Raw genomic sequence first — 84,861 nt, 5'->3', positions numbered from 1 at the left:
CGTCGATCACCGTGTCGACGTTTCGTCGATCTCCTGTTGAGCCAGAGTGGTCCATGCCCTCTCGACGTACGCGTTACCGGCCCAACTTCGTGCTTCACTGATGTCCGCGAGAACCTCCTCCGCCTCGTCGGCGGGGAGTCTCCCGCGTCGTGCGAGCAACACGAGGAACGTCGGCGTCGTTACGGGCCGAGTCGTCGTTGACGACGCGTGGACGAGTGCGAGCTGGTTGAACCCGACCCGTCACGCGCCGATCGTCTCCTCGTCGAGTACCGGCGACGTCGCGAGCAGTGCGGTCGCGGCCGTACGCGAGGGCCCGTCGCACGCGAACGTCAACTCCCCGTGGGCGATCGCCCGGTCCCACTCGGCGTAGTCGTCCACGGCGCGCTCGGCCGCGACGCCCGCGTCCGGCCACGCGACGACGTGAACGAGGGACGACTCGCCGTCGGGCGAGACGTACTCCGCGCCGGTGCCCTCCACCGCGTCGGTGCCGTCGATCGCCAGCGCGGCCGGCCGGCTCCGCTCCCAGCCGTCGCCGGGCTCGGGGAGCGCCCGGACGGTCCGGAGGTCCTCGTCGACGACCGGCGCGCTCGAGCCGGACCCGTCCTCGCCGCCCGCGAGCGACTCCGCGACCACCCGTGCGCTGGCCGCCATCGCGCCGGCGACCGCGAGCACGCCGGCAGCCAGGACCCCTCGACGGTTCACGTCACGCCTCCGGGACCCGGCGAACAAAAAGCCGTCGGGCGGGAGGGGCGTGACGGTCGACTACTCGTTCGACCGACCTCTGGCTCGTTCGACCGACCTCAGTGTTCGACCGCTTCCATCAGCGACGCCAGCGTCTCCCCCTCCTCGACCGCCTCCGGGTGGACGCCCACGAGCGCGATCACGTCCTCGCCGTCCTCGACGGTCGCGACGTGGACGAGCGCCGGGACGCTCCCCTCGGCGTCGACCGGCGCGTCCCGGGGAACGTCGAACTCGACCTCGGTCGCGAACGTGGTCACGGTCGTCTCCGTGCCGAGGACCGTCAGCGTCCGGGTGCCGACCTCCTCGAGGTCGTCGACGTCCTCACCCCCGACGCCGCCGGTTCCGTCGTCATCGTCGGCGTCGTCGCCGTCATCGCCGTCATCGGCGGCGTCGTCCGTTCCTCGTCCGAGCAGTCGCCGGAACAGCTCGGCGTCGTCCGCGCGCACCAGCGGGTTGACGGACCGGTCCGCCACGGTCGCGTTCGGCGTGCTCGCGACGACCAGCGACGACGCCCGCGCGGGCTTCTCGTAGCTCGCGACCCACGTCGTCACCGACACGCGCCGCTCGCTCCCGGCGACGTCGAGCGTCCGGTCGACCTCGGAGGACGCCGGCTCCTCGCCCTCGTAGCCGGCAGTAGCGAGCGCTGTGTCCGGCACCCGCGCCGGCTCCGCGTCGAACTCGTAGCTCCCGTCGTCGCCCCCGAGACAGCCGGTGGCGGCGACCACCCCCGAGGCCGTGAGCGCGCCGAGCAGTCGTCTCCGATACATGTCGGGAAGACGCCGCGGAACACTTGTAATTATGTCGGCGTCCGGCGGACGGGAACCGAGTGAGCGCACACCGGCCGGAAACGCCGGACGATCGACACGTCGTCCCTGCCGAGTTCCGCCCGTCTGAAGCGGGCCGTCCCGAAGGCACAAAGTTCACGTCACCCCGCGCGCGATGTGAGCCAAATGGAACGACGAGGGCAGATCGGCTTGCTGGAGGCGATCCTCTTGGACGTGGTCCGGCTCCACGAGACCTGGATGGAGATCGTCTTCCCCAGACAGCTCGATCCCAGCACGGTGCTCGGCAAGTGGAAGCCGGAGACCGCCCCCCAGACCGTCGGCTACTACCTCTGGGCGGTCCTCGGCGCCCCGCTGGTCGCGGTCGCGTACCCCCTGCTCCTCGTCGGGTTCGCGACCCGGTTTTACGCCGTCAAGCTCGACTCCGCGGTGGCTCGCTTCGGGATCGCGGGCGCGGTGCTCGTCGCGACCGCCGTCTGGGGGGCGCTCACGCTCGTCACCTACCTCCAGCTCGCCACCGCGGACGTGATCGCCGTCGGCGCGGCCAGCGTCGTCGCGGTCGTCTCGGCCGCGCTCGCCGCCGGCTTCTCGAAGGTCGGCGGCCGCTTCGTCAGCGTCCTGTTGGCGTACCCCTTCGCGATGACCGCGCTCTTCTTGCCGCCCGTCGTGGCCGCGCTCGTCACCCCGAGCCTCGAGGCGGTCATCCTCCCGCCGAGCTACGACCTGGCCGTCTGGATCCTCGACACGTTCCTCACGGTCGGAGACCTCAACGAGACGCTCCGGAACGCCTTCGACCTCGAGACCTTCGGCGAGCAGTGGGGGCTCCCGGGACTCGGCTACGTCCTCATGTGGGTCGGGATCTCCGTCCCGCTCGGCTGGTTCCTCGGCGCGCTCGTCGCGCTCGCGGACCTGATCCGGCCGAAACCCGAATCGTAAGCGTTCGACGTCGGCTTGTTTCGGACACCCCCGCTCGCTCCGGTCGCTCCGGTCGCGTCCAAAACCCCCTCGAAGAACCGAGTGAGAGAAACGACGACGGCGACGGGAGAAACGACGACGGCGACGGGAGAAACGACGACTGAGACGAGGAACTGTCGACGAGCCGGAGGCCGGGTCGGCCCAAGTCAAATGAACGTCGACGCGAGTTCGAAGCCAGCGTACCCGATCAGACACGAGCCGACGAGCGCCGAGAGCCACGCGCCGGCGGTGATCGTGACCTTTCTCACGGAGACGCCACCGGTGCCGACGACGAGGCCGCTACCGATGATACTCGAGATGATGATGTTGTTGAGCGAGATGGGAAAGCCGAGGAGGATGCCCGTCTGGGTGATGACGAACGCGGGGACGAGGGCGGCAATGGACCGACGGGTTCCGAGCTGGGAGTACTCGTTGGCGACGGCCTGGATGATCTTGGGCGCGCCGGTCAAGCCCCCGATAAGGAGTCCGGCGGCGCCCACCACAACGACGCTTCTCGCCGTCAAATACGCCGATTCGCCGGCGAGGACGCCGAGCGGTCCGATCGCGAGGCCGACCTGACTTCCCCCGCTTGAGAACGCGACGAGTCCGCCGAGCGCGATCAGGAACCGTCGGACGGCGACGTCGACCGACCGCCCCGTCTGTCGGCGGAGAACGACGAATACCACGACACCGGAGACGAGGCTGGTCGCGACCATCGTGAGGTCGTACGATCCGACGACCGTCGGGGTGGAGCCCAGCGAGCGGGAGACGAAGTTGGCGATCGTGGGGCGAGTGCCGGCGGCGGCCGGGAGGACCTCGAGGGTGACGTTGGCGACGACGACGCCGACGAGACCGCCCAAGATCGGGATGCCGACGGTGTCCGGGACGTCGTCGCGCCGGAGCACCGAGGCCGTGAGGTAGGCGATCGACGCGCCGGTGGGGGGAACGAGCACCCAGAACAGCGCCAGTTGACGGTAGGTCCCGACGGCGGGGGTACCCCCGAGTGCGAGCCCGACGCCGATTATCGCGCCGGTCGTCGCGAACGCGGCGGGGATGGGATAGCTGGTGGCGACCCCGATACCGATGAACACGGCAGCCGTGAGCAGGCCGATCGCGACGGCGAGCGGCGTCAGCGACGCTCCGATGACGAGGTCGTTACCGACCGTCTCCGAGACGCTCCCGCCCTGGAGGATCGCACCTGCCGACGCGAGGACGCCGACCAGTAGCGCCGCTTGCATCACCGAGAGTGCCCGAGCACCGACGGCGGGGGCGAGCGGCGGCGAGGTGCTACTCGCGCCGAGCGCCCACGCCAACGAGACGCTCGCGAGAAAGGCGACCGCCAGTAGCGTCACTGACGACATTCGTCGGGGGGTGACTTCTCGTCGGACAATAACGTGCCGGTCCGGGTTCGTCCGAGAACACGCGTCGACGGTGACACGACCCCCGCCGTCGACGTTCCCCCTATCGCTTCTCTCGCTCGTCGACGTTCCCCCTATCGCTTCTCTCGCTCGTCGGGGTCGTACCGTTCGCGCGCCGTGGTGAACGCCGACTCCTCGCGCTCCCTCGTCCGACGACCCTCCCGCTCGGCGATCGCCTCGGGGTCCGGGCTCGCGTCGTCGTCGATCCGGGCGAAGGAGTCGTGAACTTTCGAGTGACACCACCGACACAGCGCCACCGTGATCTCGTGGGGGCCCGCGTCGGCGGTGTCGTCTCGGTCGGCAGGGCTCCCGTCGGCGTCCCCACCGACCGGTCCCGCCTTCCCGTACGAGAGGTGGTGTTCCTCCACGAGCGGCCGGGCGTCCGCGTGGGCCAGCCGGACCTCCTCGAGCCCGCAACGCGCACACTCGCGGCCGTCGGTCGTCGACCGGTAGTGCGGACACGCCCGCCACTCGTCGTCGGCGCCGACGTGGCAGGCGTAGTCGTCGGCACAGCGGCCGGCGGCGAACCCCGGGTCGTCGCTGGCCCGCGTCAGCGCGAACCGGCACCGCCCGTCGTCGGTGAGGTGGTCGCACACCCCCGCGACCGCGTACGGGTCGTCGACCCCGACGGGGGTTCCGTCCGGCGTCCGTTCCATGTCCGCGGATCGGTCCGGGACTACTTCAAGTCGACGCGGGGCCCCCGATCCTTCGTCGGAATACGACGCACTCGCTGCGAATACCGGTAAAGTTGAACGGTTCCCGAGGTTCCCTAACCCGTCACGTGGTACATGTCCGCATGAACCACGCGAAGGGCGACCTCCTGACAATCGACGTCGGTGCCCGCGAGGCGGAGACGACCGAGATAGACGACGTCTTGGCCACGTTCGTCGGGGGCCGCGGGGCGGCGACGAAGCTCGCACACGACCGGATCCCGTTCGACGCGGACCCGTTCGGTCCCGAGAACCGCGTCTACTTCTCGTCGGGCCCGCTCCAGCACTCCCAGATGAGTTTTACCGGACGGATGAACATGACCGGGCTCTCGCCGCTCACGGACGGGCTCTGCTCGACGAACGCCGGCGGCTACCTCTCGCGGAACTTCGTCGACACGGGCCACAGCGTCGTCGAGGTGACGGGCGCGAGCGACGAGCTCCTCGCCGTCCACGTCCGCGACGGCGACGGGGACGCTCCGACCGTCGAGTTCGAGGAGGTGCCGGAACTCGCCGGCGCGGAGGTGCCCGACGTGACCGAGGCGATGCGGGAGCGACACGGGCTCGAGAGCGAACACCTCGCGACCGTCGGCCCGGCGGGGGAAAACCGCGTGCGGTTCGCCTGCGTGATGACGTCGGACAGCCGGGCGTTCGGCCGCGGCGGGCTGGGGGCCGTCCTCGGCGCGAAGAACGTGAAGTGTCTCACCTTCGAAGGCGACTCGCGCGCGAGCGTCGACCTCCCGGAGGGGATCCAGTCGGAGATCCACCGCGAGGCGGCGACGACGGACGACATCATGAAACGCCAGGGAACCACCAACGGGACCCAGTTCATCAACGACGAGTTCGGGCTGCCGACCCGGTACTTCTCGGAGATGAGCTTCGAGGGCGTCGAGGGGATCAACGGCGACGCCGTCGAGGAGAAGAAGTACAAGAAGGCGGCGTGTTCGATGTGCGCGTTCGCGTGCAAGCTCCCCACCCGCGACGAGGAGCGGGGCGTCGAGACGGAGGGGCCGGAGTTCGAGACCGTGATGGCGTTCGGGAGCAACACCGGCGTCGACGACGTCGTCGACGTCATGATCTCGAACGACCGGTGTGACGACCTCGGGATGGACACCATCTCCGCCGGCGACACGGTCGCCGCGTACCTCGCGAGCGAGGACGAGTTCGGCAACGCCGAACTGGTCCACGAGACGCTCGAGAAGATCGCCCGTCGGGAGGGGATCGGCGACACGCTCGCCGAGGGCGTCGCCCGCTGTCACGACGAGCTCGGCGTCGAGAACTGGTCGGTGAAGGGGCTCGAGTTCGCCGCCCACGACGGCCGGGCGATCCACGGGCAGGGGCTCTCGTACGCGGTGGCGAACCGCGGGGCCGACCACATGTACTCGGCGTTCCTCAGCCTGGAGTACAACGGCGAGGTCGACCCGGAGGGGCTGGAGGGGAAACCCGAGCTGCTGATCGAACGCGAGAACCGGCAGGTCGTCCGCGACTCGGGGATCTTCTGTGCGTTCTCCAGCAGTTACGTCGACGACGACGCGAAGGCGGAGCTGCTGGACGTCGACTTCGCGGACCTCCTCGCGATGGGGGACCGCGTGGTCGAACTCGAGCGCCACTTCAACAACCGCCGCGGCTTCGACCGCGGGGACGACCGGCTCCCCTACGACCTGCCGGGCTTCGAGTCGGCGCTCGACGAGTACTACGAGCTCCGGGGGTGGAATTCGGATGGGACGGTTCCGGCCGGCCACGTCGCCGGGGGATCCGGCGGCGTCGCCGACGATTGAGGGGACCCGATGGCGTCGGAGGGGAGCCGGACGCCCGCTCACCCGCCGTGGATCGGCGGGGCGGCGCGCACCTCGTCGCCCGCCGACAGCGCCGTCTCGAGCCCGTCGAGCTGCGAGACGTTGACGCCGTCGACCGTGAGGCTGACGGCGTCACCGAGTTCGCCGTCGGCATAGAGGAGGACCTCCAGGTCGGGGTGGTCCGCCAGCAGTCCCGACAGGAGGTCCTCGAGTGTCGCGTCCGGCGGAAGCTCCCGCTCGACCGTCTTCGCGCCGACGACGTCCCGAACCGGCCCGTACGCCCGAAAGACGACCTGCATGTGTGCGGGTATCACGCGCCCCCGAGTAAGCGTTGACGGTCCCGGGGATCGCCGCGGGAGGCGGAAGTCACGACGTACCGCTCCGACTCCCGTCGGCGTCCGTCCGTCGGTCGGGGAGCGTCATTCGGTATCGGTTACAGCGTGTCGAACGATACCGAGGACGACGCCGAGACCGAGCGCCCCGACGAACAGAAGGACGGTGCTCCCGACCACGACCGCTTCCGCGACCCGCGGGATCTGCTCGACGATCGGGACGAACAGGCGGACGTCGAACGCGACCACGACGACCGCGCCCACTCCGTTGAACGCCATGTCGAGAACCGTATCCCGGAGACCGTAGTACTCGAGCACGGGCGGTCTGTCGATGTGCTCGCCGAGTTCGCGGGCGGCCAGTTCCACGAACTCCCAGAAGACGCCGACTCCGAGCGTGAACAGGACGGTGAAGACGGCCGTGTAGACGTCCGTGACCTGCGCTCCGAGGACGGACGGGCTCCGGAGACTCGCGTAGACGAGTGTCGCGATCAGCGCGGCGGAGACGGTGTGTGTGAGGTGGTCCCACCACCGGACGGTGTCGTACCATCCCAGCATCCCCAGCATATGGAGGAACCCCGCAGCCGCGATCCACACCGAGAGTTCGGGGCCGAACGTCACGTTCGCCCCGGTTTGGAGCCCGATCGTGAGTTCGGCGAGCGTCGGGGTCACGGCCGCGACGAGGGACGCGATCCCGTTCACGACCGCCTGGAGGTTTCGAGACAGCGTCCCGACGAGGAGCGTTCCGAGGATCCCCGCGAGAAACCCGAAGAACGCGAGGTGTAGAACGTCCGTCATGGGATGGCGGTCACGGGTGAACGGTCACGACCCTCCCTCGATACACGGGTGTCACACCAGGCTCGCGCCGTCGCAGTCGGTCCGCGAGTACTCCACGTCGAGCAGTTTCAGGAGGGTGGGCGCGACGTCGAGGAGGTCGGCGTCCCCGACGGCCGCAGCCGAGTGGTCGACGAAGAGCGCGGCGTTCTCGAAGGTGTGCATGCCCGTCCGCGGACCGTCCGGGTCGAAGACGCGGTCGCGCGGGCGGAACCCGGCCTTCAGGTCGAACCCCGGGTTGGGGATCGCCACGAGGTCGGGGGCGATCGCGTCGTGGTCGCCCCGGAAGGCGGTCTCGCGCTCGACGACGTGGTCGACGACGGGCTTCCCGTTCGGACCCTCCCACGCCTCCAGGTCCGCGATCAGGTCGGCGCGTACCTCGTCGTAGTCCGCCTCGGGAACGACCCCCTCCGGCTCGCGCCCCTCGAGGTTGAGGTAGAAACGGCCGGGGACGAGCGAGTACGCCCGGGCGTCGCCGTCGATGTCCGCGAGCGAGTCGTGGTCCTCCTCGGCGTACTCGAGCCACCCTTCGCGATCGAGCCACTCGTTACAGTACACGTCGTGTTCGAGCCGCGTGAACCCGTGCGTCGAGCCGACGACGAGCGTCACGTCGTCGGGAAGCGCCTTCCGGATCGACCCGATGTGCGCGTCGAGCGCGGCGTAGAACTCGAGGAAGTCCTCGTGGTGTGGTCCCCCATCGAGGTAGTCGCCCCACAGGAAGTGGTTGATCCGGTCGGGGGACGTGAACGCGCCGACGAACAGGTCCCAGTCGTCGCGCTCGACGTACCGTTCGAACAGCGCTGCCCGCCCGTCGAGGGTGTCGCGGGCGTGTTCGACGAAGTCGGCCTTGTCGGCCTTGTGCCCGAGTTTCGCGTTGACCGACAGCGTGTAGTCGGCCTCCGCGAGGTACGCCCGAAGCTCCTCGGGGTGGGCGGCCGTGTCCGCCTCCGGCGAGAGGTACCCGGAGAGCATCCGCTGGAGGTTCCGCTGGGGCGGGAACGTGACGGGGACGTTGAGGACGGTCGCGTCGAGACCCGCTGTGGTGGCCCGGTCCCACACCCGCGTCGCCTGGACGTCCCGACCCATCGGGACGTAGGTGTCGTAGGAGCCGATCTCGCGGTCCTGGAACCCGTACACGCCCGTTTCACCGGGGTTCACGCCGGTCGTGAGGACCGGCCAGCAGGCGCTCGACTCCGGCGGAACGATGCTGTCTATCGCCCCGCCGTCGCCCGCCTCGGCGATGGCCGAGAGCGTCGGGAACGTCTCGGGGTCGTTCGCCACGAGGTCGTACGGGAGACCGTCGATCCCGACGAACGCCACGCGCGGGGTATCGGTCCCGCGCAACCGGTCGAAGAGGCCCATACCCCACCATCAACGGTGAGGAGCAAAAGGATTGATATCGACCGAGTCGCGCGTCGCCGTTTGTACGCTGGCCGGGGACGCGGATCGGCGTCCCCCCGACCCCGGGAACCTTTGTTGTGGGGGCGAGGAGGGGCCGACATGGAGACGCGACGCACGCTACTCGTCGACGCGTTCACCGAGGAGCCCCTCGCCGGCAACGTCGCCGGCGTGGTTCCGGACGCCGTGGGACTGAGCGACGACCGGATGGGACGGATCGCGGCCGAACTCGGTGCGTCCGAGACCGCCTTCCTCACGCCCGTGGAGGGAGCGAACGGCGCCGTCGACGACGACACCGAAGGAACCGCCGCCGACGTCGAAGGAACCGCCGACGACGACATCGGAGGGACCGACGACGTCGGGTCTCACCGTCGGGTCCGCTATTTCACCCCGACCGACGAGGTCGACCTCTGCGGGCACGCCACGATCGCCTCGTACGCCGCGCTGTTCGCCGACGGCGCGATCGACGCCGGCGAGCACCTCCTCCGCACGAACGTCGGCGACCTGGCGATCACGGTGACCGAGTCGGGCCGGGTCTGGATGCGACAGGGGCAGTCGACGGTCGAGACGGTCGACGTCGACGCGGACCGGCTCGGCGCTGTGCTCGGGATCGACCCGGCCGCGCTACGCGACGTGGGCGCGGACCTCCCCGTCGCGGTCGCCTCGACCGGCCTCCCGTTCCTCGTGGTCCCCGTCAACTTCCTCGAGCGGCTCGGCGAGGCCGACCCGGACATGCGCGCGGTGGAGGAGCTGTCCGCCGAGTTCGACGTCGCGGGCGTCTACGCGTTCACCTTCGACACGCTCGAGGCAGAGTCGACGCTCCATGGCCGGGCGTTCGCGCCCGCCGTCGGCGTCCCCGAGGACCCCGTGACGGGCACCGCGAGCGGCGCGGTCGGCGGGTACCTCCGGGAGGCCGGGGCGTTCGACGGCGACTTCCCCGCAGAGGTCCGGTGTGAGCAGGGCCACTTCCTCGACCGACCCGGGTACGTCGGGGTCCGGGTCGAGGCGAGTGACGCGGCGGACGGCGACGACGAGAACGGCGCGGCGGACGGCGCCACGGCGGAGGACGAAGTGACCGTGACGGTCGGCGGCGACGCGGTCGTCTCGGTCGACGGCGAGATCCGCCTCCCCGAGGAGGCGGCGGACGACGGGATCGTCGAGGCCTGACGCGAGGACCGAACGCTTACGTTCGCGAGACCCGTACCGGTCGCATGGAGTTCGACCTCCCGCGTGCGGCCGGTATCGTGGCGCTGATCATCGCCGTCGGAACCGCCGGGCTCGTCGGCGGCGGCATGATGGCGCTCTCGACGACGCTGATGATGGTCGTCCCCTCGATGGTCGTCTTCGGCGCCGTCGTCTTCGTCGTCGGCATGAAACACGGCGAGTTCCGCGCGACGCGGACGTAGGGCGGACGGTCCCGTGGCGCCGTACCGCGTCGTTTTTTTAGCGGACGCCGTGAACCGCCGGCATGGTTCTCGGCTCGACCGTAACCGAACTCGTCCTCCTGGGCGCCGGCGTCGGGCTGTTGTACGCCGGCGCGGAGCTTCTGGTCGCGGGCGCCCGCGACCTCGCGCTCGCGGTCGGGCTGAAGGCCTCGACGGTCGGGGTCACCGTCGTCGCGTTCGCGACCACCGCGCCGGAGCTGTTCGTGGCGATCCTCGGCGCGCTCACCGTCTCGACCGACATCGGGCTGGGCGCCATCGTCGGCTCGAACGTCGCCAACGTCGGGCTCGTGCTCGGGACCGCCGCGCTGATCCGCCCGCTGGAGGTCCCCGTGACGGTGTTCCGCAGGGACGTCCCGTTCATGATCCTCGCAGCGCTCCTCCTCGTCGGGCTCGGCTGGAACGGCCGGATCGGCCCCCTCGAAGGGGTCGTCCTGCTCGCGGTGCTCGTCGCGTTCACCGCCGTCGTGTTGCGCAGTGTTCAGCGGACGCAGGCGGGCATCTCCGCCGCGGAACGCGACGGGATGCCCGACGCGAAGGCGAGGGACGCAGTCGCCGTGATCGGCGGGATCGTCGCGCTCGTGGTCGGCTCCCGCTGGCTGATCGAGGGCGGGCGGGACCTGCTCGCCGCGGCCGGCTTCTCCGACCTGTTCATCGGCCTCACCGTGCTCGCGGTCGGCACCTCGCTTCCAGAACTCGCCGCGAGCGTCGTCGCCGCCGTCCGCGGCGAGGCGAGCTTCAGCGTCGGGAACGTCGTCGGCTCGAACATCTACAACGTCCTCGCCGTCATTGGGCTGCTCGCGTTCGTCTCCCCGATCGACGTGAGCCCGGGGGTTCGGTCGTTCGAGTTCCCGGCGCTCATCGCGTTCACCTTCCTCCTCGTCGGGCTGATGTACCGCGGAAAACAGCTCACGCGGGTCGACGGGGCGGTCCTCGTGGTTGCGTACGTGAGCTTCGTCTACCTGCTGTTGCCGTGAGGTCGGCGTGATCCGGCGGTCACCGACCCGCCGCACACGGCCGCCGGCCGGTTTGTGACGAACCCGCACGAGGGCGGCACGGTTATGCCGGCGTTGGCCGAATATCCGCCGAATGTCGTTCCTACCGGAGCGGGTACGGACGCTCACGTTCGATTCGTACAGCACCCTCGTCGACGTCGACGCCGCCGAGAAGGCGCTCGCCGACCGCGTCCCGGAGCCGGAGCCCGTCTCGAGGCTCTGGCGGGCGCGGTCGCTCGAGTACACGTTCGTCGCGAACTTCGTCGACGCCTATCAGCCGTTCTACGAGATGAACCGGGCCGCGCTCCAGTACGCGCTCGACTTCTACGGCGTCGACGTCCCGCCGGAGGAACGCGACGAGATACTCGCGGTGTACCACGAACTCGACGTCTTCGACGACGTCAGGGCGGGGATCGAGCGGCTCCGCGACGCCGGGTACGACTGCTACGTCGTCTCGAACGGGGACCCCGAGATGCTCTCGTCGATGATCGACCATGCGGGGATCGAGGACGTCATCGAGGACGCGATCAGCGCGGACGAGGTGGAGACGTTCAAACCCGACGCGGAGCTCTACCGTCACGCGGCAGGGCGAACCGGGACGCCGATCGACGGGATCGCCCACGTGACGGCCGCCTGGTTCGACGTGATGGGGGCCAAACATGCCGGAGCACAGGGCGTCTGGGTGGACAGGAAGGCGTCGCCGTGGGACGCCGTCGCCGGGTCGCCGGACCTCACGGTCGAGTCGTTCCACGAACTGGCCGACGCGCTCGACGTCTGAGACGTCCGCCGGCGACGGTCCGCCGAGCCGGAACCGATGGCTATTCGGCCGACGACGCCCCACCCGGAGTCGTGATAGCGATCGTCGTCAGCCGGGCCGACAGCGCCTCCGAGCACGTCGGCGAGCGACTCCTCGAGGTCGGCGACTGGACGAGCCACGAGGACGGGAGCCGCCCCGACGCTGTGGGCGGCGGGACCTACTACCGAACCGAGGGGTTCGAACTCCGCGAGTTCGACGGACTCCACATCGACCTGTCGGACCCGGCGGCTGTCTTCGGCGGGGACGGCGGAGATGGAGGAAACGACGACGGCGGAGACGGCGGGAACGACGGCGGAGACGACCCCGCCCTCCTCGTGTTCGTCTCGCGGCACTCGGGGGACACCGGCCCGCTCCTGACCGCCCACGTCACCGGCAACTTCGGGCCCGCGGCGTACGGCGGAGAGCCGGGGACCCTCGCGCGGGCCGCGCCGGGGGCGGTGAGCCGCGTCGTCGACGCGATGGCGACCCACGCGCCGGACGGCTACGACGTGGGGATCGAGTGTACCCACCACGGGCCGACCGACGTCGCGGTTCCCTCGCTCTTCGCCGAGCTCGGCTCCGACGAGCCGCAGTGGCGCGACCCCGAGGGGGCCCGCGCCGTCGCGCGCGCGGTCCTCTCGCTCGAAGGGACCGGGCCGGCCCTGCGCGGGGCGGACGGTCGGCCCCGCCACGTCGTCGGCTTCGGCGGCGGCCACTACGCCCCGCGGTTCACCCGGATCGTCCGCGAGACCGAGTGGGCCGTCGGCCACGTCGGCGCCGACTGGGCGCTCGCCGAGATGGGGTCGCCGGACGCGAACCGCGACGTGATCGAGGAGGCGTTCGAACGGAGCCGCGCCGACCGCGCCGTGATCGAGGGGGACCGACCCGGGCTCGCCGACACGATCGAGGACCTCGGCCACCGGGTCGTGAGCGAGACGTGGATCCGGGCGGTCGGCGACCGCCCGCTCGCGCTGGTCGACCACCTGGAGGGGGCGATCGGGCCCGTCGACGGGGGGCTCCGGTTCGGGTCGGTGGAGACGACAGCCGAGGGGTCGGGGAGGGGCGATCCGGCCGACGCCGTGACCGTCCGCGACCTCCCCGGCGAGTTGCTCGCGCGGGCACAGGGGATCGACGCCGACGCCGCGCGCACGGCCGTCGAGTCGAACGCGCTCGCGTTCGGCACGGAACAGGCCGGGACGCGTGCCGTCGGGAGCGTCGCGTTCGCGGCCGACGACGACGCCCCGGGCTACGCCGACCTCGTCGCCGACCTCGCGGGAGTGCTGCGGGCCGGCTACGACGAGGTCGTCGTCGACGACGCCGCCGTGATCGCCCGGGAGACGGCGTTCGACCCGGCGCTGGCGGCCGATCGGGGGGTCCCGGAGGGGCCGGCGTTCGGCCGGCTGGCGTCCGGCGAGTCGGTGGAGGTCGACGGCGAGACGGTCGACCCGGAGGCGGTCTCGACGCGACGCGAGGACCGGTTCCCGATCGGATGAGGCCGATCGTCTCCCGGGGGCGGCAACCCGATCGGAGGCCGATCCCGGCGTCTGACGCGAGTCGGACGATCGGGCAAGAATAAATACGTCGGGGTCGCAACGGCACCATATAATGGACTCCATCGTTGAGGACGCCATCGACGAAGCCGAGGAATCCCCGGCGGACGGCTCCGGGGGTCCCGGCGACCCCACGGAAGACGGCCACGCCGGCGCAACGCCGAGGGGCGGCACCATGACCGACGACGAACTGGAGGACGTCCTCCAGGACCTTCAGACCAACATCACCGTCGTCGGTTGCGGCGGCGCGGGCGGCAACACGGTCGACCGGATGACCGAGGAGGGCATCCACGGCGCGAAGCTCGTCGCGGCCAACACCGACGTTCAACACCTCGTCAACATCGAGTCGGACACGAAGATCCTGATGGGCCAACAGAAGACTCAGGGCCGCGGCGCGGGCTCGCTCCCACAGGTGGGGGAGGAGGCCGCCATCGAGTCCCAAGAGGAGATCCAGGACGCCATCGACGGCTCCGATATGGTGTTCGTCACCGCCGGGCTCGGCGGCGGGACCGGCACGGGGTCCGCGCCGGTCGTCGCGAAGGCCGCCCGCGACTCGGGCGCGCTCACCATCGCCATCGTCACGACCCCGTTCACCGCCGAGGGCGAGGTCCGCCGGACGAACGCCGAGGCGGGACTCGAGCGCCTCCGCGACGTGAGCGACACCGTGATCGTCGTCCCCAACGACCGCCTGCTCGACGCGGTCGGGAAGCTCCCCGTCCGCCAGGCGTTCAAGGTGTCCGACGAGGTGCTGATGCGCTCGGTGAAGGGCATCACGGAGCTCATCACCAAACCCGGGCTCGTCAACCTCGACTTCGCCGACGTCCGCACCGTGATGGAGAAGGGCGGCGTCGCGATGATCGGGCTCGGCGAGTCCGACTCCGAGCAGAAGGCGCAGGACTCGGTGAAGTCGGCGCTGCGCTCGCCGCTCCTCGACGTCGATATCTCCGGGGCGAACTCCGCGCTCGTGAACGTCACCGGCGGACAGGACATGTCGATCGAGGAGGCCGAGGGCGTCGTCGAGGAGATCTACGACCGGATCGACCCCGACGCCCGGATCATCTGGGGGACCTCCGTCGACGAGGACCTCGAGGGCGAGATGCGGACGATGATCGTCGTCACCGGCGTGGAGTCGCCGCAGATCTACGGCCAGAACGGCGATCCCGGACCGACCGTCGCCGAGGACGAGGACATCGACTACGTCGAATAGGCGTCACACAGCGACGGGGCGTCACACAGGACGGGGCGTCACACAGCGAGTGAGCGCGTCCCGCGAGGACGGGAATCGACCTCGAACCGCATCAAAAGGTAAAAACCGTCCCGTCACGAACTCGCTCGTAACATGGACGTCCCGTACGACCTCAACAGCTATATCCGCGTGTTGAAGCTGGCGAGCACGCCGAGCACCGACGAGTTCCTCCAGGTGTCGAAGATCGCCGGCGCCGGGATCCTGCTCATCGGGTTCCTCGGCTTCCTGATGTTCGCGATCATGAGCCTCCTGCCGGGGGTCGGCGCATAATGCCGATCTTCTCGGTCAAGACGACCGCCCGCCAGGAGCGGACCGTCGCGGACATGCTCGCCGAAAAGGAGATGCCAGAGATCCAGGCGGTCATCGCCCCCGACCAGCTCACGAGCTACGTGATGGTCGAAGCGAGCGACGGCAGCGTCTTCGCCCGGATCCTCGACGAGATCCCCCACGCCCGCGGCGTCATCCAGGGCGCGGACGGGCCGGCCGAGAGCCCCTTCTCGGAGGTCGAACACTTCCTCTCGCCGACCCCCGACGTCGAGGGGATCGCCGAGGGCGACATCGTCGAACTGATCGCCGGCCCGTTCAAGGGCGAGAAGGCCCGCGTCCAGCGCATCGACGAGGGCAAAGACCAGGTGACCGTCGAGCTGTACGAGGCGACCGTCCCCATCCCGGTCACCGTCCGCGGCGACCAGATCCGCGTGCTCGACAGCGAGGAGCGGTAGTTCCTCTGGGACGACTCCCATCCCGGATCTCCGGCAACGACAAGGGCTTTATTCGACGACCCCCGACTCTCTCGACATGTTCGGTCCCGTCCCCGCGATACTGAGTGTCGTCCCCGACACGTTCACGTTCGCGTGGATCGTCGCGGTCCTCTTCGCGGTCGCCTGGCTGCTCGACGCCCGCGGCTACGCTGTCGGGCGAACGCTCGCGGCGAGTACGTGGGGCTTGTTCGGGCTGTTCTGGCTGACGACGGTGCCGTACTTCGCGTTCGAACACCAGAGCTACGTCGAGTCGATCCTGGCGCTCGTCGGCGTTCCCGCCTGCGTCTACGTCGGCTACCTGCTGTACGACGGACGAGCCTCGCTCTTCACGCTCACGCGGGCGGTCTCGATCATGCTCTTCATCTACCTCCCGTTCGAGACGATCCCGGCGTTCACGCTGGCCGGCGTGGCGGTGCCGGAGCCCAGACGGGTCCTCATCGAGATCGTCGCCGACCAGACGGCCGTGCTCATCGACCTGCTGGGCTACGCGCCCGAGCGGGTGGCGAACTACGAGGGGTACGACGCCGCCTTCGCGTGGACGCTCGAGGACGGCCACACCATGCGGATCAACGTCGTGTTGGCGTGTACGGGGCTCGGGAGCATGGCGATCTTCGGCGGGCTCGTCGCCGCCGTCGACGGCCCGCTCGACCGGAAGCTCCGGGCGCTCGCCGTCTCCCTCCCGCTCATCTACGTCCTCAACATCCTCCGGACGACGTTCATCACGGTCGTCGCCGGCAACCAGTACATGCAGTGGCAGCCGGAGCTGGTGTTGGCAATGTTCGGCGCGACCGACCCCTACCGCGTCTCGTTTCTCGTCTCCGACCGGATAATCAGCCAGCTGCTCGCGGTCGTGGCACTGATCGGGATCACCTACCTCGTGGCCAGACAGCTCCCCGAGCTCGTCGGGGTCTTAGAGGACGTCCTCTACGTGCTCACCGGCGAGGAACACGACCTCGTGGAGACGCTCGACCTCCCGCGGGAGCCGACGAACCGGTGACGTGAGGATGTGACTCGTGGAACCGATCCGACGCGGTCGACGGGGGCGTGACCCGCCGTGTTGAGCGGTATCGACCCACTGGTCTACCTGGAGACGGACGTCGCCAAGCTGGTGTTGGCGACGCTCCTGGGGATGTTCCTCGGGCTCGAGCGAGAGTGGTCACAGAAGTCCGCGGGGATCCGGACGTTCGCGCTCGTCAGCCTGGTCGCGGCGGTGTTCTCCGTGGCCGACGAGCCGGGACTGCTCGTCGTCGGCGGCGTCCTGATCGTCGCCAGCGCGGTGCTCCTAGCCGTCCGGAGCTTCGTCGAGGCGGACGTCGACGGCCTGTCGCTCACCACGTCCGTCTCGATGCTCGTCGCCTACGGGGTGGGCGTGCTCGTCGCTGCGAGTCTCTTTCTGGAGGCGGTCACGGTGGCGGTGCTCTCGTCGTTCCTGCTCGTGTTGAAACGCGAGCTCCACCAGTTCGCGTGGGGGCTCTCCCGCGAGGAGGTGCGAAGCGCCGTGGAGTTCACGATCCTCGCGTTCGTCGTCTTCCCGCTTTTGCCCGCCGAGACGGTCGACCCGTGGGGCGCGGTCCAGCCGCGGCTGGTCTGGTCGCTCGTCGTCGCGATAAGCGCCATCGGATTCGTCAACTACGTCCTGGTCCGGCGGTACCAGGGCCGCGGGTACGCCGTCACCGGCTTCTTCGGCGGGTTGGTGAACTCCACCGCGGTCGTCGCCGAGATGGCCAAACGCGCGAAGGGCCAGGAGGACCTCGTCGGCGTTGCCGTTGGGTCGATCCTGCTCGCGAACGCGGCGATGGCGCTGCGGAACGCGGCGCTCGTCGTCGTCTTCGTCCCCGAGGCGGCGCTCGCCGTCGGCGCGCCCCTCGGCGCGATCACGCTCGCCGGCGTCGGGATCGCGCTCCGGCAGAGCGAGTGGCGGACGGACCTCGAAGCCGACCTCACCTCCCCGTTCAGCCTGCGGAACGCGCTCACCTTCGGCGGGCTGTTCCTCCTCGTACTGCTCGTCTCCGCCGGCGCGGAGCGGACCTTCGGCGCGACCGGCTTCGTCGCGACCGCGTTCCTCGCCGGGCTCGTCTCCTCGGGGACGGCGACCACGACTGCCGTCTCGCTTCTGGCCACCGGACAGGTGACGGTCGACACCGCGGTCGCGGGGATCGTCGCCGGGACCACCTCGAGCATCCTCGTGAAGACGGCCTTCGCTGCGAGCGTGGGTCGCGAGCTCGTGCGCCCGGTGTTGGTCTGGAACCTCGTGCTCATCGCCGTCGGGCTGGCGGTCGGCGCGTTGCTGTTCCTGTTTTGAACCCTGCGTGGCTCCCCTACGGTGACTCCCGAAACGACGACTCCCGAAACGACGACTCCCGAAACGGCGACTCCCGAAACGACGACTACGACAGGTGCGCGGCCACGTCCGTCGAGGAGATCATGCCGACGTAGTCGTCGTCGACGACCGGGAGGTGTTTGACGCCGTACATCGTCATCATCGCCGCGACCTCCTCCATCAGGAGGTCCGGCGTGACGGTCTCGACGTCCTCGGTCATCACGTCCCTCACGAAGGTCTCCTCCGTGTCTAGCCCGTCGGCGACGGCCCCCACGATGTCGCTCTGGGTGACGATACAGCCACCGCCGGCGGTGACGACGAGCGCGCTGATGTCCTTCTCGCGCATGCGACGGGCCGCCTCGCGGACGGGCTCGTCGGCCGCGATCGTCTCGAGTGGCGTCGACATGACCTCGCTGACCCGGGTGCGATCGTGTAAATCCATACCACACCTCGATCGCCGAGGGTGTTGGGTCTTCCGGATGGTGTAATCGGTCGACGGTCGCGTAACCGGTCGACGATCGCGTAACCGACCGATCGATCAGCCGTGTACAGCCACGATCGATATAAACGGGTCCGGCCCGTTGTGAGGGTATGTCAGTCGCAACCGGCGCGTTGGCCGACTTCGGGAAGCGGTCGCTCGTAACCCACAGCATCATGGCGGTGACGTTGATCGGCGGGTTCGCGATCGGGCTCGGCCTCGAGACACAGCTCGGGCTGGTCTCGTTCGTCGCGCTGTTGAACTTCACCGCGGGGATGTGGGTGTGTCAGTCGATCCACTCGCTCGGGAATACGGCCCGCGAGGACGACTACGACGGCGTTCTCAACGAACTCAAACGCTATGTCGAGTGAGAACGCGATCGACGTCGGGCGGCTCGCGCGGCTCCTCACGCTCATCGCGTCCGTCACGGCGGTGTCACTGCTCACGTCGGCGCGGGTGCTCCCGGGCGACCTGTTCTCGATCGCCGTCGTGGCGATCGGGAGCATCGCGCTGGTCACCGCGATCATCGGGTTCCTGATCGCTGCGGGGGCGACCTACGACGAGCAGGTACACCAGGGGTGAACCGCCCCGCCGACGGCGACACAGCTCACCGCCGTTCGGCGAGGTGTTCCGTGAGATCGGTGGTCGACAGCATCCCGACCACGACGCCGTCGTCGTCGGTCACCGGCAGGTGGCTGTACTCGCCGTCGGCGAGGTCGGCAAGCGCATCGACCGACTCGTTCCGGGAGGCGGTGACGACGTCGACGGTCATACACTCGCGGACGAGCGTCTCGTCGTGCGGATCGTTCTCGCGGACGAGCTGTACGAAGTCCCACCCGGTGAGGAGCCCCTCCAGCCGACCCTCGTCGTCGACGACGAGGACGGAGCCCACCCCCGTCTCCAACATTCGTTCGGCCGCCTCCGCCGCGGTGGCGTCGACAGCGATCGTCACGAGGTCCGTCGACATGAGCCGACCGACGGGTACGTCTCCCATGTGCGTCGGCGACGGGAGCCACGGTAATCAATCGTGAGGGTTATTTTCGAGGGGTTCACTCCGACTGCCGGCCGGACGTGTCGGTTCGTCGGACCCTACCCGAAGTTCTCGACTTTCACGGCGTCGGCGTCGCTGTCGGCAGCCTCGACGGCGTCCCGGGCGTCGTCGACGAAGTCGGCGAAGCCGTAGACGAAGACGGCCTCGTCGTCCGCGCCGGTCACCGCGTCCGCGACCGCGCCGGTCAGGTCGACGTCGCCGTCGAGCACGTCGATCGACGCGCCCCGTGTCCGGAGGTCGTCGAGGCGGGCCACGTGGGCGGGTTCGTCGTCGCGGTAGACGACCGCCGCCTCCCCGCCGTCGTCGAGCGCGCGTCGGGCGATGGCGACGGCCGGGCCGACGCCGGGGCCGCCGGCGAGGATCACGACGCGGCCCTCGCCGTCGTAGTGCTGGTCGCCGAAGGGGCCCGAGAGCGACATCTCGACGCCGGGCTCGATGTCGGCGAGGAACCGCGAGAAGTCGCCGCCCTCCTCGACGTCGATCCCGACCGTGACCTCGAAGGTCCCCTCGGTCGTCGGCGAGGAGAGGGTGTAAAACCGCGAGACCGGTTCGCCGTCGATCTCCGTCCCCAACTTCACGAACTGGCCAGGTTCGGCGGCGAATCCTGCGGGGGTATCGAACCGGATCGCGTACGTGTCCGACCCCACCTCCTCGACCGACGTCACCGTGACTGTCGCGTCCATACCCTTCGTGAGTCCCTCACGCACAAACGTGTTCTCGTCTCTACGTGGAGATCGGTCCTCGACGTGTGGAGATCGGTCCTCGACGTGTGGAGATCGGTTCGTCTGACCCGGACCGATCGACCCGGACCGATCGATCCAAATCGATTCGACGAACGTCGAAACAGACTGCGACGACCGGTGTCGATCGGAACGGATCCGATTGACGATCGACAACTATCGACGTGTTTGTACGGCATATCGGGGCGATAAACCGACAATATTCGCGAGAAATAGGACGAATGTTGAATATTCGTCGGATACCGCCATCCAGAAGCCTTTTGATGAGTCCGGGTGAACCGTCGACATAGAATGGTTGCGGACTTCAACTGGGCCGTCGGCGGGGAGGCCGGCGACGGCATCGACTCGACGGGCAAGATCTTCGCGCAGGCCCTGTCTCGATCGGGTCGACACGTGTTCACGTCGAAGGACTTCGCTTCGCGGATCCGCGGCGGATACACCGCGTACAAGGTGCGAACCTCCGTCGACAAGGTACAGAGCGTGGTGGACAGACTCGACGTGCTCATCGCGTTGACCCCCCGGACCATCGAGGAGAACCTCGACGAGCTCCACGAGGGGTCCGTGATCATCTACGACGGCGAGCGGACCACGATGCAGAACGTCGAGATCCCGGAGGGGATGACCGGCATCGACGTGCCGCTCAAGCGGCTCGCCGAGGAGGCCGGCGGCGCGATCATGCGGAACGTCGTCGCGCTCGGCGCGGCCTGCGAGGTCGCGGAGTTCCCCATCGAGAACCTCGATTCCGCCCTCGAGAAGCGCTTCGGCGACAAGGGCAAGAAGCTCGTCGACAACAACAAGGAGGCCGCCCGCGCGGGGCAGTCGTACGTCGACGAGGAGTACGACCACGAGTTCGACTACGACTTGGAGACCACCGACGAGGACTACGTCCTCCTCAACGGCGACGAGGCCATCGGCATGGGCGCCATCGCGGCCGGCTGTCGCTTCTACGCCGGGTACCCGATCACGCCCGCGACGGACGTGATGACATACCTCACCGGCCGGCTCGAGCGGTACGGCGGCCACGTCGTCCAGGCGGAAGACGAGCTGTCGGCGATCAACATGGCGCTCGGTGCCGCACGCGGCGGCGCGCGCTCGATGACGGCGACTTCCGGGCCCGGTGTCGACCTGATGACGGAGACGTTCGGGCTCGTCGCCACCTCGGAGACCCCGCTCGTCATCTGTAACGTGATGCGCTCGGGTCCCTCCACCGGGATGCCGACGAAACAGGAACAGGGTGACCTGAACCACATGCTGTACGGCGGCCACGGCGAGGTGCCGCGGTTCGTGCTCGCGCCCACCACCGTCGACGAGTGCTTCTGGAAGACGGTCGAAGCGTTCAACCTCGCCGAGAAGTACCAGCTACCCGTCTACCTCACGGCCGACCTGTCGCTCGCCGTCACCGAACAGACGTTCACGCCGGACACCTTCGACATGGACGAGGTGGAGGTCGACCGCGGCTTCGTCGTCGACGACTCCTCGGTCGGCGAGCACCTCTCGGAGAGCGGCGGGTTCATGCCGCACGAGCTGACCGACGACGGCATCTCCCCGCGGGCGTTCCCCGGGACGGTCGACGGCGCACACATGTCGACCGGCCTCGAACACGACGAACAGGGCCGGCGGACCGAGGACACGGCGATGCGCGTCGAGCAGGTCGACAAGCGCAACCGGAAGGTCGAGACCGCGACGGAACGCGAAGACTGGAGCCCGCGGGAGTTCGGCGACGCGGACGCCGAGAACCTCGTGGTCACGTGGGGGTCGAACGAGGGCGCGCTCGCCGAGGCGCTCGACATGCTCGAGGCGGACGGCGTCGACATCCGCGTGCTCTCGGTTCCGTACGTCTTCCCGCGGCCGGACCTCTCGGACGCCGTCGACGACGCCGAACAGGTGATCGTCGTGGAGTGTAACGAGACCGGGCAGTTCGCGGACCTCGTCGAACACGACGTGCTGGAGCGCGTCGACCGGATAAACAAGTACGACGGCGTGCGGTTCAAGGCCGACGAGCTCGCACGGGAGATCAGAGAGACCCTCGACGCGGGGGTGGAGGCATAACAATGAGTTCAGACGTTCGATTCACCGACTTCAAATCCGACAAGCAACCGACGTGGTGCCCGGGATGCGGCGACTTCGGGACGATGAACGGGATGATGAAGGCCCTCGCGGAGACGGGCAACGACCCCGACAACACCTTCGTCGTCGCCGGCATCGGCTGTTCCGGCAAGATCGGCACGTACATGCACAGCTACGCGCTCCACGGGGTCCACGGGCGGGCGCTCCCCGTCGGGACCGGCGTGAAGATGGCGCGTCCGGACATCGAGGTGATGGTCGCCGGCGGCGACGGCGACGGCTACTCCATCGGCGCGGGCCACTTCGTCCACGCCGTCCGGCGCAACGTCGACATGACGTACGTCGTGATGGACAACCGCATCTACGGCCTGACGAAGGGTCAGGCGTCGCCGACCTCGCGTGAGGACTTCGAGACGGCGACGACCCCGGAGGGCCCCAAACAGCCCCCGGTCAACCCGCACGCGCTCGCGCTCGCGTCGGGGGCGACGTTCATCGCCCAGTCGTTCTCCTCCGACGCCCTGCGTCACCAGGAGATCATCCAGCAGGCCGTCGAACACGACGGCTTCGGCTTCGTGAACGTCTACTCGCCGTGCGTGACGTTCAACGACGTCGACACCTACGACTACTTCCGCGACTCGCTCGTCGACCTCGCGGAGGACGACCACGACCCGACCGACTACGACGCAGCCAAGGACGTCATCCTCGACTCCGACAAGGAGTATCAGGGCGTCATCTATCAGGACGAGTCGTCGGTCCCGTACCACGAGCAACACGGCGTCGACGAGGACATGTCACGGATACCCGACGGCGCGCCGGAGAACGCGACCGACCTGGTCCGCGAGTTCTACTGAACGGCGCGGCGTCCGCTCGCGTCCGTTCCCGCCTCGGCTACCGTTCGAATCCCGACCTCCAGATTCGGTCAAAAACGGCCGACAGCGGCGGGTTCCTCCGGAGTATCGTCCCGTTTCGGCAAACCTAATTACACGGGTCGGTATGTACGCGTATGCCAGACCGTTACGACGTCGCGATCGCGGGTGCCGGGCCGGCGGGGGCGCAGTGTGCCCGCGATCTGGCCGCCCGCGGGTACGACGTCGTCGTCCTCGAGACGGAGGCCGAAGACGAGTTCCCGCGGCAGAGCAACAAGTCGACCGCGGGGACGTTCCCCTCGATGATGTCGGCGTTCGGGATCCCGGACGACGTCGTGATGTCCTACACCGACGACGTGGTGTTGGAGTCGCCGAACGACTACTACGAGTCCTACCAGCCGGGCGCGGTGCTGGAGTTCGCCGAGTTCAAGCGATACCTCGTCGCCGACGGCCGTGAGCAGGGCGCGGAGTACCGGTTCGACTCGCGGGTGTCCCGACCGATCCTCGACGACGACGGCGTCATCGAAGGCGTGCGGTACGACGGCGACGAGGAAGTGTACGCCGACGTCGTCGTCGACGCCACCGGCCCGGCCGCGCCGATCGCGAGCGCGCTCGACGTGGTCGACCTCGAACGCGAGAACCAGGCGATCGGCATCGAGTACGAGATGGAGAACGTCGACCTGAACCACCCCGAGTACGGCGACCTCCGGCGGGCGATGATGCTCCGGCTCGACCACGACATCGCCCCGGGCGGCTACTCGTGGATCTTCGCCACGGGCGAGGACACCGCGAAGGTGGGGCTGTGTTACATCCAGAACGACCGCCACCGCGAGGCCGGCGAGGAGGGCAAGACCATCGACGGCTACCTCGAGGGCTGGCTCGAGGCGGACCCGCGCTTCGCCGACGCCGAGTTCCTGGAGGGGAAGGTCCACCGCGGGTCGGCACACATCCAGCGACCCGGGCGGATGCACACGGACGGCTTCCTCGCCATCGGCGACACCGTCCCCACCATCGACCCGCTGTGGGGCGAGGGGATCCACAAGGGAATGAAGTCCGCGCGCGCCGCGGCGATGTCGATAGACCGGTGTTTCACCGACGCAGCCCAGCCGACCGACGCCGAGAGCCTCGCGATCTACGAGGAACTCTGGCACCGTGACGTGGCCCCGCGGATGAACTCGCGGCTGGTGCTCACCGAGCTCCTGTACCTCGCGCCGAACGAGCGCTACGACCGCCTCATGCGCGACCTCCGCCGGACGGACGAGGACACGCTCGCGGCGGTCAACCGCGGGGACAAACGGGCGATGCGGAAGCTCCTCCACCTCGACGACCTCCCGATACTGGCGAAGTACCTCCGCAAGCGGTTCGCGTCGTCGTAGGCGGGCGGTTCGGATCCTGTGAGCGGGCGGTTTCGACGGGCGGTGGCGGACCCGTCGAGTCGACGGAGCTATCGTTCGTCGATCGACACGAAGTCGGCCGTCTCGGGGCCGGTGTACCGCGCCCGTGGCCGGATGAGCCGGTTGTCCTCCTGGTACTCGCGGACGTGGGCGATCCAGCCGCCGACGCGGCTCATCGCGAAGATGGGCGTGTACAGGTCCATCGGGATCCCCATGGCGTCGTAGACGGACCCCGAGTAGAAGTCGACGTTCGGGGCGATCCCCTTCTCGACGAGCCCCTCGTCGGCGAGGTGTGACTCGATGGCGGTGGTGTACTCGAGCCACTTCCGGTCGCCCGAGGAGTCGGCGAGGTCTCGGAGTTTCCCCTCGAGGATCCGCGCGCGCGGGTCCTTCACCTTGTACACGCGGTGGCCGAAGCCGGGGATCCGGCGGTCGTTCTCGCGGGCGTCTTTTACCCACTCGACGGGCTCTTTGTCCGAGTCGTCGATCTCGTGGAGCATCTCCATGACGTCCTGGTTCGCGCCGCCGTGGAGCGACCCCGAGAGCGCGCCGATCCCGCCGGTGACACACGAGTAGACGTCGGCCAACGTCGAGCCGATCACCAGCGCCGTGAACGTCGAGGCGTTGAGCCCGTGGTCGGCGTGGAGCGTCAACGCCATGTCGAACGTCTCCTCGCTCACCGCGTCGGGCTCGGTCCCGGTGAGCATGTACAGGAAGTTCCCCGCGTGCGAGAGATCGGGGTCGGGGTCGACTGTCGCTTCACCCTGGCGGGCGCGCTCGAACGCGGCCAGGATCGTGGGCATCTTCGCCGTGATCCGTGCGCCCTCCGCGAGGACGCCCTCGCTCTCGGCGTCGCCGTCGTACGCCGAGAGCATCGAGACCGCGGTGCGAAGCGCGGCCATCGGTTGATCGCCGGCGTCGGCGAGCGTGCGGACCGTCGAGAGCACCTCGTCGTCGACGGATCGCTCGACGGCGAGGTGCTCTCGGAGATCGTCGAGCTCCGCGCGCGTCGGAAGCGAGCCGTGCCAGAGCAGGTAGAGCACCTCCTCGTAGCTCGCGCCGCGTGCCAACTCCTCGATGTCGTACCCGCGGTAGACGAGCTTACCGACCTCCCCATCGACGTGACTGAGCTCCGACTCCGCGACGAGGACGCCTTCCAACCCGCGTTTCAGCTCGTTCGACATGCCGTAGCCTTCCGACCACCGTCCAAAAAGCGTTATCTTTCAGGAGGAACCGGATACGACGATCGTGGAACGCTGTCGTGTCGAACGACGGAGACCGACGCTCAGCGGACGATGGAGACCGACGCTCAGCGGGCAGGGACGACGGTGATCGTCCGTTTCCGGTCGATCGCGTCCTCCAGCTCCTCGGCGATGGCCGAGCCGCGAGACACCTGTACCTCGCCGCCGCGTCCGACCGTCGCGGTGAAGAGGTACTCGCCGTTCGCGCGGACCTCGACCGTCTCGCCGACCCCGGCGTCGACGTCGAGGACGACGTGTCTCGACGTGATCTCCGGTGTGACGACGGAGCCGCGCTCCTCGCCCACCTGCCCGTCGCGTCCACTGCCCGCGCCGCCGCGCCCGTTTCCACCGGGGTCGCCCCCCGACGAGCCGGCACCTCGACCGCCCGGCTTCTCCGAGTGGGTCCGCACGTCGATCTCGATGCCGAGGCGACCCTCGATGTCGCTTATCCTGCCGCCGCCCTTGCCGATCACGGTACCGATGTCGCCCTCGTCGACGTACACGATCGCCCCGTCGTCGCCTTTCAGTTCCACGTCGACGTGGCCGTGTGCGACGGAACGGACCTCGCGTTCGATCTCCTGTTTGGCGATGCGCCCGACGCCGGTCTCCGCCCCGCCGTCGTCGTCCCCGTTCAGCGGGACGGTGACGACCTGCCGGTTGAAGGTGTATATCTCGAACTCCGGCCGGCCGGTCTCGAAGTTCGACACCTGGATGACCGGTCGCGCGAGGTCCTCGGCGGTGAGCCCCGCGGGAACCTTCACCTCCGTCGTCACGTCGTAGACGGTGTGGACCTCGCCCGCCTCGATGTAGACGACCGTGTCGACGATCTGCGGGATCATCCCCAGCTCGACGCGGCCGACGAGCCGCTGGAGCGCGTCGATCGCGCGGGAGGCGTGGACGACGCCGACCATCCCGACGCCCGCCATCCGCATGTCCGAGAACACCTCGAAGTCGTTCGTCTTCCGGACCTCGTCGTAGATCGTGTAGTCGGGCCGGACCAAGAGCAGCGAGTCGGCCGTGTTCTCCATCTTCCCGCCGAGCGCACCGTACTGGGTGATCTCCGGGCCGACCTGGAGGTCCCGGGGCTTCTCCATCGTCTTGACCGCGTAGTCGTTGTCGTTCAAGAACTCCGCGACCGCCTGCGCGAACGTCGACTTGCCGGCCCCGGGCGACCCCGAGATGAGCACGCCGCGTTTCCGTTCGAGGAACCGCTCGCGGAGCTCGTCCGCGAACTCGTAGTCGTCGAGCGTCGTCTTCGCGATCGGTCTGACTGCCGTGATCTCGATGCCGTCGGCGAAGGGCGGACGCGCCACCGCGATCCGGTAGTTGCGGTACTGGACGATGTCCATGCCGTCGTCCGAGAGCTCGATGAACCCGTCCGAGGACTGCCGTGCGAGGTCCACGATCGAGTTCGCCAGCTCGGCCATCCGCTCCTCGCTCGTCTCCGTCTCGTCGATGACCACGTAGCGCATCTCGCCGAGCGAGCCGCGTTTGGCCTTCGGTTTCGTCCCCGTCTTCAGGTGGACGGACATCGTCTCGTCGGTGAAGTACTCCTGGATCGGGAGCTCGTCGACGACGCCGCGGGCGACCGGCTCGACGTACTCGACGTCGATCCCCTTCGCGCGGGCGACCTCCACCTGGACGATGTCGCTGGAGAGGAGCGTGGCGTCGTTGCCGGCGGCGATGTCGCGGATGAGCGCGTCGACGTCGCCCTCCGCGGCGCGCGAACGCTGGTCGCCGCTCGGGCGGTCGCCGACGTATCGCAGGTCGATCGTCCCGTCGTCACGGAACTCGTCGAGTCGTTTGAGCTCCTCGAGGCCGTCCCACCCCGACTCGAGCCCGTCGTTGGCCTGCGACTCCAGCTCGCCGACGACGGCCTCGGGGACGACGACCGTCACCCCCTCGTAGCTGCCGTCCTCGACGCGTTCGGACACGCGACCGTCGATGACCGCACTGGTGTCCGGTACTACGTTCATAGCCGAGTTCCGAGCGGGAACCGTATAAGGGTGTTCGACCGGCACGGGGTCCCGGCCGGCGTCGATCGCGTCTCGGTCGTCGGCGTCGGCGTCGATCGCGTCTCGGTCGGCGGCGTCGGCGTCGATCGCGTCTCAGTCGTCGGCGTCGGCGTCGACGTCGTCGTCGAGGTCGACGACATCCGTGACCGTCTCGACCACGTCGATGTCGCGGGCGCGGTACGCCTCGACGAACCGGTAACAGAGGATATAGCTCGGCACCGCCGCGACGGCCGCGAGGATGGTGTTCCCGAGGACGAGCCGCACCACGATCTCCGGACCGGCCGCGAACGAGACCTCGGCGACCTCGGCGGCCGTCACGCCCGGTACGGGGCCGAGGATCGCCACGCCGAGCGTGAAGCTGGCGGCGTACACGCCCCACTTCACCGCGGGGTTGAACACGACGACGGACGCCAAGAGCGCCGCGCGGTTGATCCGGTCGAACGCCCACGCGAGCACGACGAAGACGAGCAGGCCCGTCCCGAGGGTCGGCAACATCGTGATGAACACGCCGACGGAGAAGCTCCCGGCGGTCTCCCTGACCGTGTACTCGTCGGTGAACGAACGCCGGATCTCGGTTTTGACGCGTCCGAGCCACTCGTTCAGCCGACGGAGGATCATTGGCTCCCGCTACGCCAGCACGGTGGATGTAGTTGTCGGCGACCGTGACGCACCCGGTGAGAGCGGGCCGTCCCCCTCGGTGACACGGCTGATCAATCGTCCGCGGCTGCGGTCGCCTCCCGGTCGCGTTTCACGTCCCTCGCGTACGCGACGAAGTTGTCGAAGATCGACTTGGCCTCGCAGGCACTCTCGAACGCCTCCGGCGTGACGTCCGCGAGCACGCCGTCGACGCGGGCGTCGCCGAGCCGCTCGCGTTTCCCGTCGGCCACGTCGCGGGCGGTCTCCATGTCGTACTCGGGGTGGAACTGGACGCCCCAGCAGTGGCCCTCGCGGAACGCGTGGACGCCGTGTTCGTTCTCGGCGAGCAGCGTCGCGCCCGGCGGGAGGTCGACGACGGCGTCGCCGTGTGAGGTGAAGACGGTGAACTCCTCTGGAACGTCGGCGAACAGCTCGTCGCCACGGTGTGTGACCGTGCTGTACCCGAGTTCGAAGCCGTCCATGCCGGCGACCCTGCCGCCGAGCGCCTCCGCGAGCACCTGATGGCCGTAACAGACGCCCAACACTGGGACGCCGTCGTCGGCCGCCTCGGCGACGTAGTCGACGAGTTGCGGTATCCACGGCTCGTCCCAGTAGACCGACGAGCGGGAGCCGGTGATCACGACGCCGTCGAAGTCGGTGTGGTCGGGGAGATGTGCGTCCGTCGCGTCGAACTCGGCGAGGTCGGCGTCGAACTCGCGGCGGAAGTTCCTGCGGGTGTGTTCGCCGTCGTGGGCGGCGTTCAGCAGGGCGAATCGGAGACGACTCATGACCGATCCGACGGGCGAGGGGCTCAAAACCGTTGTGGCGGCGACGGAACCGTCCGGTGTCGGGGACGGAGCCGTCCGGTGTCGGCGACGACCCCCTCCCGCAGTGCCCCGATCACGCCTCCGGGTCGGTCGCCTGCTCGGCGAGCCAGCCGGCGACGAGGTCGTTGACCGCAGTGGACGCCTCCACACCGACCAGGTGGCGCGCCCCCTCGACGGCGTGAAGTTCGCCGCGGGGGAGCCCCTCGGCGAGCGTCTCGCCGGCAGTGGACGGACAGACCGTGTCCTCCGTCCCGTGAACGACGAGCGCCGGCAGCGTCGCCTCGTAGAGCCGAGCGGACCGGTCGAACCGCTCGACTGCCGTCAGGTGCGCCTCGAACGTCTCGCGGTCCGCGTCCTCGGCGAGCCGCCACTCGACGATCCGGGAGAGCGCGTCCGCGTGCGTCCGCCGGAACGCCGCCGAGAGCAGTCCCGTCAGCGACCCACGGACGGCCTCCGGGTCCGACGGGTCCGCCCACACCCCGGCCGGGTTGTAGGCGTCGCCCGACGGCGGCGTCCCGACGAGGGTCAGGCTCGCGGGCCGTGAGGAGTCGAGCCCGTACGCGAGCGCGACCATCCCCCCCAGTCCGTAGCCGACGAGGTGGGCGTTCCGAACGCCTTCGGCGGCGCACACCGCGTCGAGGTCGCCCGCGAGCGTCTCCACCGTGTACGGGCCCGACGGCGCGTCCGAGCGCCCAACGCCCCGCGTCTCCGGCGTGATAACCGTGTGCGGTCCCGCGAGCGCGGCGTGTTGCCAGCCGAACTGCCACGCGCCGAGGCCCACGTCGCCACAGAAGACGACCGCCTCGCCGTCGGCCGACCCCCCCTCGTCGACCTCGTATCGGATCGAAACGCCGCCGTTTCTCGCGTACAGCATGGCCGGGGCTACGCCTCTTGGAGCGTCCGCAGTACGTCCGGCGCGGCCGCCAGCGCGTCGTCCAGGGCGTCGACGTCGGGGCCGCCGCCCTGCGCGAAGTCCGGCGGGCCGCCCCCGCCGCCGCCGACCCTGCCGGCGAGCTCCGCGACGACCCGGCCGGCGTCCACGTCGACCCCGTCGGGGACGCCGACGACGAAGCTCGCGGAGCCGCCGGCGCCGCTGCCGACCACCGCGAGTTTCCCGTCGTCGACGTGGGCGTTCGCCGTCGCGCGTAGCTCGTCGGTGTCGCCGTCGAGCCGCTGGATCACGGCGGTGACGCCGCCGACGTCGACCTCCTCGGCGTCGGCGCCGCCAGACGCGCGCACAGCCGCCAGGTCCTCCTTGAGCGCCTCGATCTCCTTGCCGCGGGCCTTCCACTCCTCGAAGAACCGCTCCGCGGTCTCGGGCACGTCGAGCGGGTCGACGTCGAGGGCGGCCGCGGCGTCGTACAGCGCGTCCTCCGTGCGCTGGGTCGCCTCGATGGCCGCCCCGCCGGCAGCGAAGACGATCCGCTCGACGCCGTCCTGTACCGGCTCGGTCTTGAGCACCTTGACCGCGCCGACGTCGCCGGTGCGGTCGACGTGGGTGCCCGCACACGCCTGGACGTCGGCGTCGCCGACGTGGATCAGCCGGACGTTCGTCCCCGGCGGCACGCCGCCCTGGTAGAGGTCGAAGCCGTGTTTCGCCTCCGCCTCGTTCCGGTCGGGCCACTCCTGTCTCACCGGGACGTTCTCGCGGACGAGCCCGTTCGCGACGCGCTCGATCTCACGGACCTCCTCGCGGTCGATCCGCTCGTAGTGGCGCACGTCGAGCCGCGAGGAGTCGAGCCCCTTCTGTGCGCCCGCCTGTCGGACGTGATCGCCGAGCACCTCGCGGGCCGCGTGCCCGATCAGGTGCGTCGCGGTGTGGTGTACGCGCAGGCGCTCGCGGCGGTCGCCGTCGACCTGGCCGCGGACGAACTCTCCTTTCCCGGGGTCGGCGTCGACGCGGTGGAGGACGATGCCGTCGACCTCCTGGACGTCGGTGACCTCCGCGGTGGCCTCGCCGCCGACGAGCTGGCCGCGGTCGGCCGGCTGGCCGCCGCCCTCCGGGTAGAACATCGTCTGGTCCAACACCACGTCGTACCCCTCCTCGGCCTCGAACACGTCGAGGACGACCGCCTCGAACTCCGTCCGACCCTGGTCGTCGTAGAAGAGCTTCTCCGTCCCGGGCAGGTCGCGGAACCGCTCGTCACGGTCGACGTCGGTCGAATCGTCGTCGAGCTCCTCGTGGCGGTCGGCGACGAGCGCGTAGAAGTCGTCCGGTACGTCGACGGTCGCGCCGCGTTCCTCGGCTATCTCCGCGACCATGTCCGGCTGGATCCCGTGGGAGTCGTACAGCTCGAGCAGCTCCGCGGTCGGGATCGGATCGCCGGTGCCGGCGTACTCGTCGGCGAGCTGTTCGACCTTCCGCGAGCCGCGCTCCAGGGTCTTCCGGTACTTGCGCTCCTCCGTGCGGACGATCTCGCGGATCGTGTCGCGGTTCTCGTACCCCAGGCGGTCGGCCTGCATGTCCACGAGCTCGTCGAGGGGGGCGTCGACGCCGACCTCGTCGACGAGCCGCTTCGTCCGCCGGAGCACCATCCGCGCGAGGTAGCCCGTCCCAACGTTCGAGGGGACGATCCCGTCGCCGAACATGTACGCGAGCGTCCGCGAGTGGTCGGCGATGGCGTAGATCGACTCGAGCGGCTCGACCAGCGCGCGCAGGCGGTCGACGCCGACGTCGAGCCGCTCGGCGATCTCCCCGCGGGCGTCCTCCACGTCGTCGACGTCGTCGATGTCGAGCCGGCCGGAGAGCGTGGCCGCACGGGCGACGAGCGCCTCCTCCTCGGCCGTGTACTCGATCTCGGCGTTCTCCTTCAGGAACTCGATAGCGTCGGGATAGATCGCCTCGTAGACGGTGGGGGTCCCCTGGCTCATCCACGTCCACCGCTCCAGGCCGTAGCCCGTGTCGACGATGTACGTGTCCATGAACGAGTAGGTGTTCCCGTCCTTCATCTCGTAGTCGCCGTCGGGGTCCCGCTCCATACACATGAAGACGAGCGTGGCGAGCTCCGCGCCCTTGTAGATGACCTCGATGGCGGGCCCGGCGTTGCCCCCGCCGACCCACGGGTCCTCGATGTAGGTGACCTCCGTGAGGTCTGCGCCGAGCTCCTCGAAGAGCCCGTCGCAGTACTCGACGGTCTCGTCCTTCCAGTACACCTCCCCATCGTAGGCGTACTCCTCCTCGGCGTCCTCGCGGACGTTGAACGCGTGGTGGGCCATCATCTCGAACGCCATCGTGTGCCGGCCCGTCTTCCCCACGTTGTCGATGTCCTGCATCCGGATACACGGCTGGGAGATCGTCAGCGGGTTCGCCGGCGGCGGCGTCCGCCCGGAGGTGACGAGCGGCTGGAAGTCGTAGATCGACGCCTGCGTCAGGAGGACGTCGTCGCGCCACCGGTTGGCCGCCACCGGGTACGGGTCGATCCGCTCGTGGCCGTGGTCCTCGAAGTACGAGAGGAACACCTCGCGCATCTCCGAGAGGGTGTACGCCTCGTCGAACCCGGGGTCGTCAATGAAGCTGTAGTCCTCACACGGCGGTTCGCCGCACAGTTCGCGGTCGGGATCGCGCGTCCAGAAGTGCGCTCCACAGGAGGGGCACTCCTTCCGTTCGAACCCCTCCTCCTCGAAGTAGTCGAGGCGGTACTCCGCTTCGAGATCGCTCATTACCATGTCCTGACCCGTGTTCGTCCAAAAGGGTTCCGGGGTGCGGGCAACGCCGGAAGCGCGGTCGAACCGGGGCGGAGCCGGGTCGACGCCTACTCGCGCAAGAGCGGTCGCGAGGAGTTCGTCACCACGAGCAGGCTCGAGAGGCCCATCGCCACCGCGGCGAAGAGCGGGTTCAAGAGCCCGGTCACCGCGAGCGGGATGGCGACGGCGTTGTACAGGAACGCCCAGCCGACGTTCCCCTTCACGCGCCGCCCCGCGGCCCGCGAGAGCTCGAAGACCGTCTCGATGGAGGCGAGGTCGTCGTCGACGACGGCCACGTCGGCGGCGTCGGCCGCCATGGCGGTGCCGCCGCCGAGCGCGATACCCAGGTCCGCGGCCGCGAGCGCCGGCGCGTCGTTGGTGCCGTCGCCGACCATCACCGTCCGCCCGCGTCGCTTCAGCCGCTCGACGGTCTCAGCTTTCCCCTCTGGCGGGACCCCGGCGAACACTTCCGCGACCGCGTCGTGCTCGCGGAAGACGCTCGCCGCGCGCGCGTCGTCGCCGGTGAGGACGACCACCTCGACGCCGGAGTCGGCGAGCGCCTCCACCGTCCCCTCCCACCCCTCGCGGAGCTCGTCGCCGACGACGACGAACCCCACTGCCGCGCCGTCGCGGCCGATCGCGACCGGCACGCGCCCCACGTCGCGGGCTGTCGCGACCGCCTCGCGGATCGCGTCCGGCACCGTCCACCCCCGCTCGTCGAACAGGTCCGGATGGCCGACGACGACCTCGACGCCGTCGACGACGCCGGAGACGCCACGCGCGTGGCTCTCGAAGGCGTCGACGGTCGGCTCCCGTACTGCGTCGTCGGTGGTGTCGGTGGTGTCGGTGGTGTCGGTGGTGTCGGTGGTGTCGGCGTCCGCGCCGACGTCGGCTTCGTCGCCGGCGGGGGCCCCGGCCGACCCGTCCCCCGTCGCTGTCCCGCCGTCGGCGACGACGTCCCCGGGGGAGCTGGCGCCGTCCGCCCGCGCTGTCGCGATCGCCCGACCGACCGGGTGCGCCGAGCGCGACTCCAGCGCCGAGGCGAGCGCGAGCAGGTCGTCGTCGACGTCGCGGTCGAGGAGCCGCATCTCGCCGGTCGTCAGCGTCCCGGTCTTGTCGAAGACGACGGTGTCGGCCCCGCGGATGCGTTCGAAGACGGTGTCGTCGAAGACGACGATGGAGCGTTCGAGCGCGTCCCGGAGCCCGGCGGCGACCGCGAGCGGCGTCGCGAGCCCGAGCGCACACGGACACGAGACGATGAGCACCGTGAGGCCGACGAGCAGGGCGGTCGCGACGCCGTTGCCGAGCGCGAGGTTGACCCCAGCGGCGACGACCGCGATCGCGAGCACGACGGGGACGAACACGGTCGCCAAGCGGTCGGCGAGCTTCTGGACGCCGTGGTTGCCGCTCTGGAGGTCCCAGACGAGCTCCGCGACGCGGTCGAGACTGGAGCTGGCGTCGTCGCCGACCGCGACCGTCAGCGAGCCGTCGGCGACGACGGAGCCGCCCACGACGGGGTCGCCCGGCCCCTTCCGGACCGGCATCGACTCGCCGGTGACGACCGACTCGTCGACGGCGGCGTCGCCGTCGACCGCCTCGCCGTCGACCGGAACCCGCTCGCCCGCGCGGACGAGCACGCGGTCGCCCGGCTCCAGCGCGTCGATCGCGACCTCGGTCGGCTCCGCGTCGCCAGCGTCGCCCTCCCCGCCGACCCGCCGGGCGGTGTCGACCTGGACCGCGGTGAGGTCGGAGAGCAGCTCGGTCGCCCGCCGTTTGACCGACGACTCGTAGTGGTTGCCGACGGTGACGATCACGATTATCGCGACGGTCACGTCGTAGTAGATCGAGGGGTCCGGCAGGAGCGCGACAGCCAGCGTGCTGTAGAGGTACGCGCTGACGGCGGCGAGCGCGACGAGCAGGTCCATGTTCGGCGAGCGCGTCCGCGCGCTCACGTACGCCCCCCGGAGGATCGGCTTGCCGGTGACGAGGAGGACGATCGTCGTCAACACGCCGAGCACGATGAAGAAGTACGTCCCCGACGTCGAGGACATCGCTGTATTGAGGTACTCCAGTGTCCGCTCGTCGTAGAACGGGAACGCGAAGTACGTCGGGTAGATCAACACGATGTACTGGAGCATTACGGCCATCCCGACGAGGACGCCGATCGCGAGTCTCGCGGTCGCCATGTTGTCCGCCTGTCGGCGCGAGAAGGCGTCGTCGCGGGAGTACGCGCTGTAGCCGAGCCCGCTCACCGCGTCCGCGAGGTCGTCCGACGAGACGCTCGCGGGGTCGTGGTCGACCCGCACGGTGTCGGTGACGTAGCTGGCGCTCGCGGCGCTGACGCCCTCGGTGCGGGTCGCGACCGTCTCGATGAACGCCTCGCAGGTCGCACAGTGCATCCCGTCGACCTCGAGGAACGTCGCCTCGTGATCGGCGGGGACCTCGGCGGTATCGTCGTCGTCGCCCTCCCCGTCCGCCCCACCCTTGCGGTCCCGACGCGCTGTGACCTCGTCCGCGTCCACGTCGACGTCGCCGAGCGCCTCGTACACGTCCCGACAGCCGACACAACAGAAGCGGTTGTCGTCGCCGTCGACGACGTCGACTCCCTCCGTCGGGAGGTCACACAGCGTACAGCCGGAGTCGGACCCGGCGGAGCGGGAGTCGGACCCGGCGGAGCGATCGGCGCGTCCGGCCATCTCAGCCACCCCCGTGGCCGCTCATTCCTGCCATCCCGGCGTCGAGCGGGTTCCAGAACGGAAGCCGTGGGTGCGGGACGTGGACGCCGATCGCCATCAGCCCGTGTGCGAACAGGACGTACCCGAGCGCGAGGAACGCGACCCCGAGCAACCGGTGGACCCGCCGTCTGTGGACCGCGTCGACGCTCCCGATCAGGGTGCCGTACAGGAACACCGCGGGCATCGTCCCGACGCCGAGGGCGGCCAGCGCGATCCCCCCCGACAGCGCCGACCCGCTGGCGAACGCGTACAGGTACGCGGGATAGAGGATCGGACAGGGTAACAGCCCGTGGACCGCGCCGAGCGCGACGATCCCCGGCCCGTTCGCGAGCCGGTCCACGTGGCCGGTCAGCCAGCCCGTGACCCGCTGGAGCCCCGGCAGGTGGACGCCGCCCGTCGCACCGCCGAGGACGTACCGGACCCCGACCGCCATCACGACGAGGCCGACGCCGAGCCCGACGACGCCGCGGACCGTTCCCGCCGCACCCGTGACCGTCGCGGTCGTCACGAGCACCGCCCCGCCGAGCGCGCCGAGCGCCGTACCGATCAGCGCGTAACTCGCCGTCCGGCCGAGGTTGAACAGCGCGTGCTGGCGAACCTCGTAGGTGGTGAGGTGGCCGCCGCGGGCGTCGCGGTCGGTACGGGCCGCCCGCCCGTCGGCCGCGCCCGACCCGTGTGTCCCGCCGTCCGTCCGTCCCGCGTCGGGGTCCATCCGGGCTGCGTACGTCGTGACGAGCGGCCCACACATCCCGATACAGTGGGCCCCGCCGAGCAGGCCGATGGCGAGGAACAACAGGACGTCGACGCCGAGCAGGGTGGATGGGTCCATCGCGTGGTTCACCGCGAGTTGGGGACGCGTGCGCTAATGGGTTTCGTCGGTTCCGGGCGGGAAGGAACCAGCGAACCCCCGTGCGGGTGGTCGGTGACCGGCATCTCACTCCTCGACGATCACGGCCCCGACCATCCCGCCCGTCTCGTGAGGGAGACAGACGTAGTCGTATCGGCCGGGGACCGAGAACGTGTGTGAGAAGCGGTCGCCGTTCTCGAGGCGGCCGCCGAAGTCGGACCACGCCTCGCGGGCGGCGGCCTCGTTCCCGAACCCGCCGGAGGCGAAGTACTCGGCCTCCTCGGGGATCGCGTCCTCGTAGGCGGTGACGGTGTGGCCGCGGACGCTCGTGTTCTCCCAGGTCACGGCGTCGCCGACTTCGACGGTCACCTCCGCCGGACGGAACTCGGTCGCGGTCATGCCCACGTCGTACTGGTCGGCGAGACAGCCGGCGAGCGAGAGCGAGGCTCCGGCCGCGATGCCTGCCACGCCGGCCCGCTCGAGGAACCGTCTCCGGTACATGTCGGTTCTCGGGGTTTCGGCCGTTTGAATACAGCGGTTGGTCCCGAAGATCGGGAGATACTCGCGTCGGCCCGTCTTCCGTGACTTCGGCGTACGATACCACACTGGTTGGGTATCGCCCTTATCTGACTCCCCCCCGAAACACTGGTGTTGCATGATTGAAACAGCCGTAGCCGACCTAGCGATCGCGTCACAGGGTGTCCCGATGGAACTGACCCAGGCGGAGGTGTATCGGGAGATACAGGCGGACCAACTGTTGAACCTCTCGTTCTGGGCGAACATTGCGCTCGCCGGGCTGTCGATCCTGCTTTTCGTCTACATGGGTCGAAACGTCGAGGACCCGCGCTCACAGCTCATCTTCGTCGCGACGCTCATGGTCCCGCTCGTCTCGATCTCGAGCTACACGGGGCTGGCGTCGGGGCTCACGATAAGCTTCCTCGAGATGCCGCCGGGACACGTGTTCGCCGGCGAGGAAGTGCTCACGATGTGGGGCCGGTACCTCACGTGGGCGCTGTCGACGCCGATGATCCTGCTCGCGCTCGGCCTGCTCGCGGGGTCGAACGTGACCAAGCTTTTCACGGCCATCGTGGCCGACATCGGGATGTGTGTCACCGGGCTCGCGGCCGCGCTCACCACGTCCTCCTACGCGCTCCGCTGGTTCTGGTACGCGATCAGCTGCGCGTTCTTCGCCGTGGTGCTGTACATCCTGCTCGTCGAGTGGTCCAAAGACGCCGAGACGGCCGGAACCTCCGAGATATTCGACACGCTGAAGGTGCTGACGGTGGTGCTGTGGCTCGGCTACCCGATCTTCTGGGCGCTCGGGGCCGAGGGGTTCGCGGTGCTCGACGTCGCGATCACCTCGTGGGCATACAGCATCCTCGACATCGGCGCGAAGTACCTCTTCGCGTTCCTGCTGCTTCGGTGGGTCGTTAGCAACGAGACGATCGTCGCAGGCATGGCCGCCGGACTCGGCGCGGCGACTCCCGGCGCCGCGGCCGACGACGACTGAGGACGACGCGGCTCGCGAACGGCTCGTCCGGGCGGGCTGCGGGGGGATCGACCCCGCGAATTTCTTACCCGACCCCGCGAGTTACTTCCCCCAGAACGGGTCCCGTTTCCGCCTGGTGTCGAGGTAGCCGGCGAGCGCTTCGCGCTCGTCAGCGGTGATCTCTTCTTTCAGCTCCTGTTCGAGGATCTTCGCGTGCTTCTCGGGGAGTTCCGTCCAGAGGGTGTCGCCCTCCTTGATGTCACGACCGACGGTGGGGCCGTCGATCGCAATGCTGACGCGCTCGCCGGCGCGGGCCTCGTCGACGTCGTCGCCCTGTTTCTGGATCCCCGAGAGCCCCCCGACGCGCTCGAACTCGTTGCCCTCGAAGTAGCCGACGTTGCGGTTGTTCTGGAGCGTCCCGGAGATGACCTCGACGCCGACGACCGCGGGGTCGTTCTGTCTGAAGGTGTGGTCGGGGAGGAGCCGGAACCGGGCGGGCCGGACCACCTTGTCGAGCACCGTCTCCTGTTGGGCGCGCTGGCGCTCCTCGACGTACGTCTCGTAGTCCTCGATCAGCTGGTAGATCACGTCGTTCGTGAACAGCTTGACGTCGGCGCTCTCGAGCTCCCGCTCGGCGTTCGCGAGGAGGTCGACGTTGAACCCCAGGATCGCCTTGTGTTCGTGCTGGTTGGCGGTCTCGGCCACCGCGATGTCGCGCGGCGCGATGTCGCCGACCTCCGCGCGCAGGATCGGCACCTCCGCCTCCCGGAGCGCGTTCGCCATCGCCTCCAGCGAGCCGAGCGTGTCGGCTTTGATCACGACGCCGTCCTCGGCAGTGTCGACCTCGATCTCGGCGAGCTCGGCTTTCACCTCCTCGACCACGTCCTCGACCGGGCGGTCGCGGACCACCCGGACCGGCGCGCCCGCCATCGCGTCGTCGAGGTCGGGGGCGGCGATCTTCACCCCGGCGGCCGCGCCGACCTCCGCGACCTTCTGGAACTTCTTCTCGGTGCGGATCTCCTCGAGCGGCCGCGGCTGTAACAGCGCCCGCACCTCGGTGACGATCGGCTCCGCCTGCCCGCCGACGACGATCGTGTCGCCGTTCCTCACCACGCCGTCGTACACCACGGTGTCGATCGTGGCGCCGAAGCCGCGCTCGTCTTTGACCTCGAGGACGGTCCCCTCGCCGGGGCCGAACACGTCGATCGCCATCTCCTCTTTCATGAACCGCTGGGAGAGACCCATCAGCACCGCGAGCAGGTCGGGGATCCCCTCGGCGGTGAGCGCCGAGACCGGGACGACCCCGATGTTCTTCTGGAAGTCCTGAACCCGCCAGTAGAGGTCCGCGGAGAAGCCGGCGTCGGAGAGCTGACCGATGATCTCGTAGAGGTTCTCGTTGAGCATCGACTCCGCGCGCTCCGACTGTGCCTCGAGGCTCTTCTGGATGGGATCGCCCTCCTGGGGGTTCCACCCCGGCGTCGTGTCCACCTTGTTGGCGGCGACGACGAACGGGGTTCCCGTGCGGCGGAGGATGTCTATCGCCTCCTCGGTCTGCGGCTGAAAGCCGTCGTTGACGTCGACGACGAGCACCGCGATGTCGGCGAGCGCGCCCCCGCGGGCGCGTAGCGTCGAGAAGGAGTGGTGGCCCGGCGTGTCGATGAAGAGCAGTCCGGGCAGGTCGAAGTCGTCCGGGTTCACGAGCTCGCCCGCCATCGTCGAGATAGTCGAGAGCGGGATGTCGGTGGCGCCGATGTGCTGGGTGATCGCGCCGGCCTCGCCCTCGCTCACCGCGGAGCCGCGGATCTTGTCGAGGAGGCTCGTCTTCCCGTGGTCGACGTGGCCGAGCACGGCGACGATCGGCGTCCGAAGGGTGTCCGTTTGTGTGTCGTCAGTCATGAGAATCGCCCCGAGAAGGTCGTTGTGTTCCGTTCGGCTCGGCCGTCAGTTAAGTGTTTCAGGACGCGTCCGTCAGCCGTCCGACGGCCCGTGGCGTTTAATACCGTCGACCGGAAGGGTGGGAACATGGCGAACATCCTGGCGGAGAACCTCTCGGGGAAGGCGGTAATGGGGTCGGACGGGACCGAACTCGGCGACCTGTACAACATCACGATGGACCTGAAGTCGGGACAGCTCCACCACCTGCTCGTGAGCCCGCACGAACAGCTCAATCCCGAACGCGTCGCGTTCGACGTCGACGAGACGGGACGGCTCCGAGTGCCGGTCGGGAACGTCCGGGCGGTGAAAGACTACATCGTCGTCGGCCGCTGATGAGAGTTCTCGATACGTCCGCGTTCATCCACGAGTACACCACCGACGACCCCGTGGTCTCGGTGCCCGAAGTCCACGACGAGCTGGAGGGCGAGACCGCGCTCCGGTTCGACGCGATGGAGGGATCGGGGATGACGATCCACGTTCCGGCTCCGGAGGCGGTGACGAACGTCGAGCGCGCGGCCCGCGGCTCGGGCGACGCAGCGGAGCTGTCAGGGACGGACGTTCGGCTGATCGCGACCGCGCTCGAACTCGACGCCACCCTCGTCACCGACGACTACGCGATGCAGAACGTCGCCGAGCGGCTCGATCTGGGCGTCGAGCCCATCGCCCGCGACGGCATCTCGGAGGAACGCGAGTGGCGCTTCCAGTGTATCGGCTGTAGCCGGACCTTCGAGGAGAACCGCGAGCGCTGTCCGGTCTGCGGCAGCGACCTCACGCGAAAGAACCCGGCATAGCGGGGTTCGTACGTTTCGTCGTCGCTTAACCCGGCTAGCCGGCCGGCTCCGACTCGCCGTCCGCCCCGTCGACGGCGGTACCCGTGGCCGTCGGAGCCGGTTCCGAGACGGCCCCGCCCTCCGGGAGCTCCTCGGCGACGGCGTCGAGGTCGCTCCGCGGGAGCCGCCCGCGGAGCCGCCGTGCGACCCGCCTGGCTTCGGCCAGTTCCACCTCGGCGACCGCCCGGACCAGCGCCGCCGCGCGCTCGGCGCGGGCCCGCCGCCAGGACGCCTCCCGTGCCTGGTACGTCCGGATCGCGCGCATGAAGTCGACCTCGGAGAACTCCGGCCAGTAGGGCGTACAGAAGTAGACGGCGGCCTCGTTCCCGTTGGCGTGCCACGGCAGGAAGTTGGAGGTGCGCTCGTCGCCGCCGGTTCGGACGATGAGGTCCACGTCGCGGATCGGGCGGTCGTAGAGCCGACGTTCGACCGTCTCGACGTCGACGTCGTCGGGTTCGAGGTCGCCCTCGGCGACCTCGCGGGCGACGCTGTGGGCCGCGTCGAGCAGTTCCGTCCGGCCGCCGTACGCGAGCGCGACGTTGAGCGTGAACCGGTCGTTCTCGGCGGTCCGCTCTTCCGCGTAGTCGACCGCCTCGCGCACCCTCAGCGGCAGCCGGTCGACGTCGCCGATGGCCCGGACCTGGACCCCCTGGTCGTGGACGCGATCGGCGTCGGCGAACTCCAGCAGCTTGGCCTCGAGGAGGTCGAAGAGGGGTTCGAGCTCCTCGTCCGGGCGCTCGAAGTTCTCCGTCGAGAAGGCGTACAGCGTCAGCTCCGAGACGCCCAGGTCCGCACACCAGTCGAGGACCCGCTCGGTCGTGTCCGCGCCCGCGCGGTGGCCGTCGGGCGCGTCGCCGCCGCGCTCTCGGGCGTACCGGCGGTTCCCGTCCTGGATGACGGCCACGTGTGTCGGCACCGTCTCCACCCGCCGGTGGAGGTACCGCAGGTACGCGCGTTCGAGGGGTGAGCGGAGCCGGTCCAGCATGGGCGGGACAACGCCATGTGGTCGTATGTAGCTTGTCGTTCGTCCTCGTTGACAGGGGACGGTCCTGGCCCGCCTCGACGCCGTTCGATCCCCACGTCCGTCGAAACGGTTATCCGGCACTCGGTGGACGTCACGGGCGTGAACGCTGACTACGTCTTCCGTGTCGGGTTTCGCCTCGATCCGACCGGAGCGCGAGCCGACCCCGACCGCTTCGAGACGACGGTGGAGGTCCCCGCCGTCGAACCGGGCGAGGAGGGGTGGCTGTTCTTCCGCGATCGGCTCTGGCGCGGGGAGGTCGGCGACGAGCCGTCGGTACGCGCGTTCCTCGGTGAGCGGCTGGGCGTCGACGTGGAGAGCGTCTCCTTCCGCGAATTCCGGACCGACCGGGCGTCCCTCGACGCGCTCGAGGCAGCGATCGCCGCGGACCTCTCCCGGTTCAACGCCGACGACGTCGACGAGGTCCTCCACAAGTACCTCGGCTCGTCGATCCACGTCCGGGGGTGAGCGTCCTCGCTCCCGAGCCCGCACAGCGGGGGCCGTCGTCCGGATTCCACGCGGGGCCGTCGTCCGGAACCCACACGCGGGACGGTCGTCCGGAACCCACACGCGGGACGGTCGTCGCCCGGAACCCACACGCGGGACAGTCGTCGTCCGGAACCTGTACGCCCGCTCCCGCCCAAACGCACTTATCCACCCGGAGCCTACGCACGCCCCCATGGTCCTCGCCGAGTACGACTTCCACCTCTTCGACCTCGACGGGACGCTCGTCGACGCCGAGTGGGCGTACACCCGCGGGGTGTTCGACCGCGTCGGCGACCGCCTCGGCCGCGGGTTCTCGGACCGCGAGGCGTACGTCCTCTGGCACGGGCTCGGCGGCTCGCGCGCCGGGACCCTCCGCGGGATGGGCGTCGACCCCGACCGCTTCTGGCCCGCGTTCCACGACGTGGAGGACCCGATCGCCCGCGCGGAGGCGACGTACCTCCACGACGACGCCGCCCGCCTGCTCGATCGGCTCGACGCCGCGGGCCGGCCGGTCGGGCTCGTCACCCACTGCCAGCGGTTCCTCGCCGAGCCCGTCCTGGACCGGCTCGACCTGGCGTCCCGGTTCGACGCGGTCGTCTGCTGTACCGACGAGACGGGCTGGAAGCCCGACCCCGGCCCCCTCGAGGTCGCGATGGACGCGATCGGCGTCGACCCCCGCGACCGGGGGTACTACGCCGGCGACGGCGAGAGCGACGTGAGCTCAGCCTGGAACGCCGGGCTCGACGCGGTCCACGTCGAGCGCGTCGGTCACGCCGACCGGGGACGGTGCGTCCTCGGCGACCGCCGCGTGGAGACCTTCGACGAGTTGCTCGCGGCGACGTGACCGGTGGGAACGACATACGAGACCGGTGGAAGCGACATGGCGTTGTCGGCGCGCGCGAAACGAGCAGCGAAGCTGCGAGTCGCGCGCGAGGGAGTCGGTCGCCGGAGGCGACCGACGAGGCTGGGGAGGCGTGAGGTGCGGTGCGGAGCAGTACGGTGCGGGAAACCGCGCCCGTGATTTCCGGAGCGTTCCCCGGCTTTCCCGGACGTTGCCGTGGCGTGTCCGTCGCGCTGACGACACGGTGACGTCGGGGCACGTCGACACACGATTTCCCGCGAGCGTCGACCGAAACCGTCGTGAGGCCGCGACCGGAACGCGGCGTATGACGAAGTGGTTCCACAGCGGGCGGCGGCGCGACTGCTGTGTGTTGGTGTACGCCGCCGGCGAGCTGAGGGCGCAGTCGCTCAAGAGCCGGCTCGAGACCCACTACGACGAGCGGATCGACCCCCAGAGCTTCTACGCGACCCTCTCCGCGCTGGTCGAGGCCGGCTACCTCACCCGCCGACCCGAGGGGCTCGCCGACGTGTACGCGCTCACCGACGCGGGCGAGAGCGCCCTGCTCGACCACTACGAGTGGTTCTCCGACCACGTCGACGGGGGTAACCTAAAACGTTAACAACATCGAGGGAGTGAGTTATTACATGACCGTCGTCAGCGTGTCGATGCCCGAAGAACTACTCGACCGGCTCGACGAGTTCGCGGACGAACACGGCTACACCGGCCGGAGCGAGGTGGTCCGGGAGGCCTCTCGAAACCTCCTCGACGAGTTCGAGGACGCCCGCCTGGAGGACCGTCGCTTGATGGCCGTCGTGACCGTGCTCTTCGACTACGAGACCACGAGCGTCGAGGAACGGATGATGCGGCTCCGCCACGAACACGAGGGACTCGTCGCCTCCAACTTCCACAACCACGTCGGCTCGCGCTACTGTATGGAACTCTTCGTCCTCGAGGGAAGCCTCGCCGACATCTCGACGTTCGTCGGGAAGGTCCGCGCCACGAAGGACACACTCACCGTCGACTACAGCGTGACCCCCGTCGACGACTTCGGTGCCGAGGACCCGGAGGCCGTGGAAGCCGCGAGCGCCGGGAGTCACGGTCACGGACACAGCCACGGCGACGACCACGACGACGCGTAGCGACGCAGATACGACCGCGAGGCCGCCAGCTCTCGCAACGACTGCGAGACCGCCGCCCGCAGCTACGACTGCGAGACCGCCGCCCGCAGCTACGACCGCGAGGCAGTCACGTTGACGATCGCTGTCTCGAAGTCCTCGCCCGTGATCGCGACCTCGTCGGCGTGGTCGTTCGCTGCCTCGCCGTGTTCGTCCGCGACCCGTTCTATCGCGATCATCGCCGCCTCGCGGCAGACCGCAGCGATCTCCGCGCCGGAGTAGCCGTCCGTCTCCTCGGCGAGCCGGTCCAGGTCCACGTCCGGTTCCACCGGCTTCCCGCGGGTGTGAACCGCGAACACCGCCCGCCTCGCGTCGCGGTCGGGGTCGGGCACCTCGACGTGGGTCTCGAGCCGGCCGGGACGCAACAGCGCCGGGTCGATCGCCGACCGGCGGTTCGTCGCGGCGAGCACCACCAGGTTCGGGTTGTCGCTCGCGCGGTCCAGCTCCGTGAGCAGCTGTGAGACCACGCGCTCGCCGACGCCGGAGTCGCCGCCGCCCATCGAGTCGCGGTCGGCCGCGATCGCGTCGATCTCGTCGAAGAAGACGATCACCGGGGCGGCCTGTCTGGCGCGGTCGAAGAGGTCGCGCACCGCCTTCTCGGACTCGCCGACGTACCGGTCGAGCAGTTCCGGTCCGGCGACCTCGATGAAGTTGACCCCGCTCTCGCCCGCGATCGCCCGCGCCAGCAGCGTCTTCCCGGTGCCGGGCGGGCCGTGAAGCAGGACGCCCGTCGGCGGGTCCGTGTTCGCGGCGTCGAAGAGCGGCCCGTAGGTCAGCGGCCAGCTCACCGCGCGCTCGAGCTTCTCCTTCGCCTCCGCTAGCCCGCCCACGTCGTCGAAGTCCGTGGTGGGCTGTTCGGCGACGTACTCGCGCATCGCGCTCGGCTCGATCGCGGCGTGGGCCCCCTCGAAGTCGGCCTTGGTGACGGTCACCTCCGCGAGCGCCCGGGCGTCGTCCGCCCGAGCGCGCCGGAGCGCGGTCATCGCCGCCTCCTGGGTGAGCCCCTCGATGTCCGCGCCGACGAAGCCGTGGGTCCGGCTCGCGATCCGGTCGAGGTCGACGTCATCGGCGAGCGGCATCCGCCGCGTGTGGACGTCGAGGATCTGTCGGCGGCCCGCCTCGCCCGGGACGCCGATCTCGATCTCGCGGTCGAAGCGGCCGCCCCGGCGCAGCGCGGGGTCGAGCGAGTCCACCCGGTTCGTCGCGCCGATGACGATCACGTCGCCGCGGGCGTCGAGCCCGTCCATGAGCGAGAGCAACTGGCCGACGACGCGGTTCTCCACGTCGCCGCCGTCGTCGCGTTTGCCCGCGATCGAGTCGAGCTCGTCGAAGAAGACGATCGCGGGGGCCTGCTCGCCCGCCCGCTCGAACACCTCCCTGAGTCGTTCCTCGCTCTCGCCTTTGTACTTCGACATTATCTCCGGGCCGTCGACGGTGATGAACGTCGCGTCGACCTCGTTGGCGACGGCGCGGGCGATGAGCGTCTTCCCGGTGCCGGGCGGCCCGTACAACAGCACGCCCTTCGGCGGGTCGACGCCGAGCCGGGTGAACACCTCCGGCTCCGAGAGCGGCAACTCGATGGTCTCGCGCACCAGCTCCAGCTCCTCGTCGAGCCCGCCGATGTCCTCGTAGGTCGCCCCCGCGGTGTGCTCCTCGGGCGGACCGGCGGCGTCGCCGGCGCGGGGCTCCTCGCCGGCAGGGGGCCCCTCGCCGGCGGGACGGCCGTCGGTTCCGGTCGGCCCCTCGGCCGTCCCCGTCTCGGACGTGCCGCCTCCGGCGTTCCGGGTTCGGCTCCCCGATCCGGCTCGACTCGACTCTCGGTCCTCGGCCTCGTACTCGACCGTCACGTCGGTCCCGGCGGTGACCCTGACGGTTCCCTCGGGCGTCGTCCCGGCGACGACGAACCGGAGGCCGCCGAGCCGCTCGACGTGGACGGCCTCCCCGCGGGTGATCGGTCGGTCGCGGAGGTCGCGAGCGAGCGCGCGCTCGACCACCTCGCGGCTCACGTCGACGTCGGCGAGCCGGGCGGGCGCAGTGAAGACGACCCGGTCGGCGTCGACCACGTCGACGGGGCGGACGGTGACAGCGTCGCCGACCTTCACGCCGGCGTTGGCGCGGGTGTCGGCGTCGATGAGGACGGACCCCTCCTGCGCGTCGGGGCCGCCCGGCCACACCTTCGCGACGGCCGAGCGCTCGCCGTCTATCCGGACCGTGTCGCCGCTGAGGAGGCCGAGTCGCTTGCGCGCGGGTTCGGGGAGCCTGGCGATGCCGCGGCCCGCGTCGCGCTTCTCGGCGGCGCGGACCGTGAGCCTGACGCCGGCGGTCTCGTTCATGGGTCGTCTTCCGGCCGCCGACTCTTTAGCCTGTCCGACGAGGGCGTCGTAGAACTCTTGTCAAGATTTTTATTCAAGAGGATCGAGATCGAATTAGCAATTCGAACGCGTCTGCGAATTGAATGACTATGCCACCGACATCTATATCGGTATGAAAAAAGTATGAACGAGTATGCCCGAACACAAACGGAAAGTTGGAGATCGGGGGCAGGTGACGATTCCGAAGGAACTGCGGGACCGTCGTGGCATCAAAGGCGGTGACGAAATTGAATTCGTCGAAGTGAATGACGAGATCATAATCAAACCGCCGACAGATGAGGAACGGCTTGCTGAAGGATATCGAAAGAGAGCCGAGCGGTCTCGTGAGTTGACTGAAGAAATGGAAGAAGCATCCTCAGAAGCAACCGGGCATCTCGGTGATGCACCCGGCTGGAGCGAGTGAATTTTGGAGTCACGTGTGCAGGTACGCCGCGGCAACATTGTCATCATTGAACTGAATCCCACGAAAGGGAGTGAGCAACAAGGAAAGAGCCGGCCCTGTGTTGTCATCCAGAACGATGTTGGGAATCAGTACTCACCGACAACCATCATCGCTCCATTCACAACGCAGTACACGTCTGGAGACACGTACCCGTTCGAGGTGGAAGTACTGGCTTCGGATACTGCCCTCGATCACGATTCAGTGGCAGATCTAAGTCAAATTCGGGTTATCGACATCGACGAACGTGTGAAAAAGAACATTGGATCTGTCCCGTCATCAGACATGGTGAAAATCGACTCGGCAATTAAAGATAGCCTCGGCATTTGAGCGAAAAGTTCCGTCAGTGTAACGCTCCGATGACGCCCCCCGTCCGACCGCAACCCCCTTACCCCGTCCGGCCGCGAGTGCGAGCATGCAACCCACGGGCGACCTCCGCGGCGACGCCGTCCACGTCGGCGGGGACGCCAGACAGCGGTTCTACGACTCGCGCGGCTACGGCCGCCCGCTCGGCGGCAACGAGATCGCGCTCTCCCGGGTCGAGACTGCCCACCTGCTGTTCCGCGGCGACCTCGCCGGGGTGACCCTCGACGGGGACGCAACCGGGAACGCCGACGAGGCCGACGGATCCGCCGATGCGGTCGGGGACTCCGAGCCGGTCGGGTTCGAGCGGTTCTTCGTCGACAGCGCCGCTGTCGTCGACCGGTTCGCGGTGCGATACCTCGTCTACGCCGACCTCCGCGACCGGGGCTTCTACCTCTCGCCCGCCCGCGAGCCGTGGCCGGGCGGCCGGGCAGCCGTGTCGGACGCGGTCGACGTGGTGGCCTACGAGCGCGGGTCGACGCCCGACACCGGGAACGTCCGGTATCCGGTGCGTATCGTGGGCGAACGCGAGTCGGTCCCCGCCGCCGACGTGGCGGGCCAGACCCTCGCCGTCGTCGACGAGGAGAGCGACATCACCTACTTCGAGGCTGAGCCGGCGGACGTCGACGGGAGCACCGACTACGAACAGCCGACGGACCTGACCGGCGTCCTGCTCGCCGACCGCGTCGTGGTCTGGGACGCGCCGCCCGACCTCTACGAGCGCGGGTTCTACGGCCAGCCGCTGACGGGCCGGGCTGCCGCGGTCGAGGGGGCCCTCCAGCTCTCGCTCGTCGAGGCCGCGTCGCTGGCGGCGGCCGGGTCGCTCCGGCTCTCCGAAGTCATCGACGACGGCCGGACGGTGGTCGACGAGGCGTCCACGGCGGCCGAGCCGTCCACGAGCGCAACCGATCCAGCGGGCGCCGCTGCCGCGATCGTCGCTCGCGGCCGCGACGTCGAGGGCGACCGGTTCGACCGCCGGCTGGCGACCTACCGCGCCCTCCGTGACCGCCGGACCGTCCCCAAGACGGGGTTCAAGTTCGGCGCGGACTTCAGGACGTACCTCGACGTCGAGACCGTCGAGGACCTCCCGCACTCCGAGCACCTCGTGCGAGTGATCGAGCCCGACCACGCGTTCGCGCCGCGGGAGCTCTCGCTCGACGTGCGGCTCGCCGGCGGCGTCCGCAAGGAGCTACTGTTCGCGCTGGTCGGCGAAGTCGACGACGACACGACGCCCGGGATCGAGTGGCTCTCGATCGGACGACTGACTCCCTGACGTGGGGAGACGTCGGACGAACCGGTCCGACGGGAGGCCGAACCGGTCCGACGGGAGGCCGAACCGGTCCGGACGGAGCCGGCCCACGTAAGCGAACGGTTTTTGCGTCGACCGACGGGAGGGAACGTATGGACGAGGACACCCCCCGAACGGACGGCGGGACCGAGCGCGCCGACGGCGAGCCGAGCGAGGACGTCGCGCTCGACCCGTGGGGGTCGGCGTCGGTCGGCGACTACGCCGACCTGTTCGCCGAGTTCGGTATCGAGGCGTTCGACGACGTCGCCGGCGACGTGGTCGACCCGCACTACCTGATGCGCCGCGGCGTCATCTTCGGCCACCGCGAGTACGACGCGGTCGCGGAGGCGATGGCGAACGACGAGCCGTTCGCCGCGCTCTCCGGGTTCATGCCCACCGGCGACCCGCACATCGGTCACAAGCTCGTGTTCGACGAGCTGATCTGGCACCAGGAGCAGGGCGGGGACGTCTTCGGGCTGATCGCCGACCTCGAGGCCCACTCCGCCCGTGGGATGTCGTGGGACGAGATCGACGAGCACGCCCGGAGCTACCTGCTCTCGCTGCTCGCGCTCGGGTTCGACCCCGAAGACGGCGAGCTCTACCGCCAGTCGGACAACCGCGAGGTCCAGGACCTCGGGTTCGAGCTGGGCTCGAAGGCCAACTTCTCGGAGTTCGAGGCGATCTACGGCTTCGACGGCGAGACGAACATCTCGCACATGCAGAGCGTCGTCACCCAGACGGCGGACATCCTCTATCCCCAGCTCGTCGACGAGCCGAAGCCCACGGTGATCCCGGTCGGCCCCGACCAGGACCCGCACGTCCGGCTAACGCGCGACCTGGCGACCCGGCTCCGGTACTTCAAGGTGACCGAGGCGTTCGCGAGCTTCGAGCTCGACGACGCGGAGCGAACCCTGGTGCGTGCGGCCTACGACGCGCTCGCGGGCGGGGAGGACGGCGGAGACGACGCCGGTGCGGGCGACGCCGGAGACGACGCCGGTGCGGGCGACGCCGGAGACGACGCCGGTGCAGGCGACGCCGGAGACGACGCCGCGCCCGACGTGCGGTGTGAGGACGCCGCAGTGTGGCTCGACGACTACGAGCCGCCGGAAGTCGACGCCGAGGACGCCGACGCCGAGGAGGTCGACCTCGCCGACGCCAAGACGGGCGCCCTCGAGAAGTTGCGGGCCGGCGGCAAGGAGCCGCTCCGCCCGCGCGTGCGCTTCTTCGACCGCAACGCCACCGACGAGGCGTTCGAGGCGCTGATCGGGGCGGTCGACGGCGACAAACGCGTCTTCGAGGGCCACGTTGACGCGTTCGAGCTGACGCGGGAGGCGGCCGAGTCGCTGGCGCGGAAGGTCGAGATCGACCACGACGGCTTCGGCTTCCGGCAGCCCTCGTCGATCTACCACCGCTTCATGACCGGGCTCACCGGCGGGAAGATGTCCTCGTCGATCCCCGCGAGCCACATCTCGCTCCTGGACGACCCCGAGGACGGCTACGACAAGGTGCGCTCGGCGACGACGGGCGGCCGCGACACGGCCGAAGAACAGCGCGAGCTGGGCGGCGAGGCGGACGAGTGTCCCGTCTACGAGCTGTACGCCTACCTGCTCGCGGGCGACGACGACGGGCTCGCCACGGAGGTGTACTCCGAGTGCGTCAACGGCGAGCGCCTCTGTGGCGGCTGTAAGGAGCAGGCGGCCGAGCTCATGCGCGAGTTCCTCGCGGACCACCAGGAGAAACGCGAGGAGGCCGAGGAGCTTCTCGAGGACCTCGACATCGACCTCGACTCCGACCGGCGGGGTACGGGCGGCGAACACTGAATCGAACGACCCGGCCGAACACTTATTCCGAGTGGGTCGCCTAGAAGGGACATGGCAAGCGCAACCCGTCGTGAGGATGACGATCCCGACGGGATCGAGTTCATCCGTGAAGACGACGGGACCGTCACAGCCCGCGATCTCGAAACGGGACTCGCTCGTGGCGGGGACACCCGCGCCGAGGCGCTTACGCAACTCGCAGAGGTGCTCGCACTCGAGGCCGGCGACGGCGAGCCCATCGAAGACCCCGAAGAGTTCTTACAGGAGATCGGCGTGGATCCGGACGTAGCCGACACGGACCTCCCTGAATTCTTGCGGTAGATGGTTCGGAAGACGTTTTCGGGGCGAGAGATCATCGCCGTACTGACTGGTTTCGGGTACGTCCCGCAGTCACACCGTGGCAGCCACGTCCGTCTCCGCTACGAGAACGAGGACACCGGCGAGGTTCGAAACGTCGACGTTCCGCTCCACTCGGAGGTTCGTATCGGGACGCTTCGTTCGATCGCCGACCAATGCGGAGCCGACGACTTCCGAGCGTGGTGCGAGTGGATCGACGAACACGGGTGACGTCCGCCCGGAGGGCGAGCGCGTCCGTGACGGTCGGACGATACGAAGGAGTTCGGAACGACGCCGGAGACGCGACTGGCGGGAAACGATCCGGTATGAATGGTGGACGGCCGGGGTGGCCCGGCGTTCCGGCACGGGGTATCCCGGTTGCCTCCTCCACCCCGCGACCCGACGAGCGACGGGCGTCCGGCGGTGGGCTGCTCGCTTCCGCGCCTGACCCGTTGTCGCCGGCGAACCGCGACGGACCGCTCCTGCGAGCGGGCGCCACGGACCGCTGTCCCCGGCGGACGAGGCTTCCACGTTGGCTCTCGGGGCCCGCGCCGGTCTATCCGGACGCGCCCGGTGTTCGGTCCCCGCTGAAGACTACCTTACGGGTGACAAGCGGGGCCTAACCGCCCGACCTAGTCCGGTTTATATTACAGCGGTGCCGCATAAGGGCCTTTCGTTCGCGGGAGCCGAGCCGTCCGCGTTCCTCCGTGGCCTCTTCGTCTCACCCCCGCTATCCCGACGTTCCATCCCCGCAACCCCGAGGCTCACGCCAACAGCTCCCGCGCGTAGACGCCGGCACAGAGCGGTACCGGCAGCGAGACGACGGTCACGGCGGTCGCGTGGTGCTCCAGCCAGCGGTACTCGCCGAACATCGTCGTCGGCTCGACCGAGAGCCACCAGAGCGCCGAGAACAGCGTCGTCGCGCTCCCGAGCACGACGAGCGCGCCGGCGAGCGTCCCGGGGTCGACGTTCCCCCGCTCGACGGAGGCGAACACGACCGCGCTCAACAGCGCGAACAGCGCGACTCCACCGGCACCCACGGGGCCGGCCGTGTAGTACCCGGCGAGCTGGGTGTCGAAGCCGCTCACGAGCGCGTACGGCGCGGCGAGAAGGAGGGCGCTGGCGAGGCAGGCGGCGATCCCGACCTGTCGGGAACGGGCGCGAACGTTCATATCCCGGGGTACTCGGTCGGCGAGGTAAAAGGACCGGATCGCGGTCGACCGACGGGGTCGACGACCGAACGGATCGGGAGGTCGACGACCGATCGACGGGGTCGGCGACCGAACGGATCGGGAGGTCGACGACCGATCGACGGGGTCGGCGGCCGATCCCGTCGTCGTCAAGCCCGCATCGTTTTGACTCCCCGGCGCGGACGGACGGACATGTCGCTCGACATCGAGACGCCGGACCCGCCGGAGCTGTCCGCCGTCGACCCGAACGAGTACGAGGACGCCGAGGTCGCAGGCGGCGAGTACCGCCGCGACGAGCTGTCGACGTTCCTCCGCGAGGGCGCCTGGGAGGAGGCGTTTTCGGAGTGGACCGCCGACAGCGACCTCGACGAGTCCGACTGGCGGATAGTCGATGACCTCGGTCTCGTCTCCCGATTCGACTTCTTCTGGGACTCCTTCGCCGACCGCGTGGGGTACCACGCGCCGGGCATCCCCGAGGACTGGAAGGAGCGGGAGTACCACGCCGACCTCGACTCGTGGGGGTCCGTCTCCGCGATCAACGCGGGGCTCACGGAGCTCGGGCAGATCGTCTGTGACGTGCTCAAAGACGAATACATCGACTGGGAGTCCGACTACGAGGCGCCGGACGACCTCCCCGACTTCGACGCCTGACCGTGACGGACGACGACCGCACGCCGTCGCCCGATCCTTCGCCGTCGCCCGATCCCTCACCATCGTCGCACCTCTCGTCGTCACCCGATCCTTCGCCGTCGTCGGACCTCTCGTCGTCGTCGGACCTCTCGCTGTCGTCGATTCCGCCGTTCGACGACGACGCGGCCGACACGGCCCGCGACCGACAATCAGAACTGACGAAGCCGCCCGGAAGCCTCGGCCAGCTGGAGGACGTCGCGGTCGCGATAGCCGGGCTCACGGGCGACCCACGGCCGACGCTCGCGGACCCGACCGTCGTCGTCGCCGCCGCGGACCACGGCGTGGTCGACCGGGGCGTCTCGGCGTACCCGCAGGCCGTGACCCGCGCGATGCTCCGGAACTTCGCTGCCGGCGGCGCCGCGGTCTCCGCGATCGCCGACATCGTGGGCGCGGACGTCCTCGTCGTCGACGCCGGGGTCGACGGGCCGCCGATAGGGACCGACGGGCGCGGAACGACGGCGGTCGTCGACGAGCGGATCGGCGCCGGCACCGCCGACATCTCGCGGGGACCGGCGATGTCGCGCGCCGACGCGGTCGCGAGCCTGGAAGCCGGCGTCCGGACCGCCCGGACCCGGCTCGCCGACGCCGGGCTCGTCGCGCTCGGCGAGATGGGGATCGGCAACACCACGGTCGCCGCCGCGCTCACGGCGGCGCTGACCGGCGCGGACCCAGACCGGGTCACGGGTCCGGGGACCGGCGTCGACGAGGCGACCCGCGCGCACAAGGTACGGGTCGTCGAGCGCGCGCTCGAACGGAACGGGCTCGAACGGAACGGACTCGACGACAGCGAGGACCCCGACGCCGTCGAGGTGCTACGACGCGTCGGCGGCTACGAGGTCGGCTTCCTCGCCGGCGTCGCGCTCGGCTGTGCGGCCGACCGGACGCCGGTCGTCGTCGACGGCGTGGTCTCCGGCGCGGCCGCGCTCGTCGCCGACGCGGTCGCGGGGGACGTACGGCCGTACCTGCTTCCCTCGCACGTCGGCAACGAGCCGGGTCACGCGGTCCAACTCGACGCCCTGTCCCTCGACCCGCTCTTCGATCACGGCCTCCGGCTCGGGGAGGGCTCCGGCGCGGCGCTGGCACTCGCGACCTACCGCGCAGCCTGTCGGACCCACGACCGGATGGCGACGTTCGCGGAGGCGGGGATCGAGCGGTAAGATCACAGATCGACGCCAGGACGCGCCCGCCCCCACTCACTACCCCCGACGGCGACCCGCCGCGCCGACAGCGAGAAGGGCGAGGACCGCGGCGACGACGCCGAAGCCGGGGATCCCGTCGTCGGTGGTCCCCGGATCGCCGTCGTCGGCGTCGTCGGAGCCGTCGTCGGTGTCGTCGGAGCCGTCGTCGGTGTCGTCGTCGGAACCGTCCTCGGCGTTGTCGTCGCCGTCGTCGCCGTCGTCCGAGACGTTTCCGTCCGGATCGAGTCCGTCCGCGGTCTCGACGCCCTCGACCGTCACCGGATCGGACGTGACGTCCCCGTCCCGCGCGACGATCGTTCGGTTTCCGTCGGAGGATATCGGCACGTCGATCTCCCCGCGGTCGTCGGTTTCGCCGACCGCGTCGCCGTCGACCTCGACCGTCGCGCCTGCCGCCGGCTCGTCGTACGCGTTCCGCACCGTCACGCGGGTCGTCTCGCCGACAAGAACGCGTTGGTTCGCGGACGTGACGGACAGCGTGGGGGTCCGTCGTGCCGTGAGGTTCGTACTCACCGGCGACTCCCGAACCCTGACCCGTTCGGACGAGGCGTCGTATCCGTCCTTGACGACCGCGACCGTGTACGCGTCGTTGACGGGGACGGTGAGCGAGGCCGTCCCCTCGGTCACGCTCACCTCGGCGTCGTACACCGCCGAGGACACCCGGACCGATCCGGTATCGATCGGGACGGGCGGGTCGAAGTGGTCGTCGAACGTGCGCACCTCGAGGGTCACGGTGCCCCGCTCGATGCCGACCGTCGTCTCCGTGTTCCGCGACACCGTCACCGACCGCTCGACCTCGAAGTATCCCGGTTTCACGACGGTGACGTCGTACTCCCCGCGCTCGAGGCGAGCCGTCTCGTAGACGCCGTCCGCGTCGGTCTCGCCGCGGTCGATCGATCGCCCGTCCTCGCGGACGGTGACCCTCGCCTCGGGCTGTGTCCGGTTCCGACCGTCGACGACCGTCACCGTCGCGGTTCCGCTCCGGGCGACGCCGAGCGAGACGTCCGCCGCGCTCGCGTTCGCGATCCGAAGGGGTCGGTTCCGGACGTAGGTGCCGTCGTCGACGTCCAACTCGACGCTCGATCCCTCGGGGACGTCGAGGAATACCTTCCCGTTGCTCGCCGTCGTGCCCGACGCGGTCCCCGTCTCCGACTCGGTCTCCCACGCTGCCTCGACGCTCACGTCGCCGACGGCGTCACCGTCCTGGTCGGTGACCGAGACGGTGAGCGTTACCGGGTCGGCACCGGCCGCGCCGCCGGTCGCAACGAGCGCGACGAACAGTACTGTCGCCCCGACGAGAGCCGAACGCGCGACGTTCATACAGATGACACCGGGGCCGAACCGGTATTGGTATGCGCCGATTACCCGAGTTAATCCGACGTGTGTCGGGTCCCGACACTGCTCCCTGCCCGCTCCGCGTCGACCTCGAGTCCGTCGTATTCAAATACGCGGGCGGGAACACACTGCGTATGGAGCAGATCGACGACCAGTACACGCCCGCCGACGTCGAGTCGGCGGTCGAGGAGTACTGGGACGACGCGGACGCCTACGAGGCGGCGAAAGAGGCGCACGCCGACGACCCGCCCTTCTTCTTCGTCGACGGCCCGCCGTACACCTCCGGACAGATGCACCTCGGGACCGCCTGGAACAAGACGCTGAAGGACGCCGTCATCCGGCACAAGCGGATGGCCGGCCACCGGGTCACGGACCGGCCGGGGTACGACATGCACGGGCTCCCGATCGAGGTGAAAGTCGAGGAGGAGCTCGGCTTCGAGAACAAAGGGGACATCGAGGCGTACGGGATGGAGTCGTTCATCGAGAAGTGCAAGGAGTTCGCCTTGGAGAACCGGGCAGCGATGGACGAGGACTTCCAGTCGATCGGCGCGTGGATGGACTGGGAGGACCCCTACGAGACGATCTCCCCGGAGTACATGGAGGCCGCGTGGTGGGCGTTCTCGAACGTCGCCGACAACGGCCTCGTCGAACAGGGGAAACGCTCGATATCGCAGTGTCCGCGGTGTGAGACCGGGCTCGCCAACAACGAGGTCGAGTACGAGGACGTCGAGGACCCCTCCATCTACGTAAAGTTCCCGCTCGCCGACCGGGAAGGAAGCCTCGTGATCTGGACGACGACCCCGTGGACGATCCCCGCGAACACCTTCGTCGCCGTCGACGAGGCGCTCACGTATCAGGCGGTTCGCGCCGAGAAGGACGGCGAGGAGGAACTGCTCTACGTCGCAGCGGCGTGCGTCGAGGACGTGCTCGGCGAGGGGCGATACGAGGAGTACGAGATCGAAGCGGAGCTCTCGGGTTCGGATATGCTCGGCTGGACGTACGACCACCCGCTGGCGGACCGGCTCGCCGAGTACCCCGACTTCGAGGGCGCGGGGCGGGTGTACGCCGCCGACTACGTCGAGGCCGACCGCACCGGGCTCGTCCACTCCGCGCCCGGCCACGGGGAGGAGGACTTCCACCGGGGGAGCGAGCTCGGACTCGAGATCTTCTGTCCGGTCGAGCCGAACGGCGAGTTCACGGACCAGGCGGGCGAGTACGCCGGACAGTTCGTCCGCGACGCCAACGACGCGATCATCGCGGACCTCGTCGAGGACGGTCACATGCTCGCACACGGCACGGTCGACCACAGCTACGGCCACTGCTGGCGGTGTGACACGGGGATCATCCAGCTCGTCACCGACCAGTGGTTCATCTCGATCACGGACGTGAAAGACGACCTCTTGGCGAACATGGAGGAGTCGGAGTGGCACCCGGCGTGGGCCCGCGACAACCGATTCCGCGACTTCATCGAGGACGCGCCCGACTGGAACGTCTCCCGGCAGCGCTACTGGGGGATCCCGATCCCGATCTGGGTACCGGAGGAGGCGGAGGCGGGGAACCTCGACGAGGACATGGTCGTGATCGGCACCCGCGAGGAGCTGGCCGAGCGGGTCGAGGAGGACGTCGACCCCGAGACGATCGACCTCCACCGTCCCTCGGTCGACGACCTCACGGTCGTCGAGGACGGGACGACCTACCGGCGCGTCGAGGACGTCTTCGACGTCTGGCTCGACTCGTCGGTCGCCACGTGGGGGACCCTCGGCTACCCGGGCGAGACGGCCGCCCACGACGAGCTGTGGCCCGCCGACCTGATCATCGAGGCGCACGACCAGACGCGCGGCTGGTTCTGGTCCCAGCTCGGGATGGGGACGGCGGCGGTCGGCGAGATCCCCTACGAGGAGGTGCTCATGCACGGGTTCGCCAACGACGAGGACGGTCGCAAGATGTCCAAATCCGTCGGCAACATCGTCACGCCCGAGGAGGCGATCGAGCGCGCCGGCCGGGACCCGCTCCGGACGTACCTCCTCTCACACGACCAGCAGGGCGTCGACCTCGCGTTCGAGTGGGAGGGGCTCGGCGAGATCCAGGGGAAACTCAACATCCTCTGGAACGTGTTCCGGTTCCCCTTGGAGTACATGGACCTCGACGGCTACGACCCGGCCGACGCCTCCCTCGACGACGGCGAGCTCGAACTCGTCGACGAGTGGGTGCTCTCGCGGCTCCAGTCGGTCGAAAGCGAGGTCGCCGAGGCGTGGGACGACTACCGCGTCAGCGACGCGGTCAACGCCGTCATCGAGTTCGTCACGCAGGACGTCTCCCGCTTCTACGTGAAGGCGGTCCGCGACCGCATGTGGGAGGAGGCCGAATCGGCGTCGAAGCACGGCGCGTACGCGACGCTCTCGACCGTCCTCGACGAAGTGGTCCGCCTCCTCGCGCCGATCGCACCGTACCTGACCGAGCGGATGTATCGGACGCTCGACGGCGAGGCGACCACGGTCCACGCGCTGTCGTACCCCGAGCCAGACGACGACCTTCGCGACCCCGACCTCGAACGCGACGTGGCGGTCCTCCGAAACGTGGAGGAGGCGGCCGCGAACGCCCGCCAGCAGGCCGGCCGCAAGCTCCGGTGGCCCGTCCCGCGGGTCGTCGTCGAGACGGACGACGACCGTGTCGCGGGCGCGGTCGACCGCCTCGCCGACCTCATCGCCGATCGCGTCAACGCCCGCGAGGTTCACGTCACCGACGCGTTCGACGAACTGGTCGAGACCGCGGAGCCGCGGATGTCGGCGATCGGTCCCGCCTTCGGCGGCGACGCCCAGCGCGTGATGGAGGCGGTCCAGGGCGCGACCCGCGAGGCGGTCGAGGCCGGCGAACTCGCCGTCGACGGCGAGCCGATCGACCTCGAGGAGGGGATGGTCGAGTACGTCGCCGAGCCGCCCGAGAACGTGACCGGCGTCGACTTCGACGGCGGGACGGTGTACGTCGACACCTCCCTGACGCCCGAGATCGAGTCCGAGGGGTACGCCCGCGACGTGATCCGGCGGGTACAGGAGATGCGGAAGGAGCTCGACCTCGACGTCGAGGCCCGGATCCGGCTGGGCGTCGCCGTCGACGACGACCGCGTCGCCGGCTTCGTCGACGAGCACGCCGACCTCATCGCGGGCGAGGTCCGCGCCGACGCGTGGCTCGACGACCCGGCCGACGTTGCGGACGACCCCGACGGACTCACGGAGACGTGGGACGTCGAGGACGCCACGGTCACCATCGGGATCGCGCCGGTCGCGTAACCGCCTCCCGCCGTATCACCTTCCGGTACCTGTCTTCTCAGGCCACGATCTCACGGCGGATCTCGACGCGTCGCGACGACCCCGAAACGTATACCTACTCCCCTCTCCACGGTCCGTATATGCGTGTTCGACCGGCGCGTCCCGGCGACGCCGAGACGCTTCGGACGACGGTTTCACGGGCCCGTGAGGCGACGGTGTTTGACGATATCGGCGCGCCGCTCCTCGACGTCTCGGCCGCGGGCGTCAGGGAGGCGGCCGTGGGCGCGGAGTGCTGTTTGCTGATGGAGGACGACGACGGCCCGACCGGCGTGGTGATCGCCCACCCCGACGAGGAGGGACCCGAGGCCGAACTCCTCGCGCTCTGGGTTCATCCGGAACACGTCGGGGAGGGGATAACGGAGGAGTTGCTCGCGCGCGTCGCCGACGAACTCGCCGATCTCGACGTCGACACGCTCCGCACGAGCGTCCCCAGCGACCGCCCGAGCGCCCGCGAGTTCTACCGCGCCCACGGGTTCACCCGACGCGCGGTGCGTCGCGGCCCCGCCGGCGACGAGACGGTCGTGTCAGCCGACGTCGACGCGATCCGGTGACCGCCGGGTCGGTCAGTTCGATCGACCGCTCACTTCAGCCGTTCCTGAAGGAACGACGGGTGCGCGGCGGTGACGCCGTCGACGGCGAGTAGCTCGTCGTTGATCACGTCGCCGAGTTCGTCGCCGTCGGCCGCGCGCACCTCCGCCATCAGCATGTGGTCGCCCGAGGAGGTGTACAGCGACTCCACCTCCTCCAGGGCCTTCAGGTCGCGGGTCGCGGAGACGTACTTGCCCGAGTCGACGTCCATCCCCACTATCGCGATCGACTGCGTCGAGAGCTTCTTCGGGTCGACGTCGGCCGAGTAACCGACGATGACTCCCTCCTGCTCGAGCTTGTCGATGTACTTCCGCACCGTCGGCTTCGAGACCTCCGCCCGCTCGGCGATCTCCCCACAGGAGGCCTGTGCGTCCTCCTCCAACACCGAGAGAATACGCTCCTCCGTCGATACGGTACTCATAAGAACTCCTTTGTCACCACGGAAAAAATACCTTGCGAACCCGAAAAACAGGAGTCGGTATCTCGAACCGACCCGGTCAGCTCACTCGTGTTTCCCGACGAACTGGTCGTACGAGCGCTCCCACTCGTAGTCGTCGTCCCAGTAGCGCTCGGCCAGCGGCTCCTCGGGCATCTCGCCGATCGCGCGCTTCTCCTGGCCGTAGGAGGGTCGACCCTCCTCGACGTAGTAGCGTCCGGTGAGTACCTTCCCCTCGTGAAGCGCCTCCTCGGTCTCGCGCATCATCTCGGCTGCCTCGACCTTGTCGCTCACGTCGAAGTCGTAGTCGTCCGACTCCTGAACGTCGATGTACGGGACGTACTGACGGGCGTCCTTGTTCCAGGTCGGACACTGCGTCAGGAAGTCGACGTGCGCGAAGCCGTCGTGTTCCATCGCCTCGATCAGGATCTCCTTGGCCTGGTTCGGGTTGACCGCGGCCGTGCGGGCGACGTACGAGGCGCCGGCGTTGAGTGCCAGCGAGAGCGGCTTGAGCGGCTCCTTGGCGCTACCGTGTGGCTGGGTCTTCGACTTGTGACCCTTCGGGCTGGTGGGGGAGGTCTGTCCCTTCGTGAGCCCGAATATCTCGTTGTTGAACACGATGTAGGTCATGTCGTGGTTCTCCCGGGCCGTGTGGATGAAGTGGTTCCCGCCGATCCCGTAGCCGTCGCCGTCGCCGCCGGCGGCGATCACTTCGAGGTCGGGGTTCGCGAGCTTCGCGGCGCGGGCCACGGGCAGCGAGCGCCCGTGGATCGTGTGGAACCCGTACGTGTCGAGGTAGCTGTTCAGCTTGCCCGAACAGCCGATCCCCGTACAGAGCAGGGTCTCCTCGGGCGTGCGCCCGACCTCCGGGAGCGCCTGTTTCAGCGCCTTCAGGACGCTGAAGTCCCCACAACCCGGACACCAGGTCGGCTGGGGTTCGACTGTCGGGGTGTACTCGTCGCGGTCGATCTCGCGTTCCTCTCCGATCGCTGAAAACGTGCTCATTGGTTAATCACCTGCTGCGGGGACGAAGGTCGTCTGATGGCCGGACGCGTCGCCGTCACCTTCGATGATGGCCGCCTCGAAGCCGTCGACGACCTCGCCCGGCTCGAACGGGTTTCCGTTGTACTTCAGGAGGCTCGACAGCTTCTCCCCGTACTGGCCGAGGTTCTTCTGGACGAGCCCACGGAACTGTCCGGAGGCAGTCATCTCGACGACGAGGACGTCCTCGACGCTCTCGACGAACGTCTGGACTTCCTCGGTCGAGAACGGGAGCATGTCGGAGACGCTCAGCGACTTCACCGAGACGCCGGCGTCGTTCAGCCGGTCGACGGCCTCCTCGACGGTTCCCTGCTGGCTCCCGAACGTGAGGATGCCGTACTCGGCGTCGTCGGGGCCGGCGTACGAGCCCGTGTCCTCAGTGTCGAGGTCCGCGCGGATCGCCTCGAGCTTCTGGAGCCGCCGGTCGATCTGTGCGACCCGGTTGTCGGGCGACTCGCTGATGTGGCCTGTGGGGTCGTGCTCGTTGCCGGTCGCGAGGTAGCGGCCGCCCTTCTGGCCGGGGATCGACCGCGGGGAGACGCCGTCGTCGACGTCGTGTTGGAAGCGGTGGAACTTCCCGTCCGCCGAGTGTGGCTCGTCCGCGAGAGCGTCCTCGCTCAGGGTCTTCCCGAGCGTCGGGGTCGGCTCGCGGTCGAAGTGGCTCTTGGGGACGTTGACGAGCTCGCCGCCGAGCTTCTGGTCGTACAGCAGGATCGTCGGGATCTGGTACTCGTAGGCGAGCCGGAAGGCGAGTCGCGACTGTTCGTACGCCTCCTCGACGGTCCCGGGCGCGAGGACGACCCGCTGGGAGTCGCCCTGGGAGGTGTACAGGACGTGCTCGAGGTCGGACTGCTCCGGTTTCGTCGGCATCCCGGTCGAGGGGCCGGCGCGCATGGCCTCGACGAGGACGACGGGGGTCTCCGTCATCTCGGCGAGCCCGAGCGGCTCGGACATCAGCGCGAAGCCGCCGCCCGAGGAGCCGGACATGGCCTTGACGCCGGCGTGGGAGGCCCCCACGGCCAGCGCCGCCGCCGCGATCTCGTCTTCGACCTGCTCCGAGATCCCGTCCAGCTTCGGCAGGTTCTGGGCCATGATCGTGAACACCTCGGTCCACGGCGTCATGGGGTACCCCGCGATGAACCGACAGCCCTCGTCGATGGCGCCGTAGGCGATGGCGTCGGAGCCGGACACGAGCACCTGCGTCTCGTCGTGTTCGCCGGTCGGAACCGAGACGTCCGACGCGTCCACGTCGTACTCCTCCGAGACCTGCTCGTAGGCGGTCTCGAGGATCTCGAGGTTGGGGTCGAGGATCTTCTCGGGCATCGCGTCACGCATGAGGTCCTCGACGTGTTCGAGGTCCATGCCGATGAGCGCACAGGTCGCGCCGACGCCGGCGGTGTTACGCATCACCTCGCGACCCATGTCGCGGGCGAGCCCGCGAAGGTCGAGGGGGTAGACGTGCCAGCCGTTCTCCTCGACGCGCTCGTCGAAGTTCGGGATCTCCGAGGGGTCGAGGAGCCCCTCGTCGTAGACGATGACGCCGCCCTCGCGGAGCTCGTCGAGGTTCTCCGAGAGCGGCTTGATCTCCTCGTTCCCGTAGACGGCGCCCTCCTGCGGGTTGCGGGCGAAGGAGTCGCCGAGCGCCAACAGGAAGTTGTAGCCGTCGCCGCGGGAGCGGACCGGGTCCGCTGACGCGCGGATCTCCGTGTACGTGTGGCCCCCGCGGATCCGGGACGGATAGTGCCGGTGTGTGAACACGTTCAGCCCCGATCGCATCAGGGCCTTCGCGAAGTTCTGGCTGGTGGAAGCGATCCCGTCGCCGGACCCTCCCGATATCCGCCAGATGAGTTCTTCGTCAGTCATATTGTGGATCTTGGCCCGGTAAGGCCCAGTACTCCAACGTTGTGTCGGTCTCCTCTTAGGGCTTGCTATGGATTCACATGAAACGATCATGAACGATCCTCGGACCGAGCGTCCCTCGCCGGCGCGTACGGGAGTCTTCGGAACGCCAGGGTCCCGGATTCGGGACGCCAGGGTCTCCGGAATCGGGACGCCAGGGTCTCCGGAATCGCCGGCGGTCCGCGCCCTTTTAGACGGTCCCCCCCGGAACGGCCGTATGCTCACGTTCATCGGGCTCGGCCTCTACGACGAGCGTTCCATCACCGTCGAGGGCCGGGAGGCGCTGCGGACGGCCGACCGCGTCTTCGCGGAGTTCTACACCAGCCGGCTCGTCGGCGCGGACGTCGCGGACCTCGAGGCCGCTCACGGCGTCGACGTCGAGGTGCGCGACCGCGAGGGCGTCGAGCGCGACCCGGAGCCGATCCTCGAGGCGGCGGAGGCCGGCGACGCCGCCTTCCTGACCGCCGGCGACACGATGATCTCGACGACGCACACGGACCTCCGCCTGCGGGCGGAGACGCGGGGGATCGACACGCGGGTGGTCCACGGCGTCACCGCCCAGTCGGCCGCCTCGAGCCTCACCGGCCTCCAGAACTACCGGTTCGGGAAGGCCGTGACGCTCCCGTTTTCCTACGCACACGGCGGCGACGACGTGCCGGGAAGCGTGATCGAGACGATCGAGGCGAACCGCGAGCGCGGGCTCCACACCGTCGTCTACCTCGACATCAAGGTGGGGACCGGCCCGACCGGTCCCGATCCGGACCACGAGGAGTACATGACCGCCGACCACGCAGCGAGACTGCTCGCGGAGGGCTGGCGGGACGAACTCGCGGTCGTCGTCGCCCGCGCCGGCTCGCCGGACGCGGTCGTCGCCGCGGACCGCCTCTCCGCGCTCGCCGGGCGCGAGTTCGGCGACCCCCTCCACCTGCTCGTGATCCCCGGCGACCTCCACCACGTCGAGGCGGAGGCACTCGTCGGACTGGCGGACGCGCCCGAGTCGCTCCTCGAGGAGTAACGGCGGCGTTCCCACGCGGGGCGCCGGAACCGGCCGGTCACGCCCCCGAGAAGTAGTCGACGAGTCGCTCGGCCGCCTCCAGCGACCGCGGGGTGACCATGGCGAACCGGATCCAGTCGTCGCGGGCGGTCCCGAACGTGTCGCCCGGCATCCCCGCGACGCCCGCCTCGTCGATCAGCCGTTTCACGTTCTCCAGCGTCCCGGGGAACCCGTCGAACCGCGCGAGCACGTAGAAGCCGCCGTCCGGGCGCGCGTACTCCGCGCCGGCCGCGTCGAGTGCCCCCGTGAACGCGTCGATCCGGTCCGAGAGCCGCTCGCGGGCCTCCGCGTAGTACGCCGGCTCGGTCGCCTCCAACGCGTGTGCGACCGCGTACTGGGCGGGTCGCGAGCCCGCGACGTTCACGAGCATGTGCCGCGTCTTCGCCGGGCCGACGTGCTCGTCGGGGAGGATCGCGTAGCCGACGCGAAAGCCCGTGATCGCCATCGACTTGGAGAAGCCGCTCGTGACGACCACCCGGTCGGAGCCGAGCGAGAGCGCCGACTCGAAGCGCCCGGTGTGGTCGAACCGGTCGTACACCTCGTCGACGACGACGAGCGCGTCGACCTCGCCCGCGATCTCGACGACCTCGCGCACCTTCCCGATGTCGTACACCGCCCCCGTGGGGTTGTTCGGCGTGTTGAGGACGATCAGCGCGGTCCCCTCGCTCGCAGCCTCGCGGACCGCGTCGACGTCGAGCCCGCCGTCGCGCTCGGTCGGGACGAGCGTCGGCTCGCTGTCGAGCAACTCCGTCTTCCCGGGGTAGTACGGGTAGACCGGGTCCATGAGCAACGCCTCCGAACCCGCGTCGCGTTCGAGCGCCCGCGCCATCCCGAGGTAGTTCGCCTCGCCCGTCCCGTTCGTGAGAACGATCCGGTCGACGTCGACGCCCCGTCGGACGGCGATCGCCTCGCGGAGGTCCCGGATCCCCTCGCTCGGCGGGTACTGGAACTCGGCGGGCGGTAGCTCCGCGTACGCCGAGAGGGCCTCCCGCAGGGCGGTCGGCGGCTCCCAGTCGGGGTTGCCGCTCACCATGTCGATGACGTCGCGGTCGGCCTCGATGCCGTACTTCATCACGTGAAAGAACTTCGGCTCCTCGTACTCCATGTCGGTCCCTGGGGAGCGCACCCCGTGGCTCTTTCGACGCTGGCAGACGCCGAAGCGGACGACCGGTCTCGATCCGTGCCTTTTCAGTGGATGCCGCGAGAGACCGGGACATGAACAAACGCGGCCACGTGTTGAACGCGCTGCTCCTCGCCGTCGGGATCGGCTTCGTGTTGGAGCCGGGCGTCGACGTCGACACCGCCCGAAAGATCGTCCAGATCACGGTTCCGATCGTGTTGGGGGCGCTGTTCCCCGACGTCGACACGGCCTTCGGGAAACACCGGAAGACGCTCCACAGCCTCACGGTGCTCGCGATCGTCCTCGCGTACCCGTTCTTTTTCAACAATCTTCACTTCGTCTGGGTGGGCGTGGTGACCCACTACGTCCTCGACCTGGTCGGCAGCCGCCGCGGGATCGCGCTCTTTCACCCGCTCTCCGACAAGGAGTTCGCGTTACCGTTCGGCGTCACCACGAGCAGCAAGTACGCCGACCTGGTGACCGTGATCATCACCGGCCTCGAGATCGCGGCCTTCTGGGCGGTCACCACCTACGTCGTCTCCCTCGACGTGGACCTCTCGTCGGCGACCGCCGGGTTCGGGCTCTAGGGGCCCGCCGTTCCGTCGCCGCGGGCTACTCGTAGACGGCCACGTCGTCGAACCGGCCCTCGTAGGCGACGTTGGAGGGGAGCGTCGGCTCCTCGCCGGAGAGGAAGAGCCGGTCGGCCTTCACCCAGGTGTTCTCGTAGGCGAGGTGGCCGAACTCGACGAGTCCGCGGAGCCGGTGGCCGAGGCCGCCGCGGTGGACGACCGTCCGCGGACGGCCCTCACGGAACGCCTCGACGACCGCCTCGGCGTCGGGAAGCTCCCCCTCGAAGGCGGTCCACGCCTCGCCGACCGTCCCCCACAGGTGCGCGTACGAGGAGCCGAACCCGGGGATATCGAGGTCGTCCGCGATGTCCCGTGCGCGGCGGTTCTGGTGTGCGAGCAGCTTCGTGTTGTACGTCTCGATCGCGTCGATCCGGGCATCGTGGGCTGTAAGTTCCGGCCGGGTGAGCGAGATCGTCGCGAACTCGGGGTGTGGGACGAGCACCGCTGTGTCCTGGCGTTCGAACTCCGCCATCGCCCCCTCGAACGTGATGTAGTCGGGAACGGGGTCGGCGAGCCCGATCACGAGGAGGTGCCGGCGGTTTCCCCAGTCGCCGGTGAACACCTCGCGTCCGGGGATCACCGTCAACTCGTCGTCCGAGAACCGGGCCGCGCGCTCCCGGATCGTCGGCAGTCGGGTGAAGTGGGGCGCGTACACGACCGCGTCGATCCCGCGTTCCTTCGCGCGGGCGACGACGCGGTCGTCGAGGACCTTGATATGGGCGTCGACGCGCGTTCGAGGTCGGCTCACGATCCGAGGTACGCGCAGCCGCCCAAAGGCGTATCGTTCGCGGTCGACGGCGGACGGGAGGGTCGGACCCCCGACCGCCCGCAGTCGAGGCCCCAGGGAAACCGTTAATCCCCTCGGGGGGAACCGTGGGGTATGGTTCCCTGGGCGTGCGGTATCGACGGCTGTGACGCCGTCTTCGAGGACGTGGAGTCGACGATCCTCCACCAGACGCGGGAGCACCGGCGCCACGAGTGTCGGGTGTGCGGGACGATCGTTCCCGACGGCTACTTCGCGATCCGACACGCGTTCGACGAGCACACCCGCGCGGAGTACGTCCGCGCGTACGATGCCGACTCCGCGGCGGTGCGTCGGCGCGAGGAGGTGAAACGCGAGATCGAGACCGAGGCGGACCTCGGGACCGTCGTGGAACGGCTCGACGAGTCGCCGTAGCGCGCTCGTCGGCGGGTCCGTCCGCTCTTCGCGCCACCGGGTCCGTCCGCTCTTCACGCCACCGGGTCCGTCACGCTCCTCTCACCGGCGATCCGGACCGACGGGTACACAAGCCCGCCGCCGCCACGGTCGAGCATGGACGACATCGACGTCGAACCCGTCGACCGCGTCGACGACGAGGCCGACGGGCTCCCGCAGGGCGTGGACGCGCCGGAGTACGTGCTGTACGGCGGCAAGGGCGGCGTGGGGAAGACGACGATGGCGGCCGCGACCGGGCTCTCCTCGGCAGTGGGGGGCGTCCCGACGCTCGTTGTCTCGACGGACCCGGCCCACTCGCTTTCGGACACCTTCGGGGTGGACGTGCCCGCGGAGCCCGCCGTCGTCCACGAGGACGTGCCGCTTTACGCCGCCGAGATCGACCCCGACGCTGCGATGGAGGAGGGGCTCTTCGGCGCGGACGGCGACCCTCTCGGCGGGCTCGGCGGGATGGGGGAGGCGATGGACGGGATGCCGGGGGCGGGCGACGACGCCGACGCCCCCGGGTCGCTGCTCGGCGGGCCGATGCCCGGCGCGGACGAGGCAGCGGCGATGCGCCAGCTGTTGGAGTACCTCGACGATCCCAGGTTCGACCGGGTCGTCGTCGACACCGCGCCCACCGGTCACACCCTCCGACTGCTCCAGCTCCCCGAGATCATGGACTCGATGATCGGCCGGGTGATGACGCTCCGCCAGCGGTTCTCCGGGATGATGGACGGGCTGAAGGGGATGTTCGGCGGGGAGGAGGACCCGGATCCGGACGCCGACCTCGAGGAACTGCGGGCCCGGATCGAACGGCTCCGGGACGTGTTACGCGACCCGGACCGGACCGACTTCCGCGTCGTCATCATCCCCGAGGAGATGAGCGTGGTCGAATCGGAGCGGCTCGTCGCCCGGCTCGACGAGTTCGGGATCCCGGTGAACACGCTCGTGGTCAACCGCGTGATGGAGCGGGTGAGCGACGTGGCGGACGTCGACCCCGAGTGGATCGTCGAGCCCGACCCCGAGGGCTGTGAGTTCTGTGCGCGACGCTGGGAGGTCCAGCAGGCGGCGCTGCGACAGGCGACGGACCTCTTCCGCGGACGCGACGTGAAACGGGTGCCGCTCTTGGCGAAGGAGGTCCGCGGCGAGGCCGCGTTGCGCGTCGTCGCGGCGTGTCTCGACTGACCGACGGCGACACCCTCGGGGTCTCACGCTCCGGGACTAACTGCCCGAACCCTCGCGGATCCGCTCTACGACGCCGGTGAGGTGTGCCTGACCGAACGTCGCCACGAGGAGCGCGCCGACGGAGTTGTACGTCAGGTCGAGGACGGTGTCGTCGAGGCCGTGTTGGGCGAGCGGCATGCTGACCCCGGTCGCGCCGGCGATCACGTCGAGGCCGAACTCGAACAGCTCCCAGACGACCCCGAACGCGAGGACCATGAGGAGGATGAAGACGAACGCGAAGCGGTCGGGGATCCGGATGTCGTCGTTGTGGAGGTCGACCGCGCGCATCGTCGTGTACCCGACGCCGGCGACGAGCGAAGCCGAAAGCGAGTGCGTGAGGTGATCCCACCACGAGATCTGCGTGTAGAACCAGGCCGACCCGATGGCGTGGAAGAAGACGGCGCTCGTGATCCACAGCGCCAGCCAGGGGTCGAGCGGGACCTCGTAGTTGCGTTCGAGCGCCGCCGGCACGAACGTGATGAGCAGCGCGATCCCGCCGTTCGAGATCGCCTTCGGCGCGCCGGAGACGACGCCGTAGACGACGATGACAGCGAGGACCGCCTGCATCACCCGGGAGAGCTGTTTCTGGTGCCGGACCGACGGCCGGGGAAGCAGCGTCATCGACGCACCACCTGTCCGATCATCCGGCGGAGCTGAACCCCCCGCCGCCGGAAGTACGCGTCGAAGAGGATACCGGCGGCGAACCCGGCCAGCGTCACGTAGATCCACTCGACCATCAGCGCCTCGTTGGTCGTCAGGTACGACGTGCCGTAGCGCCGGTCGAGGTTCCACCGGAGGATCGACCAGACCGCGGCGGTGCCCAGCGTCGTCATCACGACGAGGACGACCGCGAACCAGTTGGTTACCCGAAGCGAGGTGAACATGTGGAGGTCGACCGTGATCACGAGCGCGAGCGCCGCGATCGCGAGGTAGACCGCGAAGACGCCGAGGTCGCCTCCGAAGAGCGCCCGGACCAACACGGGCAACAGCGCGAGCGCGAGCAGTTCCCACGGGAGCATGGCCCGCGGGTCGCGCGCCGCGACGGCGGGGGCGACGACGACCGCGACGACGGCCGCGGTGAGCGCCATCGAGAGGAGGTCGAACTCGAGTAGGCTCCCGAGGAACGTCGCCGCGAGCACCGCGACCATCGACCACGCGATCAGCGCGTTCGTCCGCCCGCTCCGGAAGAGCCGAACCGCCCACCCCCCGTCGACCGCCTCCTCGGCGAGCGAGTCGGTGGGGCTGTGCGATCCCGCCGCCCGTTCGACTCCCGCATCGTCCGGCCCGACGTCGGCCTCGCCAGGTCCGGCGCCCGTTCCTCCCGACCCGACGTCGTTCTCGTCCGGCCCCGCCTTCGCCCCATCGGGGTCGGATCGGTCGGTGTCCATACGTCCACTGTGGGCGGCATCGACTAATATGGGTTGCTCCGGCGAGCCGATCCCGTGGGACGGTCCCGACCGAGACGGGAACCCGAACGGACGGCCTTTTATCCGCCACGCGCCTCCCTGTCGGTATGAACTGTCGGCGGTGTGGGACCCCACTGGAGAAGCCCGGGGACTACTGTCTGACCTGTAACACCGCCAACAGCGACGCGGTCGTCGTCGAGTTCACCGACGCGCGCGCGGAGCTGACGATGCTCGAGGAGGACGACGTCGTTGGGCGGACGACAGTCACGACCCGCCCCGAGGACGACGAGGAGCTGAGCCACGTCCAACTGCGCAACTTCGCCGGCCGCGTCGCCGACGAGGTCCGCCGGAAACGCCCCGAGACGGTGTACGCCGCCGGCGCTCGCGAACCCCTCCGGGAGACGCGCTCACAGCTCCACCACGAGTTCTATCGCGTGCCGGACGCCGACGGCGACGTGGTCGAGTGGGTGCTCGACCGCCGGGGCGACCGCGCGCTGGAGGTGGTCGAGACGCCGCCGCGCGAGAAGGTCGGCGGGTCCCACTCCACGCTCATCGGCGACCGGAAGGGCCGGCGGGCGGTCCGGACGGTGGCCGAACACCCGCACGTGAAGAAGGTCGTTCCCGGCCCGATCGACGCCGGCGGCACCGGCTCGCGGACGGGACTGCGCGCGAAGGCGACGCGCGCGGGCACGAACGGCAACGTTCGGCTCCTCCTCCGCGACGGATCCAGCGTTCAGGAGAACCGGATCGTCACGACCGCGATGGACCGCGAGACCGGCGAGCGCGTGCGCGAGGACCTCAACGAGGCGTTGCGGGAGGCCGAACTCCAGGACGGCTAGTACCGAGTCAGTCGTCGGCTTCGGGCTCCGGCACGGGCTCGGCCGCACAGCGGTTCGGACCGAGTTCGAGGTCGGTCGCAGCGACCTCGTCGTCCGGCGACTCGACCCCGCGGTTGACCGCGATCACCGACTCGTAGTTCGGCGGCTTCTCCGGGAGCGTCGCCGTGATCTCCTCGACGAACGGCTCCCGGTCCCGCCCGAGTAGGTCGATCCCGGTCCGGACGGCGCCGACCGTCGTCGCCACCGGCTCGCCCGGAACCACGTCCCCGGTGGTCCCGTCGTTCGCGACCGAGAAGTGGCCGGGGAGCACGACGACGTCGTCCGGCTCCGCGAGGAGGGTGCCGTGGAGCGAGTCGTAGAGCCGCTCCGCGCCGCGTCTGGCGCCGGCCGTTGTCGATCCGTTCGCCCGTTCACCGTCCGCCGTCCCGTCGTTCCCGTCCCCGCCGTCTCCCTTCTCGCCGTCTCCCTTCTCGCCGTCCTCGCCCGCCGCGAACTGGAGCTCCGTGCGCCCGACGCTGTCGGTAAAGAGGGTGTCGCCGGTGAGGACGGCCGAGCGCCCGACGAGGTAGCTCGCCATGTCGTCGGTGTGGCCGGGCGTCGCGAGCGCCTTCAGGTCGATCCCGCCGACGTCGAGGGTTTCGTTGCGTTCGATCGGCTCGAACTCGTAGGCCACGTCCCGCGCTTCGGCCGCGGCCGGGAGGACGTAGGGGACGCCCAACTCGTCGGCGAGCGCGCGGCCGCCCGAGAGGTGGTCGGCGTGGACGTGGGTGTCGAGCACGGCCGTGATCGACGCGTCGTGTTCGTCGGCCGCAGCGAGCCACTCCTCGCCGTGTCGCGAGACGTCGACGGCGACCGCGACCCTGGAGCCGTCGGAATCGGCGATGGCGTCGCCGCTGTCGTCGCCGCCCGCTCGCCCGCCCACGACGAGGTACCCCAGACACCCCTTCGCGCGGCGCTGGATCTGGACGACGTCGAGGGGGTCGTCGCCGGCGTCGGGCAGGGGGACCGCTGTGTGGTCGTAGACCGCCGACCAGCCGCGCATGCCGTCGTCAATGGCGTACACGTCCCCCCAGCCGTCAGCCGCGAGGTCGTCGGCGAGCACGTGCGAGGACTTGCCCTTCGCACAGACGGTGACCACGGTCGACTCGGGGCCGAGCCCGGTCGCCGCCTCGAACTCGTCGGGATCGAACCGGTGGAAGGGCTTGTAGACGTAGTTCATCGAGCCGGGGATCCGCCAGCCCTCGTAGCTCTCCGCGGGCCGGGTGTCGACGACGGTGAACGAGCGCTCCCCCCGTCGCGCCGCGTCGAGCATGTCGCGGAACTCCTCGGCGGTGATCGTTTCGACCATGGCGGAGTATCGATCCGAACGCGCAAAAGCGCTGTTCTCGGGAGCGGCGGGACGCGGACCCGGGGTCGCGCCGTCGTCGACACCGCGAACTACCCGCACCGTCCACCCCCGGATGGACAGTTTTTAGCGGACCGACACGGTGGTAGAGGCATGGTCGAGGCGTTCGCGGTCGCCAGCGGCAAGGGCGGCACCGGCAAGACGACGAGCACGCTCGCGCTCGGGATGGCGCTCGCCGAGGAGTACGACGTGACCGTCGTCGACGCCGACACCGGGATGGCGAACCTGCTGTTTCACACCGGGCTCGACGACGCGGCGGTCACCCTCCACGACCTGCTCATCGAGGGGACCGCGACCGACGTCTCGGAGGCGACCTACGAGCGGTTCGGGCTCTCGGTCGTCCCCTGTGGCACCTCGCTCGCGGGGTTCGAGGCGGCCGACCCCGCGCGGCTCCGCGCGGTCGTCGCCGAGCTCGCGCACGACACGGACGTCCTCCTCCTGGACTCGCCGGCCGCGCTGGGCTCGAAGTCGGCGGTGTTGCCGATCGTGTTGGCCGACCGGGTCGTGATCGTCGTCGAACCGACGATCCCCGCGCTCTCGGACGGGCTGAAGGTCCAGGAGTACGCCCGCTCGTACGGCACGGAGACGGCCGGCGTGCTGCTCAACAAGGTCCGGGAGCCCGCCGCTGAGATCGCCGAGCAGGCGGGGCGGCACTTCGGCGGGCCGGTGCTCGCGGAGGTGCCCGAAAGCGACGTGGTCCGGGCGGCCCGGCGCGCGGGAAAACCGCTCTTGGCGCACGCGCCCGACAGCGAGCCGGCGGAGCGGTACCGCGAGGCGGCCGCCCGGCTCGAAGTGCGAGACGGCGACGAGCGGGCGGTGGCGGCGCGGTTCAAGAGCGCGGTCGTCCCCGACACCCCATGAGCGGGTCGACGGACGGGCCGGTCCTCGAGATCCCGCGCGGGGACCTCCTCCGCTCGCGGGTCGTCTCCGACGTCGGGACCACCCTGTCGGCCGCGCTCGACCGGGAGCTGACCGGATACGCGACGATCGTCCCCCAGGAGACGCTGTTGCTCGCGGGCGACGCCCGCGGCGTCCTCACCTTCGAGGGGGGCGTGCCGGTCCTCGCATACAACACCGTGACCGACAGCGGCGGCCCGGACGCCCTCGCCGAGCTGGCGGTTCCCGGCCCGTACCGGGTCGAACTGCACGCAGTCGGGGCCGAGGCGCTCCGGGCCGCCCACGAAGAGGAGGCGCTCCGGGTTCCGCCCGCGGCGGCGGCGACGGAACTCGCCGACGACCCCGACCTCGCCGAGCGGACCCGCGAGGCCGCGCCGGCCGACCGCCTGGCCGACGAGGAGAGCGAGGAGGCGGACGCGGTCTCGGCGTTCCTCGCGGACGACGACCGGATCGCGGCGATCAGAGAGCAGGCGCGCGCGGAGGCGAGGGAGCGGGCGACCGAGTGGGGACTGGACGACGCGCTCGCGGACGCGGGGACCGGGTCGACCGCCGACGCCGACTCGAACGCCGACGACGCCGGTTCGCCCGATGCCGACCGGCCGGAGCGGTTTTGAGGCTACCGGACCTACGGCCGCCATCACCGTCCTCGGCCTCCTCCGACTGACCGCGCCCCGGGACTTCGCCGACTGGTACGCCGCGAGCCGCGCCTACACGCGCCACGTCGCCGAGGGGATGGGATTTCCCGGCGCGACCGACGTCGACGGCGACCGCGTCGCGGGGACGCTGGCGACAGACCCGGCCGGCCTCTCGCCGGCGACAGCGCGCTCGGTGGCGACGACGCTGCTCGCGGACGGCGCCTTCTCCGAACCCTACTGCGAGTGGATGCCACTGTGGTACGAACTGGGCCTTCTCGCGCCGGTCAGGTACGGCGAGTGGCGGCTCCGGCGGGTGGCCCGCGAGGTGGCCGCCGCCGCGGGCGTGACCGCGACCGCCCCGCGGTTCTCCCGCCCGCGGGACGTCCTCGTCGACGGGCGTCCCGCGCTCGACGGCGTCTCCGGGTTCCGCGAGCGGTTCCTCGTGGCGGCCGCTCTCCTCCATTTGGAGTGGTTCGTCCACGCCGCGCGCGCCGACGGGATCGCGGTCCCGGGCGACCTCGTCGAACGAGCGCGCGAGGAGTCGCTCTCGTACTACGCCGGCGACCGCGATCGCCTCTCTCCGGAGATCCGGCGGTTCCAGGAACTGCTCTTCGCCGACGACGCCTGGGTCGCCCGCGTGGATTCGGCCTACGGCCTCGACAGCCGGCTGTTCGGCCTCTGGGAGCGGCTCCTCCGGGACGAACGACGGCGGCTCGCGGAGCCGTGACGCCACCCGTCGAGGCGTGACGGGCTCCCCCGTCGGGGCGTGACGGGCTCCCCCGTCGCGTTCGAGGGTTGCGTAACTGTTACAAAAATCAGAATTGTTAAGTAGTGAACAGCAGTAAATAGCAGTAATGACAAAGGTGTACTCCGTCGGAGAGTTCGCAGACGAACTTGGAGTCCACCGTGAAACCGTCAAAAAGTGGTGTCGTGAAGACCAAATCCAGTATTCTCGAACCCCCGGTGGACACCGACGGATTCCACACACTGAACTTCAACGACTCACAGGAAAATCGCCGCGGAGAAGCGATAAAGTCGCCATTTACGGGCGCGTTTCAGGCCACGCTCAGAAACAAGATGGCGACCTCGACCGACAACTCGAATCGCTCACTGAGTACGCACACAACCACGGTTGGAGTATTGAAAACAAATACACCGACGTAGGGAGCGGTCTCAACGAGAACCGTCGTGGACTGAACAAACTCTTAGACGATGCTGAGAACGCCGACTACGGGCGCGTCCTCGTCACCTACCAAGACCGCCTAACCCGATTCGGATTCTCCTACCTCGAACGCCTCCTCGACCAGTACGACGTCGAAATCACGGTCATCAACGAAGAAACTGACAAGACTGCACACGATGAACTCGTTGACGACCTCCTACAACTCGTTGCCAGTTTCGCAGGCAAACTGTACGGGATGCGCTCCTCAAAACGCAAGCGGATAGTCGAAACCGTGGAAGCGGAGGTGGAAATCAATGAGTAGTCACCTCGCACTCCCGATCCGACTCCCGTTCGAAGAGAAAGAGCGCCACGCTCGATTAGACACACTCACGAAGAGCGTAGCAAATACGCTTATCGAGCGATACTGGACGCCCGAACACCTCACCGGGGTTGCCGATTACTCGTATCAAGCGTGGAAATACTTCGACGAGGGCGAAGCGTTCGCTGACGTTGATCTGTACCTCCCGTCACGGTACAAACGCTGTGTGATGCAGACAGTCGGAGAGACACTTCGCAGTCACGCCGACAAACGCGAAGCCTTCCAGTCAATCCAAGGTGTCCTCCCTGACCACAAAATTCGCCGCATCCATACCCGGCGAATCAAAGAACAGCTGTGGAACGCAGAGGAATACATCAAATCTGGGTACGTTGACCTGCTCATCGGACAACTCAATTCCTACTACGACAAACACGGTCGATTCCCTGAGTCGTACTTTGAGATGCAGGACTGTCCATCGTACTCGAAAGGCATTCTTCCGTACTCCGCAGACGACGGCCCGACGAGCGGGCAGGCAGTCAAATACGAGTACGACGAAGACACGCAGACACTCACGGTCAAACTCAAAACGCCCGATACGCCCAAACCTGAGACCCGTGGTGGTTGGACGTGGACAGAACACGAACTGGAAGGTTACGAAGCGTTCCATGAACTCCTCGAACACGGCAGTCTCTCCGCACCCTCCTTCCACCCGACACAGACGAAAACTGGAGACAACTACTACGAACTCTCGTTCCCCATCGAAGTTGAACACCAAGAAAAACCAGACGACGTGGAAACTATCTTAGCGATTGATGGTGGGCTCCGAAAAGACGCTACCGCCGTTGTTGTGAACAAGAATGGAGAACAACTCTCTGTCCCGTACTTCATCCAGAATACAGAGCGCGAACGGATGAAACGGCTTGATCGGGAACGCAATCAACTCAACTCCAAGTTAGCATATCTACGCCGAGAAAGGCGTGACCACACAGACTCGTTCAAGCACGTTCAGGCAGAGTACGTGCGAGTCAACAACAAGATTCGGCACAAGCGCGAACAACTCGTTCACGATGTAGCCAACCAAGTCCTCGCACTCGCGTTGGTGTATGACGCGGATGCGATTGTTCACGAAGACTTGCGGAGTCTATCACCGCCTCGTGGTGAAGGTCAACTCTCGTGGGAATTGTCGTCTTGGGCACGCCGAGAGATTATATCGAAAATCGAGTATCGAGCGGACATCGCCGGACTACACGTGGAGAAAGTGCATCCGGGTAACACGTCTCGGTCGTGTCCACGATGCGGTTCCACGGGCCACACCACGAAGTCTCCCGACCACGCATTCGAGGTTTGGTGGGGCGGTCACTTCCGGTGTGACAACACCCGCTGTGGCTTCCAAGCCGATCGGGACTACGTTGGTGCAGTCAACGTGGCTCGCGTGTTCTTCAGCAGTTCGGCCTCGCTGGAACACGGTTTCACGTCCTCCTACACGGGGGAGTTTGAAATCGTGCCAGCTAGCCGTTCCGCTGGCCCGCGTCTCGTGTTCGGTGACGCTCCTGTAGCGTATCTCGGACAGTCTAACGAAAAGAGGGTGATTGCTGGTGGCGGGTCGTGCTTCATAGCGCCTGCTGTCACCCCGACAGAGACGAAAAACAATAGCAGTAAAGATTCAGTGTCAAGACCAGCGACACACAGCACCTCTCAATTCACGAGAGCGACTGCTGTTTACTGCCGAAAATAGGAACGGTGCCACGGGCGTCGCTGTTACAACCACTGTAACACGTGATCGAGTCCGATATTCGATCAGGAAGTAAGTATAGGTCGGACGGAGGCGTGAAGCGACGTACGGACCGTTCGTCGGTTCGTCACACCCGCGACGTGTTCGGCCCTCTTTCACGTTCGAGCCGCCGGCGAAGCACGCTGCCGGACGACAGGGTTCGCCGATACGTGCCGGTCGCTCCCGAGCCCCGGCGCCCGAGTCGACGCCGACAACTCGGTGTCGAGTAATCTTTTATTCGTCGGATTTCGGTCCGGAAGATTCATACGGCGGGTCGTGGATCCACCGCATATACGAATGGCAGTACTCTGGCTGGACGACGTCGACGCCGACGACATCGGGACCGTCGGCGGCAAGGGGGCTTCGCTGGGTGAACTCATCGGCGCGGGGCTGCCGGTCCCGCCGGGATTCGTCGTCACGGCGAGGACCTACCGCGAGTTCATCGAGGAAGCGGAGATCGACGAGGAGCTGTTCTCCGCCGTCGACGTGGACCCCGAGGACTCGGCGGCGCTCCGGGAGGCGGAGGCGACCGCCCGCGAGCTGATCACGGAGACCCCGTTCCCCGAGACGGTCCGCGAGGGCATCCTCGAGAGCTACCGCGAGATGGGCGAGGACGGCGAGGAGGCGTTCGTCGCCGTGCGTTCCTCGGCGACCGCCGAGGACCTCCCGGACTCGTCGTTCGCCGGCCAACAGGAGACGTTCCTCAACGTCCGCGAGGCCGACCTCCTCCGGCGCGTGAGGGAGTGCTGGGCGTCGCTTTTCACCCAGCGGGCGATCTACTACCGCCAACAGCGCGGGTTCCCCCACGAGGACGTCGACATCGCGGTCGTCGTCCAGCGGATGGTCGACGCCGACAAGTCGGGCGTGCTGTTCACGAGCCACCCCTCGACCGGCGATCCACAGATGACGATCGAGGCTGCATGGGGGCTCGGCGAGGCGGTCGTCTCGGGGACCGTCTCCCCGGACAACTACGTGTACGACCGCGGCCGCGGGACCGTCGAGAAGGTCACGGTCGCCGACAAGAAAGTCGAGATGGTGAAAGACCCCGAGTCGGGCGAGACGGTCCAACTCGAGGTCGGGGAGGACCGGCGGAACGAGCGCGTCCTCTCGGACGCGGAGATAGCGGAACTGGTCGGGCTCGGCAAGCTCGTCGAGGACCACTACGGCACCCCCCAGGACGTCGAGTGGGCGATCTACGACGGGGACGTGTACATGCTCCAGTCGCGGCCGATCACCACGATCCGCGAGGAGGCGGGTGACGACGCTGGCGCGAGCAGTCTCGCGGATCCGACCGGCGGAGCCGCGGCCGACGGGAACGGCGGCGCGGGTGGCGGGACGGGAGACGGCGAGGAGGCGGCTGACGTCCTCGTCGACGGGCTGGGCGCGAGCCCCGGCATCGTGTCGGGAACCGTCCGGATCGTGACGAAGCTCGACCACCTCGATCAGGTCAAGGAGGGCGACGTGCTCGTGACCGAGATGACGATGCCGGACATGGTGCCCGCGATGAAACGCGCCGCGGGGATCGTGACCGACGAGGGGGGGATGACGAGCCACGCGGCGATCATCTCGCGGGAACTCGGCGTCCCGGCGGTCGTCGGCACGGGCAACGGGACTCGCGTGCTGGAGGAGGGCACGGACGTCACGATCGACGGCGACAAGGGGACCGTGCGCGCCGGCGCCGACGAACGCGCCGAACCCGGCGAGGAGTTCGAGCCGGTGGAGGCCGCACGGCCGGAAACCCCCGTCAAGCCGATGACCGCGACGGAGGTGAAGGTGAACGTCTCGATCCCGGAGGCTGGGGAACGGGCGGCCGCGACCGGCGCGGACGGCGTCGGGTTGCTCCGGATCGAACACATGGTGTTGTCGCTCGGGAAGACGCCGGAGAAGTACATCGCCGACCACGGCGAGCGGGCGTATCAGGACGAGCTCATCGAGGGCGTCCGTCGGGTCGCCGACGAGTTCTACCCGCGGCCGGTTCGGGTCCGGACGATCGACGCGCCCACGGACGAGTTCCGCGAGCTGGAGGGTGGCGACGGCGAGCCGAACGAGCACAACCCGATGTTGGGCTGGCGGGGCGTCCGTCGGAGCCTCGACAAGCCCGAGCCGTTCCGCCAGGAGCTCGCCGCGTTCGCGCGGCTCATCGACATGGGATACGACAACCTCGAAGTGATGTTCCCCCTGGTCAACGACGCCGCCGACCTCGAGGGCGTGAAACGCCACATGCGCGAGTCCGGGATCGACCCCGAGACGCACCGCTGGGGCGTGATGATCGAGACGCCGGCGAGCGCGCTCCAGATCGACGAGCTCGCCGCGGCGGGGATCGACTTCGCCTCCTTCGGGACCAACGACCTCACACAGTACACGCTCGCGGTCGACCGCAACAACGAACACGTCGCCGACCGCTTCGACGAGCTCCACCCCGCCGTGTTACGGCTCATCGGCGACACGATCGAACGGTGTCGGGAGCTCGACGTGGACACCAGCATCTGCGGACAGGCCGGCTCGAAGTCCGAAATGGTCGATTTCCTCGTCGAGGAGGGCGTCTCCTCCATCTCGGCGAACATCGACGCGGTCCGCGACGTCCAACACGAGGTGAAGCGGGTCGAACAGCGGTTGCTGCTCGATTCGGTCAGATAACGATCGGAGCTGTAGTCGTTCGATCGGGCGGTCTTCTCGGGGCGTACCGAGATCCCCGAACGACCGTCTCGCTCGTGTCGGGGGACGAATCGCCCCACGCGGAACGCCGGACCGCGGTTCGCTCGAAGTGGATCGCCGGGTTCGGATCAACATATTCACTACGGGTCGCTACGAACCGGGACGTATGAGCTCGGACGACGTCTCGCGGCGCGCGTTCATGCGGACGGCCGGCGGTGCGGCGGCCGCCGGCGGCGCGGCGACGGCGACGGCGGGGACGGCGGCTGCACAGGAAGAAGAGCCCGACTGGCCGAGCGCCACGGAGGGGAACGTAGGATCGTACGAGGACGCCCGGGGTGAAAGCGAGGTGACGGTCTCCGTCGGTGCGGGCGACCAGGGCCTCGCGTTCGATCCGACCCTGCTCTGGGTGGACCCGGGAACGGTGATCACCTTCGAGTGGACCGGCAACGGCGGCGCACACAACGTCCAGACCGTCGAGGGGGAGGCCGACCTCGACAGCGGCGACCCCGTCGACGAGGAAGGTGCGACCTACGAGTACGAGGTGACCGAGGACGACGCCGGGATCACCCACTACCACTGTGTTCCGCACACCGACGTCGGCATGCACGCAGGCCTCGCCGTCGGCGAGGACGTCCCGACGGTGGACACCGGCGGCGGGGGGAGCGACGCGGTGTTCGTCCCCGAGGGCGCGCGCGCGCTCACTATCGCCACGTTCATCGCCATGGTGAGCACGCTCGGGCTCGCGTTCGTCTTCATGAAGTACGGCGGAACGATCGCGACCGACGAGGCCTGAACCGCGCCGCCGGACGCTCCCTTCTCGTTTCGCCGGACCACGTTCACCGCCCCCGTTCCGCGAGTTGCGAGCCCTCAGGTCGCGCCGAGTTCACGATAGACGTCGACGTATCGGTCGAGGGTCGCCTCACGGCCGTACGTCTCGAAGGCAGGATCGCTCGTTCGCCGCTCGAGGCCGCCGACGGCGGTGATCGCGTCGGCCAGCTCCGCGGGGCTCGTGACGAGCCGTCCACGGTCGCGACCCTCGACGAGTTCGTGGGCGCTCGAGTCGGCCTGGTACTCGACGAGCCCGACACAGCCGCACGCCAACGCCCACAACAGCTCCGTCGCGAACGTCTCCCAGCTCGCGGTCTGTGCGAAGACGTGGGTCCCTTTGAACACCGAGACCCGCTCGTCGAGCGGGAGGTCCCCGAGGAACGTGACCCGGTCGTCGATCCGGAGGTCCTCGGCCGTCGATTCGGCCCGAGCACGCTCGGGGCCGTCGCCGACCACGGCCGCGTCCCAGTCGCGTCCGCGACGCTCTGCCAGCGCCAACAGGAACGTCTCGACGTTGGCGTGCCGGTCGAGCCGTCGGGAGTAGACCGCGTCGAAACGGTCGTCCGGCTCCGCCTCGACGACGAGGTCGAGATCGACGCTCCCGGGGAGCACTCGAACCGCCGAGCCGTCCGCACCGTGTTCGCGGACCCGCGTCTTCGTCGTGCGCGAAGGCGTCGAGACCGCGTCGGCGTCGCGCGCGAGGAGGCGGTAGGCCCGCTGTGAGTCCGCCGGGTGGTCGCGCCACCAGTCGACGAGGACGGGTGGACCGCCGAGCCGTCCGGCGAGCGTCGCCGCCACCGCGGGCGTCGGCGGACTGTTGACCGCGTGGACGACGTCCGGGCCGATCCGACGGACCGCCGCCGGCACTCGCGCTGTGAACGCCGTCGGCGACGGGTCGACGACGAGGGAGCGGTACGTGACGCCGTCGGCCTCGAAGACGTCGGCGTCGCCACCCCACCAGCGGGCACACAGCCACGTCACGTCGTGGCCGCGGTCTGCGAGCCCCACGGCGACCCGGTGCGTCCGGGAACGCGCCGGCGTGTCGCCGTGTTCGGGGGTGAAAACCGAGACGAACGCGACGCGCATACGGCGACCGGACGACGGGGCCGAACAAAAAGACCCGCGATCCGTCGGGACCGAGCGTCGTGACCGGCCGAAAGGCGCGGTTCCACCCGAAACGGTTTCTCCCCGGCGACGGAACGGGACGTATGTACCGATACGACGTCGAACGCTACCTCAACGTTCGAGGGGCGGGAGGCGCGGACCTAGGTCCCGACGGCCGGCTCTCGTTGCTGCTCGACACCACCGGCACCTCGCAGGTGTGGTCGGTGGACGCCCCGCTCTCGTGGCCCGAACAGCACACGTTCTTCGAGGAGCGCGTCACCTTCGTCGACACCTCACCTGAGCGCTCGGAGGCCGTCTTCGGCATGGACGAGGGCGGAAACGAGCGCGCACAGCTGTACCGGCTCGACTTCGAGTCGGGGGCGATCACGGACCTCACGGCACACCCCACCGCGAAACACCGCTGGGGCGGCTGGGCGGGAGACGGCGAGCGCTTCGCGTTCGCGTCGAACCGCCGCGATCAGTCGGTCTTCGATATCTACGTCCAGGACCGTGACGGCGTCGGCGCCGACACGGAACTCGTCCACGAGGGCGACGGCTGGCTCTCCGTGGCCGGCTGGTCGCCAGACGACGACCGACTGATCGTCCACGAGGCGCACTCCTCGTACGATCACGACCTGTACACCCTCGACGTCGGGTCGGGCGAGTTGACACACCACACGCCCCACGAGGGGGACGTCCGGTACGGGAGCCCCGAGTGGGGCCCCGACGGCGAGGCGATCTATCTCGTCACGGACCGCGAGACCGACACGCTGCGGCTCGAGCGGCTCGACCTCGAGACCGGTGGGTTCGACGTCGTCGTCGACGGGAACGAGGTCGACGAGGAGGGCGGCAAACTCGACGGCGACGGTGGCAAACTCGACGACGAGGAGCCGACAGCGGACGACGAACCCGTCGAGGACGGCTGGAACGTGGACGGGGTCGCGATCCACGAGGAATCGAGGCGAATCGTCTACTCGCGGAACGTCGACGGCTACACCGAGATCACCGTCGGCGAACTGGTCGCGCCCGATCGGATCGACGAGTTCCCCGCGCCCGACCTGCCGAGGGGCGTCGCCGGCGGCGTGAGCTTCGGCCCCGACGGCGACCGGTTCGCGATCACCGCCACGGGGAGTACCGACAACGCGAACGTCCACGTCGTCGAGACGACCACCGGCGAGACCGAACGCTGGACGAACGCCTCCACGGCCGGGATCCCCCGGAACACGTTCGTCGAGCCCGAACTCGTCCACTACCCCACCTTCGACGGCCGGGACATCCCCGCGTTCTTCTCGGTGCCGGAGACGGACGCGCCCGAGTCGGGCTACCCGGTCGTCGTCGACATCCACGGCGGGCCGGAGTCACAGCGCCGGCCCTCCTTCGGCGCGGTCAAACAGTACCTGTTGAACGGCGGCTACGCCGTCTTCGAGCCGAACGTCCGCGGCTCCTCGGGGTACGGGAAGGCGTACGCCGCGCTCGACGACGTCGAAAGGCGGATGGACTCGGTCGCGGACCTGCGGGCGGGCGTCGAGTGGCTCCACGACCACCCGGAGGTCGACCCCGGCCGTATCGTCGCGATGGGAGGCTCCTACGGCGGGTTCATGGTGCTCGCGGCGCTGACGGAGTACCCGGAGCTGTGGGCCGCCGGCGTCGACGTCGTCGGCATCGCCAACTTCGTCACCTTCCTCGAGAACACCGGCGACTGGCGGCGCGAGCTACGCGAGGCCGAGTACGGCTCGCTCGCCGAGGACCGCGAGTTCCTCGAGTCCATCTCGCCGATCAACAACGTCGAGGCGATCGAGTCGCCGCTCTTCGTCCTCCACGGCGCGAACGACCCGCGGGTGCCCGTGAGCGAGGCCGAGCGGATCGTCGAGGCGGCCCGCGAGCGGGACGTCCCGGTCCGGAAGCTGATCTTCGACGACGAGGGTCACGGCTTCTCGAAGCTGGAGAACCGGATCGAGGCGTACCGCGCGATAGTCGAGTTCCTGGAAGAACACGTCTAGGGGGATCGACGGCCGTGGTCCGAAACGACCTTACCCCGCGGGCCCGCCTCACCGGTATGGTCGAGAACGTCGTGTATCCCGCGTACTTCGACGCCGACCGCTCGCGGTCGGAGGGTCGCCGCGTCCCGACGGACCTCGCCGTCGAGGACCCGACCGTCGACGAGATCGCGAAGGCGGTCCAGCAGGTCGGCTACGACGCGGTGATCGAACGGGAGAAGACGTACTCCAGAGAGTACGAACCCCGCGGCGCGGTGGTGGTGCGCAGTACCGACGACACCGCCAAGAACGACCTCGTGCAGGCGATCGCCGCCTACATCGGGATCTTACGCGAGTGACGATGCGCCGCGTCGGCACCGTCGTCAGGACGGCGCAAGGGCTCGCCATCGCCCGCGCCGATCCGGGCGAGGAGCCGCCGGAGATCGGTGCCGGCGTCGTCGACGAGTCCCTCTCCCGGGTCGGCCGCGTCGTCGACGTGTTCGGCCCGGTCTCACACCCGTACGTCGCCGTCAGCCCCGACGACGGGGTCTCGCTCGCTGTGCTCGTCGGGGGGCCACTGTACGCGCGGTGAGCCGTGGTCGTTTGCGGGTGGGAGAGAACTCTCAGGCGGAATCTCCATTTCCGGATATACGGGTGAGTTATCCACCAGAATGCGTGTACATACCGACCGTCAGCGATCCTACCAGCTTCCGCAGAGATCGATGTCCGGTACAAGTCGATTCGGAAACTACTGTAAACGCCGGGATCCGCTCCGCATAGATAGATACATAGATAGTTCACCGGTCTCCACTCTCTTCCCACTCCGGACGTGGTGTCGGCGACGGGAGTTCGTCAATCACAGTTCGAAGTTCGTCCTCCGTCGTCCACGGGAAGCACCGTTCGTGGAGTTCGAACTTACGGAACTTGTTGAGATGGACCCAACTGTACGTTGCCGGCTCTTTGTCCTCGTCTGTCCGGTCGTCGATCACATCCCAAACCTCCCGTTCGTCGACGTCGAGACCGCTTTCTTGGGCGCGATCAACGAGCGACTCGACCTTTGCTTGGACCGCATCCTCCGCCAAATCGTCTGCGAACGCTATCTCGAGAGCGGCCTGAATGACGTGCTGTGTCGAGTCGAGGTTCGCGTCAGTCACCCACGCGTAATCACGCGGGAACACGTACGACTTGTCGAAATACGGCGGGTCATCGATCTCGCCCAGCTCCGGTGCTTCACCACCACTCTCCTTCTCGAAGACGCCGACGATGTAGTCGCTGTATGTCGCGAGTAGCGAAAACATGATATCGGACGTATTGAGCCGGTCTGTCGGGAGTTCGAGGAGATCACCCATAATGAACGGATAGGCACCGAGCTGCTTCGTGAGTTCGTTCTGGACGGCGCGAAGCCGGCGGATATAGGGGTCGCGATAGCTCCCGAGGACGAAATACGATGTCCGCTGACTCCAGAGATACGGTAATTCACGCCGGGTGAACCGCCAGATTTCTCGTTTTTCTACAGGCTCAAGTTCGATTCCCCCGACGGCCTCGTGAACAACGGTCATGATCTCCCCAGCGTCCGGCGGAGGGCTCGGATCGGTCATTAGCTACCGATCCAAACCACAACAGCTTATGGCTTCTGAATAATTTTGGTTTTTTCTAATTTAACCAACTTGGTTAACCCTAACCGTTATAGCGCTCTATCTCGTACCAGCACGTATGAGCGAAACCGGCACTGGCGCGGCCGATGCGGGGCCGTTCGCGGAACAGCAACGGCTGTTCAAGTTGCTGTCCCAGGATACGCGCCATCTCATCATCCAGGAGTTGCTGGGCCACCCCGCCCATCTGATGTCGCTCGCCGAACTCGAGTATATGACGGGAAAGAGTCAGGCGGCCATCAAAGACCAG

The 84,861-nt window shown here is 68.9% G+C and carries 82 protein-coding genes, 1 other RNA gene and 1 pseudogene (1 of these 84 cut by a window edge); 49 read left to right on the top strand and 35 right to left on the bottom strand.

Features of this window, described 5'->3' with window-relative positions:
* Positions 1-240 precede the first annotated feature (240 nt).
* Positions 241-702 (bottom strand): hypothetical protein, encoded by a 462-nt coding sequence (locus tag DQW50_RS03485; protein ID WP_112077912.1) that lies wholly within the window; start codon positions 700-702, stop codon positions 241-243.
* Between the two features lie 98 nt (positions 703-800).
* Positions 801-1,508 (bottom strand): DUF6517 family protein, encoded by a 708-nt coding sequence (locus tag DQW50_RS03480; protein ID WP_112077911.1) that lies wholly within the window; start codon positions 1,506-1,508, stop codon positions 801-803.
* 210 nt (positions 1,509-1,718) lie between these two features.
* Here DQW50_RS03480 and DQW50_RS03475 point away from each other — a divergent pair, with 210 nt between their 5' ends.
* Positions 1,719-2,459: a hypothetical protein gene (locus DQW50_RS03475; RefSeq protein ID WP_112077927.1), complete on the top strand. Its 741-nt coding sequence runs from the start codon at positions 1,719-1,721 to the stop codon at positions 2,457-2,459.
* A 185-nt stretch (positions 2,460-2,644) separates the two neighbouring features.
* Here the strand turns inward: DQW50_RS03475 and DQW50_RS03470 are convergent, their stop codons facing one another.
* Both DQW50_RS03470 and DQW50_RS03465 read right to left on the bottom strand, forming a co-directional pair.
* Positions 2,645-3,838: an inorganic phosphate transporter gene (locus DQW50_RS03470; RefSeq protein WP_112077910.1), complete on the bottom strand. Its 1,194-nt coding sequence runs from the start codon at positions 3,836-3,838 to the stop codon at positions 2,645-2,647.
* A 131-nt stretch (positions 3,839-3,969) separates the two neighbouring features.
* Positions 3,970-4,551 (bottom strand): hypothetical protein, encoded by a 582-nt coding sequence (locus tag DQW50_RS03465; protein ID WP_112077909.1) that lies wholly within the window; start codon positions 4,549-4,551, stop codon positions 3,970-3,972.
* Between the two features lie 140 nt (positions 4,552-4,691).
* On the opposite strand from DQW50_RS03465, the gene DQW50_RS03460 reads away from it, so the two are divergent.
* Entirely contained in the window at positions 4,692-6,380 is a 1,689-nt protein-coding gene (locus tag DQW50_RS03460) for an aldehyde ferredoxin oxidoreductase family protein (RefSeq protein ID WP_112077908.1), read from the top strand.
* Positions 6,381-6,418: 38 nt separating this feature from the next.
* Here DQW50_RS03460 and DQW50_RS03455 read toward each other — a convergent pair whose 3' ends face one another.
* The 3 genes from DQW50_RS03455 to DQW50_RS03445 form a co-directional block, all read right to left on the bottom strand.
* Positions 6,419-6,697, bottom strand: a complete 279-nt coding sequence (locus DQW50_RS03455) for a ubiquitin-like small modifier protein 1 (protein WP_112077907.1) — start codon at positions 6,695-6,697, stop codon at positions 6,419-6,421.
* Positions 6,698-6,817: 120 nt separating this feature from the next.
* Positions 6,818-7,525 (bottom strand): hypothetical protein, encoded by a 708-nt coding sequence (locus tag DQW50_RS03450; RefSeq protein ID WP_112077906.1) that lies wholly within the window; start codon positions 7,523-7,525, stop codon positions 6,818-6,820.
* 51 nt (positions 7,526-7,576) lie between these two features.
* On the bottom strand, positions 7,577-8,923 hold the full coding sequence (locus tag DQW50_RS03445) for an alkaline phosphatase family protein (RefSeq protein WP_112077905.1): 1,347 nt from the start codon (positions 8,921-8,923) through the stop codon (positions 7,577-7,579).
* Between the two features lie 138 nt (positions 8,924-9,061).
* Here DQW50_RS03445 and DQW50_RS03440 point away from each other — a divergent pair, with 138 nt between their 5' ends.
* From DQW50_RS03440 to DQW50_RS03395, 10 genes are all read left to right on the top strand, one after another.
* Entirely contained in the window at positions 9,062-10,126 is a 1,065-nt protein-coding gene (locus tag DQW50_RS03440) for a PhzF family phenazine biosynthesis protein (protein WP_112077904.1), read from the top strand.
* Between the two features lie 44 nt (positions 10,127-10,170).
* Entirely contained in the window at positions 10,171-10,365 is a 195-nt protein-coding gene (locus tag DQW50_RS03435) for a hypothetical protein (protein ID WP_112077903.1), read from the top strand.
* Positions 10,366-10,427: 62 nt separating this feature from the next.
* Positions 10,428-11,378, top strand: a complete 951-nt coding sequence (locus DQW50_RS03430) for a calcium/sodium antiporter (protein ID WP_112077902.1) — start codon at positions 10,428-10,430, stop codon at positions 11,376-11,378.
* Positions 11,379-11,490: 112 nt separating this feature from the next.
* Positions 11,491-12,174 (top strand): haloacid dehalogenase type II, encoded by a 684-nt coding sequence (locus DQW50_RS03425; RefSeq protein ID WP_112077901.1) that lies wholly within the window; start codon positions 11,491-11,493, stop codon positions 12,172-12,174.
* 71 nt (positions 12,175-12,245) lie between these two features.
* Positions 12,246-13,685, top strand: coding sequence for a D-aminoacyl-tRNA deacylase (locus DQW50_RS03420; protein WP_112077900.1), 1,440 nt, complete (start codon positions 12,246-12,248; stop codon positions 13,683-13,685).
* A 112-nt stretch (positions 13,686-13,797) separates the two neighbouring features.
* A complete protein-coding gene (gene ftsZ, locus DQW50_RS03415; RefSeq protein ID WP_112077899.1) occupies positions 13,798-14,949 on the top strand; it encodes a cell division protein FtsZ in 1,152 nt (383 codons plus the stop codon).
* Positions 14,950-15,081: 132 nt separating this feature from the next.
* Positions 15,082-15,258, top strand: coding sequence for a protein translocase SEC61 complex subunit gamma (locus tag DQW50_RS03410; RefSeq protein ID WP_066414288.1), 177 nt, complete (start codon positions 15,082-15,084; stop codon positions 15,256-15,258).
* Complete coding sequence (locus tag DQW50_RS03405; protein ID WP_112077898.1) at positions 15,258-15,710, top strand: transcription elongation factor Spt5; 453 nt, start codon at positions 15,258-15,260, stop codon at positions 15,708-15,710. Before DQW50_RS03410 ends, DQW50_RS03405 begins: the two co-directional genes overlap by 1 nt.
* Positions 15,711-15,786: 76 nt before the next feature.
* Positions 15,787-16,746, top strand: a complete 960-nt coding sequence (gene artA, locus DQW50_RS03400; protein WP_112077897.1) for an archaeosortase A — start codon at positions 15,787-15,789, stop codon at positions 16,744-16,746.
* Positions 16,747-16,803: 57 nt separating this feature from the next.
* Positions 16,804-18,051 carry a DUF4010 domain-containing protein gene (locus DQW50_RS03395; protein ID WP_112077896.1) on the top strand — a complete coding sequence of 416 codons (1,248 nt, stop codon included), beginning with the start codon at positions 16,804-16,806 and terminating at the stop codon, positions 18,049-18,051.
* Between the two features lie 85 nt (positions 18,052-18,136).
* On the opposite strand, the gene DQW50_RS03390 is transcribed toward DQW50_RS03395, so the two are convergent.
* A complete protein-coding gene (locus tag DQW50_RS03390) occupies positions 18,137-18,511 on the bottom strand; it encodes a CBS domain-containing protein (protein ID WP_112077895.1) in 375 nt (124 codons plus the stop codon).
* A gap of 149 nt (positions 18,512-18,660) precedes the next feature.
* On the opposite strand from DQW50_RS03390, the pseudogene DQW50_RS18825 reads away from it, so the two are divergent.
* A pseudogene (locus DQW50_RS18825) lies at positions 18,661-19,129 on the top strand (hypothetical protein).
* A gap of 25 nt (positions 19,130-19,154) precedes the next feature.
* On the opposite strand, the gene DQW50_RS03375 reads toward DQW50_RS18825, so the two are convergent.
* Complete coding sequence (locus DQW50_RS03375; protein ID WP_112077892.1) at positions 19,155-19,541, bottom strand: CBS domain-containing protein; 387 nt, start codon at positions 19,539-19,541, stop codon at positions 19,155-19,157.
* 95 nt (positions 19,542-19,636) lie between these two features.
* Positions 19,637-20,281, bottom strand: coding sequence for an FAD-dependent oxidoreductase (locus DQW50_RS03370; protein ID WP_112077926.1), 645 nt, complete (start codon positions 20,279-20,281; stop codon positions 19,637-19,639).
* A gap of 348 nt (positions 20,282-20,629) precedes the next feature.
* Between DQW50_RS03370 and DQW50_RS03365 the strand changes: the two genes are divergently transcribed.
* From DQW50_RS03365 to DQW50_RS03355, 3 genes are all read left to right on the top strand, one after another.
* Positions 20,630-22,387 carry a 2-oxoacid:acceptor oxidoreductase subunit alpha gene (locus DQW50_RS03365; protein WP_112077891.1) on the top strand — a complete coding sequence of 586 codons (1,758 nt, stop codon included), beginning with the start codon at positions 20,630-20,632 and terminating at the stop codon, positions 22,385-22,387.
* A gap of 2 nt (positions 22,388-22,389) precedes the next feature.
* Positions 22,390-23,253, top strand: coding sequence for a 2-oxoacid:ferredoxin oxidoreductase subunit beta (locus DQW50_RS03360; RefSeq protein WP_112077890.1), 864 nt, complete (start codon positions 22,390-22,392; stop codon positions 23,251-23,253).
* Between the two features lie 152 nt (positions 23,254-23,405).
* Positions 23,406-24,644, top strand: coding sequence for a digeranylgeranylglycerophospholipid reductase (locus tag DQW50_RS03355; protein WP_112077889.1), 1,239 nt, complete (start codon positions 23,406-23,408; stop codon positions 24,642-24,644).
* Positions 24,645-24,712: 68 nt separating this feature from the next.
* On the opposite strand, the gene citZ is transcribed toward DQW50_RS03355, so the two are convergent.
* The 9 genes from citZ to DQW50_RS03305 all read right to left on the bottom strand — a co-directional run bounded on the left by citZ (position 24,713) and on the right by DQW50_RS03305 (position 37,148).
* On the bottom strand, positions 24,713-25,846 hold the full coding sequence (citZ, locus tag DQW50_RS03350) for a citrate synthase (protein WP_112077888.1): 1,134 nt from the start codon (positions 25,844-25,846) through the stop codon (positions 24,713-24,715).
* 125 nt (positions 25,847-25,971) lie between these two features.
* A complete protein-coding gene (locus tag DQW50_RS03345) occupies positions 25,972-27,879 on the bottom strand; it encodes a PINc/VapC family ATPase (RefSeq protein ID WP_112077887.1) in 1,908 nt (635 codons plus the stop codon).
* 132 nt (positions 27,880-28,011) lie between these two features.
* Positions 28,012-28,536, bottom strand: coding sequence for a DUF2062 domain-containing protein (locus DQW50_RS03335; protein WP_112077885.1), 525 nt, complete (start codon positions 28,534-28,536; stop codon positions 28,012-28,014).
* 92 nt (positions 28,537-28,628) lie between these two features.
* Entirely contained in the window at positions 28,629-29,342 is a 714-nt protein-coding gene (locus DQW50_RS03330; protein WP_112077884.1) for a type 1 glutamine amidotransferase, read from the bottom strand.
* Positions 29,343-29,454: 112 nt separating this feature from the next.
* Positions 29,455-30,255 (bottom strand): alpha/beta fold hydrolase, encoded by an 801-nt coding sequence (locus DQW50_RS03325; protein WP_112077883.1) that lies wholly within the window; start codon positions 30,253-30,255, stop codon positions 29,455-29,457.
* Positions 30,256-30,263: 8 nt separating this feature from the next.
* Positions 30,264-33,041, bottom strand: a complete 2,778-nt coding sequence (gene alaS / locus DQW50_RS03320; protein WP_112077882.1) for an alanine--tRNA ligase — start codon at positions 33,039-33,041, stop codon at positions 30,264-30,266.
* Between the two features lie 92 nt (positions 33,042-33,133).
* A complete protein-coding gene (locus DQW50_RS03315) occupies positions 33,134-35,761 on the bottom strand; it encodes a cation-translocating P-type ATPase (RefSeq protein WP_112077881.1) in 2,628 nt (875 codons plus the stop codon).
* A gap of 1 nt (position 35,762) precedes the next feature.
* Positions 35,763-36,629: a sulfite exporter TauE/SafE family protein gene (locus tag DQW50_RS03310; RefSeq protein ID WP_112077925.1), complete on the bottom strand. Its 867-nt coding sequence runs from the start codon at positions 36,627-36,629 to the stop codon at positions 35,763-35,765.
* Between the two features lie 105 nt (positions 36,630-36,734).
* Positions 36,735-37,148, bottom strand: coding sequence for a plastocyanin/azurin family copper-binding protein (locus tag DQW50_RS03305; RefSeq protein WP_112077880.1), 414 nt, complete (start codon positions 37,146-37,148; stop codon positions 36,735-36,737).
* A 211-nt stretch (positions 37,149-37,359) separates the two neighbouring features.
* Here DQW50_RS03305 and DQW50_RS03300 point away from each other — a divergent pair, with 211 nt between their 5' ends.
* Entirely contained in the window at positions 37,360-38,157 is a 798-nt protein-coding gene (locus DQW50_RS03300; protein ID WP_112077924.1) for a bacteriorhodopsin, read from the top strand.
* Between the two features lie 81 nt (positions 38,158-38,238).
* On the opposite strand, the gene infB is transcribed toward DQW50_RS03300, so the two are convergent.
* The gene (gene infB, locus DQW50_RS03295) at positions 38,239-40,032 is read right to left on the bottom strand and encodes a translation initiation factor IF-2 (protein WP_112077879.1); all 1,794 of its coding nucleotides are present in this window, start codon (positions 40,030-40,032) and stop codon (positions 38,239-38,241) included.
* 126 nt (positions 40,033-40,158) lie between these two features.
* Between infB and DQW50_RS03290 the strand changes: the two genes are divergently transcribed.
* Complete coding sequence (locus tag DQW50_RS03290) at positions 40,159-40,404, top strand: PRC-barrel domain-containing protein (RefSeq protein ID WP_112077878.1); 246 nt, start codon at positions 40,159-40,161, stop codon at positions 40,402-40,404.
* Complete coding sequence (locus DQW50_RS03285) at positions 40,404-40,862, top strand: NOB1 family endonuclease (RefSeq protein WP_112077877.1); 459 nt, start codon at positions 40,404-40,406, stop codon at positions 40,860-40,862. The genes DQW50_RS03290 and DQW50_RS03285 overlap by 1 nt, the downstream gene beginning before the upstream one ends.
* Before the next feature lie 34 nt (positions 40,863-40,896).
* On the opposite strand, the gene uppS is transcribed toward DQW50_RS03285, so the two are convergent.
* Positions 40,897-41,886, bottom strand: coding sequence for a polyprenyl diphosphate synthase (gene uppS, locus DQW50_RS03280; RefSeq protein WP_112077876.1), 990 nt, complete (start codon positions 41,884-41,886; stop codon positions 40,897-40,899).
* A 138-nt stretch (positions 41,887-42,024) separates the two neighbouring features.
* On the opposite strand from uppS, the gene lwrS reads away from it, so the two are divergent.
* The 4 genes from lwrS to DQW50_RS03260 all read left to right on the top strand — a co-directional run bounded on the left by lwrS (position 42,025) and on the right by DQW50_RS03260 (position 44,388).
* A complete protein-coding gene (gene lwrS, locus DQW50_RS03275; protein WP_112077923.1) occupies positions 42,025-42,390 on the top strand; it encodes an LWR-salt protein in 366 nt (121 codons plus the stop codon).
* A 211-nt stretch (positions 42,391-42,601) separates the two neighbouring features.
* The gene (locus DQW50_RS03270; RefSeq protein ID WP_112077875.1) at positions 42,602-43,252 is read left to right on the top strand and encodes an HAD family hydrolase; all 651 of its coding nucleotides are present in this window, start codon (positions 42,602-42,604) and stop codon (positions 43,250-43,252) included.
* A gap of 322 nt (positions 43,253-43,574) precedes the next feature.
* Positions 43,575-43,868 (top strand): PadR family transcriptional regulator, encoded by a 294-nt coding sequence (locus DQW50_RS03265; protein WP_112077922.1) that lies wholly within the window; start codon positions 43,575-43,577, stop codon positions 43,866-43,868.
* A 25-nt stretch (positions 43,869-43,893) separates the two neighbouring features.
* Positions 43,894-44,388 (top strand): CopG family ribbon-helix-helix protein, encoded by a 495-nt coding sequence (locus DQW50_RS03260; protein ID WP_112077874.1) that lies wholly within the window; start codon positions 43,894-43,896, stop codon positions 44,386-44,388.
* Positions 44,389-44,477: 89 nt separating this feature from the next.
* On the opposite strand, the gene DQW50_RS03255 is transcribed toward DQW50_RS03260, so the two are convergent.
* A complete protein-coding gene (locus DQW50_RS03255) occupies positions 44,478-46,757 on the bottom strand; it encodes an AAA family ATPase (protein ID WP_112077873.1) in 2,280 nt (759 codons plus the stop codon).
* A gap of 172 nt (positions 46,758-46,929) precedes the next feature.
* On the opposite strand from DQW50_RS03255, the gene DQW50_RS03250 reads away from it, so the two are divergent.
* From DQW50_RS03250 to DQW50_RS03225, 6 genes are all read left to right on the top strand, one after another.
* Positions 46,930-47,199 (top strand): AbrB/MazE/SpoVT family DNA-binding domain-containing protein, encoded by a 270-nt coding sequence (locus DQW50_RS03250; RefSeq protein WP_112077872.1) that lies wholly within the window; start codon positions 46,930-46,932, stop codon positions 47,197-47,199.
* 15 nt (positions 47,200-47,214) lie between these two features.
* Positions 47,215-47,565 carry a type II toxin-antitoxin system PemK/MazF family toxin gene (locus tag DQW50_RS03245; protein WP_112077871.1) on the top strand — a complete coding sequence of 117 codons (351 nt, stop codon included), beginning with the start codon at positions 47,215-47,217 and terminating at the stop codon, positions 47,563-47,565.
* Positions 47,566-47,650: 85 nt separating this feature from the next.
* Positions 47,651-48,871, top strand: a complete 1,221-nt coding sequence (gene endA / locus DQW50_RS03240; protein WP_112077870.1) for a tRNA-intron lyase — start codon at positions 47,651-47,653, stop codon at positions 48,869-48,871.
* A 128-nt stretch (positions 48,872-48,999) separates the two neighbouring features.
* A complete protein-coding gene (locus DQW50_RS03235; RefSeq protein ID WP_112077869.1) occupies positions 49,000-50,706 on the top strand; it encodes a tryptophan--tRNA ligase in 1,707 nt (568 codons plus the stop codon).
* Between the two features lie 51 nt (positions 50,707-50,757).
* A complete protein-coding gene (locus tag DQW50_RS03230) occupies positions 50,758-51,024 on the top strand; it encodes a hypothetical protein (protein ID WP_112077868.1) in 267 nt (88 codons plus the stop codon).
* Positions 51,025-51,270: a type II toxin-antitoxin system HicA family toxin gene (locus tag DQW50_RS03225; protein WP_112077867.1), complete on the top strand. Its 246-nt coding sequence runs from the start codon at positions 51,025-51,027 to the stop codon at positions 51,268-51,270.
* A 100-nt stretch (positions 51,271-51,370) separates the two neighbouring features.
* Here DQW50_RS03225 and ffs read toward each other — a convergent pair.
* An RNA gene (gene ffs / locus DQW50_RS03220) (signal recognition particle sRNA) lies at positions 51,371-51,682 on the bottom strand.
* A 121-nt stretch (positions 51,683-51,803) separates the two neighbouring features.
* The gene (locus tag DQW50_RS03215) at positions 51,804-52,211 is read right to left on the bottom strand and encodes a hypothetical protein (protein ID WP_112077866.1); all 408 of its coding nucleotides are present in this window, start codon (positions 52,209-52,211) and stop codon (positions 51,804-51,806) included.
* Positions 52,212-52,421: 210 nt separating this feature from the next.
* On the opposite strand from DQW50_RS03215, the gene DQW50_RS03210 reads away from it, so the two are divergent.
* Together DQW50_RS03210 and cobT are read left to right on the top strand one after the other, a co-directional pair.
* Complete coding sequence (locus tag DQW50_RS03210) at positions 52,422-52,880, top strand: hypothetical protein (protein WP_112077865.1); 459 nt, start codon at positions 52,422-52,424, stop codon at positions 52,878-52,880.
* Between the two features lie 2 nt (positions 52,881-52,882).
* Complete coding sequence (gene cobT / locus DQW50_RS03205; RefSeq protein ID WP_198664590.1) at positions 52,883-54,076, top strand: nicotinate-nucleotide--dimethylbenzimidazole phosphoribosyltransferase; 1,194 nt, start codon at positions 52,883-52,885, stop codon at positions 54,074-54,076.
* 39 nt (positions 54,077-54,115) lie between these two features.
* On the opposite strand, the gene DQW50_RS03200 is transcribed toward cobT, so the two are convergent.
* On the bottom strand, positions 54,116-55,435 hold the full coding sequence (locus tag DQW50_RS03200; RefSeq protein ID WP_112077864.1) for a carboxypeptidase-like regulatory domain-containing protein: 1,320 nt from the start codon (positions 55,433-55,435) through the stop codon (positions 54,116-54,118).
* A 149-nt stretch (positions 55,436-55,584) separates the two neighbouring features.
* Here DQW50_RS03200 and ileS point away from each other — a divergent pair, with 149 nt between their 5' ends.
* Complete coding sequence (gene ileS, locus DQW50_RS03195) at positions 55,585-58,737, top strand: isoleucine--tRNA ligase (RefSeq protein ID WP_112077863.1); 3,153 nt, start codon at positions 55,585-55,587, stop codon at positions 58,735-58,737.
* Positions 58,738-58,856: 119 nt separating this feature from the next.
* Complete coding sequence (locus DQW50_RS03190) at positions 58,857-59,327, top strand: N-acetyltransferase (RefSeq protein ID WP_112077862.1); 471 nt, start codon at positions 58,857-58,859, stop codon at positions 59,325-59,327.
* A 29-nt stretch (positions 59,328-59,356) separates the two neighbouring features.
* Here the strand turns inward: DQW50_RS03190 and lrpA1 are convergent, their stop codons facing one another.
* The 3 genes from lrpA1 to DQW50_RS03175 all read right to left on the bottom strand — a co-directional run bounded on the left by lrpA1 (position 59,357) and on the right by DQW50_RS03175 (position 62,704).
* Positions 59,357-59,785, bottom strand: coding sequence for an HTH-type transcriptional regulator LrpA1 (gene lrpA1, locus DQW50_RS03185; protein ID WP_112077861.1), 429 nt, complete (start codon positions 59,783-59,785; stop codon positions 59,357-59,359).
* 81 nt (positions 59,786-59,866) lie between these two features.
* On the bottom strand, positions 59,867-60,805 hold the full coding sequence (locus tag DQW50_RS03180; protein WP_112077860.1) for a thiamine pyrophosphate-dependent enzyme: 939 nt from the start codon (positions 60,803-60,805) through the stop codon (positions 59,867-59,869).
* A gap of 3 nt (positions 60,806-60,808) precedes the next feature.
* Entirely contained in the window at positions 60,809-62,704 is a 1,896-nt protein-coding gene (locus DQW50_RS03175) for a 2-oxoacid:acceptor oxidoreductase subunit alpha (protein WP_112077859.1), read from the bottom strand.
* Positions 62,705-62,957: 253 nt separating this feature from the next.
* Here DQW50_RS03175 and dph5 point away from each other — a divergent pair, with 253 nt between their 5' ends.
* Positions 62,958-63,755 carry a diphthine synthase gene (gene dph5, locus DQW50_RS03170; protein ID WP_112077858.1) on the top strand — a complete coding sequence of 266 codons (798 nt, stop codon included), beginning with the start codon at positions 62,958-62,960 and terminating at the stop codon, positions 63,753-63,755.
* Between the two features lie 37 nt (positions 63,756-63,792).
* Here the strand turns inward: dph5 and DQW50_RS03165 are convergent, their stop codons facing one another.
* On the bottom strand, positions 63,793-64,899 hold the full coding sequence (locus DQW50_RS03165) for a pyridoxal phosphate-dependent aminotransferase (RefSeq protein WP_112077857.1): 1,107 nt from the start codon (positions 64,897-64,899) through the stop codon (positions 63,793-63,795).
* A gap of 110 nt (positions 64,900-65,009) precedes the next feature.
* Between DQW50_RS03165 and DQW50_RS03160 the strand changes: the two genes are divergently transcribed.
* Positions 65,010-65,501 (top strand): metal-dependent hydrolase, encoded by a 492-nt coding sequence (locus DQW50_RS03160; RefSeq protein WP_112077856.1) that lies wholly within the window; start codon positions 65,010-65,012, stop codon positions 65,499-65,501.
* A 25-nt stretch (positions 65,502-65,526) separates the two neighbouring features.
* On the opposite strand, the gene DQW50_RS03155 is transcribed toward DQW50_RS03160, so the two are convergent.
* A complete protein-coding gene (locus DQW50_RS03155) occupies positions 65,527-66,291 on the bottom strand; it encodes a PHP domain-containing protein (protein WP_198664589.1) in 765 nt (254 codons plus the stop codon).
* Positions 66,292-66,423: 132 nt separating this feature from the next.
* Here DQW50_RS03155 and DQW50_RS03150 point away from each other — a divergent pair, with 132 nt between their 5' ends.
* Both DQW50_RS03150 and DQW50_RS03145 read left to right on the top strand, forming a co-directional pair.
* On the top strand, positions 66,424-66,720 hold the full coding sequence (locus DQW50_RS03150; RefSeq protein ID WP_112077919.1) for a hypothetical protein: 297 nt from the start codon (positions 66,424-66,426) through the stop codon (positions 66,718-66,720).
* Positions 66,721-66,855: 135 nt separating this feature from the next.
* On the top strand, positions 66,856-67,923 hold the full coding sequence (locus DQW50_RS03145; protein ID WP_112077855.1) for a TRC40/GET3/ArsA family transport-energizing ATPase: 1,068 nt from the start codon (positions 66,856-66,858) through the stop codon (positions 67,921-67,923).
* A 36-nt stretch (positions 67,924-67,959) separates the two neighbouring features.
* Here the strand turns inward: DQW50_RS03145 and DQW50_RS03140 are convergent, their stop codons facing one another.
* Both DQW50_RS03140 and DQW50_RS03135 read right to left on the bottom strand, forming a co-directional pair.
* Positions 67,960-68,583 (bottom strand): hypothetical protein, encoded by a 624-nt coding sequence (locus tag DQW50_RS03140; protein WP_112077854.1) that lies wholly within the window; start codon positions 68,581-68,583, stop codon positions 67,960-67,962.
* Positions 68,580-69,350 carry a hypothetical protein gene (locus DQW50_RS03135; protein ID WP_112077853.1) on the bottom strand — a complete coding sequence of 257 codons (771 nt, stop codon included), beginning with the start codon at positions 69,348-69,350 and terminating at the stop codon, positions 68,580-68,582. Before DQW50_RS03135 ends, DQW50_RS03140 begins: the two co-directional genes overlap by 4 nt.
* 125 nt (positions 69,351-69,475) lie before the next feature.
* On the opposite strand from DQW50_RS03135, the gene DQW50_RS03130 reads away from it, so the two are divergent.
* Positions 69,476-70,207, top strand: coding sequence for a DUF2103 domain-containing protein (locus tag DQW50_RS03130; RefSeq protein WP_112077852.1), 732 nt, complete (start codon positions 69,476-69,478; stop codon positions 70,205-70,207).
* A gap of 7 nt (positions 70,208-70,214) precedes the next feature.
* Here DQW50_RS03130 and DQW50_RS03125 read toward each other — a convergent pair whose 3' ends face one another.
* Entirely contained in the window at positions 70,215-71,555 is a 1,341-nt protein-coding gene (locus DQW50_RS03125; RefSeq protein ID WP_112077851.1) for an MBL fold metallo-hydrolase, read from the bottom strand.
* A gap of 150 nt (positions 71,556-71,705) precedes the next feature.
* Between DQW50_RS03125 and DQW50_RS03120 the strand changes: the two genes are divergently transcribed.
* The 7 genes from DQW50_RS03120 to DQW50_RS03090 all read left to right on the top strand — a co-directional run bounded on the left by DQW50_RS03120 (position 71,706) and on the right by DQW50_RS03090 (position 79,844).
* Entirely contained in the window at positions 71,706-72,473 is a 768-nt protein-coding gene (locus DQW50_RS03120; protein ID WP_112077850.1) for a P-loop NTPase, read from the top strand.
* Positions 72,470-73,123, top strand: a complete 654-nt coding sequence (locus DQW50_RS03115; protein ID WP_112077849.1) for a hypothetical protein — start codon at positions 72,470-72,472, stop codon at positions 73,121-73,123. Before DQW50_RS03120 ends, DQW50_RS03115 begins: the two co-directional genes overlap by 4 nt.
* 118 nt (positions 73,124-73,241) lie before the next feature.
* Positions 73,242-73,871, top strand: a complete 630-nt coding sequence (locus tag DQW50_RS03110; RefSeq protein WP_112077918.1) for a hypothetical protein — start codon at positions 73,242-73,244, stop codon at positions 73,869-73,871.
* Positions 73,872-73,998: 127 nt separating this feature from the next.
* Positions 73,999-74,628 carry an IS607 family transposase gene (locus DQW50_RS03105; RefSeq protein WP_112077848.1) on the top strand — a complete coding sequence of 210 codons (630 nt, stop codon included), beginning with the start codon at positions 73,999-74,001 and terminating at the stop codon, positions 74,626-74,628.
* Positions 74,621-76,360: a zinc ribbon domain-containing protein gene (locus DQW50_RS03100; RefSeq protein ID WP_198664588.1), complete on the top strand. Its 1,740-nt coding sequence runs from the start codon at positions 74,621-74,623 to the stop codon at positions 76,358-76,360. The genes DQW50_RS03105 and DQW50_RS03100 overlap by 8 nt, the downstream gene beginning before the upstream one ends.
* Before the next feature lie 333 nt (positions 76,361-76,693).
* A complete protein-coding gene (gene ppsA / locus DQW50_RS03095; protein ID WP_112077847.1) occupies positions 76,694-79,033 on the top strand; it encodes a phosphoenolpyruvate synthase in 2,340 nt (779 codons plus the stop codon).
* A 184-nt stretch (positions 79,034-79,217) separates the two neighbouring features.
* On the top strand, positions 79,218-79,844 hold the full coding sequence (locus tag DQW50_RS03090; protein ID WP_112077846.1) for a halocyanin domain-containing protein: 627 nt from the start codon (positions 79,218-79,220) through the stop codon (positions 79,842-79,844).
* 74 nt (positions 79,845-79,918) lie between these two features.
* Here the strand turns inward: DQW50_RS03090 and DQW50_RS03085 are convergent, their stop codons facing one another.
* Complete coding sequence (locus DQW50_RS03085; protein WP_112077845.1) at positions 79,919-80,965, bottom strand: glycosyltransferase; 1,047 nt, start codon at positions 80,963-80,965, stop codon at positions 79,919-79,921.
* A 122-nt stretch (positions 80,966-81,087) separates the two neighbouring features.
* On the opposite strand from DQW50_RS03085, the gene DQW50_RS03080 reads away from it, so the two are divergent.
* The 3 genes from DQW50_RS03080 to DQW50_RS03070 are packed head-to-tail and all read left to right on the top strand — an operon-like array spanning position 81,088 to position 83,551.
* Positions 81,088-82,983 (top strand): S9 family peptidase, encoded by a 1,896-nt coding sequence (locus DQW50_RS03080; RefSeq protein ID WP_112077844.1) that lies wholly within the window; start codon positions 81,088-81,090, stop codon positions 82,981-82,983.
* Between the two features lie 56 nt (positions 82,984-83,039).
* Entirely contained in the window at positions 83,040-83,318 is a 279-nt protein-coding gene (gene srp19, locus DQW50_RS03075; protein WP_112077843.1) for a signal recognition particle subunit SRP19, read from the top strand.
* 2 nt (positions 83,319-83,320) lie between these two features.
* The gene (locus DQW50_RS03070) at positions 83,321-83,551 is read left to right on the top strand and encodes an H/ACA ribonucleoprotein complex subunit GAR1 (RefSeq protein ID WP_112077842.1); all 231 of its coding nucleotides are present in this window, start codon (positions 83,321-83,323) and stop codon (positions 83,549-83,551) included.
* Between the two features lie 205 nt (positions 83,552-83,756).
* Here the strand turns inward: DQW50_RS03070 and DQW50_RS03065 are convergent, their stop codons facing one another.
* Positions 83,757-84,557 carry a hypothetical protein gene (locus tag DQW50_RS03065; protein WP_112077841.1) on the bottom strand — a complete coding sequence of 267 codons (801 nt, stop codon included), beginning with the start codon at positions 84,555-84,557 and terminating at the stop codon, positions 83,757-83,759.
* A 115-nt stretch (positions 84,558-84,672) separates the two neighbouring features.
* Here DQW50_RS03065 and DQW50_RS03060 point away from each other — a divergent pair, with 115 nt between their 5' ends.
* A protein-coding gene (locus DQW50_RS03060; RefSeq protein ID WP_112077840.1) for an ArsR family transcriptional regulator crosses the window boundary here: on the top strand, positions 84,673-84,861 show its 5' portion. The gene runs 300 nt beyond the window's last position; only the first 189 of its 489 coding nucleotides appear in the window; the start codon lies at positions 84,673-84,675; its stop codon lies off the right edge, out of view.

The sequence above is a fragment of the Halorubrum sp. 48-1-W genome, from assembly GCF_003287355.1.
Lineage (GTDB): Archaea > Halobacteriota > Halobacteria > Halobacteriales > Haloferacaceae > Halorubrum.
This window is presented reverse-complemented; position numbering and strand designations above follow the sequence as displayed.

What these genes read in the sequence shown, in the direction of transcription:
- DQW50_RS03480 (WP_112077911.1), bottom strand. Translation starts at nt 1,508, where the DNA reads ATGTATCGGAGACGACTGCTCGGCGCGCTCACGGCCTCGGGGGTGGTC.
- DQW50_RS03470 (WP_112077910.1), bottom strand. Translation starts at nt 3,838, where the DNA reads ATGTCGTCAGTGACGCTACTGGCGGTCGCCTTTCTCGCGAGCGTCTCG.
- DQW50_RS03465 (WP_112077909.1), bottom strand. Translation starts at nt 4,551, where the DNA reads ATGGAACGGACGCCGGACGGAACCCCCGTCGGGGTCGACGACCCGTAC.
- DQW50_RS03460 (WP_112077908.1), top strand. Translation starts at nt 4,692, where the DNA reads ATGAACCACGCGAAGGGCGACCTCCTGACAATCGACGTCGGTGCCCGC.
- DQW50_RS03455 (WP_112077907.1), bottom strand. Translation starts at nt 6,697, where the DNA reads ATGCAGGTCGTCTTTCGGGCGTACGGGCCGGTTCGGGACGTCGTCGGC.
- DQW50_RS03450 (WP_112077906.1), bottom strand. Translation starts at nt 7,525, where the DNA reads ATGACGGACGTTCTACACCTCGCGTTCTTCGGGTTTCTCGCGGGGATC.
- DQW50_RS03445 (WP_112077905.1), bottom strand. Translation starts at nt 8,923, where the DNA reads ATGGGCCTCTTCGACCGGTTGCGCGGGACCGATACCCCGCGCGTGGCG.
- DQW50_RS03440 (WP_112077904.1), top strand. Translation starts at nt 9,062, where the DNA reads ATGGAGACGCGACGCACGCTACTCGTCGACGCGTTCACCGAGGAGCCC.
- DQW50_RS03435 (WP_112077903.1), top strand. Translation starts at nt 10,171, where the DNA reads ATGGAGTTCGACCTCCCGCGTGCGGCCGGTATCGTGGCGCTGATCATC.
- DQW50_RS03430 (WP_112077902.1), top strand. Translation starts at nt 10,428, where the DNA reads ATGGTTCTCGGCTCGACCGTAACCGAACTCGTCCTCCTGGGCGCCGGC.
- DQW50_RS03425 (WP_112077901.1), top strand. Translation starts at nt 11,491, where the DNA reads ATGTCGTTCCTACCGGAGCGGGTACGGACGCTCACGTTCGATTCGTAC.
- ftsZ (WP_112077899.1), top strand. Translation starts at nt 13,798, where the DNA reads ATGGACTCCATCGTTGAGGACGCCATCGACGAAGCCGAGGAATCCCCG.
- DQW50_RS03410 (WP_066414288.1), top strand. Translation starts at nt 15,082, where the DNA reads ATGGACGTCCCGTACGACCTCAACAGCTATATCCGCGTGTTGAAGCTG.
- DQW50_RS03405 (WP_112077898.1), top strand. Translation starts at nt 15,258, where the DNA reads ATGCCGATCTTCTCGGTCAAGACGACCGCCCGCCAGGAGCGGACCGTC.
- artA (WP_112077897.1), top strand. Translation starts at nt 15,787, where the DNA reads ATGTTCGGTCCCGTCCCCGCGATACTGAGTGTCGTCCCCGACACGTTC.
- DQW50_RS03390 (WP_112077895.1), bottom strand. Translation starts at nt 18,511, where the DNA reads ATGGATTTACACGATCGCACCCGGGTCAGCGAGGTCATGTCGACGCCA.
- DQW50_RS03375 (WP_112077892.1), bottom strand. Translation starts at nt 19,541, where the DNA reads ATGGGAGACGTACCCGTCGGTCGGCTCATGTCGACGGACCTCGTGACG.
- DQW50_RS03370 (WP_112077926.1), bottom strand. Translation starts at nt 20,281, where the DNA reads ATGGACGCGACAGTCACGGTGACGTCGGTCGAGGAGGTGGGGTCGGAC.
- DQW50_RS03365 (WP_112077891.1), top strand. Translation starts at nt 20,630, where the DNA reads ATGGTTGCGGACTTCAACTGGGCCGTCGGCGGGGAGGCCGGCGACGGC.
- DQW50_RS03360 (WP_112077890.1), top strand. Translation starts at nt 22,390, where the DNA reads ATGAGTTCAGACGTTCGATTCACCGACTTCAAATCCGACAAGCAACCG.
- DQW50_RS03355 (WP_112077889.1), top strand. Translation starts at nt 23,406, where the DNA reads ATGCCAGACCGTTACGACGTCGCGATCGCGGGTGCCGGGCCGGCGGGG.
- citZ (WP_112077888.1), bottom strand. Translation starts at nt 25,846, where the DNA reads ATGTCGAACGAGCTGAAACGCGGGTTGGAAGGCGTCCTCGTCGCGGAG.
- DQW50_RS03345 (WP_112077887.1), bottom strand. Translation starts at nt 27,879, where the DNA reads ATGAACGTAGTACCGGACACCAGTGCGGTCATCGACGGTCGCGTGTCC.
- DQW50_RS03335 (WP_112077885.1), bottom strand. Translation starts at nt 28,536, where the DNA reads ATGATCCTCCGTCGGCTGAACGAGTGGCTCGGACGCGTCAAAACCGAG.
- DQW50_RS03330 (WP_112077884.1), bottom strand. Translation starts at nt 29,342, where the DNA reads ATGAGTCGTCTCCGATTCGCCCTGCTGAACGCCGCCCACGACGGCGAA.
- DQW50_RS03325 (WP_112077883.1), bottom strand. Translation starts at nt 30,255, where the DNA reads ATGCTGTACGCGAGAAACGGCGGCGTTTCGATCCGATACGAGGTCGAC.
- alaS (WP_112077882.1), bottom strand. Translation starts at nt 33,041, where the DNA reads ATGAGCGATCTCGAAGCGGAGTACCGCCTCGACTACTTCGAGGAGGAG.
- DQW50_RS03315 (WP_112077881.1), bottom strand. Translation starts at nt 35,761, where the DNA reads ATGGCCGGACGCGCCGATCGCTCCGCCGGGTCCGACTCCCGCTCCGCC.
- DQW50_RS03310 (WP_112077925.1), bottom strand. Translation starts at nt 36,629, where the DNA reads ATGGACCCATCCACCCTGCTCGGCGTCGACGTCCTGTTGTTCCTCGCC.
- DQW50_RS03305 (WP_112077880.1), bottom strand. Translation starts at nt 37,148, where the DNA reads ATGTACCGGAGACGGTTCCTCGAGCGGGCCGGCGTGGCAGGCATCGCG.
- infB (WP_112077879.1), bottom strand. Translation starts at nt 40,032, where the DNA reads ATGACTGACGACACACAAACGGACACCCTTCGGACGCCGATCGTCGCC.
- DQW50_RS03290 (WP_112077878.1), top strand. Translation starts at nt 40,159, where the DNA reads ATGGCGAACATCCTGGCGGAGAACCTCTCGGGGAAGGCGGTAATGGGG.
- DQW50_RS03285 (WP_112077877.1), top strand. Translation starts at nt 40,404, where the DNA reads ATGAGAGTTCTCGATACGTCCGCGTTCATCCACGAGTACACCACCGAC.
- uppS (WP_112077876.1), bottom strand. Translation starts at nt 41,886, where the DNA reads ATGCTGGACCGGCTCCGCTCACCCCTCGAACGCGCGTACCTGCGGTAC.
- DQW50_RS03270 (WP_112077875.1), top strand. Translation starts at nt 42,602, where the DNA reads ATGGTCCTCGCCGAGTACGACTTCCACCTCTTCGACCTCGACGGGACG.
- DQW50_RS03265 (WP_112077922.1), top strand. Translation starts at nt 43,575, where the DNA reads ATGACGAAGTGGTTCCACAGCGGGCGGCGGCGCGACTGCTGTGTGTTG.
- DQW50_RS03260 (WP_112077874.1), top strand. Translation starts at nt 43,894, where the DNA reads ATGACCGTCGTCAGCGTGTCGATGCCCGAAGAACTACTCGACCGGCTC.
- DQW50_RS03255 (WP_112077873.1), bottom strand. Translation starts at nt 46,757, where the DNA reads ATGAACGAGACCGCCGGCGTCAGGCTCACGGTCCGCGCCGCCGAGAAG.
- DQW50_RS03250 (WP_112077872.1), top strand. Translation starts at nt 46,930, where the DNA reads ATGCCCGAACACAAACGGAAAGTTGGAGATCGGGGGCAGGTGACGATT.
- endA (WP_112077870.1), top strand. Translation starts at nt 47,651, where the DNA reads ATGCAACCCACGGGCGACCTCCGCGGCGACGCCGTCCACGTCGGCGGG.
- DQW50_RS03235 (WP_112077869.1), top strand. Translation starts at nt 49,000, where the DNA reads ATGGACGAGGACACCCCCCGAACGGACGGCGGGACCGAGCGCGCCGAC.
- DQW50_RS03230 (WP_112077868.1), top strand. Translation starts at nt 50,758, where the DNA reads ATGGCAAGCGCAACCCGTCGTGAGGATGACGATCCCGACGGGATCGAG.
- DQW50_RS03225 (WP_112077867.1), top strand. Translation starts at nt 51,025, where the DNA reads ATGGTTCGGAAGACGTTTTCGGGGCGAGAGATCATCGCCGTACTGACT.
- DQW50_RS03215 (WP_112077866.1), bottom strand. Translation starts at nt 52,211, where the DNA reads ATGAACGTTCGCGCCCGTTCCCGACAGGTCGGGATCGCCGCCTGCCTC.
- DQW50_RS03210 (WP_112077865.1), top strand. Translation starts at nt 52,422, where the DNA reads ATGTCGCTCGACATCGAGACGCCGGACCCGCCGGAGCTGTCCGCCGTC.
- DQW50_RS03200 (WP_112077864.1), bottom strand. Translation starts at nt 55,435, where the DNA reads ATGAACGTCGCGCGTTCGGCTCTCGTCGGGGCGACAGTACTGTTCGTC.
- ileS (WP_112077863.1), top strand. Translation starts at nt 55,585, where the DNA reads ATGGAGCAGATCGACGACCAGTACACGCCCGCCGACGTCGAGTCGGCG.
- DQW50_RS03190 (WP_112077862.1), top strand. Translation starts at nt 58,857, where the DNA reads ATGCGTGTTCGACCGGCGCGTCCCGGCGACGCCGAGACGCTTCGGACG.
- lrpA1 (WP_112077861.1), bottom strand. Translation starts at nt 59,785, where the DNA reads ATGAGTACCGTATCGACGGAGGAGCGTATTCTCTCGGTGTTGGAGGAG.
- DQW50_RS03180 (WP_112077860.1), bottom strand. Translation starts at nt 60,805, where the DNA reads ATGAGCACGTTTTCAGCGATCGGAGAGGAACGCGAGATCGACCGCGAC.
- DQW50_RS03175 (WP_112077859.1), bottom strand. Translation starts at nt 62,704, where the DNA reads ATGACTGACGAAGAACTCATCTGGCGGATATCGGGAGGGTCCGGCGAC.
- dph5 (WP_112077858.1), top strand. Translation starts at nt 62,958, where the DNA reads ATGCTCACGTTCATCGGGCTCGGCCTCTACGACGAGCGTTCCATCACC.
- DQW50_RS03165 (WP_112077857.1), bottom strand. Translation starts at nt 64,899, where the DNA reads ATGGAGTACGAGGAGCCGAAGTTCTTTCACGTGATGAAGTACGGCATC.
- DQW50_RS03160 (WP_112077856.1), top strand. Translation starts at nt 65,010, where the DNA reads ATGAACAAACGCGGCCACGTGTTGAACGCGCTGCTCCTCGCCGTCGGG.
- DQW50_RS03150 (WP_112077919.1), top strand. Translation starts at nt 66,424, where the DNA reads ATGGTTCCCTGGGCGTGCGGTATCGACGGCTGTGACGCCGTCTTCGAG.
- DQW50_RS03145 (WP_112077855.1), top strand. Translation starts at nt 66,856, where the DNA reads ATGGACGACATCGACGTCGAACCCGTCGACCGCGTCGACGACGAGGCC.
- DQW50_RS03140 (WP_112077854.1), bottom strand. Translation starts at nt 68,583, where the DNA reads ATGACGCTGCTTCCCCGGCCGTCGGTCCGGCACCAGAAACAGCTCTCC.
- DQW50_RS03135 (WP_112077853.1), bottom strand. Translation starts at nt 69,350, where the DNA reads ATGGACACCGACCGATCCGACCCCGATGGGGCGAAGGCGGGGCCGGAC.
- DQW50_RS03130 (WP_112077852.1), top strand. Translation starts at nt 69,476, where the DNA reads ATGAACTGTCGGCGGTGTGGGACCCCACTGGAGAAGCCCGGGGACTAC.
- DQW50_RS03125 (WP_112077851.1), bottom strand. Translation starts at nt 71,555, where the DNA reads ATGGTCGAAACGATCACCGCCGAGGAGTTCCGCGACATGCTCGACGCG.
- DQW50_RS03120 (WP_112077850.1), top strand. Translation starts at nt 71,706, where the DNA reads ATGGTCGAGGCGTTCGCGGTCGCCAGCGGCAAGGGCGGCACCGGCAAG.
- DQW50_RS03115 (WP_112077849.1), top strand. Translation starts at nt 72,470, where the DNA reads ATGAGCGGGTCGACGGACGGGCCGGTCCTCGAGATCCCGCGCGGGGAC.
- DQW50_RS03110 (WP_112077918.1), top strand. Translation starts at nt 73,242, where the DNA reads ATGGGATTTCCCGGCGCGACCGACGTCGACGGCGACCGCGTCGCGGGG.
- DQW50_RS03105 (WP_112077848.1), top strand. Translation starts at nt 73,999, where the DNA reads ATGACAAAGGTGTACTCCGTCGGAGAGTTCGCAGACGAACTTGGAGTC.
- DQW50_RS03100 (WP_198664588.1), top strand. Translation starts at nt 74,621, where the DNA reads ATGAGTAGTCACCTCGCACTCCCGATCCGACTCCCGTTCGAAGAGAAA.
- ppsA (WP_112077847.1), top strand. Translation starts at nt 76,694, where the DNA reads ATGGCAGTACTCTGGCTGGACGACGTCGACGCCGACGACATCGGGACC.
- DQW50_RS03090 (WP_112077846.1), top strand. Translation starts at nt 79,218, where the DNA reads ATGAGCTCGGACGACGTCTCGCGGCGCGCGTTCATGCGGACGGCCGGC.
- DQW50_RS03085 (WP_112077845.1), bottom strand. Translation starts at nt 80,965, where the DNA reads ATGCGCGTCGCGTTCGTCTCGGTTTTCACCCCCGAACACGGCGACACG.
- DQW50_RS03080 (WP_112077844.1), top strand. Translation starts at nt 81,088, where the DNA reads ATGTACCGATACGACGTCGAACGCTACCTCAACGTTCGAGGGGCGGGA.
- srp19 (WP_112077843.1), top strand. Translation starts at nt 83,040, where the DNA reads ATGGTCGAGAACGTCGTGTATCCCGCGTACTTCGACGCCGACCGCTCG.
- DQW50_RS03070 (WP_112077842.1), top strand. Translation starts at nt 83,321, where the DNA reads ATGCGCCGCGTCGGCACCGTCGTCAGGACGGCGCAAGGGCTCGCCATC.
- DQW50_RS03065 (WP_112077841.1), bottom strand. Translation starts at nt 84,557, where the DNA reads ATGACCGATCCGAGCCCTCCGCCGGACGCTGGGGAGATCATGACCGTT.